Source organism: Alcanivorax sp. P2S70, assembly GCF_000475295.1.
Classification (GTDB): Bacteria; Pseudomonadota; Gammaproteobacteria; order Pseudomonadales; family Alcanivoracaceae; genus Alcanivorax; species Alcanivorax profundi.
On the sequence record NZ_AXBZ01000025.1, the window covers coordinates 1 to 115,343 of the forward strand.

The following is a 115,343-nucleotide window of genomic DNA, read 5'->3' on the forward strand; positions in this document are numbered from 1 at the left end:
TGACGAGCATAAAGGCGCGGCTTGGAGCGCCCATCTGCTGCGCCTTGCCTCTAGGAAAGGGAACCACCCTTACCGTCGAGACAAGACACAACAACTGCACGCTTCAGGACACGCTGAGCATGCAAGGTGCTATTCAGAGGTTCCTAACCCCCGTGAGCCGCTGAATCCAAGCCACAGCCACTTTTACAAGTCAATCTATCAACGACCGGAATCATTCCCTATGATTCCGGTCGTTTTGTTTTAAAAGCGTGCCTGCCCCAGCGTGACCGGCCAGGCCATCAAGGAATAGTCCATGCGTAGTATTGAACAGATCATTGCTGAAGAACTCTCCTGTCAGGAGCGGCAAGTCCACGCTGCCGTCGCCCTGCTCGACGAAGGTGCCACCGTCCCCTTTATTGCCCGTTACCGGAAAGAAGTCACCGGCGGCCTGGACGACACCCAGCTGCGGAATCTGGAAGAACGCCTGCGCTACCTGCGAGAGATGGAAGAGCGACGCGACGCCATCCTCAAGAGCATCGCCGAGCAGGACAAGCTCACCCCGGAACTGGAAAAGGCCATCAAGGCAGCCGACACCAAGACCCGTCTGGAAGACCTTTACCTGCCCTACAAGCCCAAGCGCCGCACCCGCGCCCAGATTGCCCGCGAGGCCGGCCTGGAACCCCTGGCCGACACCCTGCTGGACGATCCCACCCAAGAGCCCGAGGCGCTGGCCGCTGGCTACCTGAATGAAGAGCACAAGATCGCCACCGCCAAGGATGCCCTGGACGGCGCCAAGCAGATCCTCATGGAGCGTTTCGCCGAAAACGCCGAGCTACTGACCCGCCTGCGTACCTTCCTCTGGGACAAGGCACAGATTCAGTCCAAGCTGGCAGATGGCAAAGAGAAGGACGGCGCCAAATTCAGCGACTACTTCGATCACAGCGAAGCCCTGAAGGATATCCCCAGCCACCGGGCCCTGGCCCTGTTCCGTGGCCGCAACGAGAGCATCCTGCATGTCTCCATGGTGCTGCCAGAAGAGCTGGAAACGGCCGTCCCTCATCCCTGTGAAGCCATGGTCACCGCCGTATCCGGCTGGAGCCATCAAGGCCGCGCCGCTGATGACTGGCTCAAGGAAGTGATGCGCTGGACCTGGAAGATCAAGCTCAACACCCACCTGGAAACCGAACTGTTGGGCCGCGTACGCGAGCTGGGTGAAGAAGAAGCCATTCAGGTCTTCGCCCGTAACCTGAAGAGCCTGCTGATGGCCTCCCCCGCCGGCCCCAAATGCACCATGGGTCTCGATCCCGGCCTGCGTACCGGGGTCAAAGTCGTGGTTGTGGACGCCACCGGTAAACTGCTGGAACACACCACCATCTTCCCGCACCAGCCCAAGAACCAGTGGGACCAGTCCCTGTCGGTACTCGCGGCCCTGTGCCTGAAGCACAAGGTGGAACTGATCGCAGTGGGTAACGGCACCGCCAGCCGCGAAACCGACAAACTGGCCGGTGAAGTGGTCAAGGCCAGCAAGGGCAACATCCAGAAGATCATGGTCTCCGAAGCAGGCGCCTCGGTGTACTCTGCTTCAGAAACCGCTGCCCGCGAATTCCCCGATCTGGACGTTTCCTTCCGTGGCGCGGTCTCCATCGCCCGCCGTCTGCAAGACCCACTGGCCGAGTTGGTGAAAATCGACCCGAAAGCCATCGGGGTGGGCCAGTACCAGCACGACGTCAGCCAGGTCAAACTGTCCCGCTCGCTGGACGCCGTGGTGGAAGACTGTGTGAACTCGGTGGGGGTAGACGTGAACACTGCCAGCGCCCCGCTGCTGGCACGCATTGCCGGCCTGAATGCCACCATTGCCGGCAACATCGTCTCCTACCGGGAAAAGAACGGCGCCTTTGGCTCCCGTATCGATCTCAAACAGGTACCGCGCCTGGGCGACAAGACCTTTGAACAAGCCGCCGGCTTCCTGCGCATCATGGACGGCGCAAACCCGCTGGATGGCTCTTCCGTTCACCCGGAAGCCTACCCGGTGGTCGAAAAGATCGCCGAAAAACATGGCCGCCCGCTGAAGGAACTGATCGGCGATGCGCCCTTCCTGAAGAAGGTCAACGCAGTCGATTTTACCGACGACAATTTCGGGCTGCCCACCGTGACCGACATTCTCAGCGAGCTGGAAAAACCTGGCCGCGACCCGCGCCCGGAATTCAAGGCAGCGGTCTTCAAGGAAGGGGTCGAAACCCTCAAGGACCTGAAGCCATCCATGATTCTGGAAGGCACGGTAACCAACGTGACCAACTTCGGCGCCTTTGTCGATATCGGTGTTCATCAGGATGGTCTGGTGCACGTTTCCGCCCTGTCCGACAAGTTCGTGGGGGATCCCCACGATGTGGTGAAGCCCGGCGACATCGTCAAGGTCAAGGTGATGGACGTGGACCTGGATCGCAAACGCATCAGCCTGACCATGCGCATGGACGACCAGCCCGCCGAAAAAGGGGCCACCCCTGCACGCAATGGCGGCGCCCCCCGCAAAGGCAACAATGGCCCCCGTGGCCAGCGCCAGGGCGGTAACCGCGGCCAGGGCAACCCGCAGGGCAACAAGGGCACCGGCTCCTTTGGCCAGCTGCTCGCCAATGCCATGGCCGAAAAGAAGGGAAAATAGTCCCGCCAACCGCTGGTGATTGTCGCCCTGACCATGCATGGTAGGGCCACAATCCCGTAGGCAGGGGCCCAATGCGCCCCGTGCCACCCGGATATCGAGAACGGAACTGCCTGTTATGGCCAAACTTGAACAACGTATCCGAGCCCTGCTGGATTCCGATGCCGCCGCCACCCTGGCCGGCATTCGTCGCGGCATCGAAAAGGAAAGCCTGCGCATTACCACCGATGGCACCCTTGCCCAGACTCCTCACCCACAGGCGCTGGGCTCCGCCCTGACCCACCCCTACATCACCACCGACTACTCGGAAGCCCTGCTGGAGTTCATCACCCCAGCCACCACCGAGCTGCACAAACCGCTGGAGTTCCTGGAACAACTCCACCGCTATGTGTACAGCCACATCGGTGACGAAGTGCTGTGGGTCAATTCCATGCCTTGCATGATCAGCAAGGACAATGATGTGCCGGTGGCGCAATACGGCAGCTCCAATGTGGGTCGCATGAAGACCGTCTACCGTGAAGGGCTTGGCCACCGTTATGGCCGCAAGATGCAAACCATCGCCGGCATCCACTACAACTTTTCCTACCCGGAAGAGTTCTGGAAACTGAACCAGGTACTGGAAGGCGACAGCGCACCATTGCAGGAGTACATCTCGCGACGCTACTTCGATCTGACCCGCAATTTCCAGCGTTACTCTTGGCTACTGGTCTACCTGTTCGGCGCTTCACCGGCACTGTGCAAGTCGTTTCTGGCCGGTCGCGAGCACCAGCTCGACACCTTCGACCACACCCTGTTCAAGCCCCATGCCACCAGCCTGCGGATGAGCGATCTGGGCTACCAGAACAATGCCCAGTCCTCCCTGGCCATCAGCTACAACAACCTCGATGAGTATGTGCAATCACTGACCCATGCCATCAAGACACCGGAGCCCGCCTACGAGAAAATCGGCGTGCTGGATGCCGCAGGCCAGTACCAGCAGCTCAATGCCAACATCCTGCAGATCGAAAACGAGTACTACTCCTCGATTCGCCCCAAGCGCACCATCAACAAGGGCGAGCGCCCCACCACTGCCTTGCAGAAACGCGGCGTTGAATACATTGAAATCCGTGCGCTGGATCTGAACCCGTTCGAGCCGGTGGGCATCAATCAGCAGGAAATCCGTTTTCTTGATCTGTTCGCCACCTACTGCCTGTTGCGCGAATCGCCCCTTCTGGAGAAGTGCGACCTCAACGCCAGCAAGGACAACCTTCGCCAGGTGGTCTACAACGGCCGCGATACCTCTATTGCCCTGAACAACTGGGGCAAATCCATCTCCTTCGAGGAATGGGCCAGCGAAAAACTGGAACAGATGCAGCCTATCGCTGAGCTGTTTGATCGCGCCCACGGCGGCAACAACTACGCCAATGCCCTGGCCCGCCAGCAGGAAAAAGTCCGCACCCCGGATGCCACACCCTCTGCCCAGATCATGGAAAAACTGGAATCCCGTGAGCAAAGCTTCTTCCAGTTCGCCATGAACCAGGCCCTGGCCCACCGCGACCACTTCCTGTCCCGCCAGCGTTGTGACGACACCAACACGCGCCTGGAAACCCTGGCCGCGCAAAGTCTTACCGAACAGAAGGCATGGGAAGCGGTGAACGAGCCGCCTTTCGCCGACTATCTGGCGGATTACTTCCGCTAAATCATCCTGGCCCGTATACCACAGAGGGCACAGTGGTCACCAAGGAAAACCTGTCTCAGGTCGCCTCTGCGGGCTCTGTGCCCCCTGTGGTGAAACGCCTTTCCCCCAAGGGAGCGGCAAGCTGACAAAAGGTACAAACCGTTGCACGACTGCGCACTTTTTCAACAAAAATGCGCACTCTATCCCTATGCAATTTGCACCACAGTGCTAGGGTACTTCTGAATAACGTCTTGCACGCTTCAGGCCGCGCCCCTTGGCTGTTCCAGCCTGAGCACACAAGGCGTTATGCAGAGGCACCCCTGTCTCACAGGAATCAACCGGGAGAATGGCATGACCCCGAATCGGGAGCAGTGCGAGAAAGCCTATAACCAGGGCTGCATGTGGGGCATGGGCGGCGGCGACAGTAATCGTTGCCCCTATAGTGCAGACGAACCACTGGCCGAATGGTGGTTTCAGGGCTGGGAAGCCGGCATTGATGCCTGGCACGACCGCAACCTGAAAAACCAGCAGGCACAACAGGCCTGATCCAGCCCCCCCCTTTTCTTACCCGGCTTCAGGCGGGCAGACACCCGACGCTGACGCCCGGGAGGAACCTTACCCTCTGCCACCGGTCTGACCCCTGTGGTCGCTCCACCCTTGCCGCCACAGGTGCTTTTGCCTACCCTTCCGCCACCCCTGTTCGATAGAGCTTGCCATGTCTGCTGTGATTCCTGCTCCTCGTCTGCTGAATTTCCTTGCCCTTCTGGGCTGTATTGCCGCCATGGCAGGTGCCTTGTACCTGCAACATGTAGACGGCCTCGAACCCTGTCCGCTGTGCATTTTCCAGCGTGTTGGCGTCATGGCCGCCGCCCTGGTGTTGCTGGTTGCCTCGCTGCATGGCCCCAAACGCATCGGGGTACGCCTCTACGGGCTGCTGACTGCCCTCGCGGCCATCGGCGGTGGCGCAGTGGCCATTCGTCATATCTGGCTGCAAAGCCTGCCTGCAGATGAAGTCCCTGCCTGTGGGCCGGGCCTGGAATACATGATGGATGTATTCCCAATGCAGAACGTGATCCAGCAAGTACTGGCCGGGTCCGGGGAATGTGCCGAGATGGACTGGGCCTTCATGGGGCTAAGCCTGCCGGCCTGGTCACTAGTGGTCTTCTCCGGCTTGCTGCTGCTTGCCCTGATCCAGATTTTCCGCCCGCTGCCGCGTTGATCTGCCAATGATCGATGGCCTGCTGATCCTGCTGTTCTTCCAGTTTCTGGGAGAAATCCTGATTCGCCTGACCGGCATCCCCCTGCCCGCCTCCGTCGTGGGCATGGTGCTGTTGCTGGTCGCATTGCTGCTCAATACCCCCTTCACCCAGCGGGTCGCCCCCGCGGCCGGCGCCCTGATCAAGCACATCAGTCTGCTGATCTTCCCTCTGGGGGTTGGTATTGTGCTGCAGTGGCACCGCTACGAAGACTACGCTGTGGCTCTGGCCGTGGCCGTGGTGATTGGCACCATCCTCAGCATGCTGCTGGTGACCCTGATGCTGAAAAAGCTCATGAGCAAGGCCGGAGAGCCCCATGAGCCCTGAACTGGATAACCTGGCGGCACTGGCGCATACCCCACTGTTCGGGATCCTGCTGACGCTGGCCAGCTACCGGTTCGCCTTGTGGGTCTATGGCAAGAGCAACAGCCTGCCAGTGTTTCACCCGTTCCTGGTGGCCTCTATCCCGGTCATTATCGTGCTCCCTCTGGTTGGGGTGGATTATGAGGAATACCGCGATCAAACCCGCCTGATCGCGTTCCTGCTGGGTCCGGCCACCGTGGCCCTGGCCTGGCCTCTGTACCGTCAGCTGCACGCCGTTCGCAGCGTGCTGACCCCCATCGTGGTGGCTACCCTTATAGGTGCCGCCATTTCCGCTGCCATTGCCGTCGGTCTGGCCTGGTGGCTGGGCGCACCGGCAGAAGTGGTGGGCTCGCTGGCGCCAAAATCGATCACCACCCCCATCGCGGTAGAGGTGGTCAAATCCACCGGAGGATATGTCTCACTGGCAGCCGGCGCGGTGGCCATCACCGGGATTGTGGGCGCGCTGACCGCCGGCCCGATCTTCCGGCTGCTAAAAGTAAACGACCAACGCATCAAGGGCTTTGCTCTCGGGCTGGTGGCGCACGCCATCGGCACCGCCCGCGCCTTTGAATACGGCGAAAAAGCCGGCGCCTTTGCCGGCCTTGCCCTGGGCCTGTGCGGCCTGGTCACCGCCATGGCTTTACCCTGGATATGGCCCTGGGTTGCCCAGTGGCTGGGCCAGTAATCTGCCCCCCGTCCTTCTTCACCCCTCTGCGGGCGACACACAGTGTGATGCCGGCGGCACAAAAAGGACCGCCGTTATGACAAATCCGTCTTTATCAGCAAGCCATTGAGCCCGCAACGCTTTTACCGTTCATCCCGACATCGGCCCCGGCGCGCCCCATTCTGGCCCTTGCACCGGAGTTTGCCTCCGTCCTAGTCTCGATAGCCCCACGACAAAATTCGCGCAGCCATTCACTAGGGAGGGAACACAATGGCGAGCTCATCTTCTTCTGACGCAATGGTTCAATGGCATCGTATCGAAGCTCTGGTGAAAGCGTGGCTGGACGAACGCCAACAATTGATCGTGCTGCTTTGTGCGCTGCAGGGCATCCGTGGCCTGTCCCGTTCAGACATGCCTCGCCAACAACAATTGCAGCACTTTTGTGAGTTGCTGATGGACTACATCAGCGCAGGCTATTTCGAGGTATATCGCGAGTTGGTCAACGAGGCCCGCCATTTCCATCGCGAAAACCCGGGGTTGACCCACCAGATTCTTCGCCAGCTGGACAGCTCCACCGACGAAGCCCTGGCTTTTAACGCGGATTTTGAAAACCCGGACACCTGCGCCACGCTGAAAGCAGAACTACCGCAGCGCATCAGCCGCCTGATGGAGACCCTGGAGGAACGTTTTTCCCTGGAAGACCAGTTGATACTGAGCATCCACCAGCAGGAACCGCCTCTCAAGCAGGCGATGCACTAGGCGCGCACAAAAATAATCCCGGCATGAAAAAGGGCGCCCGAAGGCGCCCTTTTTCAGCAAGAAAACCTGCGGCACTTATTCGCCGGCAACGTCTTCACCGCCTTTCACGTCCAGCAGCTGAATCTCGAAGATCAGCACCTGGTTCGGACCGATGTCACCACCGGCTCCTTGCTCACCGTAACCCAGCGCCGGCGGCACAACGATCTTCCACTTGTCGCCTTCCTTCATCATCGGCAGCGCTTCCTGCCAGCCCTTGATGATGTGCTGCAGACCAAAGGTGGCCGGCTGGCCGCGATCAACAGAACTGTCGAACACCGTGCCATCGGGCAGGGTACCGTGGTAATGCACTTCCACGGTGTCTTCCAGGGTAGGGGACGCAGCGCCTTCTTCACCGGAAGCCAGCACTTCATACTGCAGGCCACTGTCGGTGGTCGTCACACCTTCACGGGCACCGTTCTCTTTCAGGAAGGTCTCGCTGGCCTCCAGATTTGCGCCCGCTTTCTCTTCCATCTTCTTCTGCTCGGCGGCAATCATGCGGCCCTGGAAATCACGAATCAGCTGATCCAGATCTTCCTCACCCAAACGGGACTCGCCACCTTCCTTGAAACCATCGCGCAAGCCGGCAACCATGGCATCCAGGTCCAGATTCTCCAGGCTTCGCATCTGTTCCGCACTGCGGAAACCCAGTGCATAGGATGCTTTCTGGTCGTCAGTCTTGATTTCGGCCTTGTCCTGACCACAGGCGACCAGCAGTACAGAGCCTGCCAGTACGATTCCCAATTTCTTCATTCTGCCTCCAATTGGCCTACTGTTGTTGTGTCTGTTCCAATCCCTTGCCACCGCGCATCTCTTCAGCGCTGATGGTCTTCGGATCTTTTACGGTAACCGCTTCGGCATGCACCCCCGGTGGCGGAATCTGGCCATACTGCCAGTTTCCCTCCGGGTCACGCCAGCGGTACAGCTCGGTTTCCCCGGATTGTCCAATCCAGGGCGATAGCCCATTGCCAAACATCCGATCAGGTTGCTGCCAGTTCTCCTGCACGTGCTGCCAGTTAAGCAGCGGCTTGCCACCCCCAAGCGGAATGGTGAACAAGGCTGCCAGCAGCGCAGCGATCAATGCAACAATGATGAGAAAATAACGCATCCCGATTTCCTTCCCATTTATGACAGCGAAATCGCTCAAGGTTCCCTGCAGCAATGCCCCGAGGCACAACAATTTACACCACTTTTCAGTCAGATGCGGTAGTGTGACAAATGTGAGGGGATTCACTGTTTTCCGGGATGCCAGTCGCCCGGAACGCAAGGACGGGTACAATCATACGAAAATCTTGGCACTCAACCGCATGAATAGCGCACATAACAGCCCGGTAACCACGGTCAAACGCACCGTTATACTGGTTGCCAATAGCAAGGGCGGCTGCGGAAAAACCACTATTGCCACTAATTTGGTCAGCTATTACGAAGCACTCGGCCGTCCGGTGACCCTGCTTGATCTCGATCCCCAGCAATCGGCGACTCAATGGCTGAAACTGCGCAAGAGCGCCCATATTCATGGCCTGTCGTGGCCGGTGTCGGAGCCGCTGTCTCTGGGCCGCCTGCAACAAAAGCTGGATCAGGCCGGTGAACTGGTCGTCATCGATTCTCCTGCGGGGCTGGACCCCCATGAACTCGACCACTTGCTGCGGCTGTCGCAGATCGTGTTGGTACCAGTGCTGCCCAGCCCCATCGACATTCGTGCCACTACCCGCTTTCTTCAGACCGTCATGCTGACCCCGACCTATCGCCGTCGGCCACGCCGGCTGGCCGTAGTCGCCAACCGGGCACGTACCCGTACCAAGATGTATGCTGCGCTGCGTCAGTTCCTGACCAGCCTCAAGATTCCGTATCTGGTGACCCTCCGGGACACACAGCTTTATGTGCAAGCCATGAGCCATGGCGAAGGCGTCATGGATGCTGCAGTGTCCCGTAATCTTGATGATCGCCAGCACTGGCGCCTGATTGGCGAATGGCTGGAAGTTCAGCGTCATCTTATTCAGGCCATGCCGGGGTTTCGGTAGTTGAGTTGAAAGTTCAACGTTTAAAAGCGCGAGCAGGCCATCGCGCTATCTGGCGTAGACTAGAGCCGCGCCATGCCCCCTGGCAATTGAGTGCGCGGACGTTGCTGGTTGTTTGTAGCGCTGCGGCACGGCACCCGTGTGGAATGTTTGGTTCACGCTTTTGAACCTTCAACTTTGAACTTTCAACTTCGCTCTGCCAGGTCCCGCATGGCGCCGGTCAATTTGCTCAGGTCTGCCGGTTCGATGACAAACGGGGGCATGATGTAGACCAGTTTGCCGAACGGGCGAATCCATACCCCCTGCTCCACAAACTGTTGCTGCACCTGTTCCATGGCCACTGGCTCTTGCATCTCCATCACACCGATGGCCCCCAGCACCCGTGTGTCTGCCACACTGTCCAGCGCCTTCAGAGGCAGCAGCTCCTGTTTTAGCTGCTGCTCAATGGCGGCCACTTTCTGCTGCCAGTCGGAATCCAGCAGCAACTGGATGCTGGCGTTGGCCACCGCACAGGCCAGTGGGTTGCCCATGAAAGTAGGGCCATGCATCAACACGCCCGCCTCACCATCGCAAATACCCGCGGCCACACGGTCGGTGCACAACGTTGCGGCCAGGGTCAAGTAGCCCCCGGTGATCGCCTTGCCCAGGCAGAGGATATCGGGGCACACATCCGCGTGTTCCATGGCAAACAGCTTGCCGGTACGGCCAAACCCGGTGGCGATTTCATCGAAAATCAGCAGCACGCCGAATTCATCACACAGTGCACGCACGGCCTTCAGATAACCGGGGTGGTAAATGCGCATGCCGCCGGCACCCTGTACCACCGGTTCCAAAATAATGGCTGCAATCTCACCACTGTGTTGTTCCAGCACGGAGCGCACTGCGGCCACATCCTCTTCCTGCAACGGGCCCTCGAACGCGCTCTGTGGGGCGGGGGCGAAGTGGTGTTTTGCCAGCACACCACTGAACAGGGAATGCATGCCATTGACCGGATCACAGGTAGCCATGGCCCCAAAGGTATCGCCGTGATAGCCGTTACGCAGCGCCAGCAACTTGTCCTTGCCGGTTTGCCCCTGGCTCAGCCAGAACTGCAACGCCATCTTGATGGCAACCTCAACCGACACAGAACCACTGTCTGCCAGAAAGACCTTTTGCAAAGGCGCAGGGGTGAGCGCCACCAAGGTCTTGCCGAGCTCGACGGCAGGCTCATGGGTCAGACCACCAAACATGACATGGGCCATGCGATCGATCTGGTCTTTGGCAGCCTGGTTAAGCACCGGGTGGTTGTAGCCATGCACCGCCGCCCACCAGGACGACATGCCATCCACCAGCTCACGACCATCTTCCAGCGTCAGCCGTACCCCGCGAGCACTGGCCACCGGAAAGGTGGGCAGCGGTTTGGAGGTAGAGGTGTAGGGGTGCCAGAGATGATCGCGGTCAAAGTCGAGGTCGATGGTCATGATGCGGTCCGGTGAAACTCAAGGGAAAAGAAGAATGGCAGGGGCCAGTGGAAAGTTCAAAGTTGAACTTTCAATTCAACCAGCACGTTCAACGCATCCTGCAGCCCCTCACATTGCGCCAGTTCCGGCACCAGCACCAACATCCACGCCATCGGGTCTACCTGCCCCCCCGCCGGCAGCAGGTTATCGCACAGGGACGGCAAGGTAGTGAGCAGCCAGCGCTCACCTTCCAGTTCTACCTGCTGCAGCTGGCGTTTGAATTCAGGCAGACGGACATCCTTACCGGCCTTTCGCCGCACCGCGCGCAACGGCCGTAGATAGTCGACTTCGAACTGCTCCGCCACCTCCGCCACGCGCCGCCCTACCATCGCATCCGGCTGCTTGCCGGAGGCCGCCAGCCACAGCCCGCACAATAACAACGACACCGGCACCTGGTAGGTATCCTGCAACGTCAGGCAAGCCTGCTCAAACGCCTTGTCCTGCCACCGTCCCAGCGCGTAGCGCCAAAGATCCTGTTTCACGGTATCGTCCACGGTTCCCCCATCCGATTGGCTGGCTTACACTGCGCCGGTTTCTCATTATTGACGGACCCACCATGCTTTCTCTGGAACAGATCAACCTGCGCCGCGGCCCGGACCTCCTGCTGGAGGAGGCCAGTTTTGTGCTGCACAAAGGCTGGCGCGTGGGGCTGGTGGGCCGCAACGGTACCGGCAAGAGTTCGCTGTTCAAGCTTATCATGGGCGAACTGGAGAGCGACGGCGGCAACCTGAATTGTCCCAATGACTGGCGTCTGGCCATGATGGCCCAGGAAGTGCCGGCCCTGGCACAGCCTGCCGTGGACTATGTGCTGGACGGACACAAGGCCCTGCGCCGCGCAGAGCACAAACTGGCCGACGCAGAAAGCGCCGGTGACAATCACGCCATTGCCGTCGCCCATGGCGAACTGGAAGCCCTGCACGCCTGGCAACAACCCGCCCGCGCGGCCACCTTGTTAGCCGGCCTGGGATTCAGCGAAACCCAGCAGCGCCAGCCTGTCTCCAGCTTTTCCGGTGGCTGGCGCATGCGCCTGAATCTGGCCCAGGTGCTGATGAGCGACGCCGACCTGCTGCTGCTGGATGAGCCCACCAACCACCTGGATCTGGATGCCATCCTGTGGCTGCAAAGCTACCTGATCCAGCAACCCGGGGCGTTGCTGGTGATCTCCCACGACCGTGCCTTTCTGGATGCCACGGTAAACCAGATCCTGCATATCGAACGGCAAAAACTGCATCACTACAGTGGCGGCTACTCCGACTTCGAACGCCAGCGCGCCGAGCAACTGGCGCTGCAACAAAAAATGCACGACAAGCAGCAGGCCCAGGTGGCCCACCTGCAAACCTTCATCCGCCGTTTCAAGGCCAAGGCCAGCAAGGCCAAGCAGGCCCAGAGCCGGGTGAAGGCGCTGGAAAAGCTCGAACTGATCGCCCCGGCCCATGTGGATTCCGGTTTCAGCTTTGACTTCCATATGCCGGAAAAGCTGCCTAACCCCATGGAAAACCTAGAACAGGTGCAATGCGGTTACCGCAACAATGAGGGTGACGTGGCCATCCTCAGCCAGGTCAGCCTGAGCCTGCGTCCCGAGTCCCGGCTGGGACTGCTGGGCCCCAACGGCGCGGGCAAATCCACCCTCATCCGCACGCTCGTCGGCGAGCTGCCGCCCCTGGCCGGGCGCTTTGAAAAAGACCGGGACCTTGCCGTAGGCTACTTTCACCAACAACAGGTCGACCGGCTGGATCACAGCGACACGCCTTACCAGATGCTGTCCCGTTTTTATCCCAAATGGAGCGAATCGCAACTGCGTAGCGAACTGGGCCGCTTCGGATTCCATGGCGATGATGTCTTTGCCCCGGTGGGCCGCTTCTCGGGCGGGGAAAAATCCCGCCTGGCACTGGCCATGATCGTGCAGGAAAAACCCGCCCTGCTGGTTCTGGACGAACCGGCCAACCATCTTGACCTGGACATGCGCGAGGCCCTCACCCTCGCCTTGCAGGCCTTCGAAGGTGCTGTGGTCATGGTGTCCCACGATCGCCACCTTCTGGAAACCACGGTGGACGAATTCTGGCTGGTGGCCAACGGCGAGGTTCGCCGCTTCGATGGCGACCTGGATGACTACGCTCGCTGGCTGCAACAAAACCGCAAGGACGGCAAACCGGCACGGGAAGAAAAAGCCGATGACGGCATGGATGCCAAGGCCCGTCGTCAACTGGCCGCCCAAAAGCGTGAACAACTGCGACCGCTGAAAAAGCAGGTAGAAAAGCTGGAAAAACAACTGGCCGACTGTGAAAGCCAACTGGAAAAGACCGAAGCGTCTCTGGGCGATGAATCACTCTACACCGACGATAGCCGTAAAAACGAAATGAACGGCTTGCTGGGAGATCAAGCGCGCCTCAAGAAACAGCATGACGAGCTGGAGGGAGCCCTGCTGGAAGCCATGGAAGCGCTGGAAGAGGCCGAAAGCTCGCTGGAGTAGCAATGACCGCCGGCCGCACGCCCTCTTCGCTTACTGTTGTTGCTACCGTTGCGGTCACCTCAGAAATCTACCAGCTGAGCGTGATAGAGAACCGGGCCGGTGGGTTGCCCGGTAGGCGACCCTCCCTTGGGCTCAAGACTGATGGCAAGCGATCGGCTCTCCAGCAATTCTCGCGCCTGCTCGTTGCTCAACTGAATACGTAATTCGGCTCCTTCCGTCGGTAACACCGTCAAGGAAACGGGCACGCCTGACCCTGACAGCAGCCACAGTTCAAAATCCTGCCCCGTATTGGTAGCCACCGACGGCAAGGCCTTCATGGTCAAGCTGTGATCCGCCGTGGACGCATTCATCACCCAGAGCGGTAGAGCCTGTTCCGACTGAACCACCGCCACCACCCCCTGTGTGGATTGCGATGGCAAAGGAGTCCATATCAGTACAACCAGCAAAGCCGCCATGGCGAGCCCTGCACTCCAGCGCCAGAACCACAGCCCCTGCCTGTGCCTGTGCCCTGCGCTGGCATTGGATGCTTGCGGCTCCGGGAACAACCGTTGCTCTATCTGATCCCACAGCTGCGCAGGAGGTGCCGTTTTGGGCAAAGTGTTATTGAACGGTTCAAGCCTTCGCTCCCAATACCACACCTGACGACGCAAGCGCGGTGATTCCATCATCCAGTGCTCGAATCGCTTGCGTGCAGCACCCTGCAATGTCCCCACCACATATTCAGAAGCAAGCGCCTGGTTACGCTCAAAATGATCAGGCCTCATGAACCGAGACACCGTCTCAACACTAACAGGCCACGACGGACAAGACTCTTGGTCGTTCCCAAGGGCTGGCCCATGGCCATTGCCAGCTCCTGGTGTGTGAACCCACGGTAGTAAGCCATCTCGATGGTAGAGCGATAGCGCTCATCAAGATCCTTGAGGCAATCACTCAGACGCTGACGCTCAGACTGGGCGTCTGCCATTTGCATAGGCCCCGGCGCGTCGCTCTCCTGGATGGACTCCACCGGCTGGAAATCCACGTGATGCCGCCTGCGCCTCAGGGCGTCGAGACAACGATAACGGCCAATAGACATCATCCAGGTAATCGGAGTACCACGGTCTGCGTGGTATTCACCCGCGTGATGCCATACCTGAATGTAGGTTTCCTGCAACACGTCCTGAGCCTCATCGGTATTGCGCAGCAAGTGCACGCACATGCCATAAATCGCCGCACTGGTTTGCTGATAAAGACTGGCGAACGATTGCCGGTCGCCCTGTGCGGACTTCGCCAGCAAAGTCACTAGCCGTTGATTGTCGCAATCCATAACCGGGGCCTGAGTTGGTGTGAACAGGCCCAGTCATGACAGTAAAGATGTTAGTAGTACGTGAATGTCGACGGATTGGATGCATAAAAAAACAAAATATTTTCTGCATCCGTAACGCCGTGTCGGGCGTAACTCCCTTCACAACGAATACAAAGGGAGATCCACCATGCAATGCCGCAGTCTTCTCATCCCCGCTGCCTCTACCTTGGCCATGGTGCTGGCGAGCACCAGCGCCCTGGCATCCAGTCATCGGGAAGCGCCTTTCATTACCGGCATGCCCAAAGTTGATGGCACCGATTTCTACATGTTCAACAGCTACGAAGCTGATCGCGAGAATTACGTCACCCTGATCGCCAATTATCTGCCGCTGCAAGATGCCTATGGCGGCCCCAACTACTTTTCCTTGGACGACGAGGCCATCTACGAGATTCACATCGACAACACCGGCAATGCCCAGGAAGACATTACCTTCCAATTCCAGTTCAACACCGAACGCAAAAATCTGGCAGTCGATGTTGGAGGCACCAGCGTACCCGTTCCACTGATCAATATTGGCCAGATTACCGCAGGTAACAATAGCGCCCAGAACGTGCTCGAAACCTATACAGTGAAGATGATTACCGGCGATCGTCGCACCGGCACAGTACAAAATCTCACCGATGCCGGCAGCGGTAGTGAGACATTCGACAAGCCCCTGGACAACATCGGCACCAAATCGCTGCCGGACTATGCCACCTATGCCGACAGCTTTATCCACGAGGTTGCCATCCCGGACTGCCCCATGCCGGGCAAAGTATTTGCGGGTCAACGACAGGAAGGCTTTGTGGTGAACCTCGGGGAAGTATTTGATCTGGTTGCGCTCAATCCACTCGGCGACCGCGATTCCCGAAGCAATACCATTGGCGACAAGAACGTCACCAGTCTGGCGTTGGAAGTACCGGCGTCCTGTCTGACCGGCGAAAACAGCGTTATTGGCGGCTGGACTACCGCAAGTGTACGTCAGGCCACCGTCATTAACCCTTCCCCGAAAGGCACAGACACTACCGCCAGTGCGAATGCCAAAGGGCCGGCCGTGAAGGGTGGCGCCTATACACAGGTGTCACGCCTCGGTAATCCGCTGGTCAATGAGGTCGTTATCGGTCTGCAGGACAAGGACCGTTTCAATGCCAGTGAACCGAAAGATGACGGTCAGTTTGCCACCTATGTGACCAATCCGACGCTGCCTGCACTGGTAGAGATCCTGTTTGGTGTCACGGCTCCTGAGACACCACGTAACGATCTGGTCACGGTCTTCCTGACGGGTGTACCCGGCGTTACCCAGCTGCCCATGGTAACGGCCAGTGAAATACTGCGCCTCAACACTGCCATCCCGGCAACTGCAGCAGGCTCCCAGGTGGATTTGGGCGTAGCAGGTGGAGACTTTGCCGGTTTCCCCAATGGTCGCCGGCCCATTGATGATGTAGTCGATATTGCACTCACCGCTGCCGAAGGGTTCCTGTGTGGTGGCGACGTTAATGGCGCAGATCCGGGCGGCGAGATCGGTAGCTGTGGCACACAAAATAGCCAGGTAAATGGTGGCGCTATTGTGAATGACGGAGCGCTTCCGGACCCGAATGCCTATCTCACCACTTTCCCCTACCTGAACACCCCGCTGCCGGGTGCCAACAACGTGGCCATGTAACTGGAGGACATCATGCGTTTTTTTACCATGACCACCGTACTGCTTTCTGCAATGGCGCTGAGCGCCTGCGGCGGTGACGACAATAATGACCGACCGCCACCGCAAGCGAATGCTGCCATTAACTACACGGCGTTCGTCAAGGTGCAGTTGGCCAATACACGAGATGACCGCGACCCGGTCAACATCAACAACCTGCGGCTTGTGGACCGCGACCAGAACAACCCGGAGGCCTACAACAGTGTTCTGGACTCTCCAAACTAAAAAATGGAATCGGGGGGTGTGCCATCACTACAGAGTGATGGCACCTTTTTTTGTCGTCCTGTTCAGCCTGATTGCCGGGCGGAACTGGGCGGCCCCCTACACCCCATCTTCCAACGACCAGGTTCTGGCTCGACTATCTCCGGCCGAACAAGCGCTGCAGCAATCTTCACCGATCAAAAACCAGGCCAACGCCACAGCGCAGGCACGACAACTGATTGATGAAGCTCGACTCAGGGAGGACTCCCGCTTTCTGGGTTATGCCCAAGCCACATTAAAGCCGTTCCTGACGCCCACCAACTCTGCCGCTACGCAACTGCTGATGGCAGAAATCGAACAGTACCAGCACCATTTTTCCTTGGCTCGAAGCCGACTGAATCGCTTGCTTGAACAACGCCCGGATGAGGGCCAGGCCTGGCTGATGCTTGCCAACCTGGATCGCGTGCAAGGCCACTTCACCTCTTCTCGACAAGCCTGTCAGCAGGCCGCAACTTCTCTCCCTGCCACCAGTGTCATCCTCTGCCTCAGTGGAATCCAGGCAATCACCGGCAACCTGGACAAGGCCGAGCAGACACTGACCCGGCTGGCCAACAGTGATCAGCTTTCAATGACAGATGACGAACGCCAGTGGCTATACACCCTGCTCACTGAAATCGCCGTGCAACAAGGGGATAACGCCTTGGCACTTACCCATGTTCAACAGGCCTTGCAGATAGCTCCACAATCGCCCTACCTGCGTTATTTGCAGAGTGACATTTGGCTTATGCAAGGTGCCAACGCCAAGGTGATTACCGATCTGCTGGACTGGCAGGACAGGGATAACGCCCTGCTACGCCTGGCCATTGCCGCCAAGCGAAGTCGGCATTCTGAAGCTTCAAACTGGCGCAATGCCTATCAGCAACGCGTCGACATGGCCCAACAATCACAAAGACCCATTCATCATCGTGAACACGCCCGTTTTTTACTGTCGGTAACGGAACAGGCTGACGAGGCACTTGAGGCGGCCAGAGCTAACTGGGAAACACAAAGGGAGCTGAGCGATCTGCGCATCCTGCTGGCCAGTGCGGCACTGAGCGAAAATGAAAAATCACTGGATGATGCCTACCGATTTATTCAACGTCACAACATCAACGACGCGCCTTCTCAACACTGGAACGAGAGGGCAACCCGATGAAAGCGATATTATCCCTGATTCTTGCCCTGATCACGATGCAGGCCCTGGCGCATAAACCCAGTGACAGTTACCTGCAACTCGACGCTCGCTCCGACAGCAAACAACTGTCCGGACGTTGGGACATTGCCCTGAGAGATCTGAACCTGCTGATTCCGCTTGATGAGAATCGCGATGCGGTGATCACCTGGGGGGAGTTGCAACGTATGCAGGGCAGTTTGGGCAAAGAGATATTGCCCGCACTCAGTCTGACGGCCTTGCAGGACGACATACGTTATCCGTGCCCATTAACCCTGACCCGTTTGCAGGCCATTGATCATGTGGATGGCACCTATGCGGCCCTGCACTTGCAAGGCCAATGCAGCGCCCCTCCCCAACAGCTGGAAGTCGATTACCAGCTCCTGTTTGAGCGCGACCCGGATCATCATGGCCTTTTGCGTCTGGACCAGGATGGCACCCAACTTACCGCCACCTTTAGCAACCAGCAACGCCGCCAGCAGTTCAACGCAGAACTCACCCCCCTCTGGCCAGCCTTCCAGGGTTTTGTTTATCAGGGGATCCACCACATCCTGATTGGCTATGATCACATTCTGTTTCTGCTGACCCTGTTGTTCCCCGCGGTACTGGTCTGGCAAAGAGGTGGTTGGCAACCGGCTGCCAACATGGGCAGCGCGCTGACTCAAACCCTGGCCATCGTGACGGCCTTCACGCTGACGCATTCACTCACGCTGGGGCTTGCCACTCTGGGTATCATCTCACTGCCTTCATGGCTGGTGGAGTCTGCCATTGCCGCCACCGTTGCCATTGGCGCCGTAGCAAACTTGCTGCCCCGTTACTTCCCCAAACGATGGGTAATGGCGTTTGTCTTTGGTCTGATCCACGGCATGGGTTTCGCCTCGGTTCTTGCGGACCTGGGATTGACCGACAGCGGCATCTTCCTGCCACTTCTGGGCTTTAATCTCGGTGTAGAGCTGGGTCAGGTTGCCATTGTTCTGGTATTTGTTCCCTTGGCGTATCTGATGCGGCAAACGCATTTTTATCAACGCATTTTTGTGCCAGTCGGGTCACTTTCGATCATGTTGCTTGCCGGGGTCTGGCTAGTGGAAAGGCTCAGCTGATGACTTTTCCCCAGCCAGGCACAGTGCTAACGGGTACATTGTGAGTTGCGAGTTGCGAGTTGCGAGTTGCGAGTTGCGAGTTGCGAGTTGCGAGTTGCGAGTTGCGAAGAGCAAAACCCACGAAAACCGAAAGACAAAGATTTTTCTTTTCGCTTTTGATTTTCGCAACTCGAAACTCGAGACTCGCTACCCCCTGCAGACAAAAAAGCCGCCCCGGTTTCCCGGAGCGGCTTTTTATCAGGCGGAACGTCGCGGCACGGAACCAGCGTCAGGACGGCTGACACCAACCTCACACGCGTTTAAACTTTCAACTGACGTTACAGCACTTCAATGATCGTCGCGTTAGCCGTTCCAAGGCCTTCACAGATTGCCAGCAATCCATACTTGCCACCACGACGCTTCAGTTCGTAGATCAGGGTACCCATCAGCTTGGTACCGGTGCCACCCAGCGGGTGACCCAGTGCCTGGGCACCACCGTTCACGTTCAGTTTGTCGTAATCCGCGCCCACCGCTTTCATCCAGGCCAGCGGTACAGAGCCAAACGCTTCGTTCACTTCATACAGATCGATATCGCCAATAGTCATGCCCGCTGCGGCCAGCACTTTTTCGGTAGCAGGGATCGGGCCTTCCAGCACCATGGTCGGATCAGAACCAACTACCGACATGGCGTGAATACGGGCCAGCGGCGTCAGGCCAAATTCTTTCAGGGCTTTCTCGCTGACGATCATCAGCGCAGACGCGCCATCGGTGATCTGGCTGGCATTGGCCGCGCTGATGTAGCCGCCGTCAACCAGCGGATTCAGTGCCTTGATGGCGGCCAGATCCGCTTCCCAACGAATCCCTTCATCTACCACGTGCTCCTCCTGGGAGCCGTCTTCCAGGGTCACGGTGATCGGAATGATCTCGTCCTTGAAACGGCCCGCTTCGGTGGCCGCCGCGCCACGCTTGTGGGAGTCATAGGCGAACTGATCCAGCTCTTCCTTGCTCACGCCGTATTTCTCGGCCATGCGCTCGGCACCGTTGAACTGGCTGAAATGCTCACCCGGGTAACGTTTACTGATTTCCACGCCATCGAACGGAGACCCCATTTCCTTCACGGCCACCGCCGGAGAACCGATCGGCACCTGGCTCATGGATTCCACACCACCGGCGATGATCACATCCTGAGTGCCACTCATGACCGCCTGGGCCGCAAAGTGAATGGCTTGCTGGGAAGAACCGCACTGGCGATCGATAGACACGCCCGGTACGGATTCCGGCAGGCATGAGCTGAGAATAGAGGTGCGAGCCACATTGAAGGTCTGCGGACCGATCTGGCTGACACAACCGTAGATCACGTCGTCTACCTTGTCCGCCGGCAGGCCGGTGCGCTCGATCAGGGCATCGATAACCTTGCCGCCCATGTCCGCCGGGTGAGTCTTGCTTAACCGGCCGTTCTTCTTGCCACCTGCGGTGCGAACCGCCGCTACGATATATGCTTCTGCCACCTGGGGCCTCCTCAATCTCTTGACTGATTACCACGGGAAATATGGGGTGCAGGCTACGATGGGCCTGCCCGCGGCTCAATGACACATTCGCCGGCGGCGGTGAGAATCCGGTCAGGAAATGGCCGCGTCCCGAGTGTTTTCCACCTCTTGTAAAATCTATAAAGTTCGAAAAAATCGATTAAAAGGCTCAGTCTTTCGCGCTTTGTTATCGAACAGTCTGTCACCATTCTTGTCATCTGATTGCATGTACCACGGTACGACGCTGGCAGAACAACAATGCGCACCACCCACAATCGCCCAGCAGTACGTCACGGCAACACGCCGCTTAATGACAGAGAACGGGTGATAACAAACCATGAGGAAAAAACGAAAAAAACCGGCTTTACCCCAAACCTGCGCAGCTCTGCTGACCGCCGCGGCCCTGCTGATCCCCGTCACCGCAGATGCCGGAGAGCAGCCGCCATCACTGAGATTGGCCATGGTCGGCAACCCCGCCCACGCCCCCTATCGTCAACCCGTCTCCCAGACCGCGACTGACAGCGAAGAAAACACCGGAAGCTGGTCCTTCACACTGGATAACGATGCCCTGGTCCCCGGCAGCCGCGACCAGGATTACACCTACGGTTTGAGCGTCGCCGCCACCGGCACCAAGGCCCGGGATTTTGCCTTGTCTCTGGATACACCGCTGGGCTGGATAGACCGCGGCATTGGCGTCGATGGCATTGGTAACACCAGTGAGCTTGGCCACAGCTTTGAAGCCGGCCTGTTCGGCTTTACGCCCGAAGACAAGGGCATCGCTGCTCCACAATATGACGACCGTCCGTATGCCAGCCTGTTATATGCTTCCAGCAGCCGCATTCAGGTCAATCCGCAAGACAAGGTCGCCTGGCACAGCACCCTGACCGTCGGTGCCCTGGGACTGGATCTGGCCGGCAATCTGCAAAACAGTTTCCACAAGGCCATCGGCAGTGAACATGCTGAAGGCTGGAACCACCAGATCAGTGACGGTGGCGAACCCACCGCCCGCTATTCACTGGCGCGTCAGAAAACGCTGCCTGTCTCCACTGATAACCTGGAAGTCAAAAGCACCGTTGAAGGGTCTGTCGGCTATATCACCGAAGCGCGCTGGAGCCTCAGCTTTCGCGCCGGAAAATTGCGTGCCCCATGGTGGCAAAGCAACCCGGAGCTGGCCCGCTATGGCGAGCGCAACAGTGCCAATTCCATGGAACAAGGCAGCGAGCATTATCTGTGGGGCGGCATTTCCCTGGTGGGTCGCGCCTACAATGTGTTTCTGCAGGGGCAATTCCGCGACAGCGATGTGAGCTACGATAGCGACGAGATCAACCACGCCATTGCCGAAGCCTGGCTGGGGTACACCTGGGGTTTTGGCGATGGCTATCGCCTGAGTTATGTCTTGCGTGGCCACACTTCAGAACTTAAGGAAGGGGTAGGCGACCGTAATGTTCTGTGGGGCGGGCTGGTGTTCGCCAAGTCATTCTAGTCGCCAGACTGCGCCACAATATGGCTCAACACCAGCGGCGCCAACCCCTTGGCGTTGCCGAAGTAATCCAGCAACTCGATGGACAGTTCCGGGAACCGCGCCCGGGCATCCTCGATCTGGGCGGGAATGTCCCGGCCCACATGCTTGCCCTTGTTGAAGAACAAGGGGTACAACTGCACATGTGTCACCGGCTGGTGCTCCAGTTGCTGGATTGCCTCGATCAGGGAAGGAAACGCCAGCTCTAGAAAACAGGGCAGCACGGCCACATATTCCTCGCCGGCGGCGTGGGCGGATTCTGCCACCGTCTCCACCAACGCGCGAAATTCGTCGTTGGCGGTATCACTGCGGCTACCATGGGCCATGATCAACAGTGCTTTGGACATGAGAACTCCTTGAGTGGCGACTACGGGGACAAGGCCGCTATTGTGGCCGCTTCCTCAATCACGATGGCGTGACGGCGCGCCAGCGCATCACGGTCATCATCGTAGCCGCCACCTATCACCGTCGCCACCGGAATATGCCGGCGGCGACAACGCTCGATGACACCGCGGTCCCGGTCAGCGATGCCCTGTTCGGAAACAGCCAGACGCCCCAGCGGATCCTGCGCATAAATATCCACCCCGGCATCATAGAACACCAGATCCGGCTGCAGCTGATCCAGCAACCGCTCCAGGGTATCGAACACCACATCAAGATAATCGCCATCAGTCATTCCCGGCGGCAACCCCACATCCAGATCACTGTGCATTTTTCTGACCGGAAAATTTTTCTCGCAATGAATCGAGCAGGTAAATGCCCGCGGCTCTTGCGCCAGCATGGCTGCCGTGCCGTCGCCCTGATGCACATCGCAATCAAACAACAGCACGGTTTCCACAGCCCCCCGGGCAAGCAATTGCTGCACCGCAAAGGCTTGGTCATTGAAGATGCAGAAACCGGAACCGAAATCGTAATGGGCATGGTGAGTGCCTCCGGCCAGGTGACACGCGAGACCATGCTGGAGGGCCAGCTGCGCCGTCATCAGGGTGCCCATGGGCGCAATGCAGGTGCGCTTCATCAACCCCTCGCTCCACGGCAAGCCCATGCGCCGTAATGCCTTGCTCTCCAGCGTGCCATTCACCATGGCCGACACATACTGTGGACAATGGGCCTGACTTAACAACGCAGGCTTTGCCCGGCCGGGACGAAATTCATTGTCGCCACGGGCAATCCCCTTGCTGCGCAGATACCCCTGCAGCAGGGAAAATTTTTCCATGGGAAAACGGTGTTTGCCGGGAAAAGGGAAACTGTAGTCGGGGTGATACACCAAAGGAAGCACGGGCTATCCGGGAACGCAGAAAGAGTCCCATATTCTGTCGATTCGAGCTGCCACCGGCAAACCGTATCAAAGAAAGACAGAGGGCACAGAATTTCACCTTCCCCGGTGATCTCTGTGCCCTCTTGGGTGAGGAAATCGCAGAATACCCCTCAGGATTCCTCCGCGGCCCGGCCACCTTCCAGGGAGCATCCCTTCCCTTCGAGACAAGACACAACTGCTGAACGCTTCAGGCCACGCTGAGTACGCAAGGAGTTATTCAGAGGCTCCCAGCACCCGGTACAGCGTGACGCGGGACTGGTACTGGTTATAAATCAGTTCCAGGCTGTTCTGGCGGGCATTGTTGAAACTGCTCTGCGCACTGAGCACATCGGTGAGTTCGGTTTCACCTTCCTGATAGCGCACCTGCGCCACCCGGTAGGCTTCCTCCGCCTGGGTGTAGGCTTCCTCGCGATACTGCTGCTGATCGGCCAGCGCCTGCACATTGCTCAGGGACTGCTCCACTTCCTGCAGAGCCACCAGCAAGGTACCGGTGTAGCTTGCCACCTGCTCCTCCCAGGCGGCCTTGCTCTGGTCGATCCGGGCACCGCGGGCGCCACCGTCGAACAGGGTCTGGGCCAGCGAGACACCCAGGCTGTACACCGCATCACCGTTAAACAGTGACGACAGGGCGCTGCTGGCATAGCCGCCGCTACCGGTCAGGGTAATGGAGGGCCAGTAATCAGCCCGGGCCGCAGCCACGGAATAATCCGCAGCCATCAGCTGCGCCTGGGCTTGAGCAATATCCGGCCGCTGGGCGAGCACCTGATCCGGCAAGCCAGCCTGAATCTCGGGCAGCTGCAAACCGTCCAGGGTGCCACCCCCCACCTGAAATACCTGGGGCATTTCCCCCACCAGCACGGCCAGGGCATACCGGCTCTGCCGTAACTGGTGACGCAGGGACGGCAGCTGCGCCTTGGCGTTGGCCACCACCGTTTTCTGCTGGGCCAGGTCCTGCGGCGAGACCGCACCGTTTTCGACTTTGGACTCGACCACATCAAGCACCTGCTGGGCGAGCTTCAGGTTTTCTTCAGACAGGGCCAGGTTGTCTTGCAGGTACAACACCTGCAGATAGGTATTCACCACGCTGGCGATCACCGTGAGTTGCACCGTATCGCGACTGAACTGACTGGCCAGCAAAGAGGCTCGCGCCGCATCCCGGCTGTTGCGAATCTGCCCCCAAAGGTCCAGCTCGTAACTGGCATTCAGCGACGCGTTGTAATTGTCCGTGCTGCCGCTTTCGCCGAACACGCCACTGCGTCCACCACCTGCACTCAGGCCCAACGAAGGAAACAGGGCAGCACCTGCCTGGGTCAGTTGCGCATCAGCCTGCTCGACCCGTGCGGCCGCAGCCAACAAATCGGTATTGGCAGCCAGCGCCTGGCCCACAAGCAGGTTCAGTTCCTGGCTGTTGAACTGCTGCCACCACTGCGGATGGTTGATCATCGCCTCACTGTCTTGCTGCTGGTTGAGCCATTGTTCCGGCATGGCTTGCTCCGGTGCGTCAAGGCCGGATGTCATGGCACAGCCGGACAGCACCGCCACACACATCACACATATCATTTTCTTAATCATTACTGAGCGCCTCCACAGGATTCAGGCGCGCGGCCTTCAAGGCGGGAGCAAAACCGAACAGCAGACCAATGCCCGCTGCACACACAAAAGACGCCACCATCACCGGGACGGAAAACACAATCGCCATGCCCAACCATTCCAGCAACGAACCGACGAGAATACCAACCACCACACCGACCACACCTCCCAGCGCGGACACCACCACGGACTCGGTCAGAAATTGCTGGAGAATGTTTCGCTGCCGTGCGCCCGTCGCCATGCGAATACCGATTTCATGAATTCGCTCGGTAACGCTGACCAGCATGATATTCATCACCCCGATCCCGCCCACCAGCAAGGAAATGGCGGCAATCGAGCCGAGCAACAGGGTCAGGGTGTTCTGGGTTTCCGACACCATGTCCAACAGCGAGGCCATGTTGAAAACACGCACATCCTCGCGCCCGTGGCGGGCGGTCAGCAAGGCCACCGCGGCCTTTTCGGTGGCATCAATTTGCGAGACATCCTGCACCGCCAATGTGATGGAGCGCAGATAGTTTTGTCCAAACAGCCTGAGGGTGCCGGTAGAGAGCGGCACGATAACCACATCGTCCTGATCATCCCCCCAGTCGGTTGCTCCTTGGCTGCCCATCACCCCGATGACCTGAAAGGGAATACTGTTAAGCATCAAGAACTGGCCAAGCGGATCGCTATCGGGAAACAGATTGGCCTTTACGGTTTGCCCGATCACCGCCACCGGGGCATAACTGTTCATGTCCTGCTGGCCAAAGAAAATCCCCGACACCGGGTGCCAGTCTCGCAGCGACGGAAAATCTTCGCTGACGGCCTGCACACTGGTAGAGACATCCTTGCTGTTGGCACGAGCGGTCACGTTACCGGAAATCTCAGGTACTGCAGTGCGAATGTTCGGTAACTTTTTCAGCGCCTCGGCATCCTCTGGTACCAGTGTCGCAATCACGCCGTCGGCGACCCGTTGCTGGCCCCGGTCAGGTCGGATCACCAACAGGTTGGTGCCACGGTCATTGATGCGGGCGACCACGTCCTGCTTGGCGCCTTCGCCGATCGCCAGCATCACCACCACCGCGCCAACACCAATCACGATACCGAGCAAGGTCAGCACGGTGCGCATCCAGTTGGCCCGCAACGAACGCAATGCCATGATCACCGCTTCCAGCACTTCGCCCAGGTCGGGCAATGCCGACTGGCGCGGCGGGCGGGATACCGGCTGGGCACGATCCTGCTGATGGGGTTGATGACGGGTGTCGTTGATCACATCACCATCATGAATTTCCACCACCCGGTCAGCGTGGGACGCCACTTTGGCATCGTGGGTAATCACGATCACCGTATGGCCCTGCTCGGCCAGGCTGCGCAGCTGTGCCATGACAGCGTCACCGCTGACACTGTCCAGTGCCCCGGTGGGTTCATCGGCCAGAATCACCTTGCCGCCATTCATCAAGGCACGGGCGATAGAGACCCGTTGCTGCTGACCACCGGATAACTGGTTCGGGCGATTTTCCAGACGCTCTTCCAGTCCAAGGCTGGTCAGCAATGCCTGCGCACGCTGCTTGCGCTCTTCGCGGGACACCCCGGCATAAATGGCCGGCAGCGCCACGTTTTCCCAGGCACTGGCCGTTCCGATCAGGTGATAACTCTGGAACACGAAGCCAAACATTTCCCGGCGCAACCAGGCCAGCTGTTCGTGATCCATGGCCGTGACCGCCTGGCCGGCAAAACGGTACTCGCCGTCACTAGGCTGATCAAGGCAACCCAGAATGTGCATCAGGGTAGACTTGCCTGACCCGGAGCTGCCCATGATGGCTACAAATTCCCCGGCCTCGATGGCCAGATCAATGCCGTGCAATACCTCCACATCCTGCTCCCCCGCGGGGTAGCGCTTGCGGATATTGCGCAGTTCAATCAACGCCATCAGAACAGTCCCCGACGGCGCGGGCGGTCATTGTCTTTCGACGGCTCCATGGCCGGACCTGCCGCCCCCAGCACCACGGTGTCACCCTCTTCCAGTCCCTCGTTGATGACGATGCGCACGCGGTTATTGATACCCGCCTGTACCGGTTGATCCTGTGGCTCACCCTTGCCATCGAGCACCTGGACTTTCCACTGCCCGCGCCCGGAACGCTTGACCGCTGCCACCGGCAGACTCAACACATTTTCCGCCGCATTCACCACGAAGAAGACCTGAGCGGTCATACCGGACATGAGCTGAGCCTGCTCATTACCCACATCAAACTCCGCGGTGTACAGCACCACATTGTTGACCACTTCCGGGGTCGGCAATACTTGCCGCAACTCGCTGTCATAGCGCTGGCGATTATTCCCCAGGGTATTGAAGTACACCGGCATGCCTGCCCGAAGGCGATGCACATCAGCCTCTGACACCTGGGTGGAAATAGTCATGGTAGAAAGATCGGCAATCCGCATCAGCGTGGGCGTGGTCTGGTTGGCGTTCAGGGTCTGACCTTCGCGGGCCTCCATGCTCACCACCGTGCCACTGCGCGGAGCGTAGATTCTGGCGTACCCCAGATTCGCCTGATCCCCTTCCACACTGGCCTGTTTCTGGCGCAGCTGGGCCTGGAGCACTTTGATTTGCGCCTCGGTCACCAGCAGGGCCGAGCGAGCACTCTGAAATGCATCGTCGCTGGTGGCATCAGCACCACGCAGGCGCTGCTGGCGTTGATACTGTAATCGCGCCAGTTCCAGTTCCGCCTGACGCTGCTCGAGCTGTGCCTGCAAGGATTCCATTTCCGCCAGCCCGGCATCCACTTTGGTCTGCTGCACCGAGGCATCCAGCTCCGCCAGCAACTGCCCCTCTTCGACAGTCTCCCCGACCTCCACATGCAAGCGAGTAAGCTGGCCAGACACCTGAGCCCCCACATCCACGTAATCTTTGGGCTCGAGTGTTCCCAGTGCGGTCACCAGCTCCTCCACATCCCCCCGCTCGACAGTGGCCATTTGCCACTGCCTGTCAGGCGATGACGCCGATCCCCAGCGCCATGCCATGACCAGCAACAGCACAATTAGAATCAGCGATATAACAGCCGTTTTCCGGTAACGGCGAATCCAGACAGCCATGACATTTCCACACCATTAATGATGGAGGAAACGATAGACCGCAAAGGTGCAAGAAATGTGGAGAGAGAGTGCAAGCCAGAGGCTGGAAAGAAAGAAAGGCGACCGCTCCTGAGAGCGGTCGCTGTGCGTCAGTGCGAGCTACAACAGCCAGCGTAGACCCAGATACAGCGCGTTGCGGGCATGCTCGGTAATCACCTCCCCGTGGGAGAGACACAACCGCTCCGTCGGCCAGTCCAGAATGCGAGTGACACTGGCTCGCGCCTTTTTGCGGTTCAGATACACCAGCCGCAGCAGCGGGTGCCAACCCGGCTTTTTCCACAACCCACCCAGTTTCAGGTACCAGCGGGTCACGCCATGGTCACATTGCTGGAAGTTTTCGATCAGGTCCGCCGCGATCAAAGTCCGGCTGGCCACATGGAAAAACACTGTCTCGTGAATCATCGAGCCGTCGATAAAGACCAGCTCAAAATCCTGGCCCCAGTCCGGGTGTGGCGTTTCAGACAGGGTCGCATCAAAGGTCAGGTCCTTGCGCTTACTGACCAGCTTCGCCGGGCCATGCAACAGCGCCTGCGGATAACGGGCTTTCACCTCACCCGCATAAACATGATGGAACAGGTTAGGGCAAACGATGTGGGTCACGTCGCCCAGTGCCGCCAGCTCCTCTGCGAGGGCATCATCTACCGGAATGGGGGAATGCAGCAGCAAACCGCCAGAAGACAGTTTCACCACCGTCATGCGCGCGCCGACATGAAGCCCCATGAAGGCATGAGGAACTGCAACGTGCCAGACAGACTCGGTAAGCGGTTGCAATCGGGACATGCTTTTTTCCTTTTAAAAAATAGGGACACACTGGCACTAACGCCGCAGCGACTGGAGCCTATCAGGCGCGCAGCGGATCCAGCAGTTTTTCCGTGCCATCCATTTTCAGCATCAAGGCCAACGCCATGTAACGCCCCAGTTCGCCCTTCGGAAAACCCTTGTCGGCAAACCACAGCAGGTAAGGCTCGGGCAGGTCGATCAGTACCCGCCCCTGATATTTGCCAAAGGGCATGGTGCGCTCAACCAGCGCTTTCAAGTCTTCGTGTTTCAAATCCATAACTGCGGTGCCGGTAAAACATAAGGTTAGCACCATACGCTGGCGTCCTCGTGGACACCAGCCGCCCCGCTGTCAGCAGGCGCGATGCGGCACGGCCTCGCGATTTGCCTGCCGCAAGATCGACACTGCACTGTGGGTAAACAGGGCCGCAATCACCCCTGCCACCAACAGGTCCGGCCAGCGACTGTCCGCCCAAATCACCAGGCTGCCAGACGCCAGCACCGCCAGATTGGCGATGGCATCATTGCGTGAGCACAGCCAGGCCGAGCGGATATTGGCATCCCCCTGCCGGTGACGCAGCAGCAACACCGCGCTGACCACATTGGCCACCAGCGCCAGCGCCGCAACGCCCATCATGGTTTCGCCCACTGGCTCACTGCCCTGCACCAGCGCCCAACCACTGTTGGCCAGCACCAGTACGCCCATGACCAGCAGGGACCAGCCCTTGATCCGCGCCGCCCGTAACCGCCAGGTGAGCGACTGGCCCAATGCCCACAGGGTCAGGCCATAGGTGCTGGCATCACCGAGAAAGTCCAGCGCATCGGCCTGCAAAGCCCGGGAATCCGCCAATACCCCGGTGGTGGCTTCCACCCCGAACATTACCGCATTGATCCATAGCACAACCCACAACACCCGACGGTATGCGGGGGCCTGGGGGGCGCTCAGATCGGTATCGCAACATGCCATGCCTGTCTCCTTGTTCTGATTCACTCTGCCCCCATTAAAAAAGCTATAGTGACTACAGGTTCAAGGCTTTTCTTTGGTTCATCGCGGGCGAGAAGAAAGGAAAGTGGCCAGTTTGAAAGTCTGACGTCTGACAACCAGCTTTTCCTAATCCGCGACGCACCTTTTCATTGTCCTGCTGGAGGCAGCATGAGCACCCTGTTTTCCATTGGCACCCTGAGCAAGGTCACCGGCTGCAAGGTGGAAACCATTCGCTATTACGAGAAGATCGGGCTGATGCCAGAGCCGGCACGCAGCGAAGGGGGGCAGCGACGCTATCAACCGCGTCACCGGGAACGGCTGGGCTTTATCCGCCACAGCCGGGAGCTCGGCTTTACCCTGGACGATATTCGCGAACTACTGGCACTGAGCGAACAGCATGGCCATGCCGATGCCATTGCCCGCCGCCACCGCCAGGCCGTGGAGCAACGCATTCGCGCCCTCTGCGCCCTGCGCGATGAACTGGACCGCATGATTGAAGCATGCGCCCACGGCCATCAGGGGGAATGCCGCGTGATTGAAGTCTTGAGCGATCACAACGAGTGTGCGGGCGAACACTGACTCCGCCAGCCTCACCACAAAAAGGCGGCGACGTCAGCTGAGCCACAGGTGGTTGTCCCACCAGCCGCTGGGCAAATCCAGCCATTCACTGGTCACGCTTCCCCCCCGGCAATCAAAGTGGCGGCAGCACCCCTGCCCGGAGGTCACGGCAAAGCCGCTGGGCACCACCCCGACCCCGGCACAATCCGACATGGGGGTATCCACCACCGTCTCTGCGGTATCCAGATCCCAGACAAAGAACCGGTTCCCCCGGGGGGCCGTCATGGCCACCAACCGTTGTTCGCTGTGGATGGCAATACTCGCGGTGTACTGATTCATCATGGCCAACTGTTCTGTTGCCACCGGGAAGGTCTGGTAGGGCTGTCCCGGACGTTTGATCGCCAGCAAGGGCACACTGTCCCAGGCCGGGCCCTGGTACTGCTGGCCGGAGACCACCGTGCCATCATCGGCCACAGCCAGGTGACGAATGCTGTTTTGGCGATGTTCAGGGGTTTCCTTGCTGAACCGTTCGCCGTGGCGATCCATGATCACCAGGCTGGGCGCCATGGCATCCAGGTTCATTTTCTCGCGGCTGTCGCTTTCGGTACGGATACCGCCGTTGGCAATGACCAGCGACTCCCCATCCGGCATCCATTTCAACTGGTGCGGCCCCACCCCATGGGTGGGCACCTCGCCATCACGGACCAGCCGCAGAGCGTCCAGATCCAGCCGGTAGCGGCCCAGCACTCCGCGGCCGGGGTCGCTCAGATCATTCTCGGTGGCATACAGCCACTCGCCTTGCCGGTGAAACACTGCATGGCCATAAAAGTGCCGCTGCGGTTCGCTGTGCAGGGTCTGCACCAGAGTCCCGTCACGCAGGTCGATCAGATAACTTTCCCGAGAGGGACGGCGACCCACAAACAGGGCCAGCGGCAAAAACGGATGGCGGGTAATGTCATGGCAACGCTCGTGCACCGGCGTGGCGAACGCTTGCTTGCCATCGAGAAAATAGCCCGCGCAATAATGCTGACCGGCATCATCATTGCGTGCCGACAGCAGCAACGGCGACTGCCCTCGACCCTGCCAGAACGCCCAGCCCCCCACGGCAGCCACCCCGGCCAGTGCCGCCCCGGCGCTCAATAATGTTCGTCGTGTCAGTGGCATGACTCTCTCCCGCCTGGCCCATGGAACCGCACCGAAAAACGTGGAGCGGAATCAATCTCCGTCGTTGGCGTTAAAGCCGATCTGGATACCCAGATCACTGGCCAGCTCGGCCTGTTGCAGGGTTTCCAGGGTATCCAGACTGCGATACAGGTCCTGGAGTAACGGCTGATTGGCCGGATCCTGTACCAGCTCGAACAACGGCGCCGGCAATGCCTCCAACTTGTCGCGGGTCTCGGCATAGGCTTGATCGATCTTGCCTGCCAGCTCGCCATCACTGACCAGTGAGCGCACCCGCTCCCACACGGCCTGGGCTCCTGCCAAAGAGGCCTGCAGGCTGGCCACCGATTGCCGGCTGCGCCAGGCCTCCGCCTGATACGGCTGGGCCACCCCCTGATTCAGGCGCCCCATGGGGGTGCCCAGTTTTTTCTTGAGCACATCCACACCGGTGATCTGCACGCGTAACACACCGCCCAGAGCGTCTTCAGCGCTGGCGTAACGGTCATTGGGGAAATCCGTTAGCTGGGCCAGCATGCCACCGGCCTCCTCCCACAGTGCCATCACCTCGCCGGACAAGCCCTGCTGGTGATGGGCAATGCCCATCAGCATCGGGCAATAGCGTGCCTTGTCCGCCTGCAGTTCCACGCTGTCATCAAACAGCACGTATTCAAATGCGGTAAGCCCTTGCACCACCACACTGGCGCCATCAAGCGCCTGCTGGGTGAGCGGATCATGACTGTCGAGCAAGGCCTCAGCCTGCTGCGCAACCATGTTGCGTTTGTCCGGGTAGAACTGCACCTGCCAGCTACGATTGCCTTCTGACAGCGGCCCCACCATCAGCGGCTGCAGGTAAGACCAGCCCTGCTGACTGGCCATAAACGCCTGCGCCACTGAGGTACGCTCAGCGTCGCCCTCACAGAACCCCTTCACCGCCTGAACCAGTGCAGCATTACGGTCATGCCACTGCTGATGGGCAGGGAGCAATACTTGCTGCGCCAGCTGGCTGGTCACTTCCTGTCGGGGGTTGCTGCACGCCGCCAGCAGGACGACACAGCCAAGTACAATCGCACTACGCATGATCCACTCCTTACAACGAATTCAGGAATGCCAGCAGCGCGGCACGCTGCTCGGCATCAAAGCTCAGCACCTGGTCCCGGGATGCGGCCGCTTCTCCGTCATGCCACAGAATCGCTTCCATCAGGTTGCGGGCACGGCCGTCATGCAGCAGCTGGGTATGCCCGTTGACCGCCTCGGTAAGGCCGATCCCCCACAGCGGCGGGGTGCGCCATTCCTGGCCATTGGCCAGGAACTCCGGGCGACCATCCGCCAGCCCCGGCCCCATGTCATGAAGCAGCAGGTCGGTGTAGGGGCGAATGGTCTGGTTGGCCAGCTCCGGCTCGGCGGCCTCTGCGGCGGTGGTGTAGCTGGGCACGTGACAGCCCTGGCAATTAGCCTGGAAGAACAGGGTCTTGCCCGCCAGCACCTGCGGATCCCCCACATTACGGCGGGCAGGCACGGCCAGGTTACGGGTATAGAAGGTCACGTTGTCGAGAATGCTGTCGCTCACCTCTGGCACGCCGCCATGAGGCAGGGCCAGGCATTCGGTCTGGCTGGGAGCGCAGGAATCCGTGGGCACCAGATGGCTGGTCAGCCCCATGTCGTTGGCAAAGGCTTCCGCATTCTGCTGGCGCAGGCTGGGCTGGCCGGCCTTCCAGCCAAAGCGGCCGATGCGGGTGGTTTCAGTGGCCCGATCCCAGACCAGATTAGCGCGGCCACTGATGCCATCGCCATCGTCATCCTCAGGATCGGCATGGGCCAGCAGGTCTTTGTCACTGATCGATTCCAGCAGCCCCAGTCCAATCACCGGTGGCGCGATACGGGCGGAAAACAAGGTAGCGGGATGCATCTCGCCGTAGGCCAGATTGCTGAACGTCAGCTTCGGCTTGCGCAGCGATACTTCATGGCCGTCCGCAAACGTCATCACCACCGGCTCATAGTCCACCCGCACCCGACCTTCCGGTTCGATGCCGGGAATCGCCGCATCCTGGAACTGGCCGCCATAGTGAGGCTCGGGCAGCAACCCACTCTGGGTCAGATCATCTGCCTCACCGGCCGGCACCGACAAGCGCACCAGCATCGACACCGCCTGCTTCGCGTCCGGCCCCGGCGGGTGGCCGCGGCCATCCTTGATATGGCAGTTCTGGCAGGCGTTGGTGTTAAACAGCGGCCCCAGGCCATCACGGGCATCGGTGGAGGCCGGTGCGATCACCCACGGGTTACGGAAGAAGCTGTTGCCCACACTGAAATCCAGCCGGCGGGACGGAGACAGGTTCGCCAGCGGCAACGAAAAGGCGTTGTGGTCGGTCTTGGTGACCGTGGCCTCCCCCGCTGACAGGTGTTCGCCTGGTTCAGCCTCGGTAAAGGTGGGGCCGGAATCGCAGGCGGCCAACAGGGCGATCAGGGGCAAGGTGGGCAGCAGATAACGCAAGACACTCTTCCTTCAGGAACCAGGGGATCAGGCGGCCACAGCAAAGCGCCGCCCAAGGGGCGGCGCCATCTTACCAGATCTTAAAGAGAATCGTTTTCAGAACTCGTGATCGGCCGTGTCCGGGTTCAACGCCTGAATGTTTAACACCAGCGCAGCCTTTTCAATGCCCGTGGTCTGGGTTACCAGGGAATCGATAGCCGCGTTCACAGTGGCAGCGCCTTGCGCATTACCCGGTGCAATCAGCTGATCGAAGTGAACGCCAGTGTTGGCACTGTCCACCAGAGCCTGGAGGGCCGCTTCACTGGCCTCAAAAGCCTGCTTCAGCTGACTGTCCACCGCCGGGTCATTGGCGGCGACCAGATCGCTCAGAGAGGGCCCGCTGAGGGTCTCTCCATTGACCTGCTGATACTCCCCCAGATACACGTTCTGGATGCCCTTGCCATTATAGAAGTGCGAAAAGTGGGTGTTGTCACTGAAACAATCGTGCTCGTCTTCCGGGGAGTGTGCCGCCAGCGCCACCTTCATGCGCTCACCCGCCAGCTCGCCCAGAGACAGGCTACCCATGCCGAACAGCATTTTGCGCAGGCCGTTTTCCGGGGTGTCCGCCAGCAATTCGGCGCGATAGTTTTCCTGTTCCGGCTGCCATACGGCCACCATGGTTTCCAGGTCGCTGATCAGCAGATCCGTCACCACCTGAAGGTAGGCACGGCGACGCTCGTTATTGCCACCGGTCGCTTCCTCGCCCAGCGCGAAGTCCGTGGCCGGACGCTCGCCCGCCCCTGCCTCGGTACCGTTCAGGTCCTGGCCCCAAAGCAAAAACTCGATGGCGTGGTAACCGGTGGCCACATTGGCCTCGGAACCGCCCAGCTCATTCAGGCTGGCCAGCAGGTCAGCATTCAGGTCGGTCAGATCCAGGCGCTGCTCACCAATGGTCAGCGACTCACTGGCAATGATATTGGCGCGGGCACCAGGGTTGCCCATCACCGCCTGATAGCTGTCGTCCACATAATCAATCAGCCCTTCATCCAGCGGCCAGGCATTTACCTGCCCTTCCCACTCATCCACCACGCTATTGCCGAAACGAAAGACCTCGGTCTGCATGTAGGGGACCCGGGCATCACGCCAGGCGGCCCGGGCTGCGGCCAGATTCTCTTCGTCCGGAGAGTCCAGCAGGGTGTTGATAGTCGCCTGCAATTCGCGGGCTTGCGCCAGGGCATCGCTGTAACCAGCCAGCGCCAGGTCCGCATAATGGCTGATCACGTCCCGAGCCTGGGCCGCTTCATACGGGGCAGCCTTTTCTTCCACCTTGGGCTCATCGCTACAGGCAGACAGGAACAGGGAGGACAGCATCAGCCCCCCGGCGGCAACACGGGTCAACATAGAAATTCCTCAGTATGCGTGAACAGCAAAACGGGCCTTGAGCCCCCAACAGGGGCACATAATGCGAATTATTCTCATTGATTGAAAGAGGCAACGACGAAAAAATGCGCACTGCCACGCAACCAGAGGCCACTTTCATGGCAGGATTCGGGCCTATACAGGGAGTATTTTAGTGAACTGCATTCACAAACACCCTAGAATGGCGCCGCGCTCCCCCTGCTGCCCTGCAGCCCATTACCTTGCGAGACGCCCCTCATGACCACCCTTCTGCTGATCCTGGTGGCGCTGGGCTTTGTGTCCATCGTCATCGAAGATATCGTCCATATCGACAAGGCCAAAACCACACTGTTCTTCGGTTCCTTTGCCTGGCTGCTGTTTTTTATCGCCCCGCCCGGCCACCTGAGCCATGAAGCACTGATGGAAAGCCTCAACGAAAACCTGCTGGATATCGCCACCTTGTGGCTGTTCCTGATGGCCGCCATGACGTTTGTGGCCTACCTGTCCGGCAAGGGCATCATCGACAGCATCGTCAATAAACTGCTGCCCTCGCGCATCAGTGAACGCAAACTGATGCTGCTTACCGGTCTGTTTGCATTCCTGTTCTCGTCCATGGCCGACAACATTACCGCCACGCTGGTGTGTATCGCCGTGCTCATGAACCTGAACCTGTCGGCCAAAAAGCTGCTGCGCTACATTGTGCTGGTGGTGTTCTCGGTGAATGCCGGTGGTACCGCGCTGATCACCGGCGACGTCACCACCCTGATGATCTTTCTGGCGGGCAAGGTGGAAATTCCCGACTTGCTGATGCTGAGCCTGCCCGCCGCCGGTGCCGTGGCGGTCCTGGCGGTGATGCTGTCTTTTGGTCTCAGCGGTGACGTGCAGATCGAAAAGCAGAGCACCGTCATCGATCGCGGCGACAAGGTCATCGCGCTGCTGTTTTTCGCCACCATTCTTGGCACCATTGCCGCCAATGTGGCCTTCGGTATTCCACCGGTACTGTGCTTCCTGTTTGGCCTGTCACTGATGTTCATGGTGGTGCAGTTCATGAACAAGGATGAGCCGATACTGGAATACATCCGCAAGATCGAATTCGACACCCTGCTGTTCTTCCTCGGGGTACTGCTGCTGGTGGGAATGCTCAAGGAACTCGGCATGCTGGCCTACTTCCCGGCGCTGTACGACGTAATGCCCCCCGTGGCAGCCAACTTCTTAGTCGGGCTGGCGTCGGCACTGTTCGACAACGTGCCACTGACGGCTGCATTACTGAATTCAGGGATAGAAATGACCCTGCCGGAATGGCTGTCACTGACCTATTCCGTCGGCGTGGGCGGCGCCCTGCTGGTGATCGGTTCTGCCGCCGGGGTGATTGCCATGAGCAAAGTTGAAGCGCTGACATTCGCCAGCTATCTGCGTTATTTCGGCTACCTGCTGGTGGCCTATAGTGTGGGCTTCTTTGCGGTGCTGGGGCTGGGTTCGTTGGTGTAACCGGGCCGGCGGGAACACCTCCGCGGCTGCCGCTCAGGCGTTGAAGGCCGGATGGTAATGCACGTCTGCATCCGGCCATTCACCGCTTAACAGCAACGCCTGAAAATACTCGGCAGGCACACCGGGCAAACGCACCAGGGGGGTCGCGACAAAGCCGAAGCGCTTGTACCAGTTGGGGTCTCCCAACAGCACACAGCCCTTCGCTCCCCGCGCCTTGAGTTGCTCCAGTCCCGCCAGCACCAGTTCGCTGCCGATCCCTTCGCCTTGCCGAGAAGGCAACACCGACACGGGCCCCAGACCAAACCAGCCCGACGCGCCATCCGACAGGGTAACCGGGGAAAAAGCGATATGCCCGACCCGTTCATCCCCGGCATGCGCCACCAGCGACAGGGTCAGGGCTTGCTGGTCCCGCAGGGCATCAACAATCAAGGGCTCACGCTGGTCACTGTAGGGCACGTTTTCAAACGCCTGCGCCGTCAGCGAATGGATGGCAGCCACATCATCTGCCACCTCGGCCTGCACCGTAATCCCGGTCGAGGAAGTCATGCATTTCCTGCAAATAAGGACAGCGCCCGAGCCCTGAGGATCAGGACATCAGACGCGTCAAAAAAGTATCGACGAGAGGCTAATTCGCCCCATAAAGATCATTGTTGAGATCCATCAGATCCCGATCCATCTGCTGCCAGTTGGTTTGGCCACCATCGTCGTCCATGCCGGCCAGTTCGTGATATTCATCAATGCGTTGCTGCAGATCTACCAACACATCCTGCAAGGCAAGACGGTGACGTTCGGCTTCGGTGTTGGTATCGCCATTGGCGCCCACTCCGATTTTTTCGATCTGCATCAATTCTGCTTCCAGTTCATCCAGCTTGCCTTTGATATCGGCAATCATGTTTTTCACAGTTTCCATAATCGCACTCCGTGTTTCGATCAGGATTCGATGATGAACCCGTTTTCAGAGTGACCCCATTTCATGAACGCGGTCAACCAGCAAGGATGTAACGGCTTATTACGTCAGACAATCGGTCAGAAAAGTCATTCACAAGATGGCCCCCCTGTCCGCTTTTCGCTACATTGAACCCACTATCATCACCGTGACGCATAACCATGAAAAAAACCCTGCAACGGGCAGAACTGCTCAAGGACATGATTCAGGAAGCCATCGAAGACGGCGCCACCACCGTGGAAGACGTTCATCAGCATATTGCCGGCCTGCCGTTTGATGCACTGGAGAAGCTCGGATTGTTTGAAGAGCAGGCAGGTTCTTTCAAGGAGAAACAACGCAAGACCATCGGCATGGTCTACGACACGATTCGAAAGGTAAACCAGGAAATTGGCAGCCTGATCTCTGAACAGTTTGCCGCCCTGGAAGACGCCGAAGCAGCTAACCGCAATATGGATAAAAACCGCGAAGACTAGGGAACCCCACCCTCACCAGCTTGAGCCTGCCTGAATATACCAGGCAGTCTCTTCTGGGCCTCGCGCCACATCGACCCCCATGGTCATGCCATAACGGCGGGCCATCAAATAGCGGAACCCTGCGCCATAATTATTAGCGACTTCTGCTTCGGATAATTCACTGGCACTTTCTGCCGCGCGACCACCGCCCGAAAAAGCATTGAACCGCCAGCGCATGCTCGCTTTCCAGGTGGCTTCAATTTCCGCCACCGCCACCGCCTTGCCCTGATAGCGCACCGCCGGGATACCGCGCAAATCGACAAAGGGCAACACATAGGGAGGAAGCCTCGCACTGTCACCGGCATCTACACCGTCATACTGAAAGCGCAAGGCAAAATTGAAATGCTCATTGACGTTCCAGTAGTTCAATCCTTCCAGCGTATAACTTCCGTAGTTCAGATCGCTGCCGATACTGTCGCCATACCAGACGTAATTGGCGGCGTAATACAGCCCGTCTTGCGGCGCCATCGGGTTATCCCGGGAATCATATTCCGCCAGCACGCCCAGGCCAGAGGTACGAATCTTGTCTCCCAGGTGGTTATCCAGAAACTGGTTTACCGCCGCATTCAAGCGTGGATTGGGAAGTTGGATATCTTCCGCCAAATCCAGCTCGACCTGCCGGTAAGACTGCCGCACCCCCACCATCCACGGGCTAGCTGCCACCCGGAACTTCAGTTCCTGCAATGCAGCCGGCCCCTTGAGATTCAACTCTACCGGCCGGTCAATGGTGTGCCCGGCAAAGGTATAAAAATCCAGGTTCAGGTCCGGCACCAGAGCAAACCCCCGATAACGGATAGTGTCATTGCGCCAGAAGCCCAGGTGCCCGGCGGCCACCCCCCGGGTGCCATTCTCGGTCGCGGCAACACCCAAGATACTAATGTTGTTGGGCAGAATGGCAGGGGCATCACCGTCTACCCGCATCGCTTTTTGTTCGTCACTCTCGTGGAAAAACACGCCGACAATGCCCAACCCATTACCCACCGCCGGCTCGGTGATAACCACAGGAACCGGCATAAAGCTCATGGGTAATTCCGACAGAAAGCGGCTGCTGTCCAACATACCGTCTTCCGGATCAATCATGTAATCGCGAAAAAAGTCGGCACTGACCGGGCTAGCGGTGGTTACCATGCAGGCGATTAGCGTAATTCGCTTGAGCATTCAGGGGTTCCTCGCCGCCGGAATTGAAATTTTCTCCACACTGGGCTTTGATAATCGCAGACTTGCCAGATAAAAACACATCATGCTTTTGCAAATTCGCCACACAGCCCTGCTGCTGACAATACTGCTATGCACGGGCTGCCATGCCCATAGCCAGTTCGATCTCACCCACCGCCCGCACAGCGAAAGCCTTCCTGCTCCACAAACTGGCCCTCTCGCTGAAGCCAACCGTGAACTGTTGGCCGGGCACCAGGGTGAAACGGGCCTGTACCTGCTCCGCGATGGCCTGTCCGCCTTTGTTGCCAGAGTCGCCATGATTGAAGCGGCCCGCTCTTCACTTGACCTTCAGTACTACATTTTTTCCTCCGATGTCAGCGGCAGCCTTATCATCAGCAAGCTATTGGAAGCTGCCGACCGCGGCGTCCGGGTCCGCTTGTTGGTGGATGACATTGGCACACCCATCGACAACCCCCAGGTATCAACACTGGCCCAGCACCCCAATATTGCCATTCGTATTTTCAATCCCGTGGCTGGCCGCGCGGGGTTCTCCCGCTCGCTGCAACTCGCCTTTGGTTTCTCCCGCACCAACCACCGTATGCATAACAAGCTCATGCTTGCAGACCACAGTGTATTGCTCACCGGCGGCCGGAATGTGGCCGACGAATATTTCTCCAATACCGAAGTGGATTTTCAGGATATCGATATCATTGCCATGGGGGATGTGGTTCGCGAAGGCGCGGCAAGCTTTGACCAGTACTGGAACAGCCCGGTCTCAGTGCCGGCCAGCGACCTGCTGGACGCCGACGATTCCGACCTGAATCTGGGCGAGTTACGTGCCGTACTTGCCGACTTACTGCACAGCCAGCGCGACAGCGAGTTCGCGTTGGCACTGGCAGATTCCATGCTCGGACAAGCCATTCTCTCCGGCGAAATTCCGCTAGCCTGGGGAGAGGCGCACTTCCACGCCGACCCGCCCTCAAAAGCCTATGCCCGTGATGACACACCGGAAGAGGATTATCTGGGCAATGTACTTCGTAACGAACTGGACAGCAGCAATGGCAGAGCCTGGTTAACTTCCGCCTATTTCATTCCGGGCGACAAGGGCGTCGATTACTTGGCCAGCCTGGTAGACCGGGGCATTGATGTACGCATCCTCACCAACTCTCTCAGCACCACCGATGTGGCCGTCGTACACAGTGGCTACAGCCGCTATCGCCGTCCGCTGCTGGAGCAACAAATCAAGTTGTGGGAGTTGCGCTCCGAAGCCGGCCAACAGCAGCGCATCCACTGGTTCAAGGGAAGCTCGCGGGCCAGCCTGCACGCCAAGACCTTCGTGTTCGATGACGACCGCACCTTCATCGGCTCAATCAACCTGGACGGCCGCTCACTGATCCAGAACACCGAGGTCGGCCTGCTGATTCATAGCGCAGCGATCAATCAACAGCTCAGTCAGGTATTCGAAGACTGGATACAGGCGTCATCGGCGTGGCAATTGAGCCTGGACGATAAAGGCGATCTTCAGTGGAAAGCGGCCAACGGCAATCAGCCAATCCGCATCGATCACGACCCGGAGACCTCCGCATGGCAACGCTTCAAGGTCTGGAGCCTTTCGCTACTGCCCATCGAATCACAGATTTAGCGTGAATAGCGGCTTGCTCAGCGGGCCCCGTCACTCGTCTCTGCGGTACACCAGGCCAGAAACGCCTCGGGGGTTGCCTCGAAGCCACGCTCCTCGGCCAGCTCCCAGGAACGCACGCATTCTGCTACCCGTGGACACCACTGGTATCCGCCGGAGCCCAGGCAGCCGTGCCGGTCCCGGTCACCCCCCGGCGGACTGAAACAGCCCGCCAGCACGCTTACCAGCAGCCACACCAGCCCGGCTTTCATTCGGTTTATCCCTTGCACCCGCCACCTCATTCACTTTGATCCAGTCTTTGATCTGACCTGTCACCGCGTCCTGATGGTCTGCACACTGCCCAGCCAACCGACAGACGCATTATCATCGTACCCCTTTCCCGATTAGAATGGGCGGCTCGCCGGCGCGGCGCCCCGCCCCGGCACCCGGTTTCATCAACGGATACTGCATGCAACGGACGCACACCGCCCCACAATCCGCTCCCGCCAGCCGCCTGGTCCAGCTCCTGCAGAGCCTGGACAGCAAAGCCGTGCGCGCAGGCCATGGTGACTTCGCCGAGCGACTGGGGCGACTGTTCGACCTGTCCGATGCCATCTCGCTGGACGGCGCCACCCGGCATACCCCATCCGGGCCTTTCACCGCCAACGATGACCTGCCCGAACAACTGCAGGCCGACCTGCTGCGAACCCGTCGTGCACTGCTCGACTATATCGGCCGCAGCTTCGCGGGCGAAAAGGCGGCATCCATTGTTGCCCTGCCGCCCCTGCGCGAGGATGCCGGGGCCGAAAAGCGCCCCAGCTTCGGCGCCTACGAGCGGTTTTATCAGGCACACCAGCGACAACTGATTGCCGGGCTCACCAATCTGCGGCTACGCTGCCGGCGCCTGCTCGCCGGACACAGTGAGCCCCTGGCGCATCTGGCTGAAATCGATGCGGTCATGGAAAGCAGCCTGACCGCCTGGGCGCGCCAGGGCTTCGCGGCCCTTTCCGGTGTGCTGGAGCAGCGCTACCGCCTGCTCTGGCAACAACGGGACCCCTTCCACACCCCCGCGGACTGGCTTGGCCCCCATGGCTGGCTGACCCAGTTCCGCCGGGAATTGAAAATGCTGTTACTGGCCGAGCTGGACGCTCGACAGGAACCGGTGCTCGGCCTGCTGGCCGCCGCCCGCGACGCCTGCCCGGCCAGTGTGAACGAGGAAAGCCCCACCCCATGAAACGCTTTTTGTTTGCCGTTCCCTTTGTGATCGGCGCCATCGCTGTCGTGTGGATTGCTGCCACCTTTATGCGTCACCCGGTCGCTCTGGCCGTGACCCTGATCATTGCCGCCGTCTATGCCATGGGCTTTGCCGAGTTGTTGCGATTCCGCCGCAATACCACCCGGCTGGACCAGCGCCTGGACGACCTGCCCGACAGTCGCGACAGCCTGCGCCACTGGCTGCAAAGCCTGCCGGCGTCCCTGCGTCATGCCGTGCAACGGCGCATTGATGGCCACCCCGCGCCTCTGCCCGGGCCAGTACTGACCCCCTACCTCACCGGGTTGCTGGTGATGCTGGGGCTGCTCGGCACCTTCGTGGGCATGATCGTTACCCTGCAGGGTGCCGCCACAGCGCTGGACGGCAGCAGCGAGCTGAGCGCCATCCGCAGCGCCCTGTCCGCCCCGATCGCCGGCCTGAGCCTGGCCTTTGGCACCTCCATTGCCGGGGTCGCGGCCTCCGCCATGCTTGGCCTGACCGCCACCCTGTGCCGTCGCGACCGGCTGCTGGTCTCGCGCAAGCTCGACAGCCTTACCGATACCACCCTGCACGCCTTCTCGCTGGATCATCAGCGCGAAGCCGTCTATCAGGCGCTGCATCAGCAAGCCGAATCCTTCCCGGCGCTGGTGAACGCCCTGCAAGGGCTGGCCGGGCGCATGGAACAACTGGGTACTGGCCTGAGTGACTCCCTGACCGGTAACCAGCAACAGTTCCACGCCAACCTGGAAGAGCAGTACCGACAACTGGCCCAGTCCGTGGGCGACTCCCTCAAAAACACCCTGGCCGACAGCAGCCGCCTGGCAGTGGAAAATCTCCAGCCGCTCATGGAGCAATCCCTCGCCAGCCTTAGCCAGCAAGTGGAAGGGACCCATCAGCGCCTGACAGAACTGACCCAAACCCAGCTTGGCGAACTGACCCGCCAGTTCCGCCATACCACTGAAGCCGCCGCCCAGCACTGGCAGCAAGGGCTCGATGCCCACCAGCAAACCAGCGCCCGACTGGTGACAGACATCAGCACGTCTCTGGCCGAGCACCACGACCGTTTCCGCGATAACAGCGACGCCCTGCTCGGCGCCCTGCGCGATAGTCAGCAACAGCTGGCCAACAGCAGCGCCAGCACCCTGGAAGCCGTGGCCGATCGCTTCCAGAGCGCCAGCGAGCAAAGTCTGCATCAGTGGCAACAACAGCAGGACGAGCAACAACAGGTTGCCCGCCAGCTGCTGGAACAGACCCGCGAGCAACAACAACAACTGGCCGGTGAACAGCAGCAGCAGCTGACGCGCATCACCGACCAGTTCCAGCACAGCGTGCAGCAGGCCGCGGAGCAATGGCAGCAGCACGGCGAACAGCAACAAGCCAGCGGCAGTGCCCTGATCGGCGAGCTGCGAGAGACCCTGCAGCAGCACCAGCAGCATTTCCAGCAAGGCACCACCACCCTGCTGCAAGGGCAGCGCGAAGGGCTCGATCAACTGGTGGCGGGTATTCGCGACGAATTGCAGGCCCTGCGCGATGCCGAGGCCCAACGGGCCGGCGCAGCCAGCGACCGCCTGGCCACCCTGGAAGCCACCGTCAGCGAGCACCTCGCCCGTCTTGGTACCGCCCTTGAAGCCCCCATGACGCGCCTGATCGAAACCGCATCGGAAACCCCCAAGGCCGCCGCCGAGGTCATCAGCCGCCTGCGCGAAGAAATGACCCGCAGCAGCGAGCGGGACAACGAGCTACTCGACGAGCGCCGCCGCATCATGGAAGAGCTGGACACCCTGCTCAGCAACCAACGCGACACTGCAGGCGCTCAACGCGATGCCATTGAAACCCTGATCACCCGCGCCAGCGACACCCTGGCCCAGGTGGGCGACACCTTCACCCGTCAGGTCAGCGAACAGAGCGAACGCCTCAACGAGGTAGCGGGCGATGTCACCGGCAGTGCCGCAGAAGTGGCCAGCCTCAGCGAGGCCTTTGCCACCGCGGTGCAGCTGTTCAGCGACAGCAACGACAAGTTGCTGGATAACCTGCAGCAAGTGGAAGCCGCGCTGGAGAAATCCGCCGCCCGGGCAGACGAACAGCTGGGCTACTACGTGGAGCAGGCCCGTGAAGTGATCGAACTGAGCATGGCGTCCCAGAAAGAGGTCATCGAGGCGCTCGGCGCCCTGTCCTCCGCCGAGGCCAGCTGATGGACGAGTTGCACGACAACGACGCCCAGGCCTCCCCGGTATGGGCCATCTTTTCCGACCTGATGGCGGCGCTGGTGGGCATCCTGGTGCTGGTGCTGGTGTGGGTCATCGGCATTCAGCTGGAACTCAGCCAGTCACTGGAACGGGAGAAAGCCAAGCGGCTGGCCGAAGAACAGCGCCGCCTGGCGCTGGAGCAGGCCCTGGCGGATCCGCTGGCGAGCGGCCGGGTTACCTTTGAAGATGGCCGTATCGGCATCAGTGGCAGCGTACTGTTCCAGCTCAACTCCGATCAGCTGCAAGCCGAGGGCGTCGCCCTGTTGCAGGACCTGGTCAAACCGCTGCAGGTGTACCTCAGTCAGCACAACCAGATGTTGATGGTCAGTGGCTTCACCGACGACCTGCCCATTCAGCGCGGCAACCGGCGTTACGAAGATAACTGGGGGTTATCCGCCCAGCGTGCCCTGACCGTGACCCGCACCCTGATCGACCAGGGCATGCCCGCCGACCAGGTGTTTGCCGCGGCCTTCGGCCCGCATCAACCTGTTGCCCCCAATGACAGCAACGCCCACCGGGCCAAGAATCGACGGGTGGAGCTGACCACCGTGCCGCGCCGCGACACCGACCCGGCAAACGGGGACAACGATGGCTGATACGGCAACGCTACAGGCCCTGCTCGACCACATTGCCCAGTGGCAGGAGAACGGTGCAGATCACTTCGACCCGGTGCGCTTTCGCTTTTTGCAGCGCCAGGGCGAACGCCTGCAGCAACAACGCCATTGCAGTGCTGCCAGCCTGGCTAGGCTGTCGGCAGCGGTGAGCGAGTATCAGCAACGACTGGACGCCGCTACCCGGGAAGCGGAAACCTGTGCAGACTGCCCGCCGGCATCGCCACAGGCGCTTCGCCATTGGCTGCGCCAACAACGTCGCCCGGATACCCGCACCCCGTTGGCCGCCCTGCGCGAACACTACAGCCAACCGGAAGCAGACACTGGCCAGCCCCGTGACCCTCTCACCGCGCTGTTACACGCTCAGGAAAGTGATCTGCTCGACGACAGCCCCGAGCCCACCCAGGCCCACACGCCCCCGCGGGAACTGAAAGCCCTCACCCGTGCCCGCCGGGGCCAGCAACAACAGCGCAAGCGCCAACGCATTGACCTGGCCCTGACCCAGACGCCCAGCGACGCCGGCCCACTCAATTCCCATCGCCTGGTCACCAGCGCCATTCGCACCCTGCAGACCCTCTCACCGGCCTACCTGGAGCATTTCGTCAATTACGTGGAAACCCTGATGGTGCTGGAAAAGGCCGGCAAGAAACGTAGCTAACACCCGGCAGCCCTTTCACCTGCCAGCGCAGCAAACACTATCGCCAGCAGGCTGGCTCCCACATAACCCCCTCCACTATCAATCCACTGTAGGAGCTATGCTTGCAGCGATAACGAGCCTCAGCGAGGCAGGCAATCATACCGGGTGGCTTGCTTGCTGTGGGAGCGATCGAGCGACCGCGATGGCCTTGCCCGGCTTTTTACACGCGGTGGAACCACCGCTCCCACATTGAAGGGTTGCAGTTGTTGAGGTGCAGAGTTACAGCTCTGCCAGGCCGGCTATATAGTCCTCAAAGACAAGATCCAGCCCTGCTTCAAGGCCCATGCGGGTGGCTTCGTTGAACTGTCTGGCAGACGGCGTGGACAGAAAATCCAGATAGCTTTCCAGCTTTTCCGGCGGCAGCTCACGGTAAGTATGGGCGAAGGATAGCATCACCATGTTGCGGGTCTGCTCGGTAAACATCGCACGCCGCGGCTCAAAAAGCGCCGCCAGCTCACGGCTGTCCGCAGGCTGATCGGGATTGTGCAATGTACGCACATGCAATTGAGCGGCAATAAACATGCGTTTTTGCAACGCCACGTTGTAATCCGTCAGGTGGAGCAAGGCATCAAACTGCGCCGCTTTTTCCATCATCGGCTGATTCGACAACAAGGCAGTGGCATTTTGCATCATGGCCTGACCCGATGCTGGGGAGGCCGCCTCGACTTCCATCTCCGTAATACGCTTACCCAATGGAGACTGGTACCACAGCAGCAAGGTCTCCAGCTGGTCGTCTTGCAACGCCACCGAGACTGCCTCGAACACCTGCTGGTAAATCACTTCAGGCAGAAATGATTCCTTCGCCACGTGAAGCATCACCTCACCGCGCTCGGCATCCTCACCCTGGGCCGATTGCTGCGCCTGCTCCAGACCGGCTATCACCGAGTCGGCAAGACCACTAATCTGCTCCTCAGCCCCCGCCAGATTCAACAGCCTCGCGATCTTGTCATCGCGCTCATCTGCCAGCGCATGGCCAGCCAGCAGTGCCAGCATCAGCCCCCATACCCAAAACCACGGTTGTTTCATTCGCTTCCTTTTCGTGTTTGCAGGCCGCAGATCATGCCGGTCACACGGCAACTTATTCGCTATCCGGTTTGTCTGCAGGGTGCAGCAAATCATCATGCTCGGCCATCTCCCAGGGCAACTTGCCAGGGGTACTATCCAGGAAGTGCAGGTAGTTACCAAACTGATCCAGCACATCCTGAATGATGTCGTTGCCATCATAGCCATACACATCATAGGAACGACCACCCCGGCGCAGGAACACCTCGGCCCGACAGTATTCCTTTTCCGATTCCGGCCCGGCCTTGCCGGCATAGGCAAACTCGGGAATCGGGCTGGTAATCAGGCGAATGTCATAAATAAAACCCACATGACCATCGCGATTGACGACCAGCTCGGCACGCACCAGCGATTCATCAAACCCAACGCCAGCATCCCAACCCGCCTTGCGCAATTCATCAACTACCTCTTTCAGGCTTTCCATGGCGGTGCCGCGAATAAAGGTTTCGACTTCGTCACGAGTCGGGTAGCGAATCATGGCGGTCAAACGATGGCGCCACTGAGAGCCCGTCATATTCCGCATGGTGGCCATATGAGCCTGCAGGCTCACTTCCCGGTGCTTCTCGATCACCAGCGCACGCCACATCCCCACTGCCGCCAGAATGATCACCACTGCAAACGGCAGCGCACTGACAATGGTCATGGTCTGCAGCGCACTCAACCCGCCCGCCAGCAACAGCACCGACGCAATCACCCCTTCCAGGGACGCCCAGAAAATCCGCTGCCAGGCAGGCGTTTGCAGCACACCACCCGACGCCAGTGAATCTACCACCAGCGAGCCGGAATCCGACGACGTGACAAAGAAAGTGATGATCAACAACACCGCCAGGAAAGAAATAAACGTGGACCAGGGAAGCAGATCAAACATCTGGAACAGGGCCACCGCCTTGTCTGCCTGCACCTCTTCCACCAGCACCGTCACACCCTGGTTCATGATCATGCTGAGGGCGGTATCGCCAAAGACCGAGAACCACAAGAACGTGAAAATAGTCGGGACCAGCATGACCCCCACCACAAACTGGCGAATGGTGCGACCACGGCTGATCTTGGCAATAAACAAGCCGACAAAAGGCGCCCAGGCGATGGTCCAGCTGAAAATAAACAGGGTCCAGTTACCAATCCAGTCGCTGTGGGTATAGGCCTGCAGATTGAATGTCCGCTCGACAATATTGCTCAGATAACTGCCGGTGTTCTGTACAAAACTTTCCAGGATATGAATCGTCGGCCCCACCACGAACACAAACGACATCAGGGCAATCGCCAGCACCATGTTCAGAATCGACAGGCGCTTCACGCCCTTGTCCATGCCCGCCACGACTGACGCGGTGGCAGCCAGGGTAACCAGGGCGATCGCGGTAATTTGCACCCAGGTAGCCACCGGCACATCCCATAAATAATTCAGCCCGGCATTGATCTGCGCCGCAGACAGCCCGAGGGTGGTGGCAATCCCGAACATGGTGCCAAGAATGGCGAACACATCGATGGCATGGCCTATGGGCCCATGAATCTTGTCGCCGATCAGCGGATAAAAGGCCGAGCGCATGGACAGCGGCAAACCATGGCGGAAGGCAAAATACGCCATCACCAGCCCAACCAGACCGTAGATTGCCCAGATATGAAACCCCCAGTGAAAGAAGGCGATTTGCATGGCCTGCTTGGCGGCATCTACCGTTTCCGGCGCACCCACAGGCGGTTCGGCGTAATGCAGCACCGGCTCGGCAACGCCAAAGAACAACAATGCAATGCCGTAACCGGCAGAAAACAGCATGGCGAACCATTCAGGGAAAGAGTACTCGGGCTCACAATGATCCGGCCCCAGCTTGATGTTGCCCCAGGAGGTCAGCGCGATGCCGACAATAAAGAGGAAGAACAACGCCACCACCAGCATGTAGAACCAGCCAAACGTTTCTGTGATCCAGCTTTGCGCTCGCTGGAACAACTGGCCAGCCATGTCCGGATCGCTGATGGTACCGATGATCAACAGTAGCGCCACGATCACCGCCGGGAGGAATACCGGCACCAGAATCGTGGAATTTCGCATCATTCCTTTGTCAGCCATCTCGCTTTCCTGTGTTGTTCATGAATGAAAGACCATGGGCATTTCTACCCTATAGAGTTTTTTTCGCGGCTACTACCGGTCGGCGGCAGGCTTAACAGGATTTCATGCTTCCCGGGTTTATGATTGAATCTTGCTCTGGGGAAAAAGGAGAATGGCTGTTACTACGTCAGCAAAACACACAGACTGGCCTGGCATTGTCTTCAGCGAGCAGACACAGGGCCGGATACGCTCACTGTGCGAGCGACGCTTTGGGCAGACCGCCGATGCGGAAATCGCCAGTGACTATGTGCTTGAGCATTTGTGTGAAAGTGACTGGAAGCTATGCCGTAAATTCACCGGAAAATCTCGCCCGGAAACCTACCTTTACACCCTCTGCAGCAATCTGGTGGAAGAATACGCCCGCAAACGCTTTGGCCGTATCCGCCCGCCCGCATGGCTGCAACAGCTGGGGGACGCCTGGCTCACGCTGTGGAAGTTCATCTGCCTGGAACGCCAACCGGTCCCGGTGGCCATCGAACGTCTGGCCGGTCAGGACGAAACGTTACGTGACCCTGACACCCTTGAGCAGATGGTTCGCACCATCAAGGGGAAACTGCCCTGGTGTGGACAACAAACCGGTGAGGTCTCACTGGAAGAGCACTATCAGGAACCGGACAGCAATGACACCGCATCCGCTGACACACTCGAACCCTTGTTGCTATTGCTGCATCAACTGATTCTCGATGAAGACCCTCCCCGGCCGGCCAGCCAATGGCAAAGCTCAGAGACGCTGGACACAGTACGTGCGGCGCTGCGCCTTACCGATGAACAACGCCTGATACTGCGTATGGCCCATGTGGATGGCATCAAGTTCAGCGCGATCGCCCGCACGCTTAACCTGCCAGCTCATCAACCTGCGCGACTGGCGCAACGGGCAGTGGCCCATATACGGGAAGTGCTCCAGGCGCACCACTTGCTGCCGGAGGACTGGCAATGATGTCCGGTTTCAGCGTTCATCCCGGGCAACTGTCCATCTCAGTAGTCAGGGGTAAGCGACTATGACAGAAAACCTATCCAGCAAACGGCAGGAGGAGTATCTGAGCCGTATTGCTCTGGCGTTATCAAAGCGCCCCGCTCTTCAGGGCTCGACACCGGATGATGAGGACCTGGCGGCCTTACTGGACAATTTTCTGGACCCGCAGCGCCGTGCCGAGGTCATCAGTCACCTTGCCCACGACCCGGCGCTATACCAGCGCTGGCAGCGTTTACTGAACGATCAGGACCTGTGGGTCGAGCACAATAATGTGCTCAACCTGTCGAGTGTCCCACGCAAACCCCGGCGCTGGTGGCAACCGGCCGGCGGCCTCACTGCGGCGGCAGCCGCGCTCTTTGCCGGCTGGCTGGCACTGAAACCCGGTATGGATCCGCTGACACTGGATCGGGCCTATCAGCAATTTTCTCCCGAGCTGAGCAGGTATCTGGATGAACAACCCAACATGCGCGACCTGCCCGTTGCACAAGACGATGACATCAACGAGATCCTCGCCGGCATACACCAAGGCCAACAGTCTCAGGGGCTGCTGAGCAGCTTTGCTGGCATCGGCAAGGCTCAACTTGCGCAGGCCAGCGAACGCTACCGCCAACAGTTTGGCGAACAGCTCACCGCCCGTCATGAGTGGGGCCGTTGGCTACTGCTCAGTGATGCCCTCTGCCACACCACGCCCGAAAAACTGGAACGGCTCACCCGTCCCGCGGACATTGACGGCTTCACGCCTCTGCCAGAAACGATCCGTTGCGATGACGTCAGCGCCAAACGCAATGAGCTTCAACAACGTCTGATACGCTAGCATCGCCGTTGTTGCCCAAGCACACGACAACACCAGAGGGAGTGATCGTTAGAGCGTAATTTGCGGTCAAGCCACCACTCCCTCTGCGCACCCATTACCCTCTCAGGAAAGAAGGTTCTCACGCCGTGTTCTTTGTGATGAAAACCGCGTTGCTTATGCGTGCCAAACGTTCCCTCTCTGATGCCTTCCCCATCACCTTGCCCGAATCAAACAAAAAAGGCCGCTATCGATAGCGGCCTTTTCGTGAGGGTATCAGGCTGGCTGACACCCGTATCCTGTGTGGAACTTAATAAGCGCCACAGGCTCTGCGGCAGGAATACAGGCTGCCATGCGGGATGCAATCCATCACGCACTGGTGTGCCCCATAGCCACGCAGCTTGACTTCATTGCCACGGCTTTTCACTTCACTGGCTTGCTCTGCCTCCAATTTCAAGGCTTTCTCCGTCAGCTCATCGGCCTGGGTATACAGTTTGGCAGCCTCTGCACGCAGAGAAGAGGGGGTTTCTTCCTCTGCATGGGCAACTGACATCGCAGAAAACGCAATCACCAAAGCCAGCATGATGTTTGAGAAAATTTTCATGGTCGTTCCTTCCTTTCAAGTTAAAAATCGTTCTTCGCCGGGAGTGGCACTCAGCCTAGTGGCTGACCTGCCAGGTAAAAAGATTCAATCCTGATGACTGCGGCGGCTTGCTGCTACCGAGCCCACGGGTAGAGACATTCAGCGGTGCCTGTTGCAGATAGCCCAGATTACTATTCACTCCATCACCAGGCTGACTGCTTACCAACAGGTGCTCCATACCCACGGTTTCCACATTCACATCCCACTCAAAGTTCAGCGACTCACCGCCGTCCAAACGGTTAGGCTGACCACTTTCCGGGTACAGCTGGGTGATACCGTACTGACTGTCCACGAACAGGATGCTCACATCCTGGGGCTGACGCCCTTCGTTGGTTACGCTGAACAGGATGCGGTCACCCTCGGTCAGCACCGGCTGGCCATTCACCGGAAACTCGCTCTGCTCACCGTCATGTTCAATGCGGAAACTCACCTTGAGCTGCTGCTGGGCACCGGGCAGGTGCTGCACGCTGGACATCAAGCGGGTGACGTTCGCGATCTTGCTCAGGCCGCCTTGCAGGACCGCCAGCTGGCGATCCTTGCTGTCCGGCAATGCCAGGTTGAGCAGGCGTTGCGGCAGACGGGTTTCGGCACAAACCTTGCGCGCCGCTTCTGCCAGCCGCTGCTCTTCGCAGGGCAGGCTCTGATCTGCCTGCAGGAACCACAGCTGCTCATCAAACTCGCTGACCAGAATGTCGGCGGCATCCAGTGCCGACACCTTGATCCCGATGCCAGACTTCTCGATTTCTGCCAACGCCTTCTGCAGGCGCTTCTCGTCCTTGTTGCTCATGGAGGCGGATGGCAACAGGGCCACGTTGACCTCGGTCGTCAGCACCGGCTTGTCCAGTCGTACGTACAACGTTGCCGGCCAGTCCTTGCTTTGTTCTTCCTCCGGCATGGCCCAGCTACGCACCGGGGTAGCACCATCCAGCCTCACTGTGCCGAGCGCGTTCTTTGCCTTGCCTACCGGCGAATCGTAGATCGTCACCGTGGCCCCCGTGCCCAGCAGCGACAGGGAGCCCGCCTGAATATCCAGCTTGCCGTTCTTGAAAGTCGCAAAGTAGGACGGCTCTGCCGGGGCATCGTCATTGAATACCGGACGGCTCATGTCGCTGGCACTGAATAACGGCTGGGTCGCCTGCCACGGCAAGCTCTGGTAGCGGGACAGTACCTGCTGGGCCAGCTGCTGATAGCTCAGCTGCGGGTTGGCCCCAAGCACTTCCATCAAGGTGTAGGTGAAAAGGCCATGAAAACGGCGGTCCGGCGCCCCGCGAGGCAGTTTCATTTCCGGTGTGGTCTCTGCACTCTGCGCCGCAGAGAAGGCAATCAGCTCACCCCGCTTGCGCGGCGGTTCATCTTCCGGCGTACCGCTGAACACCTCTCCCAGGAAACCCCGCGCCCGGGTCTCGGACACCATGGGGGAGGGACGGTGAATTAATGGTGCGTCGGGAATCCCCAGGACCGCACTGTCCACACGGCGGTACTTTACCTCCGGCATGGCCGTTGCCCCCCGGGTCATGGTGCCGGAATGACAACTGTCAAACACCAGCCACACATCGGCCCCGCGATCACGAATACGGTCAACATAGTGGGCGATTTCATCATCCAGAATCGCGTTCTTTACCGAACCGATATAGCTGTCCCATTCCGCAGCATCGGTGGGCAAAAAGATTTCATCCAGCCCGTCGGGCTCGGTATTGTCCGTGGCCTTCGCCGGCTGGCGGCTACCATGACCGGCGAAATGCAGGTAATAGAAATCATCTTCGCTGGCAGATGCCGCCAATCGCTCCAGCGCCGCCAGAATATTTTCCCGGGTAGGCAGGGTCTTGCCTTCTGCAGTAATCAGCTGCTCGATATTGTCCTGCTTGAATCCGCGCTGGCGCAGCATGGCTTGCACGATTTCAGCATCATGGGCAGGGCCATCCAACTGCAGCGAGGCCGGCAGATTTGGGTAATCCGCCACCCCTACCAGCAAGGCATGCCTGGCAGCCTGTACCGGTGACACCAGCATGCCACCCGCCAACATCGCGCCGCACAGCCACTTCCCGGTTCCCGATAGCGTCATTGTTCCTGCACCCATACTGTCCATTGCTGTTGAATTGGGATGGCCAGCGAGCCGCTTTTCGACAGCAATGAAGATTGTTTTTTTACGGTTTCCCGAACAACGTAAACGCAGCCCACGCTGCCGGCTCGGAATACCGTCCCCCTTCCTCAATCAGGGCCCGTTGAGCCTGGGCCATGGCAACCAGATACCCTTCCCCGGGATATTCCCTCAGGTTGCCATAAAATTGCTCCATCAACCGGGCCGTCGCCCCGTCATCCACTTTCCAGTAGGACGCGATCACGGTAGGCACGCTGGCCAGCGCAAACGCCCGCGCCAACGTCGCATACTCCAGACCCGGTTTGCCGATACCGGTTTCACAGGCCGACAACACGACCAGATCGGTCTGATCCAGGGTCAGACCGGCGATATCAATCACGTTGAGGCGGTAGTTATTGGCCAATAACAGGTAGCTGTCTGCCGGCACCGCCGGATCAAGATTACCATGGGTCGCCAGATGCACCACCCGGGCATCCTGCACCGCACCCGCCAGATTCGCATAGGTGGCAGAAGCGCCCTCAAGCACGGTGGGAGCCACCAGTGCTCCCCGGGCAATCCGGCTCACTTCCTGCCGGGCCCCAGGCAAGCTGCCATCCGGATCGGCCACCATGGTCAAACCGTCACTGAAGGATTCGTTCTGCTGCAGCACCAGGCTGAGGTGATACATGGACGGAATGACACCGATGTTAAAACGCTCGGCGGCATACTCGCGCACATCGCCCTCTTTCTTGCGTAACAGCGCCGGGAACGGCAAATACGTCAATGCCCCTACCGGTGTGACCAGTACCTGCTGTTTGCCTTCCAGCTCACGCTCCACCGGCCGCAGTAACTTGTCATACAACCAGGCCAGACTGGCATCCTGCGCATCGTCATCAGGCCCTGCCGCACGCTCCCCGGAAGCCGACAACCCGCGGTCATTGCCCGTCAGATGGGCCGCCCGGTACCGCATGCCTTTTACCACCAGCGCACTGGCGGCCTCCAGATCCGCACGGCTAACCTGCACTTCACGAATTTGCGCGCCCTCACGGGTTACCAGCTGGATCAGCAACTTTTCCGGCGTCGGCAGATACTGCACCAGCGCCTGATCCTCACTCAGACGCTGGTGCAAGGCGGCCACTTCACGGGGGTCCAGCTTGAGCATCTGGTACAACCCCGCATGCTCTGCTTCCATGCGTGCCAGCAACGTTTCCCGCAACCGGTTCTTGCTCTTCAGTTGCTGCCGCAGACGCTCAGCACGGGGCGAATCCGACACGCCCTTTACTGCACTGCCGGACGCCGCCGCCCCACTCAAGGTTGCAGCATCCGCCTCGGGCACCGGCTGCGCCACCCGGGTTTCCAGCTCGCGTATCTGCGCTTCCATCTGCCGGTAGCGAGCCAGCATTTTCCCGGCGTCACTGTCACCCGATATGGCAGGCAGGAAAATATCACTGAGCGCCTGTTGCTGTTGGGTGTCCTCTTCACGGAAAGCAAGCTGACCGAAATGGTTGTCATTGAGTAACGACGCCACTCCTTGAGAGTCATACAGCAGCAGCCCCAGGTCGGTGCCCACATAAACCCGACCATTGCCGGCCACCGCTACCGCATGCACAGTGCGCCCACCGTATTGGCCCAGTGCGGCGTCCTCCGGCAATAACTGATTCAGACGATCCGGGTACAGCCAGGTGCCGCCGTGATACAACAGCACCCCGCCCGCCGACGGGAACAACCAGCTATTGCTCCCCTGGAAACGCGCCCCCTCGCCCCCCAGCCACAGCAGTGGGGTCTTGTCCGCCAGTGCCTGGTAACTGGGATCGTTGAGCTCGGCAAACGACTGCCGTGCGCCCCCCGTCAGTTCACGGGCGAAGGTAGTGTTGGTGCCAATCACCGCCGTTCTGTCATCCACCGGTGTGTAGCCTGTGACAAACCAGTGTGGCGGCTTGCCCACATGCTCGAAACCGCTGCCAGTCCAGCGCAGCAACCCGCCAGACAACGATACCCCCTGATGGGTCAGATGCCCCTCATCGGATGCCACCACTTCGATCTCGCCCGCCAGGGTTTCATGCACCCCCGCCAGCATCGGGCTACGTGACGGGAAACGTTCGCTGTCGAGCAGATAGTTGAACTCGGTGAGAGTCTCTTGGCGGTAACGGAACAGGGACGAACCGGACACCACCCACAAGGTGCCTTCGCGGTCCACCAGCATGTCGACCACGCCACCTTGCCAGCCCTTTTCTTCGACCGCAGGCCGCGCGGAGAACAACTCCTGGGGCTGATCGCTGCCAGCAGGAAAACGCAGAACCGTGTAGCCGTCATGGGTGAGGAGATTGCCGTGTTGATCCTCTGCCAGCACACGGGCATTGGCCGAAGAAAAATACTGGGCTGACTCCAGTGGCTGATCATTGCCCAGCAACAAAATGTGGTCCCCCATGGCCACATAAAGACTGTTAAGCGTCTGACTCACCAACAGGTCGTACACCGGCGCTTGCTGCAGCTGCTGCGCGCCCTCGCCAAGCCGGGTGTACACACCCTCGTCGCTCAGCACCACCACGCCACGCGAATCACTGAAAGAGTGCCGCGGCCCGACAGCCATGCCCCCGCGTTGCTCGGCAAACGGCAGCGCCAGCGCCTCAAAATAGTGGCCCTGCAAGACATTCATGGCCCGGTCGGTACTCACCACCAACGCTTCCTCGCCACTACCCAGGTCCCACATCGACAGCCCATAAACCTGTTTTGACAGCAGCAAGTCACTGTCCGTGGCGACCAGCTCAGCATCCTGCTTCAGCCACTCCCAGCGCCCGTTTTCATCCGTCAGGGATTGGCCAAAGACCTGATTGCCCTCCAGCCGGTAAACCCGCATGCGCCCCATGTCGAAGGTCATGTCCTGCCCCCGCCCCAGACTCACGGGAGCGTCACCAGACAACAACCACACCTGATGGTTGGCGCGGTAGAGCAAGGCATCGGGTCGGCCAGGCAAGCGGTAGAGCTGATCAATGGGATGAGTACCTGCCGCCGTAACGGCCTGCGGGTTCGCTTGCGCATACTCCAGCACCACCAGCCCGGCACCGGTCCCCGCCCATACACGGCTACCGCGTGACGTGAGCGATATGACCCGTGGCGACGGCAAACCTTCGGCCACACTCCAGCGTTTCAGGTCACCGTCGTAGTCTCCGGGAATCGCCAGCAAGCCCTTGGCCGTTCCCAGCCAGAGAATGCCATCCTCGGTTTCTGTCACGGCCAGAATGTTGGCGCGCGCATCCTGCTCCGATAGCACTGCAGTCGCCGACAGCCGCTGCTGGCGAAAATCAAACCCGTACCAGTGCCAGTAGCCTTCGCGCAGCACCGACAATCCCTGGCTGGTGGCCACCACCACATCTCCGTTGGCACGCATCACGACCTGATGTTTTTCTGTCCCTGCCAACGCCTTGCCAAACAGCTCATGATCGCCGTACCGTTTCCAGTAAGCGGTATTGCTGAAATCGGAACGCTGTAACCGGTGGGCATCCCGAAGCAACGCCAGTGGAGCCTGATTGACTGCAGCCAGGGCTTTGCGCAACGTGGACGACGACGCCTCCAGTTCCGCACTGCGTAACCAGTTCCAGGCCTCCGACCACTCACTGAAGGTCTCCTGCGGCAGCCCGCGCGGACGCACCTCCTGATACAGTTGATGCAACAGCGTCACCGCCTGGGCACCCCGATGACGGAATGCCTTTTCACGGGAGTGGACCTGCGCGGTCGCCACAACGCCATACAACAAACGCTCGGACTCTCCGACATAGTCAGGGTCGTCCCCTACCTGGCCGATCAAATACTTTGCCAGCGCCAGCGCTGCCTTCTGCTCCTCCGCACTGTGGTATTCGGTGTCCTCGTACTCCACCCGCAGGGCATCCACCTGTGGGTCGTTCACGCTCAGACGCGGCAACCGTTTCACATCGTGAATCCGCTTGACCTGATTGACCATGCCCAGCAGCGACTGGAACGAACGGGTGATACGCAACGCCATCTGCTGACCCTGCTCAGAGTTCACCGACAGAATCTCGCCCTGCTCGTCGTACGCTACCTCCAACACGCCCACATCCTGCTCGACGATACGCACAGGCTTGCCCAACGCATTGTAGGTAAAGTGCAGCGTGCCCTCCGGGCTGATCAGCGTGCGGATCTGGTCATCCTTGTCGTACAGCAACGTCATGGATTGGCCGCTGGAATCTTCAATGCGGGTCAGCTGCCCGGTCTCGGTATACCCCAGGCGCATGAACGTGGCGCCCCGGGCAAAGTACAACGGCTTGCCAAACACCGGGTGGTCCTGACGCACAACCTGCTCGCCACTGGGCAGCAGAATCTCCACCCCGGGGATCTCGCTGTCGAGCTGATAAAACACTCGAGTACCATCAGCGCTCAGGGCATCGCGGCGGGCCTCATCGAACCAGCGGATATAGCGCAGTGACGCCGAGGGGCGCATGCCCGCCACGGTGTAACGCTCGAAACTGGACAGGGAATCCCCCAGATTCCCCAGCGCCCGACGCTGCCATTTCTTGTCCACGCTCACACCGCGGGTTTCGGCATCATTGATGGCCTTGAGTGCCACAATCGAACTGCCCCCCCACAACAAATGCTTGTGCAGAAACGACGCCACCTTGCTGCTGTCGTAGGGCGATCGCGCCAGCATCCGGGCACCGTAGCCAAAGGTCTTGTCGGCTCCCAGTTCATTGGCATAACGCGCCACCAGATCATGAAAATGGCTGGTGCTGTCCTGCTGAAAAGCACTGCGCTGCGCCAAGGACTGTGCCGCACAGGACTTGTCCCCCCGCGCCAGGCAAAAGGCTTCCCGGTAACGCAGGTAATCCATGTAATGGCCATGCCCGCGGGCAAATTCATCAAACGCCGTTTGCGCCTCACGCAAAGTCTCGCTATCCACCCGCTCCTGCCGGGTCTGGTTTTCATAGACCCAGGCGTCGTACAGCAACATGGACTGGCGGGCACTCAACCGCCCCGTGGACACGAAACGCTCATGGCACTGTTGCGCCCAATCGTGGGCCTGGCGCCACGCCTTGGCAGACACGTAATAATCAATCAGCGCCTCACAACCAAACGTCTCCGTCGGCGCAGCGACAATCGCCGCTTCCCATAGAGCCGGCTCCTCGCCAGCACCGTGCTGCTTTGCCAATTGCCATGACGCCTTTTCCCAAGGCATGCGCTCCTGCCGCTGAACCACAAAACGTCGTGCCGACGCCTCCCCCCGTACAGCCAACAGGACGTCATAGGTCTGGCTCAGATAGTCGAGGGAATGGCCATGACGGGCCAAGCCGTCTTCCAGCAACGCCAGCGCCGAGGCCTGGCGACCCTCGGCCACGTCCTGCCGCGCCTGACGCAATAACAGCTCACGGTCATGGGGGTAATAGGAACGGGCCTCGCGCAGTAACGCCTGGTACCTCTGGGTATCCTGCAGCGTCGCCAGATCTTCCAGCACACTATTGAGCAGGCTGGCAGACGGCATACCAACCCGTTCGCGGTAACGCTCAAACACGCTAACGCCACCGCGCGGATCACCACTGTCGCGGTACGCCTGCAACCAGTCTGCCAGTTGCCCGGACGAAGGACTCTCGATCAAGGGGAAACCGGTCGCGGCTGCCGCCAGCGCCTCATCCGGTCGCTGCTCTGCCAACGCCAGACGCGCCTGCTCCATCCACAGCCGGCCCTCGTCCGGGTAACGAGCCAACGCCTCCGACAAGGCGCCCCGTGCAGCACCCTTGTCACCGTCATCCAGCAGTCCTGCCGCGTAATAACGCGCCGCGCGGGCCGGCACGCCCTCGTTTCCATACCAGCGCGCCAGGCCTTCCGCCACGCGCCGGGCCCGGTCGTGCTGACCGGTTTTAATCAACAGCTCCATGGCATCACTGCGTCCCGCATAGAACGGAAAGCGCGCCAGCCCCGCCATGTGGCTCTCGACCGCCTCGCGGTAATAGCCATTTCCCTTGAGCGTCAATGAGCGGGCGACCAAGGCCCGACCATCGTGGGGCCAGCGCTCAAGGTAGCGGTCCACATGGGCCAGCTGATCACTGTTCTTCCAACTGTGCTGCGGCACCACCGCCTGGAGATAGCCCCCCGTAAACCCGCCACGCACCGCCTCGGCTTGCGCAAATGCCGCCGCCCGCTCTCGCATCCCTGGCAGATCCAGTGCCGTCATGTTGTCGAACATCCAGGCCAGCTGCCAGTGATTGGGCGCCAGCGTAACCGCGGCTTCCAGGTAGTCGTAAAAGACCCCGAACTCACCCAGATCCCGGGCCGAATCGGCCAACTCCACCAGGGCATACACCTCACCGAGCCGATAGGCCGCAGTCGCCGGGAACGCCTTCCAGGCTTCACGGGGGGCGGCATCCACCGCCATCAGCACCTGTGGCGTTATCCCCAGAGCCTGCTTCAGGGCCGGCGACGCCTGTGTCAACGCCGCTTCCAGGGTGTCCTGGCGGCGGTGCACCGCACTCCAGATATAGGGCGCGAGAGGATGGGGATAGGAGGACTGCAAATCCTGGCCCAGGCTGGCCAGCAAAGCCGCCTCGTCACCCGACCAATAGAGGGCACTCCAGTAGCGGACGCGATCATCATCAAAGTCCAGTGTCACAACATCCCGGGAGGGCGGTGTCGGGGTAGCAGCAAGCAAAACGCCCAGTGCGTCGAACCGGCCCCAGCCAATCGCCAAATCCATTGGTGTCAGCCCGGTGGCATCCCGCTGCAAAGGTGACAGGCCGTCCTTCAGGAATCGCTCGCACAGCGCCACCTCACCGGCCTGGGCACACCAGTGCAGTGCTGACTGCCCCCCCCCGTTAAACTGATCCGGCTCCGCCCCATGACGAAGCAACCACTGGGTCACCTCACCCCGCCCTGAAAGCATGCTGACCTGCAATGGCGTCTCGCCACTGGCAGAGCTCTGGGTCACTGGCGCCCCCGCGTCCACCAGCAGCTTCACCGCAGCCAGATCCCCCGCGCGCACTGCCAACAACAATGGGGAATCACCGATCCCGTCCGGCATCGACGCCAGACCAGGGTCCGCTTTGAGCTGCTCGGCCATGGCATCGTGATCCGCCATCGCCAGCGCATCCAGCAAGGGTGAGGCCGCCACGGAGAGCGACGCCGACAATATCCCGGCAAACACCACCCCACGGACACCCGCCCTGGTCCAACCCCTAAACAGGAATGAAGTCATTGAATATGCCCCAGCAGCCTCAAGAAACAGTAACGACTGAGATGGCCATCCCCCACAAAATCGACAGCCATCACATGCTGCCTCCCTCAAGACAGCCAGGAATGAATGTAGGGGAATGCGGGAAGGGACTCAATGACAGGGCAAAGGAACGAATGGGCCGGCGAGCGTTCCTGCAGTGTGTATGCAGACGGGATGCTAGCGATTATGCCGTTGAAGATCAGGGTGAGACACGCGTTTATCGGTTCAGGAAGGGGGGCTGGATTTACTGGACTGCCTTACAGGGCATTTGTCACCTTCGCGTGCCAGCAGAAAGTATCCACTAAAGCGGGGGACGACTAGGGCCGTTGCTTCACTGTGTTATACGTTTTCATAGTTGGAGACCTCAATCAAATTACCATCAGGATCCCTGAAATATACCGATTTAATTTTACCTAAAGCCCCGGTACGTTGAACTGGGCCGTCGATGACTTTGATGCCCTTTGATTCCAAATCATGTAGTGCGTGCTCTACCGGCAGGTCAATTATGAAACATAAATCAGCTGAACCGGATTTAACATTTTGTGCCTTAGGCTCAAACTCTTTGCCTAATTGATGGAGATTTATCTTTTGTTGGCCAAAGCTTAACGCTATTCGCCCTTCTCCAAATTCGACTTTCTCCATGCCCATGACAGATGAATAAAATTGAATCGTTTCATTTATATCTTTTACTGTAAGAACCAAATGATCAATTCTATCTACTTTCACGATGCCTGATTCCTTCCTGATGTATAACGCCGCGCTCTGCGGCAAATTTGGAGCGCAGCGTAAAATTTGTCCGACAGCAGCACTTTGTTATGCATTTTTACCACGACCTTCTAAGCTGTTCTGGACTTGGTCCGGCACAAACATCCTCTTTGGTGTTTTCTCAAAAAATCTAATATGAAATGCCGACGACATTTCGCTTGGTCGAATTCTGACCCAAGGATCTTCTAACTCTTGTGACGTAAACTCAACAGGAATAGCAGGCTGAAACGCTTCCACGTCAACTTTAAAATCCTCTGAACCTATCTCTTGAATTTTGTAGCCGTTCGAATATATATGAATAGCTTTCACCTTTTCTGCTAGCGATTTATTTGCTATAGGCAGAAACATTGCGTCATCAAGATCTTTAAGGCATATAGTTGGGAAATACCGTATAAAACTATTTTTACTGTAAGATATTGGGAGAAACTCAACTTCACTCCGCCCTATTGATGATGAACTTCCTACTTGTTTGTAACGCTCATCTTCTTCATCATCTATTTCCGTTTCTGAGTCGCTCTCGATGTCGAGGTAACTTTCCCATTGCCCTCCGGCTATGCCGTATTTAATGCCAGATAGCTGTTCTGTAAAATCACAACCCGTGTCGTTTCGCATTCGGTTTGACTTATCAGAGCTACCAAAAATTATCCCAAGTATCTTTTGCTTGGGCTCCTTCAGATGCATAGAACAAAATAGCCTGAAATGCCCTATATCATCCGCAGAATATTTTTCTTTGAGTTCAAATGAAAAAGTTAAATGGTTCAGCGGATCAGTTGATTCTTGGAGGAATAGTAACCTATTCAAAGTTCCCTCTATTCGCTGAAATCCGGTAGAGATAACTGACTGTATATCATCGCCCCATCGGGCGAAGAAGCTTGCTTGCTCTTCTTCAGATAGCGTTATATTCAAATATTGGAATCTTAGTGAAAATCCGTCCGGGCTGTCCAAAGTTATTCTTAGCCTTTCGCGATCTAAAATTTCGCAGTGTGTAATACCTTGTTTTTTCGCGCTCTCAACAAGAGTATCTTTTTCCCCTATCGTAAGGTTTATATTGGTAAAGAATACAAATACGCTTGGCTTCTTGTTTGCGCCAATAGCACTATCTAGATCGCTAGCAAATTTTTCATTAATAGTTTTTTTCTGCTCTTTCGAATCATTTGCCTGATTGACAAAGCCTACAGCCCCATAAGCTAGCGATTCATCCCGGAATAACGCCTCTATATCCCTGCCACCATCGGGGCCACCTCGTGGATGCCTTGGCCGGACATCAGAGAATCTTTTGTCTACAGCCAAAATAGCCCTGCACAACTGCTCTCTGTGCAGCTGGTTAGTATCCAAGTAACTTTTTAGTCGTTCGTCCGTTTGATATGGCAACTTCTAGCTCCGAACTATAAATGCATAACGCCTCAAACACCGGCGCAGCTATGCTGCGTCCGAGTGCTTTGACTTGTTAGAAGCCTTTGTGGCTAATATTTTCTGCAATTTCTCTTTCACTTCCGATTTGCTGCTACCAATTACCAAATGCACCTTCTGGTTATCGGATATATCGTTATGTTCATTAATCAGTTGTTTGGTCCTCTGGGTTACTCCAGAGCTGACAACCAAAATACCGCCTTTGCCAGATTTATTAACTTTGTACATGAATTCGCGAGCAGTACCTAAACCCAAAAGTTTTTGGTATCGTTTTACCTCAACAATAAAGTCTCCTTCTGCCCCTTTCGCCTCGAAGTCATAACCATGATCTTGAGCTCCAGAAGGGGCACCATTTAGTGCGCCAAGCTCCTGTAAAACCTCACCTACCATTTTTTCAAATTCCATCACGGAAGCCATCATGCTTGAATTATGGCTATTAATAACAACGTCACCTGAAACAATGTCAACTTCGGTTTCTTTGTCGATTTTTAGCTTTCTAGTGATACTGGCCGCACCAATAGCTGCAATCAAAACACCAAGGCCAGAGAATAGCCATGACGCCAATGGTTCCCAGCTGAAAGATTTTGGTTCAGCTGTCTCTGGCGGTGAGTATGTAGCACGAACAGCTTTTATAGCAGCTAAAAGGGATTCTCTTTTCTCTAGAGGTATGAACTTATTGCCCATAAACCGTTCTTGGATTTGGACTAGCAATTCGTCAGGAGTGTATGGGTAAGACACACCCTGCTTAAGCTCTTTTCCTTTTATGAATGAATTAATATCTTCAATAGACACAGACTTTTCATAAAAGAGTAGCTCTTGGACATCATCCATTAAGCTCTCGTGAATTACATTAACTTTACCAGTCGTTATTTCTTTCACGTAGTCTGGGACATGCATAAGGGAAAAATAGAATGTACCGGCCACCCCAATAACGCCAAAAATATTCCATGCATTTTTTATTATCCAGTTAAACAATGATTTCAATTAATCTCTCCTTACTTGGCTGGGCTTCTAACAGCGTATTAATTAGAACGTTCCGTATAACTCGGTTCTATATAACTCTGGAACCCTCGTACATACTCCCCGATAAAAAGCCTGCCATAACAATGGGTTGAGATGCTATAGCCAATCTCCTACACGGAGTTATAAGGAACGTTCCTTATAGCTCCTGACTCTGGGTCACTTATTGGCAGCATCCTTTTCTTATGCGTATCAACAAGATAGGTAACAGGTAAGCACCATGCTTCAGGAATGAGCACTGCTTCCGTTGAAAAAGGGCTTCGCCAACTGCAATACTGTCATTTTGAACAGTATGGAGTTGTCATGGATGACATCCCTCGCGCCCTGCCCGAAAAGCCGGTAAAGCTGATGGATCAGTTCCGGTTCTGGCTAAGGAAAAACCAGTACAGTTATCGAACAGAGCAAACCTATGTCCACTGGGTGATCAAGTACATTCGATATCACAAGATGCGTCATCCTTCGACGATGAGTGCCAGGGAGATTGAGGCATTTCTTTCACACCTGGCTGTACAGCGATATTGCAGCCCATCCACTCAGAAAATTGCCCTTAATGCGCTGAATTGTTTCTATCGTCGATTTTTACAGCAAGACTATGGCGAACTGAATTTTCGCCAATCGAAGCGTAAACCCCGGATCCCTGCCGTGTTTTCCGAGCAAGAGGCCCAAGCAGTTATCGCACTGCTCCCTGAGCCTTCCCAGTTGATATGTGAACTCCTTTATGGCGCTGGGCTACGCGTGTCCGAGGCGCTTCGCATTCGCATCAAGGATCTGGATTTTGATCGGATGATTATTACGGTGCATCAAGGCAAAGGTGACAGGGACAGGAGAACACTGCTGCCAAAGTCTTGTGAAGCACGATTGCGCCAGCAAATCTCTGTGACAACAAACCTGTATGAGATGGATCAGAAAAATGGCATTGGCCCCGCGTGGATGCCACATGCGCTGAGCAGGAAATATCCTGGAGCAGGCTCACAACGTATCTGGCAATTTATTTTCCCTTCTAAAGAACCTGCGACAGACCCGCAGACCGGAATCGTCCGGCGTCATCATTATCATCAGGATACTGTCCGCAAGCATGTCAAACAGGCGGCCTCTGAAGCTGGCATCACCAAGCTCTGTGGTCCTCATACGTTTCGCCACTCTTTTGCCACCCATTTGCTGGAGAAGGGCTACGACATCCGCACGGTACAGGAGCTGCTGGGCCACAGCGATGTTTCCACCACCGAGCGCTATCTGCATGTGATGAATCGGGGTGGACTGGGGGTGATCAGCCCGCTGGATCGGGGGTAGGCAGGGTATGGGTCGGACGTCGAGAGTCTTAAGCCGCAACCCGCCCATGAACAACACCCGCACAGTAAAACTCGCGCCCTGTTTTGTCTTTAGCGTCCGTCCTCCGACGTCAGACGTCCGACTGATCCTCTCCCATTAAAAAACCCGGCTTGCGCCGGGTTTTGATCGCCATGCGAGCATGGCTCCTACGGGGTCAGCGCTGCTTACTCGCTCCAGGCGAGATCCAGCTCGCGGGCTGCCTTCACGTCATCGAGGCGGCGTACCGGCTGGGTGAAGGGCGCTTCCTTGACCATGTCGGGCTGGGTGCGCGCTTCTTCCAGAATGGCGGCCATGGCATCGACGAACTCGTCCAGGGCTTCCTTGCTTTCGGTTTCGGTGGGCTCGATGAGGAAGCACTCCGGCACCAGCAGCGGGAAGTAGGTGGTCGGTGCGTGCTGGTTGTAGTCCAGCAGGCGCTTGGCGATATCCATGGCGGTAACCCCCAGCTCTTTCGCTTCTTTGGCGAAGGTGAGAATGAACTCGTGGCTGGCGCGGCGATCGGGGTAGGCGGCGGTGCAGCCGACGGCTTCCAGTCGCTTGAGCAGGTAGTTGGCTGCCAGGGTGGAGAACTCGCCCACGCGGATCATGCCTTCACGGCCCAGCGAGCGGGCGTAGTAATAGGCACGCAACAGTACACCGGCATTACCCATGAAGGCACTCAGGTGACCGATGCTGGTCTCCAGGGTGTCGGTGTCGATCCAGTGGAAGCTGCCGTCGTCGCGCTGGCCCGCCATGGGGGTGGGCAGGTAGGGCAACAACCGCTCGGACACACCCACCGGGCCAGCACCGGGGCCGCCGCCGCCGTGCGGGGTGGCAAAGGTCTTGTGCAGGTTCATGTGGATGACATCGAAGCCCATGTCACCGGGGCGTACCTTGCCGAGAATGGCGTTGAGGTTGGCGCCATCGTAGTAAAGCAGGCCACCCGCTTCGTGGACGGTTTTGGCGATGGCTTCGATCTGCCGTTCGAACACGCCGCAGGTGCTGGGGTTGGTCATCATCAGGCCGGCGGTCTGGGGGCCACAGGCGGCTTTCAGGGCTTCCAGATCCACGTCACCATCTTTACCCACCGGCACTTCACGGACCTTGTAGCCACACATGACGGCGGTGGCCGGGTTGGTGCCGTGGGCGGCTTCCGGGATGAGGATCTCGGTACGGCCTTCATCACCACGGGCTTCGTGGTAGGCACGGATCATGGCGACCCCGGCGAACTCGCCCTGGGCGCCCGCCATGGGGGCCAACGATACGCCTTTCATGCCAGTGACTTCCTTGAGGAAGTTCTGCAGCTCGAACATGCAACTGAGGAAACCCTGGCTGTGGGTCTCCGGGGCCAGGGGGTGGCGGTTCAAAAAGCCCGGCAGCATGGCGGCACGGTTGGCACCACGGGGGTTGTACTTCATGGTGCAGGAGCCCAGCGGGTAGAACTGCTTGTCGATGGCGAAGTTCTTGCTGGACAGGTTGGTGTAATGCCGCACCACCTGCATTTCCGACACTTCCGGCAGGGCCGGCTTCTGTTTGCGGCGCAGGTGCGCAGGAATGGCGCTGAGTTTGTCGTCTGCCAGCGCTTTCGGCGCCTGGGAGACGGCACTGCGGCCGGGCTGGGACAGTTGGAAAATCAGTTGGGTCTCGCTCATGCTGCCAGAACCTCTTTCAGGGCGACCGCAAACAAATCCAGATCGCTTTCGCTGTGGACTTCGGTGGCGTTAATCAGGATCGCATTGGGCATGTCATAGTCGGTGGCCAGGCTGACACCGCCCAACACGTCTTTCCCGGCCAGGGCCGCCAGCACCTCGGCGGCCGGTTTCGGCAGGGTCAGCACCACCTCGTGGAAGGTGGGCGCGCTAAAGGCCCGCTCGACACCGGCAATGGCGGTGAGCTTGTCAGCCAGCGACTGGGTGTTGGCATGACAGTGTGCCGCCACATTGGTGAGACCATCCGGCCCCAGCAGGGAGCAGTAGATGGTGGACGCGGTCATGGCCAGGCCCTGGTTGGTACAGATGTTACTGGTGGCTTTGGAACGGCGGATGTGCTGTTCGCGGGCCTGCAGGGTCAGGGCAAAGCCCTGCTTGCCTTCCATGTCCACGGTGCGGCCGATGATGCGCCCCGGCATCTGACGCACGTATTTCTGTTTGCAGCACATGAAACCAAAGTACGGGCCACCGGAGGACAGCGGAACGCCCAGCGGCTGACCTTCGCCCACCACAATGTCGGCACCCTCTGCGCCCCACTCGCCCGGCGGTGTCAGCAGCGCCAGCGAGGTCGGGTTGACCACACCGATCACCAGCATGTTGTTGGCGTGGGCCCAGTCGGTCAGGGCATCCACTTCTTCCAGTGAGCCAAAGAAGTTGGGCTGGCTGATCACCAGTGCTGCATAGTCCTGGCCCTCGAATGGCTTGAGGGCGTCCAGCGGGGTCTGGCCGCTGGCGGGATCAAACGCCACACTGTCCAGCGCCACATCCTGGTTTTCCACGATGGCCTGGGTCGCCGCGGTGTAACGGGGGTTCAGGGCGGTGGGCACCAGTACCTTGCGGGACTTGCTCTTGCGGTTGGCACGCAGGGCCATCAGCACCGCTTCCGACAGGCCAGAGGCACCGTCGTACACAGAGGCGTTGCTCACTTCCATGCCGGTGAGGCGCGTCATCAGGGTCTGGAATTCGTAGATCACCTGCAGGGTGCCCTGGCTGGCTTCTGCCTGATAAGGCGTGTAGGCGGTGTAGAACTCACCCCGGGTGGCAATCTCCCATACCGCGGCCGGAATGTGATGCTGGTAGGCGCCGGCGCCAATGAAGCTGACTGCGCCGGCATCCATGGCGGCGCGCTCGTTCATCAGCCGGGTCACTTCCATTTCGCTCAAGCCCTCGGGCAGCGCATCCAGCTTGCCGGCGGCTTTCAGGTGCGCGGGAATTTCATCGAACAGGGCTTCGATGCTGTCGGCGCCAATGGCGTCGAGCATGGCACGCACGTCGTCGGGGGTATGGGGGATGTAAGGCATGGGGGTACCTGGATAGGTTGGGTTTGGCTTTTGGCTCCGCAGCGCTAAAAAACGCAGGGGATCAGCTATGAGCCACCAGCTTCGAGCGACGAGAAAAATCTTTTACTCACAGCTAGAGGCTGATAGCTCACAGCTGCGAATAACGGTCATGCCGTTATTCGCTTTCGATCTGCGCCTGGTACTGGTCAGCGGTGAGCAGGTTATCCAGATCGGATTCTTCACTCATGGCAATCTTGAATAGCCAGCCACCTTCATAGGGCGCGTTGTTCACCAGCTCCGGCTCGTCTTCCAGTGCTTCGTTGATTGCCACGATTTCACCGGACACCGGAGCGTAGATATCAGAGGCAGCTTTCACGGATTCGACGACGCCAGCTTCGTCACCGGCGGCCACGACCTGGCCGACTTCCGGCAGCTCCACGTAGACCAGATCACCCATGGCATCCTGGGCGTGGGCAGTAATGCCCACAGTCACGGTGCCGTCGTCGTTTTTGGCCCATTCGTGGCTGCTGGCATACCGCAGCTCGGCGGGAATCTCGCTCATTGTTGTCTCCTGTTAAGAGTCGCTTGCACGCAGCACGCCTTACGCGTGCACGCTGAATAATCCTGTTTTTTACTGTAGGAGCCGCTCGCATGGCTCCTACAGTGGCCGGGACAAGCCCCGACTAGATTGCTTTATAAACCGCCTGGCCGTTACGCACGAACGGTGCCTTGACCACCTGGGCCGGCTGGCGCTTGTTGCGGATTTCCACATCGACCTTGCCGGTGGCACCGGCGGGCAACCGGGCCAGGGCGATAGACTTGCCCAGCGTCGGTGAAAAAGTGCCGCTGGTGATCTCGCCCTCTTCACCGTTGGGCATCAACACTTTCTGATGGGCGCGCAGCACACCCTTGCCTTCCAGCACCAGCCCCACCAGCTCGGCGTGGCCATTTTCCTGCTGGTTGAGCAGCGGCTGGCGACCGATGAAATCACGGTCATTCAGCACCAGGGTCCAGCCCATGTTGGCTTCCCAGGGGGTAATGCTGTCGTCCATGTCGTTGCCGTACAGGTTCATGCCGGCTTCCAGCCGCAGGGTGTCACGGGCACCGAGGCCGGTAGGGGCCACACCGGCGGCCAGCAGCTGATTCCACAGCGCCACCGCATCGGCACCGGGCAGCATGATCTCTACGCCGTCTTCCCCGGTGTAGCCGGTGCGGGCAATCATCCATTCGCCGTCTTCGGCAAAGCCAAACACCTTGAGCGCCTGTACCGCCTCGGCGCGGGCGCCGTCGAGCAGGCCGGCGGTGATGTCCCGGGCCTCGGGGCCCTGGATGGCCAGCATGGCCAGATCGGCACGCTCACGAATATCCACCGCAAACCCACCGGCATGCTGTTCCATCCAGGCCAGGTCGGTTTCGCGGGTCGCGCAATTTACCACCAGCCGGTAGTCATTGTCGCGTTTGTAAACGATCAGGTCGTCGATCACACCACCGCGCTCATTGAGCATGCCGCTGTAAAGGGCACGACCAGGGGCAACACGGTCGACATCGTTGGCCAGCAGGTGGCGCAGGTAGTCGCGGGCACCGGAGCCGGCCACTTCCACAACCGTCATGTGCGAGACATCGAAGACGCCAGCCTTCTGGCGCACGGCATGGTGTTCCTCGATCTGGGAGCCGTAATTGATCGGCATGTCCCAGCCGCCGAAATCCACCATCTTGCCGCCAGCGGCCAGGTGAGCGTCATATAAAGCTGTGCGATGACCCATAACTACACCACGATACAAATGTGGGGGGAATTATATCGGGCCTGAACCGGGGGGCATAGGCTGGCAGGACGGACAGGGGCCGCCACAAACAACAATGCCCCGGCGAACCGGGGCATTGCGGGGTCAAGCCTGCAGGGCGCGTTATTTGATCGACGCGCTCTGGTAGCTCAGGTTGATGCCACCCGGCGGAATGATCAGGTTCACCTGCCCGCCTTCCAGGCCAGCAAGACTGATCTCCAGATCCACGTTCTTGGATTCCAGGTTCTGCAGACCAATGAACAGGCGGCCATCAGGCAGGAAGTCCAGCGGACCTTCCAGGATCACATCGTCAATGGGCAGGCCTTTCACGTTGTGCTCCAGACCCAGCGGCAGGCTCAGGGCCGGGGCATCGAACAGCAGGTCGAACTGGATCCGGAACACCGGGCCGTCCGGCGTTTCCACGATGTAGCCCACCGGCGGGACCGTGCGTGGACTGTTCGGGTCATTGGGGTCCTCGGGCTCGTAGCGAATACGCATGATGTTCGGGCCGGTGGCAGTCTCAATCGGCACCAGGCCCACATCGCCCAGCACTCCCAGCAGGCTGCCCAATACCCCTTCACCACCGAACTGACCCGCCAATGCATTGACCAGATCATCCACCGTCCCCAGTGTCACCTCCAGCAAATCGGTCAAAATCGGCCCCAACACCGGGATGACATCCAGGGTGCTCTGAGAATCCAGCACATTCAGATCCAGCCCGACTACCGCAGTGGCGTCCAGGTTGGTGAGCGCCACGGTAGTGGGATAGATCACCACAGGCACACCCTGTTGCTCAGCATCGAAGTCGAGGATTTCGGTGTTGAGCATCCCGGTGACATACATAATCCGGTTGCTGTCACAGCGGATCTGGTCTTCAGAGGTATAAGGCGGCGTACCTTCAAAGCCACAACCGGTGTTGGCCGCGGTAATCAGCCCTGTGCCACCGCCATCACGAGGCAGGATCAAGGTGGCATTGGCTGGCGTATCCACCGGGTCAATCACGTTCCCGGTGGCAACCGGTTCACCGGTATCGATCTGGAAGTTGTTATTGACATCCGCACTTTGCAGGTTATCCAGCTCCTGGAACACGGTGTTCACCGCCACGCCCCCACGGAACAGTATTTCCATGTCCGGCCCGCCGTCCGTCAAGCCACCTCCCAACAGGGGGGCGGTCTGCAGGGGCAAATCGTCAGCCGAGCAGATACCGGCACAGCCGGTACCACCACCGTTACCCGCGAGCACATAGCGGTACAGCGCGCCCTCTTCCCAGGCAGTATCCGGTGCAAAGGTGAGACTGCGGGTTTGCACGACCAGTTGCCCATCCACCGGCTCCCAGCTGCCGCCGTTATCCTTTTCCACCAGGAAGGTATCACCCAGCACAATGGTGTCGGCATTCATGTTCTGAGAAAAACGTACCCGGATGTCACGGTTGGCCGGCAAGTCCACAATCGGCAGCGGGTCCACTGCCACCTGCTGGGCTTCCGGGCTTGAAGACACACACACCCCCTGGGTGCCGGCATCAATTTCCCCTTGGGATGCCACCGTACTGGCACAGGGGAACCCTGGGTATACCACCGAAGCATAGGGACCCCGGCGAACATCCTCAGGATCATTTACCACGTATTCCGGCAGCATGAAGTCCAGGCTGTTATCCCCTTCCAGACTATCGAGCATCTGCAAGGCATTACCGGCAAGATCGGTAATCTCCGGAGTGGTTGTGACCACATATTCCACACCGTATTCCACCGGGCTGTCGGGGGTGATGATCAAGGCACTGCCATCCAGCTTCCAGCTGAACGGTTCCGCCATGCCACCCTTGGTGAGCATCAGGCTCTCACCGGCCACAATGGAGGCGGCTTCCAGCACCTCATTGAAATGGATGATGATCGGGTCGCCCGGCTCCATCCGGTCCGCCACATTACCCGGCTGCCAGGAAAGCTCCTGTCCATTCTCGCCATCCAGCACCGGCACAAAGGGATTCTCTGCATCAATCGGAGGGAGAGGAGCGGTTTCCTGATCGCGATAGGATTCCATGCGGAAACTCAGTACGCCGTAGGCATTATCGACACCCAAGACACGCGGCTCGACAATGGTGATGGCATCGGTGTTGAGCTTGCCATCGGTAATCAGCCCGGACCCCACCAGCTCAAGGTGCAGCAGGTTTTGCGTAAAGGCCCCATTGGCGCGGGCATCCTTGGTGGAGAAGGCCACATCCATGAACAAGCGCAGCTGCTTCGGTGCTTCATCACTGTCGGCATTGGGGTTGGGGAACAGATAACCGGTGGCATCGGAAATGATCTGCACGGTCACTTCACCGGAATCGAACCCGACAGGCACTTCACCACCAATAAGCACTTCCAGGGAATCCCCTTTCAGAATGCCACCCTTCTTGACTCGCAGCGGGGTGATCTCCGGGAAGTTCGGAGTAAAGGCCAGCTCGGCATAGACATCGCCCTGTTGCTTGGACACGGTTTTGTCTTGTAGCAGAGTGCTGTTCACCGGCACGCAGTTGATCGGTTGACCCGTCAGGTCAGAAACCCGCACGCCTTCATCACGACAGCCCAGCGTATCGTCCGCAGGCGGGGCATTGGTCACCAGTACCGCCCGCTCACCAGTCGTGGGAGAGGTAGTATCCTGGGGAACCGTGGTGTGGGTGTAGGGGGCGATGTCTTCACCAAATACACTCTTGATGCCATTCACCGACAGCTCATAGGTGGCACCCGGGGTCATGTCCTCGATGGGGTCCACACTGATCGCGTTTCGGCTGACCAGCATCTGCGCGTCTACCAACTCGCCATCCTTGCTCAGGCTGACCGTATCACCGTAGACCACGGTGGAGCGCTCGATGGGATGACTGGTACGCAGACGAAAGGTGGAGAAATCCATGCTTTCGAACTGTTGATCATCCGGAAACAGCGACTCCACCTCAAAGTTGGCGGCGGTTTTTTGTGTCTCCACCGGGCCTTGCAAGGCTGCGCGCGTAGTAAAGTTGAGCGTACCGTCCTTGAAGGTGGTGGTTTCGCCCAGCACGGTCACGCCGTTCATGACCACTTTGTAATCTGAAGCAGGCTCAAGTGCATCAACCGGCGTCAATACTACCCCCTTGCCATCAGCAACGGATTCCAGGGTGAATGCTACGTCCTCATCATCCGGCCCCGTAAAGGAGAAGTTGCCGGCATCCGCCGTGACTTCATGGCTGAACTGCAACGCTACGATAGTCCGGGGCGCCACCTGCTGCTGGTTATCCAACGGATAAGTGTAGTGCAGGTTACGGGGATTGAAGGTCGCCGTATTGAAGCTCACGTCATCGCTGTCACCCCCGCAGCCCACCAGGGTGGCGGTAGCAAGTGCGGTGATGGCGAGGGCAATCTTGTTCTTTTTCATGGTGCACCTCCGTTAGAACTTCAGGGTCAGGGACCCGCTGAATACATGAACGTCGCCGTCTGTGCTGACGCTTTCATAGGGGTTGGTCACACTGGGGTTGGTCGAGGTCAGCTCGAAGTCACGCTCCTGCAGCTGCTGATACTGGTACCCAAAGTCGAGACGCATGGGATAGGCCAGGATCGGCGGATTCTTGATGATCAGGGCACTGCCGACACCGACGATCAGGCGATCGTTGTCGAAATAGTTCACGTCCGGCGTCTGGATGCTTTCCAGTGGGCTCTCCTGATAAGCCACACCGCCAAACAGAATGATGTGGTCATTCACGGTCCACTCCGCACCGATCCGCGGCACGATGATGTCCTTGAACTTGGCATTGGCCTGATCCTTGACGGTATCGCGCTCCAGCTGATCTTCCAGGTCTTTCCAGTTCTGCTGCTCCACGGACACAGAAGCCCGGAAATTGTCACTGAAGTGGTACAACAGGCCCGCGCTGAAAATGTCCGGCTGGTAGGAATCGATTGTGTCGATAAGAACCGTGATGCCCGGATCAATCACGGTACCCGGGATAGTCAGGTTGGATTCCACTGCGGTACGGGCTTCTGTATGGCCACGGAAGGCAAAGGCCGTTTCCAGCCCTGTCCAGAAACCACAATCTTCCTTGCCACAGAATATCTTGTCCCACTCCATGTTCATGGAAAGCACAGGACGAATGATCGGTTTGGCTGTCACAGTCAGCTCTTCATACTGCGTTTCCCCGGCCAGATCTGCACTGGCAATCAGGGTAGCTTCGCTGCGCAGGGATACGTGGGCAGAGGCCCCGGTGGTAATCCCGTTGGCGACCTCCAGGCCGCCCCCAAGGTTCAGAAACAGCGGCTGACGCCCGTATTGCATGAATTGGCCTTCACGGGAGTTCTGGGATTCAAACGCCAGCATTTCCTCACCGTACTTTTCCACCCCGGCGATAATCGCAAAGTACAGGGGGTGCTCACCTTTCATCATGTCGGTGAGGTCGGTTTTCAGGGCAATGACTTGCTGCTGGGTGTCGGACACATTCGCTTTGTCGCCATCGCGAATAACGGCCGCCCCCCCACCGCTCGGGTTGCCGTTGCTGCTCACCCGCAGGTCATGCTCACCGTGCAATAGCCCCACGGTCATTTCACCACGAGGGTCGCGGGTCAGATAGGCAGGGTTGTAGTACAGCGCCGAAGCCTGGGTATTGAACAGGGACATCCCTTGTGCGGTACCCACATCAATAGGCAGCAGGCCATAGGTGCTGGCAGTGTTCCCCATTGCGCCCCAGGCGACCGGTGCGGCCAGTAAAGAGGTGGCAAAAGCGGCAGCCCCGAACTGGGACAGTTTACGGATGGTCATAGCGCGTCTCCGGCGTTTGTTATTCGGTTTATCGCCACGCTCAGGGTGGCTCTTGTATGGACAAGAACGGGTGAAAGCTATGCAGCCCCTGCCTGTTCCTGCCTGTGTATATGCAATAAGTAAAACAAAACGGCCGTACTACAGCCGTTGAGAAAAGGTTGGGAATGGTTGAGAAAAGTGTGTGATTTGACGGGCTTGTAAGAGTGTGTAATCAGAGTGTTATTTGAGCGGCGCCAGCGGCCGTTTGCCACAATGCCTTGCGCTTGACACCCAAAAGCCGGCACAAGGCCGGCTTTTGGGTGTTCCTGGTTAATCAGTTTTTCAATGGTGCGCCGAGATACTGCAGAACCACCCCCCCTTCCGGGATTTTCAGGAAAATCTCGGGCGTGTTGAGCAGCACACCCAGCTCCACATTGATAGGGATCGCATTGGCGTTGACCTGATTGATCACGATGCGCCCGTCCGGCAGGAAGGTTACCGGGCCCGACAGGTTCATGGTCAGCGGATAACTGTGCAGGTTGTGGGAGCCGTTAAGCACGATGTGCATGTACGGCGCATCCATGAACAGTTCCACATCGGTACGGAATTCCGGGCCGGCATCGGTTTCCACGATCCAACCCGGGATCAAACCCTGACGCTGAATCTCGTCAAACACATAACTGCCATCCGGGTTGCGCTTTTCACAGTAATTGTCGGCATCTTCCGGCCAGGCCACACAGTCATAGCGCATACGCATGAACTGCGTTTCGGTGGGAGTTTCACTGGGAATGAAACCCAGGATTTTCACCAACAAGGTAACCGACGAAGCCTGAATCATGGTGGGATACAACCCCACTCGAACGGCCTGGCCAGTCTCACCGGTGACCGGGTCGGTGTACGGGGCCATGCCAAAGACCTCCGTATTCAGGCCGCCTACCACATGGATGTCACAACCCTCCTCAGTATCGCAAACCAACTCCGGATCGTAGAGCAGCCCTTCACCGTCATAGCCATCAATGAACAGATCTGTGGTATTGACTCCCCGCCCCTCACTGCCATAACCCGGCTCTCCGCTATCGAAGTGGCCATTGGCATTGATATCCAGGGTTGGCAAGTTACGCAGGGGCTGGAAAACACTGGCCACCGAGGGCGCGCCAATGAAGTGCAAGTGCATGTTCGGGCCACCCATGTCCGCATCCGGTGCGCTCAGCACCGCTGTCTGCAATCGCTTGCCCGCGGTGGAGCAAATCGCCTCACCGCTGGAACAGTCGTTGGGCTGCTGCGCACTGGTGCCATTCACACTCATCAGGACATAACGGTAGTACGTCCCTTCTTCCCAGGGTTCCGCAGGAGTGAAGACAAGACTGCGGGTGCCGACTTCCAGCTTTCCTTTTACCCCTTCCTCACACTGGTACTTGCGAGTGCTGTCCTCGTCATAACGCATCGGCTTGCCGGTAGCAGGATCCAGCTCCACCTTTTCAACCCGGAAGCTACCAACGTCACAGGCGATACTGTTATCGAAGATCACCGAGGCAGGATCAATATCCTGGGAAAAACGGACATGAATAGAACGGTCCGCCGGCATCAGCGGAACAGGGGTGCGGTCATCGTCGGTGGTGCCACCCAGACAAAAACCGTGGTTGCCCGCTTCGATCTCCCAGTGCTCCTTATCGCTGGCACAGGGGAAGCCCGGGTAAGTCGTCAGGGCCACCGGCGCAGGAGCGTCTCCCACCCGGGCAGGCATCTGCAGGGTCGCATTCACCGAAGCCAGCGGATTGCCTGCCAAGTCAGTCACCTGGCCGCCCAACGCAACGGCATAACTTTCTCCCATGACCAGAGGCATTTGCGGATGCAGCACCAACGTGGCGCCATCCAGCGCCCACTCAACATTTTCTTCCATGCCGTTATGCGTAAAGGTAACCGCTCCCGGCTGCTCCAGGGTTGCCGGGTCAAGCGGCTCACTGAAGTTGAGAATGATCGGGTCACCGGGGCGAGCCTTGTCTGCCACACCACTATCATTGGCCGCGGGAGTCATGCTCTGCAGCACGGGGGACGTCATGTCCGGTACCGGCTGCGGGGCTCTCTCCTGATCCTCATAGGATTTCATGTGAAAACTGAGCAGCCCGAACGCGGTTTCCTGACCCAGAATCTTTGGCTCAACAATGCCCACCGCATCAATTTCCATCCGCCCATTCTGCACCAGCGCCATGCCATTGAGCTCCACATGCATCAGCGTCTGGCTAAGCGCGCCATTGGCCTCTGGATTTTCTGCGGTCATGGAAACGTCCATGTACAGACGCACCTGCTTGGGTGCCTCGTGGGCATCACTGTAGGGGTTGGGCAGCAGATAACCGGACGCATCGGACAGAAAGGTCACGGAAATATCCCCGGTACTGATCCCTGCCGGCACATCGCCCCCAACCTTCACGTCGATATTGGACCCGGTGAGCAAGCTGTTACGTGCGATACGCAACGGCGAGACATCCGGGTAATTCGGAAGATGTGCCAGCTCCGCGTACACATTGCCGGATTGCAAGGTGGCATCCTTGCTGCCTAGCAGAGTGGACTGCAGCGGCACACAGTTCATCGCCTCGCCGGTAAGTTTGGCAGTGAGCGCGCCGACCTGGTTGCAGGGATCTTCCAGCACGTCGCTGGCTTTTACCACTTCCTGCACCAGCGTGGCACGGGGCTTGGAGTTACCCGCCTGCCAGCTCTTTTCGAACCCGCCGGTCAACTGGGCATCATCGACACCCCGCACCGAGGAGGTCAGCTTCAGTGTGTAGGTCTCACCTGCAGCAAGATCCTCAATCGGATCCACGGTCACCGCGTTACCCTTGACCAACAGGATAGCCGGCACGGTTTGACCCTGATGTTCCAACTCAATGCTGGCATCCGCATCGGTGTCACCGTACCTCACCGTATCGGTGTTGAGCATCTGGTTGAACTGCAAGCGCAAGGCACTGAAATCCATGAAAGGCAGGGTATCCCCATCAGGGATCAGCTGGCGGACAACCAGTGCGGCGCCTTGCTTGCGGTGACTTAACGGTCCATCCGCATCCATACGAGTGGTGAAGTCCATCCCGCCATCAGGGAACGCGGCAATGCCATTACCTGTATCCAGATCACTGAACTCGAGACGGTAGTGGGTGGCGAACTCCAGCGGCTGCTGGGGCTGGATCGAAACCCCCAAACCACCATCGAGAGCCTGCGGCTCGCCCAGTGCAACGGGGGTCGCCCCTTCGCAGGTATCCGCCTGGGTGTCACATCTGAGTAGCTGAACATTGCCAGACTCTACGCTGACCGCATGAGAGAAACGGGCGATTATTGGCGTCTTCGGCGAAACCCCTTGCTGACCCTCGTAAGGGTAGCTGTAGTACACCTCGCCAATCTGCCAGTTCCGTGTTGTGGGATCATCGGCCTCGCCACCACATGCAGCCAACAAGGTGCTCGCCACTGCCAGGCCCAATAGTTTTATTTTCATGGCCATCTCCTAGAACTTCAGCGTGATGGAGCCGGTAAAGACACTGACCTCGCCATCAACCTCTCCCGATCCGTACGGTGCCGGATAGCTCGGGGAACGACGGTCGTAGAGATCGAACTCGCGCGATTCCAGTTTTTGATACTGGTAGGCGAGATCCAGTCGTACCGGGTATGCCAGAATCGGTACCGATGTGTACTGGGCGGTCAGACCAACACCCACGATCCACTTGTCGGTATCCAGGTAATTCACTTCCAACGACCCGGTGGAATCCAGCGGTGATTCACTGAATGCGACCCCACCGGTGATCATGTAGGTATCGTCCAGGTGGAACTCACCGCCAATACGCGGCACCACGATATCCTTGAAGGCAAGCCGGGCATCGCCATCGGCTTCCACTGCCTGATCCTTGATGGTGTCGCCTTCCAATTCCTCTTCCAGGCTCGACCATTCCTGCATTTCCAACGTTACCCCTACCCGCCAGCGGTCCCTGCCATAGGCCAGACCGGCGGCATAGATATTCGGCTGGTAGGAATCGATAGTCGTGATTGCCAGATTGATGCCCGGGTCTACCACCGTGCCAGGAATGGTGATGGTGGAATCTACTGTGGTGTTGGTATTGGAGTAGCCGCGGTAACTGAATGCCGCCTCCAAACCGTTCATCCAGCAAGAGCGGTCATCACCACAGAAACTCTCACCGAAATCCATGTTCAAACCGAAAATCGGGCGAATGGAAGGTTTGGCGGAAACGTTGAGGGTTTCATAGCTGGTCTCGCCTGCCAGGGTCGAACTGGCCACCAGCTCGGCTTCGGAATGCAGGGTGATACGCGCGGAAAAGCCCGCATCCAGCCCACGCCACAATTGGGTGCCACCCCCCAGATTCAGGAACAAGGGCTGCCGGCCGTATTCAAAGAACTGCCCCTCAGTGGACGTCTGCGAATTGAACGACAACATTTCATCGCCGTACTTCTCCACTCCCAGCATGAAGCCAAGGTAGAGAGGATGTTCATATTGAGTCAGGCTGGTCAGATCGGTTTTCATGCCCAGCAAAACCTGCTGGGAAGGAGAGTCCTGCAGCACCTGACCGTCACCCCGGAGCTCGTGCTCCGCATGCATCAGGCCTGTGGTGAGCTCGCCCCGGCTGTCCTTGGTCAGGTACGCCGGGTTGTAGTAAGTCGCGGACACCTGACTGTTAAACAGGGACAGGGCCTGGGCGGAAGCAATATCCGAGGGCAGTACCCCATAGGTCGTGCCGATATTACCCATGCTGGCCATTACTGGTGTCACAGACACAACACCAGCTCCCAGCAAGATAGCGGGAAGCAGTTTCCTTGTTGTCATTTGGCTCTCCACAAAAGACGTGCCCGAACGGGCCATTTATTATTCAAAGGGCTACCCACCTACACCTAGCGGCTAGGCAGAAATTTGCCCAAATAAAGGTGGCATAACCGTACCAACATTTTGAAACATAACCGAGATACAAGTTCTCAAAACGGCCGATAATTTACATATATACACATAAACAAACGATTGGGTTGCACTACAGCTAACCCCTTTGCATTAGCTGTATACTTAGCGCTAAGAAGAAATCCAAGAAAGGAAACAATGCTGGCAAATATGTCTCCCATGCACACCTGTGCGCACCATCGGAGCTCCCCGGGAAAAGGACACCCGCGACACTCACCAGCAAGGAAAGACAGAAGAAGGCGGCCCGGAAAGGCCACCAAAGAAACACATCAACAGCACATGAATCGCAAGCCATTGCGGGTGACTTGTATTAAGCACCTGTGCGCCGCCAGTGTTCCTGTTACACGAACTACCAGTTGTCCACGCCGCTAGCGCCGGCGTGTGAGCAACACCACTGGCAGCAACCCCAGCAGCACCAGCGTCAGGGAAGGCGCTGCCGCTCTCTCCCACTCCCCTTCCGCAGTGAGCTCATAGATCCGAACGGCCAGGGTATCCCAGCCAAAGGGTCGCAACAGCAGGGTGGCAGGCATTTCTTTCATGACATCAATGCCTACCAACAACAAGGCGGTCAGCAGACCAGGCAGCATCATAGGCAAATAGACCCGCCGCCCAACATCCGATGACGATGCCCCCAGAGTCCGGGCCGCATCGACCAAACCAGGACGCACTTGCTGCAAGGCATTTTCCACCGGGCCAAAGGCCACCGCCATGAAGCGCACCACGTAGGCCAGCACCAACGCCGCCAGGCCTCCGACCAGGGCCACCGGCAGTCCCCAGGCATTGAGGCGCGACTCCACCGCACTGAAACTCACCATGATACCCACCGCCAACACCGAGCCCGGCAGCGCGTAGCCCAAGGTGGCCAGCTGAGCCGCCACCGAGACCCCCGCTGACGACTGATGCCGCTTCACCCACGCCAGCCAGCTGGCCAGCACAAGCACCAACCCGGCGGACATGGCTCCCAACAGGAAGGTACGCCAGACCAGATTCAGGAAGCGCGCATCCACCCCGTCCAGGCGGGTCTCCACCACCCAATACAGTAATCGGGAGACCGGCAACACAAACGCCATGAACAGGACTGCAAAGGCCAGCAACGTAATCAGCCAGGCCCCCCGGGGACGCACCCGCATCACCTTGCGTCCCCCCAGCTCACTGAAGCGCGCACGGCGGCGGCCGCGCCGTTCCAGCCACAGCGCCATCAATACAAACAGCAACAACAGCGAAGCCAGCTGTGCTGCCGCCTGCAGGTTGAACAGGCCGTACCAGCTTTTGTAGATCGCGGTGGTAAAGGTGTCGAAATTGAATACGGACACCGCCCCAAAGTCCGCCAGGGTTTCCATCAAGGCCAGCGCCAGGCCGGCCGCGATGCCGGGGCGCGCCATGGGCAGCGCCACCTTGAAGAATGCCCGCACCGGGCCATCACCCAGAATACGCGCCTGCTCCAGCACCGCCCGCCCCTGGGCCTGAAAGGCCAGCCGCGCCAACATGTACACATAGGGATAGAGCACCAGCGACAAGGTGACGACCACCCATAGCGGGTGGCGGGCGCTAAAACCGGGGAAATCGCTCCACCAGTGGCGGAGCTGGGTCTGGATCGGTCCGGCATAGTCGAGCAGATCGACCATCACAAACGCCAGCACATAGGCCGGCATGGCCATGGGCAAAAACAGGGCCCACTCCAGCCAGCGACGCCCGGGGAAATCCAGGGTGGCCACACACCAGGCCAGCGACACACCCAGCAGCAAGACCCCGACGGTGACTCCCACCATCAGAAACAGGGTGTTCCCCACCAGCCGCCACAGCACGGTATCCAGCAAATGCTGCCAGGTTTCCCATTGCTGTTGGTGCCAGGCACTCAGCAGTACCAGTATCGGCACCAGTACCAGCAGGGCCAGCGCTGCTGCGCTGGCCCCACTGGCACTGCGTAATCCCCGGCGGGGCATATCAGGCGTTTCTCAACAGCATGAATCAGCGATACCCGGCCCGGTCCATCAACTTGACGGCATCAACCTGCAGTTCACCGGCCACGCTCACGTTCAGGTCATCACTCTTGAAATCACCCCAGGAGGCCACTTCGTCGGCAGGCTTCACGGCCGAGTTCACCGGGTATTCCAGGTTGCGGTCCGCCAGCAGGCTCTGGGCGGCAGGCTGAGTCATCCACTCCAGCAAGGCCTTGGCCTGTTCCGGATGCGGTGCGTGTTGGGTGATCGCCGCCCCGGAAATATTGATGTGCACACCACTGCTGTCCTGGTTGGCCCAGAACAGGGCCAGCGGCAGCTGCGGGTTATCCCGTTTCATGCGGCCATAATAGTAGGTGTTCACGATCCCCACATCACACTGACCGGCGACAATGGCTTCCATCAGCGCGGTATCGTTGGAGAACACATCCGTGGCCAGATTGCCCACCCAACCGCGCACGATTTCCTCGGTCTTTTCTTCACCAAGACGCTTGATCATGGTGGCGACCAGAGACTGGTTGTAGACCTTCTTGGAGGTGCGCAGACACAGACGACCCTTCCACTTCGGATCAGCCAGATCTTCATAGGATGACAGTGTGGCCGGATCAACCCGGTCGCGAGAATAGACGATGGTGCGGGCACGCACGGTCAGACCGAACCAGCGCTTGTCCGGGTCGGTGAGTGCAGTGGGCACATTGGCATTAAGTACCACCGACTCTACCGGCTGAAGCAAATCCTTGTTGGCCGCATTCCAGAGATTGCCTGCGTCCACCGTAATGAACAGGTCAGCAGGGGTGCGCTCACCTTCCGCCTGCAACCGGGCGGTCAAGGCAGCAGCGTTATCCGTAATATACCGGATCTGCACACCGGTGGATTCGGTATAGGCATCAAACACCGGCTTGATCAGATGATCATTTCGGGAGGTATACACCACCAGCTCGTTTTGCTCGGCCGGTTCCGAGCAGCCCCACAGGCCGCCCGCCATGACCAGAGCTCCGGCCAGTAAACCCAGGATACGCATATCCAAAACTCCATCGCTTAAACAGGAATGATTCTTAATTGGGCGCCAGTATGGCAGGTCTGCCCCGCGACCTCTAGTCACACTGCGTTAACGCATACGCTGACGGGGTGGTTGCGCCTGCCGCGGCAAATCCGCACCGCGCCCCAATGCCTGGCCAATAAAGAAACGTTTCACCGGACCCGCCTGATTCACCCAACGCATGCCCGTGTTGCGCAGCCAGCGCAGCGGCATTGCCCGCTGCTCGAATAGCTGCTGAAACCCGCGCATGGCATTTTGCATGACCAGGTTTTCACCACGGCGACGGCGCTGGTAACGGGACAGGGCATGCGGGTCCGCACACGGGCGTCCGGCCTTCATCGCTGCCACTACTTCCTCAGCCAGCACTGCGGCGTCAAGCAAGCCCAGATTAACGCCTTGCCCGGCGAGCGGATGAATCACATGAGCCGCATCGCCCACCAACGCCAACCCCGCGGCCACATAACTGCTGGCATGGCGCTCCTGGACAGGAAACACCGCACGCTCCCCCAGCAAGCTCACCTCACCCAACGCATCACCGGCTGCCGCCTGCAGATGGGCAGCAAACAGACCCGGTTCCGCAGCATTCAGTTCCGCAATTCTCTGCGGCCAACCCGACCAGACAATGGAGCACTGCCGCTGATCGCCCGGCGAAGCCAACGAGAACAACGGCAACAGGGCCAATGGGCCTGACTCCATGAAAACCTGCCGCGCACACCCGCCATGGGGTTGTGCCGTGGTAATCGTGGCCACCAGGGCATGGTGTCCGGTGTCACGAGGCCCACCACTGATTCCTGCCCACTCACGGACCCGCGAACGGGCGCCATCGGCCCCCACCAGCAAATCAGCCTCGAGCACATCACCACCACACTGAACCCGCCACCGCTGCCCCTCGCGACGCGCCCCTTCCACCGACACGCCACAGCGCCACTCCAGCGAAGGCAACGACGCCGCCCGGTCATACAGGGCCGCCGTCAGGTGGCCGTTTTCCAGCAGCCACCCCAGGCTATCGACCCCGGCATCCACGGCGTTGAAACTGACCTCACCGGTGCCATCCTGATCCCAGACCTGCATGGCATCATAGGGCTGTACCCGCGACAGATTCAGGCAATCCCAGACCCCACTGTTGCGCAGCAGCCAGTAGCTGGCTTCGGTCAAGGTAGAGACCCGCAATTGCGCCGCCCCTTCCGGCATGACCGGCGCTGGCGCACCATCCAGCACCGTCACCCGCAGCCCCTCAGCCGCCAGCAGCACCGCCAGCAACCCCCCGGTCATACCACCACCGACGATAATGATGTGTTGTTCGCTAACGCCCATCACAGGTCCTTTCCGGAGGGCGAAAATGAGCGCAAGCCCATCTCCACCATTCAATGCCATGAGTTGAACTTTAAACTTTCAACTGATTTTGTCCTGCCCTGCACCGCCATGTCGGAGATTGCCTGGCGGCAATTCCCGAACTACGCTTCTTCAGTAGCCCGGTTTTGGCTTTTGACCTTAGCTATTCACTATTCACTATTCACTGTTAACGATTAACTGCTCTTCACAGCCCCATCGCCCGTTTCGCAAACCCGCTACGCAACCCGGGCAGGATATCCAGCGCAACCAGGCCCAGCTGGCGGCTGTGAGCAAACAGCGGGTGCTGGACGCGAAACAGTTCTGGCACCCAGCGAGAGGCCTGACCGATCAAGGCCTGATCCTTTTCGCGCCGGGAAGCGAAAGCCTGCAGGGTTCGCAGACTGCCAGGATGATCACTGCCACCCACCGTGCTGGCCAACGCCTGCAGGTCCCGCACCGTCAGATTAAAGCCCTGCCCGGCCACGGGGTGCAGGGTGTGCGCGGCATTACCCACCACAACCCCGTGGGGCACGACCTGTGCGCAAGATTCCGTCAGCACCAGCGGGTAACGCTGACGCTCACCCAACCCGGTGAGGCGCGGCGCCCCGGCCGGGCTGCGTGCCTGCAATTGTGCCAAGGCGTCCTGCTCACTCATGGCCATCCACTGTGCTACCTGCTCACGGGGCCCGGTCCAGACGAGGGCAAAACGCTGGTCTGGCAGGGGCAAGAATGCCAGCGGCCCTTCATTGAGAAAGCGCTCATAGGCAATGCCCTCATGGGAGCTCGCCAGTGACAGGTTGGCGATCAGTGCATCGTGCCCGGTGTCATGATCCCGGGCACTGATGCCCAACCACTCGCGGGTTTTGGAGCGGGCGCCATCCGCCGCGATCAGCAAGGGCGTGTGCAGGGTATCACCACTGGAGAGGGAAACCTGATAGCCATGTTCCAGGCGACGAATGCCGGACAACGCATCCGGTGCACGCACGGTAATGGCGTCATCACTGAACAGCGCCCCCAGCAACACAAAACCCAGCCAGCGGTTTTCTACCACCACCCCAAGCTGGTCGACGCCTTCTTCCTGTGCGGACAGACGGGTCAGCCCGAGCCGGGATTGCCGGGACACATGCACCGTGCCAATTGCAGCGGCGTGTTCACGAATAGCCAGGCCCAGACCAAGCTCATCCAATACCGCCAACGTGCCCGCCGACAGCGCAGTACTGCGCGCATCAAAACTCGGGGTCAACGGCGGCGTTTCAGGCAACGTCAGCGGATGACTTTCCACCAGCACCACACTGCCTGCGCCATGGCGACGCAACAACAACGCCAGCATGGCACCCGCCATCCCGCCGCCAACGATCACCAGAGGTTGTTGCGTCATTTCAATGTCCACTTTTACTGTAGGAGCGCCGCTTGAGGCGCGAACCCAAGGGCCGAGTTGAAAGTTCAAAGTTTAAACACGAGGCAAGGCTCGCGCGATTCAGATGTTCGGTTTCCCGCGCGGTTACGCGGGCACGAACGACAACGAAGAAACAACCCCATGCCCGCACGTTTGAACTTTCAACTGTTACCGTGCCACGCCGGCGCGACGATGTAGCAGGGTTCTCACTTTTGACGTTAGCTGTTAACTGTTCACTATTAACTGTTAACTGCCCTCAGCCGCCTTTCATCAAGCGCTCAATCTCCGCCACATCCTTCGGCACCTCGTGGGTCATCACTTCACACCCTTCTTTGGTCACCACCACATCGTCCTCGATGCGAATACCGATGCCACGCCACTGCTCATCGACACTGTCATCATCCGGTGCGATATACAGCCCTGGCTCCACCGTCAGGGCCATGCCCGGCTCCAGCTGACGCCACTGATCCTGAACCCGGTAATCACCCACATCGTGAACGTCCAGGCCCAACCAGTGGCCCGTGCGGTGCATGAAGAAACGGCGGTAGCCCTCGGTTTCCACCAGCTCGTTGAACTCACCATCAAGCAGCCCCAGATCCAGCAAACCCTGGGTAAGAATCTCCACCACTTTTTCGTGGGGTACATTCCAGTGATTGTCCGGATGGGTGGCCTTGATGGCGGCGTACTGACTGGCCAGCACCAACTCGTAGAGCGCCTGCTGGGGCTTGCTGAAGGTACCGTTCACCGGGAAGGTACGAGTGATATCCGAGGCGTAGTTTTCCAGCTCGCAACCGGCATCCACCAACACCAGATCCCCGTCTTTGAGCTTCTGGCTGTTCTCGATGTAATGCAGGATGCAACCGTTGGCGCCACCACCGACAATACTCGGGTACGCGGGGCTGCGCGCACCATGACGCATAAACTCGTGGATATATTCCGCCTCGAGCTGATATTCCATCATCCCCGGGCGGACTTTTTCCATGGCACGGATATGGGCATGGGCAGAGATGCTTGCCGCCTTGCGCATCAACTTCACTTCCGCTGCTGACTTGAACAGACGCATGTCGTGCAGATGGTGCGCCAGGGCGACGAACTCGCCCGGCGGCTGGGCCCCGGAGCGAACCCGCTCGCGAATACTGTTGACCCAACCCATCAGACGGCGGTCAAACTCCGCATCGTGGCCCAGGTCATAAAAAACCCGCTCCCGGCCCTCAATCAGGCCCGGCAGAATTTCATCGATATCGCCAACCGGAAAGGCATCGTCGGCATCATGATCCTTAACGGCCCCATCGGGGCCTGCCCGGTAACCGTTCCAGATCTCCATGGTGCGGTCGCGTTCACGACAGAACAGCACGTACTCGCCATGCTCACGGCCGGGCAACAGGACCAGCACCGCCTCGGGCTCCGCAAAGCCGGTGAGATACCAGAAATCACTGTTCTGTCGGTAGGGATATTCCACATCCCGGTTACGGGTGCGCTCCGGGGCGGCAGGTAAAATGGCGATGCTGTTGGGCCCCATGACGCCCATCAGCTCCTGACGGCGGCGGGCGTATTCCTGACGGTTGATGCTCAAGACCACTCCTTGCTGTATCGGCTGGGCGTTAGGTCAGTGACGAGTCGGCGGCTTGCTGGCCGGCGCCTCCGGCTTACCTTCCCGGCGCATGACCAGATCAGTGTAAATCATCAGGGCGGACATGCGGCAGTGTTCCGCCACTTGCTCGAACATATCTTCCTCTTCATCGCCATCGGCATCCGGCGTTTCCACCTGGCTGATGGCCGCCAGGTCAGACAGCGCTTCCTGGACACCCGGTGAGAGATCCTTGTCATGGGTATTGGCCGAGCCGGTGCCAAAGCCCACCAGAAAACCCTCGCACCACTGGGCGATCGCCGCCACCCGCAAGCCCAGATCATCCTCATCGGCAGGCAACAACAGGTGAAGTGCCAAACCGGTGTCGGCAAAACCGTCAGCAAGACCATCGCGCATGGCCACGAGCATACCGGCAAGAGATGCCTCGAACTGCTGCCCCGGCTCGAAGTCAACGTGGGACGCCAGCACCCCAAGCAGCTCCTCATCGCGGCCGCCATGGCCGGTAGCCAGCAGCCCTGCCGCCAGCCCCTGAAGTTCGCTGGGAGAATGGGCAATACCTGCCGCGGCCAGGGCCTGGGCCAGCACTTCAAAATCGATCTGGTTGGACATGAAACACCCCGTCTTGGATTCCTGCGGCGAAAGCACCTTCCTGAGGAAGGCTGTGAGAAGTGTGCGCTAAGTGGCTACCACCATTCAATTTCATTGACCCCTGCCAACCTCACACCTATAGTTGAAACAGCCTGTCAACCGGGAGGGGGACGCCATTGCTGGCAAATCCCGGTAAGGTGCAGGGGACGCGGGGCCGAAACCGGCCCACACCTTAGGCGAACAGCGACCATTTTGCCATGACGACGGAACAACAACTAAGGCAACTGGAAACCCGCGTGGACGAGCTGCTGCGTATCAGCTCCCGATTGCGTCAGGAAAATCTGGCCCTGCATGAACGTGAGGCCAAACTGGTGGAAGAACGCGCCCAGTTGCTGAAAAAAAATGACGTGGCCCGCAACAAGGTCGAGGCCATCATCACGCGTCTGAAATCTCTGGAGCAGGATTCCTGAGCGTGGCATCCTGCCTGACACTGATCCACAGCCAATGCGGTGCTACCGGCCATGTCTAACGAAAACTCCCTGGTGATTCACTTGCTCGACAAGGAGTACCGTGTCGCCTGCCCGGCTGGTGAACAGGACAATCTGCTGTCCGCGGCCCGCTATCTGGATGAACAACTCCGTGAAGTGCGCGACGCCAACGTGATTGGCCTGGAACGCATTGCCATCATGACCGCCCTGAACATGAGCCACGAACTGCTCAAGGCGCGTCAGGCCGCCTCCCAGGACTCCGAGAGCGAAGCCCGGGTGCAAGCCCTGCTCAGCCGCCTGGAAGACGAAATCCAGGCCTTCGAAGACGCCCGCCGCAAGCTGTAAGAGACGCTTCAGGCATCACGCTGCACGCCAACAAAGAACGAGAGTTGAACGTTCAAAGTTAAAAAGCCCGGGACGGGGCTGCTGTGCTCCGAACGCTCATCACCGCGCGCTCCTGCCACTCAGTGTGGCACCGGGCCTGCTTCGCTTTTGCACTTAACTGTTAACTATTCACTATTAACTGTTAACTGCCCTGTCAAGACTGTCACCGCCGCGCACCACTGTTATAATGACCCCGAGTGTTTCCTGGCTCGTACGCCAGAGGGCCATGTCCCTGAGCCGATAACGTAATACCCGGGGGCATATATTGCCTTGTCCGTGTGCATGTCCGCCCAATGAGCGGAAAGCCTGAGGGCAATGCTGCTGCCTCCACCTTGAACCATACGGTTCAAGGGTCAAGCCCGCAGCGGCGGACCGGGAAGCACCCTTTCTTTCTGTTCGGTTGAGACCATGACCGCAACGCAACGACGCCAGCTTCGGCGCCAGTTCCGACAGCAACGCCGAACCCTGACACCGGGCCAACGCCGCCGGGCCAGCCAACGCATCGCCCCCGCCCTGGACGCCGCCTTGGGCTATCGTCGCTGCCAGCATTTGGCACTCTACCTGCCCAATGATGGCGAACTGGACCTGCAACCCGCCCTGCGCCACCGACGCTTTCAGCATTGCAGCACCTACCTGCCTTTCGTGGACCCCCTTCGTCGTGGCCACCTGCGCTTCCGGCTCTGGCAACCTCACCACCCCATGCGCCCCAACCTGTACGGCATCAACGAACCCGCCCTGCTGCTGCGCGGACGCGCCTTGTGGGCACTGGACGTGATCCTGCTACCGGCGGTGGCGTTTGATCAGGAGGGCTTTCGGCTGGGCATGGGAGGGGGCTACTACGACCGCACGCTGGCAGACATGGCAAGGCGACCGCGACGACCGAGGCTGGTGGCGGTGGGGTACGATTTTCAGCGAGTGGAAAAAGGTGTGATACCGCTGGCCCCGTGGGACCAGCCGGTGGATCTGACCGTTACTGCTGGCTGTGGCTGACGACGATGCCCGCACTGTCAGCGTAGTGCTGATAGTCCGGCTCATTGCCACCGTGGGTGAGACTACTCACCAACACGCCAAGCCCAAACACGATTGCCAGTAGCACCAAGGCATCCGGCTTCTTCTTCATTGTTTTTCCCCAAAGTGGTACAGCAATATGAAAAAAGTGACCCAAAAGTATTAACAGGATTGTCACTTTAGTCTGATCGGCGTGCAGAAAATGCCAACCGGGTCAAAATTTGACCATTGCGAAATGTAAAGTCAAGCAGTTATGGCGCTCTGTTGACGCTTCTTAACAGAACTTACTCATAACTGATGCCAACCGTCCTCATCAATATGCATTCATGCGCACATTGATGCCGGCCTAAAACGCCAGACGCCCCGCTTTTGCGGGGCGTCCGGGAGTGTGTGACCACCGACTTGCGGTCAAGTTCATCGTTCAATTCAAAAACAACCGGTACGCCGGGTTATCGCTTTCTTCCACCATGGGATAGGGCACTTTTTTTACATCTGCCAGAAAGTGCGCCTGTTGCGCCTCGGCCACCTGAAAGCCCACCAACACCCGCCCATAGGCCGCACCGTGGTTGCGGTAATGGAACAGACTGATATTCCACTTGCCACCCAGTGACTGCAAAAACGCCATCAAGGCGCCTGGCCGTTCGGGGAATTCGACCCGGAAAAGTCGCTCCTGCAGGTCTTGCCGCGGGGTATGACCACCCACCAGATGGCGGATATGCAGCTTGGCCATTTCGTTGCCACTCAGATCCACCACCGGATAGCCCTTTTCGGTGAGTTCCTGCATCAGGGCCTGCAGCGCCTTGCCCCCGGGCTTGAGCTGGATGCCAACGAAGATATTGGCATCGCGGTCATCGCTGTAACGATAGTTGAATTCGGTAATACCCCGACGCCCCAGCGCCTGACAGAACGCCTTGAACGCACCGGGTTTCTCCGGGATCGTCACCGCCAGAATGGCTTCCCGCTGCTCACCCAGCTCGGCCCGCTCGGAGACATGGCGCAAGCGGTCAAAGTTCACGTTGGCGCCACTTTGGATCGCCACCAAGGTCTGGTTCTCGACGCCGTGTTTCGCTACCCAGTTTTTCAGACCGGCCAGCGCCAATGCGCCAGCAGGTTCACAGATCGCCCGCGTATCTTCAAAGGCATCCTTGATGGCCGCACAGATCTCATCGGTGGTGGCGGTAATCACTTCATCCACCGTGTCCTTGAGCACCCGGTAGGTTTCCTTGCCGATCTGCCGCACTGCCACCCCATCGGCAAACAAGCCGACCTCCTTGAGCGTGACCCGGCGTTTCTTGTCCATGGCGGCTTTCAGGCAGGCCGCATCTTCAGGCTCCACCGCGATGATCTTGACGTCCGGGCGTACGTATTTCACATAGGCGGCCACGCCTGCCGCCAGACCACCCCCACCCACCGGGATAAAGATGGCGTCCAGCTCACGACTTTGCTGACGGAGAATTTCCATGGCCACCGTGCCCTGCCCGGCGATCACATCCGGATCATCGTAAGGGTGCACAAAGGTCAGACCATCGCGCGCCTCCAGCTTGCGGGCATGCGCCAGTGCTTCGTCAAAGCTGTCTCCGTGCAGCACCGCCTTGCCACCATGATTACGCACGGAATTAACCTTGATGTCCGGGGTGGTACGCGGCATCACGATGGTCGCCTTGACCCCCATGGACGTTGCCGCCAGCGCCATGCCCTGAGCGTGGTTACCCGCCGAGGCACAGATGACCCCACGGTCAAGCTGCTCCTGGTTCAACTGGCACAATTTGTTGTAGGCGCCTCGAAGCTTGAAAGAAAACACCGGTTGCAGATCTTCACGCTTGAGCAGTACACGATTGCCGATACGTTTGGAAATCAACGGTGCTGCATGAATGGGTGTCTCCACTGCCACGTCATAGACGCGGGACTGCAGTATCCGTTTAACGTATTTGTCGAGCATCGAAGGGTCCGGGTTGGTGTGACAATTTTAAGCCCATGGGCAAAGACACTAGTCTAGGGGGTGGCTGGAACAAATGCGATAGCCTGGGGTCGAGTCCCTGCAATGGCTGGCTTATAATCGCTGCACATCCCCCGATAATTCACACCGATCTCAAAGGATCAGTTCATGGATCAGGATACGCTGAAAAAACAGGTGGCCGAAGCCGCGTTGCGCTTTGTGCCGGAAGGCGAATTCATCGGCGTCGGCACCGGCTCCACTGCCAACTTCTTCATTGATGGCCTGGCCACCATGAAAGATCGCATCAAAGGAGCGGTTGCCAGCTCTGATGCCACCGCCGCGCGACTGCAGGCCCACGGCATTGATGTGGTCTCCCTGAATGACGTCGACCGCCTGCCGGTGTATGTGGATGGTGCCGACGAAGTGAACCGCCATCGGGAAATGATCAAGGGGGGCGGTGGCGCACTGACACGAGAAAAGATCGTCGCGGCTGTAGCAGACCAGTTTATCTGCATTGTCGATGGCAGCAAGCAGGTCAAACGATTGGGCAAGTTTCCACTACCGGTAGAAGTGATTCCCATGGCCCGCTCTCATGTCGCCCGCAAGCTGGTCGCGCTGGGCGGTCAACCCCAATACCGGGAAGGCTTTGTCACCGATAATGGAAACCTCATTCTGGACGTACATAATCTGGACATTCTCAACCCCATCGAGCTGGAAGAGGTCCTCAACAACATCGTTGGCGTAGTCACCAACGGCCTGTTCGCCAAACGCCCCGCCAATGTGGTTCTGGTAGGCGACAAGGGCGGCGTCAGCGAATATTGAGCTCATTGCCCGGCAACCAGGACAACCGCTATGAGTCAGGCTGGCGGCCAGGGTTGAGATTTTTCATCATCTCATCACGGCGCTGCTGAATGTTGTCCTGGAGCGCCTTCTCCCGGGATTCAGCACGCTCACGATGGGCATCACGCTGATCCTGCATTTGCCGTTGCTCTCTTTGCCGTTGTGCTTCGGCTGCGTACACGGCAGTCCCACCCTGTGCAGCCGGTCGCCCACTCTGCGCTTCCAGGCCTGCTGCGCAGACCATGGGCGCAAGCACTATTGCAACGAACAGCACCACCGCTTTTCGATACCCTGTCATGTGAATACTCCTGCCTGAAACAACAAAGGCCGCAACGGGTGCGGCCTGGGTTAACGTAGCTAGCGAGGGACAGTTAATCCCAGAAGTTGTACCATGGTTTCGCCTTGCCTTTGGCGCTGGCATTTGCCTCGCCAGCGTCACCTGCCTCGACACTGGCACTGACTTCAGCGCCGGCACCCGCATCCAGCGCTTCTTTTGCAGCATCGCGTTGCGCTTTGGCATTGTCTTTTGCCGCTTCAGCGCGGGCCTGGCCGTCATCACGGTGTGCCTCGCCCTTCGCTTTCATTTCATCACGCTTGGTTTTCATCTCCGCTTGCTTGGCATCACGACGCGCTTCCATCTCTGCCTTGGTAGCATCGTGCTTGTCTTCCATGGCCTGCTTGTGCGCCTTGGCGTCCGCTTTGGCCTGATCGCGCTGATCACGCACTTGCTGCTCTACAGCCTTGGCATCCGCTTCTGCATTCATCGCCGCGTTCACTCCGGCATTGATATCAGCAATCGCCACCTGGCTCATCATTGCCGCACCGGCCGTCAGGGCCAACATCACTTTCTTGTCCATTACTCTCTCCTTGGGCCGTGCTTTCCAGCACGCATAAACACGTCAAACACACCTTAACGACAGTGTGGCAGTCCGTGCTTCAGCACAAGTAACAAAGCGTAAAATTGGGCAACCTGACATCTGCTATCCGAGATGCTCATCAAGAATGGAAAAAATTTTCTGACGAAATTCTTCTGCTTCATTCGCCAGTTGATGGCGCGCCCCTGGCAGCATATGAATCTGGGGATCCTCAAATTTTTGGCGAATAACACTCAGGTTGTAACGCCAGTCAACCGTTTCATCCAGATCCCCCTGAATCACCACCGGGGAAAATTTTATCCGAGTTGCTTTCTCGAAACCCGGCAACCATTTTTTCAGCGCACCAACCCAAATGGCCGATACCCGTCTCGCCTGAAGGGGATCTTTTCTTTCCAGAAAATCCAGAAAATCCGGATCATTGGAATTGATGGTAAACACCCGTTTTATGCTTTTCGCAAACGGGCTGATCAACGTGTGCAACCAACGGCCGGTGCTCCACTTGAAAGGCCGAACCAGTGGCGCCAGCAGAATCACTTTTTCAAAAGGATTATCATCGCCATCACCACGACTGGTCAGGTAATCCATGATGATGGCACCACCGGTACTCTGGGCAATCACATGCCAGGGGTGAGGAAGATGATTCGCCGCCAGCGACAGACACTGCTCCAGTACATCCCGGTAAGTGCGGAAATCATCAATCACGGCTTGCGCACCAGAGCTTAAACCATGACCCGGCAAATCATAGGCCAGCACCGCATAACCCAATTCGAGTACATGGCCGATGACATGCCGGTACAGCCCAACATGGTCGAAGTAACCATGGCACACCAGCACCGTACCGCGGGGATGTTTGGGACGCCAGGCATGCACTGAAAGCTGATGACCTGCCGCCTCGAAATAACCAAACCCATGCTCCAGTTCCGGTAGATGGTCGGCAAAGTTCAGACCGTAGTAGGCAACGTATTGCCTGCTGGCATCACTGAGCGGGTCAAATTGCTCCCAGTTCAGGGGCTGCCAATCTTGCAGAATATGGTCACGATCAAAAGGGTTATCCATGGCCGGCCAGGCATCTCCACGGGTTGCTCACGGTATCTACCGATAATACGGTGCGAAAACCAACAGAAAAAGTGACGTAACAGAATGGCTTCTACAATGCAGTTCGATGAGCAACATCTCAAGGGCATGGATCCACGGCAGCGAGTGAATCTGGTCAACAGCCTCTCCGGCTTCAAGAGCGCGAATCTGCTAGCCACCCGGTCGGCCACCGGGCAGGAAAACGTTTCCATTGTCAGCTCCTGCTTTCATCTTGGCGCGGATCCGGCATTGATGGGAATGATCATCCGCCCCCATTCCGTAGACCGGCACAGCCTGGAATACCTTCAGGAAACCGGCGTCTATACCCTCAATCAGGTGCACAAGGATATCGTCGCCCAAGCCCACCAGACCTCCGCCCGCTACCCGCGCGAGGTGTCGGAATTCGATGCCACCGGCCTGACACCAGAGTATCTGGCCGACTTTGCCGCCCCCTTCGTTTTGGAAGCGCACATCAAACTGGGCATGGCCGTGGCGGAAGTTCAGGAATTGGCGATTAATGGAACCGTGCTGGTGATCGGAGAAATCCGCTTCGTCACCTTGCCGGCAGGCGTCATGGCAGACGACGGTTATGTGGACATTGAGGCCGCCGGTACAGTCGCGCTGTCCGGCCTCGACAGCTATCACCGCACACAGCGCGAAGGGCGCTGGCAATACGCCAAGCCCGACAAGGCTCCCGCGACCGTTTAGGGTCGCAATACTCTTCTCATCCCTGAGCGGTCAGGGCCAGCACAGCCCACCAGGCGGTGAGAGCCAGAATCGGCAGCGACAACACCAGACCCCACCAAACCAGGCGGTTCGCCCATGGATTCAGGGTACGGTAACGCAGGGCAAACCCCTGCGAAGCCGGGACTGGCAAGAGCAGGATGGCAAAGCCCCAAAGCCAGAGCTTTTGCCCAAACGCCGTGATCATCAGAGTCAGCCAGCCCATCCAGAGTAACCCGACACCCACCGCGGAAAGGATCGCCAACGGCACTACCAGCCAGGGGTGCTGGGTGTAATACTCCAGAAAGGTATTGAGCATGGCGTTTTCCTGAGGGTTCATGGCATGACCAGAGCATTGTGCCTTCTGCCACGTTAGCGTCAACGGCTACGCACCCTTTCCTTGTCCTGAATCAAGACACTATCGAAACTAATCAGCAAAACGGCACACTAATCTTTTGACAGGATCATGGATCATCACAGGAGCCATCACATGACCCCACGACTTCCCCATATGCTGCTGGCCGTTTCCGCCACCATACTGGCCGCTTGCAGTACCCCTTCCGGCACTTCAACAGAAGAGGCGGCCATGCTTGAACATGAACAGCTCGCCGGGGCAGCCTGGCAGGTGCAACAGCTGAATGGCCAGCCCGTCACCAACGCCACCCTTACCCTGAACTTTCATGAGCCCGGTAAACTGGCTGGCAAGGCTGCCTGCAACAACTACATGGCAAGCTACGAGCAGCTCCCTTCCCGGTTCTCGATCCAGACCGGCGGCATGACCATGAAAGCGTGTCCGCCACCGCTGATGGACCTGGAAAAGCAATTTATGAAAGCACTGAAAAGTATCGATAGCGCCACCATTGATGATCAGGGAACATTGTTACTGAGTGGAGAGGGTGTAGAAATCAAGGCGACGCGGTAATAGGCCTGACGTCTGACGCCAAGAATGAAACCGCTGTGGGAACGTAGCGCAGCGGAGTAACGCACGGAGTGCGGCCCCGAAGGGGTGAGCGCAGCGAATAACTTGCCTGCAAGCAATCCTGCCAACCGCGAGGTAAAGATTTCCAAAACGGGTTTCAACGATCAGAAAACCCCCTGCCAAGCACGTGGGTTGCGGGTCCGCCTCCCGAAACGCGCGATTCGGAACTCGAAACGACGCCCTCGCTTAGACTCGGATCGCCTGCTGGCAGGCTCCTACAGCGGCTCCGAACCAGCGCTTTCGAACCACTAAAAAGGCCGCACCCGATATTCGGGCGCGGCCTTTTTGTTTTCCGCTGGCAACCACCTAAACCGCGTTCTTGCCTGTTGCGTGAAGCGTGGTACGTGCAGCGTCTCTTATTTGACCCGCGGATCCAGCTCGCCGGATTCGTAACGCTGGAACATTTCTTCCAGGTTGATCGGCTTGATCTTGCTGGCGTTCCCGGCAGTGCCAAACGCTTCGTAACGGGCGATACAGATATCGCGCATGGCAGTGACAGATTCCTTAAGGTATTTGCGCGGATCGAACTCGGCGGTGTTATTCGCCAGAAAACGACGAATCGCACCGGTAGAGGCCAGACGCAGGTCGGTGTCGATGTTGACCTTGCGCACACCGTACTTGATGCCTTCCTGAATCTCTTCTACCGGCACCCCGTAAGTTTCCGGAATTTCGCCACCGAATTCGTTGATCACCGCCAGCCAGTCCTGCGGCACAGAAGAGGAACCGTGCATTACCAGGTGAGTATCCGGAATACGCGCGTGGATCGCCTTGATCTGCTCGATGGCCAGAATGTCACCGGTGGGCGGACGGGTGAACTTGTAAGCACCATGGCTGGTGCCGATGGCGATGGCCAGGGCATCCACCTTGGTCTTCTTCACGAAGTCAGCAGCTTCTTCCGGGTCAGTGAGCATCTGCTCGTGGGTCAGTTTGCCCGCCGCGCCGATGCCATCTTCTTCACCGGCTTCGCCGGTTTCCAGGGAACCCAGACAACCCAGTTCGCCTTCCACAGACACGCCACAGGCGTGAGCCATTTCCACGGTACGACGGGTCACGTCCACGTTGTACTCGTAGTCGGTGGGGGTCTTGCCGTCTTCACCCAGGGAACCATCCATCATCACCGAGGAGAAACCCAGCTGGATAGAACGCTGGCACACCGCAGGGCTGGTGCCGTGATCCTGGTGCATCACCACCGGGATATGGGGGAATTCTTCTACCGCCGCCAGAATCAGGTGACGCAGGAAAGGGGCGCCGGCGTATTTACGCGCGCCGGCAGACGCCTGCACGATCACCGGGGAATCGGTCTTGTCCGCCGCTTCCATGATGGCGCGCATCTGTTCCAGGTTGTTTACGTTGAAAGCCGGAACGCCATAGCCAAACTCGGCGGCGTGATCCAGCAGCTGACGCATGCTTACAAGTGCCATTGTCGTTTCCCCTTCGTCTATTCCTGTGCAGGACGACTGCGCCCTGCCTTGAAAACCCGTCGGACGTCCAATCTCAGGCGCCCGATCCACCATTAATCTTTCGCTCGTGCTTCCAGCATGGCCACCGCAGGGAGCACCTTGCCTTCCACAAATTCCAGGAAGGCACCGCCACCGGTGGAGATATAGCTGATTTTTTCGCTGATACCGTACTTGTCCACGGCGGCCAGGGTGTCACCCCCGCCAGCGATGGAGAACGCATCGGAGTCGGCAATGGCTTCCGCCATTTCGCGGGTGCCTTCACCGAACTGATCAAACTCGAACACGCCCACCGGGCCATTCCAGATAATGGTTTTGGCTTCTTTCATCAGCGCCGCCACGATGTGGGCCGTCTGCGGGCCAATGTCGAGAATCATGTCATCGTCGGCCACGTCTTCCACTTTCTTGGTGACCGCTTCTGCAGACTCGGCAAATTCCTTGGCAGTGACCACGTCCACCGGGATCGGGATATGCACCTTGTCAGCAATATTTTTGGCCGCCGGAATCAGGTCCGCTTCATACAGGGACTTGCCCACCGGATGCCCGGCAGCCGCCAGAAAGGTATTGGCAATACCGCCACCCACCACCAGCTGATCGACCTTGTCGGACAGGGCCTCCAGCACTTCCAGCTTGGTGGACACCTTGGAACCACCGACGATGGCCACCAGGGGTTTTTCCGGATTCTGCAGAGCCTTGCCCAGTGCATCCAGTTCATTGGCCAGCAGCGGGCCCGCGCAGGCCACCGAAGCGAATTTACCCACCCCGTGGGTAGACGCCTGGGCACGGTGCGCCGTGCCAAACGCATCCATCACATAGATATCACACAGTGCCGCCATTTTTTGTGACAGCGCGTCATCGTCTTTCTTTTCGCCCTTGTTGAAGCGAACGTTCTCGCACAGCACGACCTGGCCGGCATCCACCTCAACACCGTCCAGCCAGTCCTTCACCAGCGGCACGTCACGGCCGAGCAGCGTACCCAGGTGATCCGCCACCGGCTGCAAGGAAAACTCCTCGGCGTACTCGCCCTCGGTGGGACGTCCCAGATGGGACATCAGCATCACCTTGGCTCCCGCTTTGAGGGCATGCTCAATGGTCGGCAGAGAGGCACGGATACGAGCATCGCTGGTGACCTTGCCGTCTTTCACCGGCACGTTCAGGTCTTCACGGATCAGAACGCGTTTGCCTGCCAGATCCAGGTCGGTCATGCGCTTGAAGTTCATGGTCTTGCTACCTCGTTTGGAACCATCCGCTGAGGATGATGCTGTCGTCTCGGTTTACAGATTCTTGCAAGCGTCAGTCATCCGACGCTTGTTCGGCCATGGCCGCCACCCAGTCCAGCAGGCGGTTGGCATAGCCCCATTCGTTGTCGTACCAGGCCACCACCTGCACCATGTCGCCCTGCACCCGGGTCTGGGTGACATCGACAATGGCGGATTCCGGGCGGTGATTGAAATCCACGCTGACCAGCGGGGCGTCATTGTAGCCAATCAGACCACCAGACGCTGTTGCCTGTTGGTGTAACCACGGGTTGAGACTGGCTTCGTCCGGTGTCTGTTCCAGTCGCAACGTCAACTCCACCATGGCCACGTTAAGGGTAGGCACACGGATGGAGCTGCCACTGATCTTGCCTTCCAGCTGCGGCAGCACCTGCTGCACCGCGCCAATGGCACTGCTGGTGGTGGGCACGATGTTCTGTGCCCCGGCCCGACCCCGGCGTGGATCCCGGTGGACATGGTCCAGCAGGGTCTGGTCCGAGGTGTAGGCATGGATTTCCTTCATCAGCACTTGCTGAATCCCGAAGCTTTCATCCAGCCGTGCCAGCAAGGGAGCAATGCAATGGGTGGTGCAGGAACCCGCAGACATCACCTTGTGGTCGGCCGCCACCGTCTCGTGGTTGACCCCATAGACCACCACCTGATCGGCTTGATCAAACGGCACGGCGCCAATAATCACTTTCTTCGCCCCCGCGTCCAGGTGCCGCGATGCGCCGGCATGGCTGCGAAAATGGCCGGAGCATTCCAGTACCAGATCCACCTCCATCTCGGCCCACGGCAACTGTTCCGGCTTGGGCTGCTCCAGCAGGCGCGGCGCTTGCTGGCCAATGCGCAGCATGCCTTCGATCAGTTCCGCCGGCTCCGCCAGACGTCCGTGGGTGGTGTCGTAGCGGGTCAGGTAGAGCAAATCTTCCGGCCGCCCCTTGTCGTTGATCGCCACCAGGCTGAACGGCGCCTGCCACCCCGCCCCCTCGCGCTCGGCGAGGGCACGAACAAAGGAACGACCGATACGGCCGTAGCCGTTGATGGCAATCCTCATAGCAGTCTGACGTCCGGCACCCGGCCCGTTTCTATCAAAGCAAGGACTCCACAGCACCCTGCACCGCTTCGGCGGTGATGCCAAAGTGCTTGAACAAATCACCGGCCGGGGCAGAAGCGCCGAAGCTGGTCATGCCGACCACCTTGCCGTCCAGGCCAACAAAGCGATACCAGTAATCGGCGATGGCCGCTTCGACCGCTACACGGGCGCGCACGGAAGACGGCAGTACGCTTTCCTGATAGGCCGCGTCCTGTGCCAGAAACTCTTCAACGCAGGGCATGGACACCACACGAATGTTCTTGCCCGCCAGCGCTTCGGCCGCTTTCACTGCCAGCTCAACCTCGGAGCCGGTGGCGATGATGATCGCATCGGGGGTGCCTTCGCCGGTCTGCAGCAGGGTATAGCCGCCCTTCTCGATCGCGGCCAGCTGCTCACTGCCACGCGCCATGCAGGGCAACCCCTGACGGGAGAAGATCAGGGAAGAGGGGCCGTCCTGACGGAGAATCGCTTTCTTCCAGGACACGGCAGATTCCACCGTGTCACAGGGACGCCAGGTGCGCATGTTCGGCGTCAGGCGCAGGTTGGCAATCTGTTCGATGGGCTGGTGAGTCGGACCATCTTCACCCAAACCAATGGAATCGTGGGTGTACACCAGAATGTTCGGCTGGTGCATCAGTGCGGCCATACGTACGGCATTCCGGGCGTATTCCATAAATACCAGGAAGGTCCCGCCGTAAGGACGCAGGCCGCCGTGCAGGCACAGGCCGTTCTGCACTGCGGTCATGCCGAATTCACGCACACCGTAGTGAATGTAATTGCCGCTGGCATCTTCGGCGCTTACCGGCTTGCAGCCTTTCCACAGGGTATTGTTGGAGCCGGCCAGGTCGGCAGAGCCACCGGCCAGTTCCGGCAACAGCGGGCCGAAAGCATCCAGGGCATTCTGGCTGGCCTTACGGGTGGCCACTTTTTCGCCCTTTTCCTGACACTCGCGGATATAGGCATCGGCCTGCTCGGCAAAATCCGCCGGCAGTTCGCCCGCCTGACGGCGCAGGAATTCAGCGGCCAGCTCTGGATATGCGGCTTTATACGCCTCGAAGCGCTGCTGCCACTCGCCTTGCGCTGCCGCACCGGTATCGCTGGCATCCCAGGCCTGCTTGATGTCTGCAGGAATCTCGAACGGCCCGTGCTGCCAGCCCAGCTCCTTGCGGGTCAGTGCGATTTCGTCGTCACCCAGCGCGGCACCGTGAGACTCTTCCTTACCTTGCTTGTTGGGGCTACCAAAACCAATGATGGTCTTGCAGCAGATCAGGGTCGGCTGGTCGGTGTTGGCGCGGGCATTCTCGATGGCGACCTTCACCTCTTCAGCATTGTGGCCATCCACATTGGGGATCACCTGCCAGCCATAGGCACGGAAACGCTCCACGGTATCGTCGGTGAACCAGCCTTCCACTTCACCGTCGATGGAGATGCCATTGTCGTCGTAGAAGGCAATCAGCTTGCCCAGCCCCAGGGTGCCCGCCAGGGAGCAGGCCTCATGGGAAATGCCTTCCATCATGCAGCCGTCACCCAGGAAGCAGTAGGTGTTGTGATCCACGATGGTGTGGCCGTCACGATTGAACTGACCGGCCAGCATCTTCTCGGCCAGCGCCATGCCCACGGCGTTGGCAATGCCCTGCCCCAGCGGACCAGTGGTGGTCTCGATACCTGGGGCATCGCCGTATTCCGGGTGACCGGCAGTGGGGCTGCCCAACTGACGAAAGTTCTTGATGTCCTCGATGCTGACCCCGTAACCGGACAGGTGCAGCAGGGAGTACAGCAGCATGGAGCCATGGCCATTGGACAGCACAAAGCGGTCACGATCGGCCCAGGTCGGGTCCTGCGGGTTGTGCTTCAGGAAACCGCGCCATAACACCTCGGCGATATCGGCCATCCCCATGGGGGCGCCGGGGTGGCCGGAGTTGGCTTTTTGAACCGCATCCATGCTCAGGGCACGGATGGCATTGGCGAGATCACGGCTGGCGGGGGCACTGGACATGCAGGGCTCCAAACTGACTGGTGGCTGAAAAGGGGCGCTATTGTCCCTCAAGGGCGGGTTACGGGCAAATGTGATGAAGGCGAGCAGCCCCGTGGACCAGAGACCAGACCGGCACCTCGATCCGGCACACAAACCTATATCAATTTATTTTGATTTAGATATGAAATGCCGTAGACTCCGCTCCATGACTGCATTGGCCGCCACCCCTCCGGCACTGCCGGACATCACCGATCATCTGGCGGGCTTTCTCAAGGCCGCTGGCGATCCGTTGCGTCTGCAGGTTTTGCAGGTGCTGGGCCAGAGCAGTTTCGGCGTTCTGGAGCTGTGCGACATCATGGCCATGAAACAATCCGGCATGAGCCATCACCTGAAAGTGTTGGCCAGAGGCGGCCTGGTCGAAAAGCGGCGGGAAGGTAACTCCATTTTCTACCGCCGCCGCCTGCCCCAGGCGGAGAACGTAGAAGGCGCCATTCACAGCGCCTTGCTGGACGAACTGGATGATGGGGCTCTGGACGACGCCGTGGCTGCGCGTCTGGAGCAGGTCCAGCAGCAACGGGCCGAGCAGAGCCGGGTGTTTTTTGCCCGCCATGCGGAGCAGCATGACGCCCAGCAAGAGCTGATTGCCGATTACGAGCAATACGCCGAGCAGGCCTGCGAGCTGCTGTTGCGCGCCTGCCCCGAGGGCAAACGCGCTCTGGAGATCGGCCCCGGTGACGGCCGCTTTCTGTGCGAACTGGCCGGGCATTTTGAACAGGTAACGGGGCTGGACAATGCCCAGGCCATGCTCGAACGTGCCCGCAAAACCGTCGCCAAACGGTCAAATGTGCAACTGATACTGGGTGACTGGCCCGATAGCGCCCGCACCCTGCCCACAGTGGATGCCGTGGTGCTGAACATGGTACTGCACCACCTGCCTGCCCCGGCCAGCGCCCTTCGCGCCGCCTCACGGCAGCTGAATGATGGCGGCACCCTGCTGATCACCGACCTGTGTCATCACGATCAGCACTGGGCCCACGAAGCCTGTGGCGATTTCTGGCTCGGCTTCGAGGAAGCCGATCTGGTGGACTGGGCCGGCCGCGCAGGCCTGGCCTTACAGGAAAGTCAGTTCCTTGCACTGCGAAATGGGTTTCAGGTGCAAGTGAGAACATTCAAGCGCCTTGATTAGGGCACGAAGATTGTTCCAGGTGTTATTACTTGGAGAGGGGTCGGACATCTGACATCGAAAGTCAGGGGACGAAATCCAACCCGCTCTGTTTTTTAGCGTAAGACTTCTGACGTCCGACGTCAGACCAGCAACCAAGGAGCACTCCAGCAATGAGTGAATATTCCATCTTTACCTCCGAGTCCGTGTCCGAAGGCCATCCCGATAAAATGGCTGACCAGATCTCGGACGCCATTCTGGATGCCATCATCAAGGATGACCCCCAGGCACGCGTTGCCGTTGAAACCCTGGTGAAAACCGGCATGGCCGTTGTCGCCGGTGAAGTACGTACCAATACCTATGTGGAACTGGAAGACATCGTTCGCCAGGTGATCCTGGACATCGGTTACGACAGTTCCGAAAAAGGCTTCGACGGTGCCAGCTGTGCGGTACTGAACGGCATTGGCAAGCAGTCTGCCGATATCGCCATCGGCGTGGACGAAGCAGAAGACAAGGATCTGGGCGCAGGCGATCAGGGCCTGATGTTCGGCTTTGCCACCAACGAAACCGACACCCTGATGCCGGCACCGGTGTATTTCTCTCACCGTCTGGTGGAGCGTCAGGCAGAACTGCGCAAGAACGGCACCCTGCCGTGGCTGCGTCCGGACGCCAAGAGCCAGGTCACCCTGCGCTATGACAACGGCAAGCCGGTGGCCGTGGAAGCCGTGGTGCTGTCCACCCAGCACGCGCCGGAGATCAAGCTGGCCGAGCTGCGCGAAGCCGTGATGGAAGAAATCATCAAACCGGTATTGCCGGAAGAGTGGCTGCACAAGGACACCCTGTACCACGTCAACCCCACCGGTATCTTCGTGATCGGTGGTCCCATGGGCGACTGTGGCCTCACTGGCCGCAAGATCATTGTGGACACCTATGGCGGCATGGCCCGTCACGGTGGTGGCGCGTTCTCCGGCAAAGACCCGTCCAAAGTGGACCGTAGCGCAGCTTACGCCGGTCGCTATGTCGCGAAGAACATTGTTGCTGCTGGCCTGGCCAGCAAGTGTGAGATCCAGGTGAGCTACGCCATCGGTGTGGCCGAGCCCACCTCTATCTCCATCAACACCTTTGGCACAGGCAAGCTCAGCGACGAGGCCATCGTGACACTGGTACGCGAACACTTCGACCTGCGTCCGCGCGGCATCATCGAGATGCTTGACCTGCGCAAGCCGATCTATCGCCCCACCGCCAGCTACGGCCACTTCGGCCGCGAAGGCTTCAGCTGGGAAAAAACCGACAAAGCCGAGGCACTGGCCAAGGCACTGTAAAACCTGCCGCAGGAGTGGCGCGTCGCTGCAAATTGCCGAGAGGCTTTCACGGCTCACGCGCCACTCCTGCAACACAATTTTGACTCACCCCGCGAGGGGCGCTGCAGCGGCTGGACCGCGAGGCTCGCCAGGTGAGTTCACACGATAGAACGGCGCCCATTCGTCATAAACGAATGGAGACTCTCATGAACGCGAAAGCGGACACTTTCACCGACTACAAGGTCGCTGACATTTCCCTGGCCGCCTATGGCCGCTCCGAAATCGATATCGCTGAAACCGAAATGCCGGCACTGATCGCCATCCGCGAAAAGTACCGTGCCGAGCAGCCGCTGAAAGGCGCTCGCATCATCGGCTGTATCCACATGACCATCCAGACCGCTGTACTGATCGAGACCCTGCAAGCACTGGGCGCGGAAGTGCGCTGGTCCTCCTGCAACATCTTCTCCACCCAGGATCACGCCGCTGCCGCCATCGCTGCTGCCGGCACGCCGGTCTTTGCGTGGAAAGGTGAAACCGAAGAAGAGTACATGTGGTGTATCGAGCAGACTTGTCGCGACGGTAACGGCGAACTGTGGGAAGCCAACATGATCCTGGATGATGGTGGCGACCTGACCGGCTACATCCACGAGACTTACCCGCAGATGCTGGACAACATTCACGGCGTCACCGAAGAAACCACCACCGGTGTGCACCGTCTGTACGAAATGCTCAAGAAAGGCACCCTGAAAGTGCCGGCGGTGAACGTGAATGATTCCGTCACCAAGAGCAAGAACGACAACAAGTACGGCTGTCGTCATTCCCTTAACGACGCCATCAAACGCGGTACCGACCACTTGCTGTCCGGCAAAAAGGCCCTGGTCATTGGTTACGGCGACGTTGGCAAAGGTTCAGCCCAGTCCCTGCGTCAGGAAGGCATGATCGTGAAGGTCACCGAAGCCGATCCGATCTGTGCCATGCAGGCCTGCATGGACGGTTTCGAAGTGGTGAGCGCCTACAACAATGGCGTGAATGACGGCACTGCAGCCTCTGTGAACGCCGAGCTGCTGGGTACCACCGACCTGATCGTGACCACCACCGGTAACTTCAATGTCTGTGACGCCAACATGCTCAAGGCGCTGAAGAAAGGGGCTGTGGTCTCCAACATCGGTCACTTCGACAACGAAGTGGACACCGCTTTCATGCGCGAAACCTGGGAATGGGAAGAAGTGAAGCCACAGGTGCACAAGGTGTGGCGTAACAAGGCCGAAGGCGACTTCCTGCTGCTGCTGTCTGAAGGCCGCCTGGTGAATCTGGGCAACGCCACCGGTCACCCCAGCCGTATCATGGATGGCTCGTTCGCCAACCAGGTGCTGGCGCAGATGTACCTGTTCGACCAGGCCTACGCCAGCCACTCCGACACCGTGAAAGCAAACATGCTCAAGGTGGAAGTGCTGCCCAAGCATCTGGACGAAGAAGTCGCCCGTTACATGGTGGAAGGTTTCGGTGGCGTGATCACCCAACTCACCAAAGAGCAGGCAGATTACATCGGCGTGGACGTGAACGGCCCGTACAAGCCCGAGCATTACAAATACTAAGTCGGACGTCTGACGTCGGAAGTCGGATGCCAAAAGCATCAGACCGCCGACGTCCGACCCGGCCATCGAAAGCACTACGCTTTCAACAACGACAAACGCAAATGGCAAGCACCATGAAACGAATCAGTTTTGAATTTTTTCCGCCGAAAACCGATGCGGGAAAAGAGAAACTACTGGCAACACAGAAGAAATTGCTGGCCAAGAATCCGGACTTTTTTTCCTGCACCTTTGGTGCCGGGGGCTCCACCCGTGACAACACTCGCGATATGGTCAACAAGCTGCGCGCGCAGCATGGCGACACCGCTCCGCACCTGAGCTGTATCGGCCAGAGCAGGGACGAAATCCTGGAACTGGTGAACGGTTACAGGGAGGCCGGCGTCACCCGCATTGTTGCCCTGCGTGGCGACCTGCCTTCCGGCATGGGCTACGCGCAGAGTGAAATAAAGTACGCCGACGAGCTGGTGGCCCTGATCCGCCAGGAAACCGGCGATCACTTTCAACTGGAAGTGGCCGCCTACCCGGAAATGCACCCGGAAGCACGCAGCTTCGCCGACGACATTGATCACTTCAAACGCAAGATAGACGCCGGCGCCAACAGCGGACTGACGCAGTATTTCTACAACGCCGACGCCTATGGTTACTACCTGGATGCGCTGCAGAAAATTGGCTGCGACGCGCCGGTTTACCCTGGCATCATGCCGATCCTGAACGTGGCCAACTTGCTGCGTTTCTCTGCTAACTGCGGTGCTGACGTGCCTCGCTGGCTGAGCTGCAAACTCAACGACCTCAAGGATGATGATGCCGCGGTAAAAGCCTATGGCGAAGAGGTGGTCACCCGCCTGTGCGAGCGACTGCTGGCCATGGGAGCTCCGGGACTGCACTTCTACACCATGAACCAGGCCGGCCCCAACCTGCGTATCCTCGACAACCTGGGACTGTGATGTAACCCCCGGAAGTGGTGACGCCTCTATATCAGGGTCACCACCGAGGGCACAGAGATCACCGAGACAACACAGGCATCTCTGTGGGTACGCCCCATACCGGATTGGTCCTCATCACCAGCAAGGGTTCATGAAATCCCGCCACTCCGCGATACGCCATTTCTTACGCGTTACGATCCAGCGTCTTACAGCGTTTGACGGTGAACGCGCACAGCGTTATTGCCCACCGACTTCTACACTGCGTCCTGTCTCAATGACCGGAAGAACGTGTGACCCACGCCTTGCTCTACAGCCGCGCCCCGGTGGGCATTGATGCCCACGAAGTGCGCGTGGAAACCCACCTTGCTCCGGGCCTGCCGGCCTTCACCATTGTCGGCATGGGCGACACGGCCGTGCGCGAGAGCCGCGACCGTGTACGGTCCGCGCTGGTCAACAGTGGCTTCGACTTTCCCCAACGGCGCATTACCGTCAGCCTGGCCCCTGCCGACCTGCCCAAGGATGGCGGCCGCTTTGACCTGGCCATTGCCCTTGGCATTCTGGTGGCCAGCGGCCAGCTGGGTACCGTCGCTACCGACCGCTATGAATTCATTGGTGAGTTATCCCTCAACGGTCAGCTCAACCCGGTATCCGGCATGCTGCCTTCCTCGCTGGCCTGCCTGGCGGAAGATCGCAGCCTGATCGTCGCTGCCGATAATGCCGAAGAAGCCAGCCTGCCCGGCACCCCCACTCTGGCTGCCAGCCAACTCGCCCGTATTGCGGCCCACCTGACCGGCCAGCAGCCCCTGGAACCCCATCCCTGTCAGCCTCCCTCCCAGCAACGGAACGAAGGAGGCTGCCTGTCCGAAATTCGCGGGCAACAAACGGCTAAACGGGTACTGGAAATTGCTGCCGCGGGTGGCCACTCGCTGTTATTGTGCGGGCCGCCTGGTGCAGGCAAAAGCATGCTGGCCTCCCGCCTGCCCGGCCTGATGCCTCCCATGCGCACCCGACAGGCCCTGGAAGTGGCCGCCATCCACTCACTGAAACAACCCCGCAGCAGCCAACAGTTTTACCAGCGGCCCTACCGGGCACCCCACCACACCTCATCGGCCACCGCCCTGGTCGGTGGCGGCAGCTACCCGCGACCGGGCGAAATCTCCCTTGCCCATCACGGTATTCTGTTTCTCGATGAGTTACCCGAGTTTGACAGAAAGGTGCTGGAGGTCATGCGAGAGCCATTGGAGACCGGCGAAGTCAGCATTGCCCGTGCCGCCCAGCAGCTCACTTTCCCCGCCCGCTTTCAGCTCATTGCCGCCATGAACCCCTGTCCCTGCGGGTACCTCGGCGACCCGGACAAAAGCTGCGGTTATCGCTGTGAAAAAGCCAAACGTTACCAGGGGAAATTGTCCGGGCCGTTGCTGGACAGAATTGATCTTCATCTGGATGTTCCGGCCGTCAATGCCAAAGAATTGCTGGGCGACCGGGAAGGCGAAACCAGTGAGCAGGTCGCAAGTCGGGTACGCCTCGCCTGGCAACGCCAATGGCAGCGCCAGCAATGCCTCAACCGGGAGCTGCGCAGCGACAAACTGGACCCGATGCTGCGGCCTCATCGCGACTGGCTGGCAGGCGTCATGAACCGCCTTGGCCTTTCCGCCCGCGCCCTGCACCGCAGCGCCAGAGTGGCGCGCACCATTGCCGATCTGGCCGGCAGCGCAGAGGTGGAACGCGATCACCTGCGCGAAGCATTAAGCTATCGGCAGAACGTGCAGCAGGGCTAACGGATTTCGGTCTTATTGAATACGCAACTCGACCCGTCGATCTTGCTGATAGCAGGCTCTCATCTCATCAGCCGGTACCGACTGGCAATGCAGCCCCGAAACGCCCGCATCCTCGCCGTGACCCTCGACCTGCAGAGCAGCAGTACTGTCACCTTGTTCTTCCCACCAGCGAGCTACCGCTCGCGCACGCTGTTCAGCGAGGTTCCGGTTATAACCGGCAGGCCCCAACGGGTCACTGTAGCCATTCACCGTCACCACCACCTCCCCTTCAAGCTTGGCCACCGCCTGGTACCAGGCTTTCAGCGCGATCCGGGCTGCCTCGCCCAGCACCGCTGAGTCAAACGCAAAGGTCACCCGCACAGGCGCCGGTGCGACATTCTCTGCGACTGCGTCGCGGCTTGACGCTTCACCCTCCACTGCCACAACCGGCTCCCCTGTGATAGCCACATCACATGCTGGCACCGCCTTGTCTTCCGTCCAGTCCGCCGTCCGCCAACAATGGCCGTCGGCGGTTTTCAACAACTGACCCTTTCCGTCGGTGCGATACCCCGGCCAGGGATCGTCAGGCGCCTTGCCCGCACAGCCCCCCAGAACCAGAGCGGCACAGCTGGCCACAGCCGCCAACACGTTGCTTTTTCTCATGGTTAATTCCTTACCAGGTCAGGTTGGCGCTGAGCAGGCCACCGTGGCTTTCGGTGTCTCCACCAAAGCGCCCTCGATACCCCAGCCAGAGGGAAAAATCCGCCGTCATAAACCATTCGGCACCGGCATTGGCGGCCAGCTGGGTATCGTCCTGGTCGGCGCCGTACACGGTGAAGCCCTGCTGCGCGCCGGCAAAGCGAGCAGTCTGTTCGGCCTGGGTATCGCCAAAGGGTTGCACCACCGCCAACCCGCCTTCTGCCACCAGCCAGTCGCCCCCCACCACAAAGGCGCGTGACAGGTCCGCCCCCAGCCAGGCTTCGCCACTGTTTAGCTCACTGTCGTCCACAGTCAGGCCGGCGATGCCGCCGCCGGTTTCGCGAAAGCCGTCCCGCTCGATACGGGTCATGGAAACCATCGCATAGGGATGCAAACCATTTTCCCCCCAGGCCAGGTCCCAACCGGATTCCAGCGCCACCCGCAGGGCCTTCACGCTGCTATCGGATTCCGCTGGTGCGCCCAATACCATGCGCTGCTGGGACACATCGCTGCTGCCATAACTCAGATCGCCGCGCAGGAACCAGGCCCCCGCACTGCTCCAGCGGCCATACAGGCCAGCAAACCACGAGGACACATCACCATCGGCCTGACGATTGTCGTAATCCAGCGTGCCATCCGCACTTCCCGCTGCAACACCTAGCAGCCAGTGATCCCACTGATGATCGACACCCAGTGCTAGCTGGTCTCCCCGGAAAGCATAGGCTGCATTGCCGATATCTTCCTGGCTATCCTCTTCAAAACGGGAGGATTGGGCCTGCACCCAGACACCGTTACGCTTGCCCACTGCACCAGCACTCGCGGTCTGGTTTACCGAACTGGCTGCGGCGGCCTGCGCATAAGGATTGGAAGGCGCCGCCAGCGCCTGCAGTTTTCGTGACAAGCGTGTGTCCATGCCGCCGCCGGAATGACCACCGGCATTTCGGCCACGCTGACGCATGCCGATGGCGAATCGTTGCTGCAGTTGCTGCCCAGCCGTTAAACCCGCCAGCAAACTGTCACCACTGAATGCCTGGAACGCATCAGCCGCCTGCGTTTTGCTCATCTGCAAGACCTTCCGATAGAGACTGTGGGTAATGGGCATGCCATCCACATTCAAGGCTACCGCACGCTGGTTTTCAGTCAGTGCGGCGCTGGCAAACGACAGATCATTGCGCAGCAATTCCAGCGACGCGGTATTGCTGCCGTAGCTCAATACCGGGTTCAGGAAGGCATAGTTAGACGTAACACCATCGAACTGGCCGTTGATGCCACCGGCAGCGTTGAGAAAGGTATAGGTGCTAAAAGGCTGGTAGGTGCCGTCGTTGCCCACATGCAGCACCGAGCCTGCCAGATTGGCCTGGCCGCTGACCTCGATCCGGTCGCTGTTGATGCTGGCCGGATCCACTTCCAGTGCCAACTGACTGCCACTGTTGAAAGTCAGGTCACCGTTGATGTTCAAGGTGCCAATGGAGTTGCCTGCGGCCAACGTACCACCGGACTCAATGGTGGTATCCCCCACCTGGCCGGTACCGCCGAGCACGGCGTTGTTTTCTACAGTAAAGGTACTATTGCTCCAGTTGCTGTTGGCGTTGACGCGCCCCTGCTGAATGACGGTATTGCCGCTGAAGGCAACCGCATCCTGCTCCAAACTCACGGCTCCACTGCCGGTTTTTTCCAGGTCGCCGCTACCGGACAGGGTGTTGTCAAAAATACCGTCCGCCGCTTGATCCAGCACCAGTCGAGACTGGTTCTCGATGGTGGCGCTGCCAAAGGCATTCGCGTCACCGATCAAGGCGCCATTAAGTAGACGGAAATCGCCGCTGAACAGCGCATTATTACCGGTCAGTCGAACCTCGCCCCCGCCGCCCATATTGATCAAGCCGGAGCCGGACAGGTCATTGCCCAGCTCGGCTTGCCCGGCATCTAGCAGCGCAAGATAAGCGTTATTCTCGATGAAACCGGAGCCCAATGCGCTGACCTCACCCTGCACAATGCCGCCGGCAATCATTAGGCCGCCGGAGAAGTCATTGCTGCCTTCCAGGTCCAGGGTGTTGGGGCCCTTCACGATTAGCGCCCCGGTACCGCTCAGGTCGCTGCGGATAGTCGCATCCTGATACATCACGAGGGTGCCGCCCTGGCTGCCCAGTGCCAGTTGATAACGATTGAAGAGGCTGGTCATTGCTGCCCCCTCTACATGGAACGCACCACCGTCCAGAACAAGGCGGTTACTGGCATCCCCCAACGCGTCATGCTGCACAGTACGCAGGGTGCCGGCAGTGATAACGGTGTCTCCGACATAGTCGTTGCTGCCCCCCAATACCAGCGTGCCTTCTCCGGTTTTCATCAAGCCGTTGCTGCCACTGATTACACTGCTGATAGAGGCTTCGTAGCCACTACTGGCCGCACTGCCATCGCCAACACGAATTTCACCGCCCGCACCAGTCAGCGTGAGGCCGTCACCCTCTACGTGGTAACCATCGCTGGCGAACTGAATCCCTTGCGCTTGCACCGCGCCATCCGCGTCGGACACCGTTACCGTGCCGGCATCCCCCGCAAAGATGGCAAAACCCGGGCTGGGGATCATGGGGCCGGTGACGGTGCCAGTGGCATCGGCCCAGACAGAGTTACTGGCCGTCCAGGTGCCGTTGCCTCCGCCCTGGGTGGTGCCGCTTGCCAAGCCGTTGGCATTCCAGAAATTCAGCGTCATGTCGCCGGTGTTGAGCAGATTGATCTGCCCGGGGCCGGACAGGTATTGCAGGGTGAGTGATGAGTCCGGGTTGGCCAGTTGCAGGCCGCCGTTGCTTTCGGAAAGCGTGCCGGTGTAATCAAACAGGCGATACAACCCCGGGCCGAAACTGCCAGCATCGTTGAGCGTCAGCGTCGTGCCATTGATGGCCAGATCACCGTTCACGGAGACACTGTCACTGGAACCCGGCGTGGAGAAATCACCGCTTGGCGCACCGAACTGGAAATCCAGCAAACTGCCCTGTTCCAGGGTCAGATTACCGTTGATAGTGAGCGCACCCAGACCATCCCCCGGTGCCAGAGTACCGCCTGACAGTACGGTGGTATTGCCCAGCGAACCATTACCGCCCAGCAGGCCGCCATTGCGGACAGACATCATCAGGCCATTCATGGCACCGTTTACGTACATCCCGCCTTCGTAGACACGGCCCTCGCCGTTAATGGCATGGTTTGCCGACAGATAAAAATTGCCGTCACCGAATTTGAAGAGATTGCCGTTGCCGGAGATCACGCCATCGTAGTGATAGTCGTTACCCCGATCGATGATGAGGTTACTGGCTGCTGAACCATTGAAGACCACGTCCCCAATGATAGATCCCGTATTCCCCCCGTTTCCCAGTGTCAGCTGAAACAACTTGTCAGTGCTTCCAGAGATATAGGTCGTCCCCGTAAAGTCATGATCCGCCGTCCAGATGATGCGGCTGTCAAACAGGTTGACGTCTCCGCCACCCGAAATCCTGCCGTCATACTGGCCCGTACTGTTGTAGAAGTAGGTTAATGCTGAGACAGCATCCAGAAGGATGTCACCGGCAAAGGTATTGGCCGAAAACACGTTCACCATGCCATTCAGGATAAGAGTAAGCCCGGTGTAAGTCTGCGGGTTGCGGACGAAGATCGGCCCTCCCTGCCAGGACACATCGCCACTGCCACTGATCTGGCCGTAATAATCTGATACTCCCAGAGAATCCATCACTCGTAAATGCGCATCGTTGCGGATATCACCACCAAGAGTGCTCAGCTCACCACTCAGTGTTCCTTCCCGCACCCACCAGTCCTGAGCGCTTGCGCCTGTCAGCGTCCAGTTGCTGACACCGGTTTTTTCGTACCCTTCAAAACCCTGAAAGGTAACTCCCACAACACTCGTATCGAAGGTGCCATCATCATCCCCGCCCAGCGCCAGCACATCAATGCTGCCATCGGCCAGCACATTGCCACCCAAGCTGTAACCGCTTTCCAGGGTCAGGCGGTTGTAGCCACCGGCAAAGTGAATGGCGGTGGACTGGTTGGCCCCGGGGTTCACGGCCCCCGCCAGGGTCATATCCAGATCGGCCCCGGTGATACCGTATCCGCCGATACCATGGGTGCCCGGAGAGCCACCGGTTCCGCCCTGGCCCCCATCCCCGCCTACAACCCGCGCACCGGCACTGATGGTGATTTCGGCACTCGCGTCGGCCTGAATGCCTGCGCCGCCGTCTCCGCCATCGCCGCCAATGCCCTCTGCACCGCCCGCGCCGCCGTCGCCACCGTTACCGCCAAGAAATTCCGCACCGTTGAACAGGGTGAAGCGATCCCCCGCAGAGGTGATATGCAATCCGGCCCCGCCATTGCCGCCGTTACCGCCATTACCGTAAAAGTAATCCGAGAAACCGCCCGCCCCGCCATCACCGCCCGAGGTATCAAAGGTGAAGTAGTAATCCCCTGGACTGAGGACAGAACCAGCGCCGCCATCACCGCCGTCACCACCATGGCTAAAGGGGCGCGAGGCATCCCCCAAGGAACCAGGCAGGTTCACAAAATTAATCCCCGTGGCCGAAATTGGCGTGCCCGTGATATTGGTAATCTGCAGATCCAGGAAGTTCTGCGCGCCCTCGATGATTAGCTGGTCACCGCCCGACCCGCTTTCAGTCACACTGGCGCTCATCTCAAAGGGGGTGATGATCTGGTCAATGGCTGCGGCCAGATCAATCAGTTTATCGCCCGTATTGATGGTGATATTGGTAACAACACCATTCACCGTGACGCGGAGTTGGTCACCATTATTGATACCCGCCAGGGAGGTCAGATCCGTTATGTCCGCGTCAATACCGGTTGTGGTCGACGCTTCATAGGCAGGAGCGTCCGAGTAAACAAGACTGGCACCATCGCCACCGTTGCCCCCATCATCAAACGGCCCGCCGTCACTGCCATCCTGCCCCTGCCCACCGGTCACACCGTCATGCCCACTGCCATCGGTACCATCCGCCGCCGCGCTTGCTGCTCCCGGCAGCAGCAACAAGAACGCCAGCGCCGTCCCGAAAGCACACAGTATTTCTGCGCGAACAGCGTGAGACTCGCCACCATGGTGACGTCGATTAAAAAAAGACATGACCTACCCCGACATGATTTTTTTGCTTCTGCGTTGTAGGGTAGAGATCGGCTTGAGTGAGAACCACTTGCTGCCTATGTCATTTTCCGGGGTTTTATCATTTTCCCGGGGCTTTCATTCTTTTTAGTGCCTTCAGGCCATTTTCATTATGGAAAATCAAAACAACAACGAAACGCCATCCAGCCTGGTGGTAGCCCATATGAATGGTGGCCAGACCTTTGATCTGCCCGGCATTCGCGGACGCATGGAGCGGCTGCAGTTTGCCAGCGGCATGGTGCTGTACCGCATGGAATACGAAGCCCTGGATGACTGCCATGTGCAGGTACAGAACAGTTTCAGTGAGCCCTGGATCGGCTCCGCCATGCACCTGCAAGGCCATTCTGAATTGAGTTACCCCAATGGCAACACCTTCAGCCTGAGCAACGATTCCGCCTTGCTGATGCGTGTGGATCCATCAGGCAGCCGCTTCCGGTTGTTCAAGGGGCAACTGATTCGCCATGTGGGCGTGGCATCCACGCTTGCGCCCTTGCTGGAGCGCTTCGGTGGCGAACTACCGGAAAAGCTATCGCTTTTTCGCGACGAAAATTTTGGCGAGATTCAGATTGGCCAGTCGTTTTCCCCCAGCAGCCGTTTACGGCAACTGGGCGGAAACCTGTTTGATCACAACGCCCGCGGCACTGCCCGCATGCTGAAACTGGAAGGTATTGCCAACCTGTTTCTGGCAGAAATCATCGAGCTATTCTGTGATGATGACTTTAATGAAGATCGCATTATTGTCTGGGAAAAGCAGGCGCTGACGGATATCATCAACCACATCGAAAACCATCTTCACGATGACCTTTCCATCGCCCCCCTGGCTAGCCAGGGGGGCATGACGGAGAGTCGTCTGGATCAACTTTTCCGGCAAAAGTTTCACCTCAGTTGTGCCGAATATGTGCGCAACGAAAGAATGACCGCCGCCAATCGCTGGCTGGAAGGTGGCGAGCTATCGGTGAAGGAAGTCAGCGAAAAAATCGGCTACAGCCACGTCAGCAATTTCTCCCGCGCCTACCGCGCGCGGTTCGGCGAAACCCCGGCTCGAACATTGCGCCGGGCGACCAACGGGTAACACCAATCAAAAAAAATCTGGCGCTCTTTAGGTGCGTCGCTTGAGACGCCAACCGGGCACAGCGAGGCGAACGAAGGGTGTTT

Annotated in this window: 94 protein-coding genes, 1 other RNA gene and 1 riboswitch; of the genes, 38 read left to right on the forward strand and 57 right to left on the reverse strand. The window is 58.9% G+C overall.

Annotated elements, in window-relative coordinates:
• Positions 1–292: 292 nt before the first annotated feature.
• The 7 genes from Q672_RS25915 to Q672_RS25945 all read left to right on the forward strand — a co-directional run bounded on the left by Q672_RS25915 (position 293) and on the right by Q672_RS25945 (position 7,334).
• Positions 293–2,638 carry a Tex family protein gene (locus Q672_RS25915; RefSeq protein WP_022985388.1) on the forward strand — a complete coding sequence of 782 codons (2,346 nt, stop codon included), beginning with the start codon at positions 293–295 and terminating at the stop codon, positions 2,636–2,638.
• Positions 2,639–2,753: 115 nt separating this feature from the next.
• Entirely contained in the window at positions 2,754–4,313 is a 1,560-nt protein-coding gene (gshA, locus tag Q672_RS25920; protein WP_022985389.1) for a glutamate--cysteine ligase, read from the forward strand.
• 330 nt (positions 4,314–4,643) lie between these two features.
• A complete protein-coding gene (rmf, locus tag Q672_RS25925; RefSeq protein WP_022985390.1) occupies positions 4,644–4,838 on the forward strand; it encodes a ribosome modulation factor in 195 nt (64 codons plus the stop codon).
• Positions 4,839–5,007: 169 nt separating this feature from the next.
• Positions 5,008–5,511 carry a disulfide bond formation protein B gene (locus Q672_RS25930; RefSeq protein ID WP_022985391.1) on the forward strand — a complete coding sequence of 168 codons (504 nt, stop codon included), beginning with the start codon at positions 5,008–5,010 and terminating at the stop codon, positions 5,509–5,511.
• Between the two features lie 7 nt (positions 5,512–5,518).
• Complete coding sequence (locus tag Q672_RS25935; RefSeq protein WP_022985392.1) at positions 5,519–5,875, forward strand: CidA/LrgA family protein; 357 nt, start codon at positions 5,519–5,521, stop codon at positions 5,873–5,875.
• Positions 5,865–6,596, forward strand: a complete 732-nt coding sequence (locus Q672_RS25940) for an LrgB family protein (RefSeq protein ID WP_022985393.1) — start codon at positions 5,865–5,867, stop codon at positions 6,594–6,596. Before Q672_RS25935 ends, Q672_RS25940 begins: the two co-directional genes overlap by 11 nt.
• A 249-nt stretch (positions 6,597–6,845) precedes the next feature.
• The gene (locus Q672_RS25945; protein ID WP_031226461.1) at positions 6,846–7,334 is read left to right on the forward strand and encodes an Rsd/AlgQ family anti-sigma factor; all 489 of its coding nucleotides are present in this window, start codon (positions 6,846–6,848) and stop codon (positions 7,332–7,334) included.
• A gap of 75 nt (positions 7,335–7,409) precedes the next feature.
• Here Q672_RS25945 and Q672_RS25950 read toward each other — a convergent pair whose 3' ends face one another.
• Positions 7,410–8,123: an FKBP-type peptidyl-prolyl cis-trans isomerase gene (locus Q672_RS25950; protein ID WP_022985395.1), complete on the reverse strand. Its 714-nt coding sequence runs from the start codon at positions 8,121–8,123 to the stop codon at positions 7,410–7,412.
• 16 nt (positions 8,124–8,139) lie between these two features.
• Positions 8,140–8,478 (reverse strand): DUF4124 domain-containing protein, encoded by a 339-nt coding sequence (locus Q672_RS25955; RefSeq protein ID WP_022985396.1) that lies wholly within the window; start codon positions 8,476–8,478, stop codon positions 8,140–8,142.
• 199 nt (positions 8,479–8,677) lie between these two features.
• On the opposite strand from Q672_RS25955, the gene Q672_RS25960 reads away from it, so the two are divergent.
• Positions 8,678–9,391 (forward strand): ParA family protein, encoded by a 714-nt coding sequence (locus Q672_RS25960; protein WP_035482158.1) that lies wholly within the window; start codon positions 8,678–8,680, stop codon positions 9,389–9,391.
• A gap of 182 nt (positions 9,392–9,573) precedes the next feature.
• Here Q672_RS25960 and bioA read toward each other — a convergent pair whose 3' ends face one another.
• Both bioA and Q672_RS25970 read right to left on the reverse strand, forming a co-directional pair.
• Positions 9,574–10,848, reverse strand: coding sequence for an adenosylmethionine--8-amino-7-oxononanoate transaminase (gene bioA / locus Q672_RS25965; protein ID WP_022985398.1), 1,275 nt, complete (start codon positions 10,846–10,848; stop codon positions 9,574–9,576).
• A 56-nt stretch (positions 10,849–10,904) separates the two neighbouring features.
• Entirely contained in the window at positions 10,905–11,369 is a 465-nt protein-coding gene (locus Q672_RS25970) for a TIGR02444 family protein (RefSeq protein ID WP_035482161.1), read from the reverse strand.
• A gap of 74 nt (positions 11,370–11,443) precedes the next feature.
• Here Q672_RS25970 and Q672_RS25975 point away from each other — a divergent pair, with 74 nt between their 5' ends.
• The gene (locus Q672_RS25975; RefSeq protein WP_022985400.1) at positions 11,444–13,357 is read left to right on the forward strand and encodes an ATP-binding cassette domain-containing protein; all 1,914 of its coding nucleotides are present in this window, start codon (positions 11,444–11,446) and stop codon (positions 13,355–13,357) included.
• 59 nt (positions 13,358–13,416) lie between these two features.
• On the opposite strand, the gene Q672_RS25980 is transcribed toward Q672_RS25975, so the two are convergent.
• On the reverse strand, positions 13,417–14,121 hold the full coding sequence (locus Q672_RS25980; RefSeq protein ID WP_022985401.1) for an anti-sigma factor: 705 nt from the start codon (positions 14,119–14,121) through the stop codon (positions 13,417–13,419).
• Complete coding sequence (locus Q672_RS25985; protein ID WP_022985402.1) at positions 14,118–14,663, reverse strand: sigma-70 family RNA polymerase sigma factor; 546 nt, start codon at positions 14,661–14,663, stop codon at positions 14,118–14,120. Before Q672_RS25985 ends, Q672_RS25980 begins: the two co-directional genes overlap by 4 nt.
• Positions 14,664–14,829: 166 nt before the next feature.
• Here Q672_RS25985 and Q672_RS25990 point away from each other — a divergent pair, with 166 nt between their 5' ends.
• Genes Q672_RS25990 through Q672_RS26005 form a run of 4 tightly spaced genes read left to right on the forward strand, consistent with a single transcriptional unit; the run spans position 14,830 to position 18,891 of the window.
• Positions 14,830–16,344: a DUF4331 domain-containing protein gene (locus Q672_RS25990; protein ID WP_022985403.1), complete on the forward strand. Its 1,515-nt coding sequence runs from the start codon at positions 14,830–14,832 to the stop codon at positions 16,342–16,344.
• Positions 16,345–16,356: 12 nt separating this feature from the next.
• Positions 16,357–16,605 carry a hypothetical protein gene (locus Q672_RS34220; protein ID WP_022985404.1) on the forward strand — a complete coding sequence of 83 codons (249 nt, stop codon included), beginning with the start codon at positions 16,357–16,359 and terminating at the stop codon, positions 16,603–16,605.
• 37 nt (positions 16,606–16,642) lie between these two features.
• Complete coding sequence (locus Q672_RS26000; RefSeq protein WP_022985405.1) at positions 16,643–17,776, forward strand: tetratricopeptide repeat protein; 1,134 nt, start codon at positions 16,643–16,645, stop codon at positions 17,774–17,776.
• Positions 17,773–18,891, forward strand: a complete 1,119-nt coding sequence (locus Q672_RS26005) for a HupE/UreJ family protein (protein WP_022985406.1) — start codon at positions 17,773–17,775, stop codon at positions 18,889–18,891. The genes Q672_RS26000 and Q672_RS26005 overlap by 4 nt, the downstream gene beginning before the upstream one ends.
• Before the next feature lie 317 nt (positions 18,892–19,208).
• On the opposite strand, the gene Q672_RS26010 is transcribed toward Q672_RS26005, so the two are convergent.
• Positions 19,209–20,378: an acetyl-CoA C-acetyltransferase gene (locus tag Q672_RS26010; protein WP_022985407.1), complete on the reverse strand. Its 1,170-nt coding sequence runs from the start codon at positions 20,376–20,378 to the stop codon at positions 19,209–19,211.
• Between the two features lie 355 nt (positions 20,379–20,733).
• Here Q672_RS26010 and Q672_RS26015 point away from each other — a divergent pair, with 355 nt between their 5' ends.
• Positions 20,734–21,879, forward strand: a complete 1,146-nt coding sequence (locus tag Q672_RS26015; RefSeq protein WP_022985408.1) for a lipid A deacylase LpxR family protein — start codon at positions 20,734–20,736, stop codon at positions 21,877–21,879.
• On the opposite strand, the gene Q672_RS26020 is transcribed toward Q672_RS26015, so the two are convergent.
• From Q672_RS26020 to Q672_RS26055, 8 genes are all read right to left on the reverse strand, one after another.
• On the reverse strand, positions 21,876–22,262 hold the full coding sequence (locus Q672_RS26020) for a sirohydrochlorin chelatase (RefSeq protein WP_022985409.1): 387 nt from the start codon (positions 22,260–22,262) through the stop codon (positions 21,876–21,878). The two genes, Q672_RS26015 and Q672_RS26020, sit on opposite strands and share 4 nt — an antisense overlap.
• A 20-nt stretch (positions 22,263–22,282) precedes the next feature.
• The gene (locus Q672_RS26025; protein ID WP_022985410.1) at positions 22,283–23,194 is read right to left on the reverse strand and encodes a histone deacetylase family protein; all 912 of its coding nucleotides are present in this window, start codon (positions 23,192–23,194) and stop codon (positions 22,283–22,285) included.
• 252 nt (positions 23,195–23,446) lie between these two features.
• Positions 23,447–24,805: an efflux transporter outer membrane subunit gene (locus tag Q672_RS26030; protein ID WP_031226468.1), complete on the reverse strand. Its 1,359-nt coding sequence runs from the start codon at positions 24,803–24,805 to the stop codon at positions 23,447–23,449.
• Positions 24,798–26,732 carry a MacB family efflux pump subunit gene (locus Q672_RS26035; RefSeq protein ID WP_022985412.1) on the reverse strand — a complete coding sequence of 645 codons (1,935 nt, stop codon included), beginning with the start codon at positions 26,730–26,732 and terminating at the stop codon, positions 24,798–24,800. Before Q672_RS26035 ends, Q672_RS26030 begins: the two co-directional genes overlap by 8 nt.
• Positions 26,732–27,895 (reverse strand): efflux RND transporter periplasmic adaptor subunit, encoded by a 1,164-nt coding sequence (locus Q672_RS26040; protein WP_035482149.1) that lies wholly within the window; start codon positions 27,893–27,895, stop codon positions 26,732–26,734. The genes Q672_RS26035 and Q672_RS26040 overlap by 1 nt, the downstream gene beginning before the upstream one ends.
• Positions 27,896–28,033: 138 nt before the next feature.
• Positions 28,034–28,714, reverse strand: coding sequence for a DUF4336 domain-containing protein (locus Q672_RS26045; RefSeq protein ID WP_022985414.1), 681 nt, complete (start codon positions 28,712–28,714; stop codon positions 28,034–28,036).
• A gap of 61 nt (positions 28,715–28,775) precedes the next feature.
• Entirely contained in the window at positions 28,776–28,991 is a 216-nt protein-coding gene (locus Q672_RS26050) for a DUF3820 family protein (RefSeq protein WP_031226472.1), read from the reverse strand.
• Positions 28,992–29,063: 72 nt separating this feature from the next.
• Positions 29,064–29,678, reverse strand: a complete 615-nt coding sequence (locus Q672_RS26055) for a cation transporter (protein ID WP_022985416.1) — start codon at positions 29,676–29,678, stop codon at positions 29,064–29,066.
• A 186-nt stretch (positions 29,679–29,864) separates the two neighbouring features.
• On the opposite strand from Q672_RS26055, the gene Q672_RS26060 reads away from it, so the two are divergent.
• Positions 29,865–30,275, forward strand: a complete 411-nt coding sequence (locus Q672_RS26060) for a MerR family transcriptional regulator (protein ID WP_022985417.1) — start codon at positions 29,865–29,867, stop codon at positions 30,273–30,275.
• A gap of 33 nt (positions 30,276–30,308) precedes the next feature.
• On the opposite strand, the gene Q672_RS26065 is transcribed toward Q672_RS26060, so the two are convergent.
• The 4 genes from Q672_RS26065 to Q672_RS26080 all read right to left on the reverse strand — a co-directional run bounded on the left by Q672_RS26065 (position 30,309) and on the right by Q672_RS26080 (position 35,283).
• The gene (locus Q672_RS26065; protein ID WP_022985418.1) at positions 30,309–31,418 is read right to left on the reverse strand and encodes a DUF1513 domain-containing protein; all 1,110 of its coding nucleotides are present in this window, start codon (positions 31,416–31,418) and stop codon (positions 30,309–30,311) included.
• A 51-nt stretch (positions 31,419–31,469) separates the two neighbouring features.
• Positions 31,470–32,492: an imelysin family protein gene (locus Q672_RS26070; RefSeq protein WP_022985419.1), complete on the reverse strand. Its 1,023-nt coding sequence runs from the start codon at positions 32,490–32,492 to the stop codon at positions 31,470–31,472.
• Positions 32,493–32,502: 10 nt separating this feature from the next.
• The gene (locus Q672_RS26075) at positions 32,503–33,903 is read right to left on the reverse strand and encodes a di-heme oxidoreductase family protein (protein ID WP_022985420.1); all 1,401 of its coding nucleotides are present in this window, start codon (positions 33,901–33,903) and stop codon (positions 32,503–32,505) included.
• A gap of 96 nt (positions 33,904–33,999) precedes the next feature.
• Complete coding sequence (locus tag Q672_RS26080) at positions 34,000–35,283, reverse strand: imelysin family protein (protein WP_022985421.1); 1,284 nt, start codon at positions 35,281–35,283, stop codon at positions 34,000–34,002.
• A 255-nt stretch (positions 35,284–35,538) separates the two neighbouring features.
• Here Q672_RS26080 and nhaD point away from each other — a divergent pair, with 255 nt between their 5' ends.
• Positions 35,539–36,768 carry a sodium:proton antiporter NhaD gene (nhaD, locus tag Q672_RS26085; RefSeq protein ID WP_022985422.1) on the forward strand — a complete coding sequence of 410 codons (1,230 nt, stop codon included), beginning with the start codon at positions 35,539–35,541 and terminating at the stop codon, positions 36,766–36,768.
• Positions 36,769–36,801: 33 nt separating this feature from the next.
• On the opposite strand, the gene Q672_RS26090 is transcribed toward nhaD, so the two are convergent.
• Positions 36,802–37,314 carry a GNAT family N-acetyltransferase gene (locus tag Q672_RS26090; RefSeq protein ID WP_022985423.1) on the reverse strand — a complete coding sequence of 171 codons (513 nt, stop codon included), beginning with the start codon at positions 37,312–37,314 and terminating at the stop codon, positions 36,802–36,804.
• A gap of 79 nt (positions 37,315–37,393) precedes the next feature.
• The gene (locus tag Q672_RS26095; protein ID WP_022985424.1) at positions 37,394–37,678 is read right to left on the reverse strand and encodes a hypothetical protein; all 285 of its coding nucleotides are present in this window, start codon (positions 37,676–37,678) and stop codon (positions 37,394–37,396) included.
• Between the two features lie 197 nt (positions 37,679–37,875).
• Here Q672_RS26095 and Q672_RS26100 point away from each other — a divergent pair, with 197 nt between their 5' ends.
• Positions 37,876–38,187 (forward strand): hypothetical protein, encoded by a 312-nt coding sequence (locus Q672_RS26100; RefSeq protein ID WP_022985425.1) that lies wholly within the window; start codon positions 37,876–37,878, stop codon positions 38,185–38,187.
• Between the two features lie 12 nt (positions 38,188–38,199).
• On the opposite strand, the gene Q672_RS26105 is transcribed toward Q672_RS26100, so the two are convergent.
• Complete coding sequence (locus Q672_RS26105; protein ID WP_022985426.1) at positions 38,200–39,384, reverse strand: BamA/TamA family outer membrane protein; 1,185 nt, start codon at positions 39,382–39,384, stop codon at positions 38,200–38,202.
• An 82-nt stretch (positions 39,385–39,466) separates the two neighbouring features.
• On the opposite strand from Q672_RS26105, the gene Q672_RS26110 reads away from it, so the two are divergent.
• A complete protein-coding gene (locus Q672_RS26110) occupies positions 39,467–41,023 on the forward strand; it encodes a phospholipase D family protein (protein ID WP_022985427.1) in 1,557 nt (518 codons plus the stop codon).
• A 17-nt stretch (positions 41,024–41,040) separates the two neighbouring features.
• On the opposite strand, the gene Q672_RS26115 is transcribed toward Q672_RS26110, so the two are convergent.
• Complete coding sequence (locus Q672_RS26115) at positions 41,041–41,271, reverse strand: hypothetical protein (protein ID WP_022985428.1); 231 nt, start codon at positions 41,269–41,271, stop codon at positions 41,041–41,043.
• 197 nt (positions 41,272–41,468) lie between these two features.
• On the opposite strand from Q672_RS26115, the gene Q672_RS26120 reads away from it, so the two are divergent.
• Genes Q672_RS26120 through Q672_RS26135 form a run of 4 tightly spaced genes read left to right on the forward strand, consistent with a single transcriptional unit; the run spans position 41,469 to position 45,766 of the window.
• Entirely contained in the window at positions 41,469–42,233 is a 765-nt protein-coding gene (locus Q672_RS26120; RefSeq protein ID WP_022985429.1) for a DUF3348 family protein, read from the forward strand.
• Positions 42,230–44,443, forward strand: coding sequence for a DUF802 domain-containing protein (locus Q672_RS26125; RefSeq protein WP_022985430.1), 2,214 nt, complete (start codon positions 42,230–42,232; stop codon positions 44,441–44,443). Before Q672_RS26120 ends, Q672_RS26125 begins: the two co-directional genes overlap by 4 nt.
• Positions 44,443–45,093: an OmpA family protein gene (locus Q672_RS26130; protein ID WP_022985431.1), complete on the forward strand. Its 651-nt coding sequence runs from the start codon at positions 44,443–44,445 to the stop codon at positions 45,091–45,093. Before Q672_RS26125 ends, Q672_RS26130 begins: the two co-directional genes overlap by 1 nt.
• Positions 45,086–45,766, forward strand: a complete 681-nt coding sequence (locus Q672_RS26135) for a DUF2894 domain-containing protein (protein WP_022985432.1) — start codon at positions 45,086–45,088, stop codon at positions 45,764–45,766. The genes Q672_RS26130 and Q672_RS26135 overlap by 8 nt, the downstream gene beginning before the upstream one ends.
• 258 nt (positions 45,767–46,024) lie before the next feature.
• Here the strand turns inward: Q672_RS26135 and Q672_RS26140 are convergent, their stop codons facing one another.
• Together Q672_RS26140 and Q672_RS26145 are read right to left on the reverse strand one after the other, a co-directional pair.
• Complete coding sequence (locus Q672_RS26140; protein WP_022985433.1) at positions 46,025–46,831, reverse strand: DUF2059 domain-containing protein; 807 nt, start codon at positions 46,829–46,831, stop codon at positions 46,025–46,027.
• A 52-nt stretch (positions 46,832–46,883) separates the two neighbouring features.
• On the reverse strand, positions 46,884–48,926 hold the full coding sequence (locus Q672_RS26145) for a BCCT family transporter (protein ID WP_022985434.1): 2,043 nt from the start codon (positions 48,924–48,926) through the stop codon (positions 46,884–46,886).
• 151 nt (positions 48,927–49,077) lie between these two features.
• Between Q672_RS26145 and Q672_RS26150 the strand changes: the two genes are divergently transcribed.
• Together Q672_RS26150 and Q672_RS26155 are read left to right on the forward strand one after the other, a co-directional pair.
• A complete protein-coding gene (locus Q672_RS26150; RefSeq protein ID WP_022985435.1) occupies positions 49,078–49,902 on the forward strand; it encodes an RNA polymerase sigma factor in 825 nt (274 codons plus the stop codon).
• A gap of 61 nt (positions 49,903–49,963) precedes the next feature.
• Positions 49,964–50,752 (forward strand): anti-sigma factor family protein, encoded by a 789-nt coding sequence (locus Q672_RS26155; RefSeq protein ID WP_022985436.1) that lies wholly within the window; start codon positions 49,964–49,966, stop codon positions 50,750–50,752.
• 286 nt (positions 50,753–51,038) lie between these two features.
• Here Q672_RS26155 and Q672_RS26160 read toward each other — a convergent pair whose 3' ends face one another.
• From Q672_RS26160 to Q672_RS26190, 6 genes are all read right to left on the reverse strand, one after another.
• A complete protein-coding gene (locus tag Q672_RS26160; protein WP_022985438.1) occupies positions 51,039–51,332 on the reverse strand; it encodes a hypothetical protein in 294 nt (97 codons plus the stop codon).
• A gap of 55 nt (positions 51,333–51,387) precedes the next feature.
• Positions 51,388–53,448: a caspase family protein gene (locus Q672_RS26165; RefSeq protein WP_160169805.1), complete on the reverse strand. Its 2,061-nt coding sequence runs from the start codon at positions 53,446–53,448 to the stop codon at positions 51,388–51,390.
• Between the two features lie 67 nt (positions 53,449–53,515).
• Complete coding sequence (locus Q672_RS26170; RefSeq protein WP_081703642.1) at positions 53,516–60,646, reverse strand: CHAT domain-containing protein; 7,131 nt, start codon at positions 60,644–60,646, stop codon at positions 53,516–53,518.
• Positions 60,647–61,003: 357 nt separating this feature from the next.
• On the reverse strand, positions 61,004–61,390 hold the full coding sequence (locus Q672_RS26180; protein ID WP_022985442.1) for a VOC family protein: 387 nt from the start codon (positions 61,388–61,390) through the stop codon (positions 61,004–61,006).
• Between the two features lie 87 nt (positions 61,391–61,477).
• Positions 61,478–62,764 carry a hypothetical protein gene (locus Q672_RS26185; protein WP_152521828.1) on the reverse strand — a complete coding sequence of 429 codons (1,287 nt, stop codon included), beginning with the start codon at positions 62,762–62,764 and terminating at the stop codon, positions 61,478–61,480.
• Between the two features lie 84 nt (positions 62,765–62,848).
• On the reverse strand, positions 62,849–63,823 hold the full coding sequence (locus Q672_RS26190; protein ID WP_022985444.1) for a restriction endonuclease: 975 nt from the start codon (positions 63,821–63,823) through the stop codon (positions 62,849–62,851).
• A gap of 339 nt (positions 63,824–64,162) precedes the next feature.
• On the opposite strand from Q672_RS26190, the gene Q672_RS26195 reads away from it, so the two are divergent.
• Positions 64,163–65,149 (forward strand): integron integrase, encoded by a 987-nt coding sequence (locus Q672_RS26195; RefSeq protein WP_022985445.1) that lies wholly within the window; start codon positions 64,163–64,165, stop codon positions 65,147–65,149.
• A 203-nt stretch (positions 65,150–65,352) separates the two neighbouring features.
• Here the strand turns inward: Q672_RS26195 and gcvPB are convergent, their stop codons facing one another.
• The 14 genes from gcvPB to Q672_RS26265 all read right to left on the reverse strand — a co-directional run bounded on the left by gcvPB (position 65,353) and on the right by Q672_RS26265 (position 87,538).
• Entirely contained in the window at positions 65,353–66,819 is a 1,467-nt protein-coding gene (gcvPB, locus tag Q672_RS26200) for an aminomethyl-transferring glycine dehydrogenase subunit GcvPB (protein WP_022985446.1), read from the reverse strand.
• A complete protein-coding gene (gene gcvPA, locus Q672_RS26205; RefSeq protein ID WP_022985447.1) occupies positions 66,816–68,177 on the reverse strand; it encodes an aminomethyl-transferring glycine dehydrogenase subunit GcvPA in 1,362 nt (453 codons plus the stop codon). The genes gcvPB and gcvPA overlap by 4 nt, the downstream gene beginning before the upstream one ends.
• Before the next feature lie 154 nt (positions 68,178–68,331).
• Positions 68,332–68,718 (reverse strand): glycine cleavage system protein GcvH, encoded by a 387-nt coding sequence (gcvH, locus tag Q672_RS26210; RefSeq protein ID WP_022985448.1) that lies wholly within the window; start codon positions 68,716–68,718, stop codon positions 68,332–68,334.
• A 121-nt stretch (positions 68,719–68,839) separates the two neighbouring features.
• Positions 68,840–69,919, reverse strand: a complete 1,080-nt coding sequence (gcvT, locus tag Q672_RS26215; RefSeq protein WP_031226482.1) for a glycine cleavage system aminomethyltransferase GcvT — start codon at positions 69,917–69,919, stop codon at positions 68,840–68,842.
• A gap of 141 nt (positions 69,920–70,060) precedes the next feature.
• Positions 70,061–73,321 (reverse strand): Ig-like domain-containing protein, encoded by a 3,261-nt coding sequence (locus tag Q672_RS26220; RefSeq protein WP_022985450.1) that lies wholly within the window; start codon positions 73,319–73,321, stop codon positions 70,061–70,063.
• A gap of 12 nt (positions 73,322–73,333) precedes the next feature.
• On the reverse strand, positions 73,334–74,692 hold the full coding sequence (locus Q672_RS26225; protein ID WP_022985451.1) for an OmpP1/FadL family transporter: 1,359 nt from the start codon (positions 74,690–74,692) through the stop codon (positions 73,334–73,336).
• Between the two features lie 313 nt (positions 74,693–75,005).
• A complete protein-coding gene (locus Q672_RS26230; protein WP_022985452.1) occupies positions 75,006–78,152 on the reverse strand; it encodes an Ig-like domain-containing protein in 3,147 nt (1,048 codons plus the stop codon).
• A 9-nt stretch (positions 78,153–78,161) separates the two neighbouring features.
• A complete protein-coding gene (locus tag Q672_RS26235) occupies positions 78,162–79,490 on the reverse strand; it encodes an outer membrane protein transport protein (protein WP_031226484.1) in 1,329 nt (442 codons plus the stop codon).
• 494 nt (positions 79,491–79,984) lie between these two features.
• Positions 79,985–81,559 (reverse strand): ABC transporter permease, encoded by a 1,575-nt coding sequence (locus tag Q672_RS26240; protein WP_022985454.1) that lies wholly within the window; start codon positions 81,557–81,559, stop codon positions 79,985–79,987.
• A 25-nt stretch (positions 81,560–81,584) separates the two neighbouring features.
• The gene (locus Q672_RS26245; protein ID WP_022985455.1) at positions 81,585–82,595 is read right to left on the reverse strand and encodes a Fe(3+) ABC transporter substrate-binding protein; all 1,011 of its coding nucleotides are present in this window, start codon (positions 82,593–82,595) and stop codon (positions 81,585–81,587) included.
• An 87-nt stretch (positions 82,596–82,682) separates the two neighbouring features.
• Entirely contained in the window at positions 82,683–83,927 is a 1,245-nt protein-coding gene (locus tag Q672_RS26250; RefSeq protein ID WP_022985456.1) for a UbiH/UbiF/VisC/COQ6 family ubiquinone biosynthesis hydroxylase, read from the reverse strand.
• Between the two features lie 223 nt (positions 83,928–84,150).
• Positions 84,151–85,323, reverse strand: coding sequence for an FAD-dependent monooxygenase (locus Q672_RS26255; RefSeq protein WP_022985457.1), 1,173 nt, complete (start codon positions 85,321–85,323; stop codon positions 84,151–84,153).
• Positions 85,324–85,597: 274 nt separating this feature from the next.
• Positions 85,598–86,914: a Xaa-Pro aminopeptidase gene (gene pepP, locus Q672_RS26260; protein ID WP_022985458.1), complete on the reverse strand. Its 1,317-nt coding sequence runs from the start codon at positions 86,912–86,914 to the stop codon at positions 85,598–85,600.
• Between the two features lie 33 nt (positions 86,915–86,947).
• Positions 86,948–87,538, reverse strand: a complete 591-nt coding sequence (locus Q672_RS26265) for a UPF0149 family protein (RefSeq protein ID WP_022985459.1) — start codon at positions 87,536–87,538, stop codon at positions 86,948–86,950.
• Between the two features lie 236 nt (positions 87,539–87,774).
• Here Q672_RS26265 and Q672_RS26270 point away from each other — a divergent pair, with 236 nt between their 5' ends.
• From Q672_RS26270 to Q672_RS26280, 4 genes are all read left to right on the forward strand, one after another.
• Positions 87,775–87,987 carry a TIGR02449 family protein gene (locus tag Q672_RS26270; protein ID WP_031226486.1) on the forward strand — a complete coding sequence of 71 codons (213 nt, stop codon included), beginning with the start codon at positions 87,775–87,777 and terminating at the stop codon, positions 87,985–87,987.
• 51 nt (positions 87,988–88,038) lie between these two features.
• Positions 88,039–88,350: a cell division protein ZapA gene (locus Q672_RS26275; RefSeq protein ID WP_022985461.1), complete on the forward strand. Its 312-nt coding sequence runs from the start codon at positions 88,039–88,041 to the stop codon at positions 88,348–88,350.
• A gap of 237 nt (positions 88,351–88,587) precedes the next feature.
• Positions 88,588–88,772: non-coding RNA, 6S RNA (gene ssrS, locus Q672_RS33965), on the forward strand.
• Positions 88,773–88,797: 25 nt separating this feature from the next.
• Positions 88,798–89,379 carry a 5-formyltetrahydrofolate cyclo-ligase gene (locus Q672_RS26280; protein ID WP_022985462.1) on the forward strand — a complete coding sequence of 194 codons (582 nt, stop codon included), beginning with the start codon at positions 88,798–88,800 and terminating at the stop codon, positions 89,377–89,379.
• On the opposite strand, the gene Q672_RS34225 is transcribed toward Q672_RS26280, so the two are convergent.
• Entirely contained in the window at positions 89,360–89,509 is a 150-nt protein-coding gene (locus Q672_RS34225; protein WP_022985463.1) for a hypothetical protein, read from the reverse strand. The two genes, Q672_RS26280 and Q672_RS34225, sit on opposite strands and share 20 nt — an antisense overlap.
• A 309-nt stretch (positions 89,510–89,818) precedes the next feature.
• The gene (gene ilvA / locus Q672_RS26285) at positions 89,819–91,336 is read right to left on the reverse strand and encodes a threonine ammonia-lyase, biosynthetic (RefSeq protein WP_022985464.1); all 1,518 of its coding nucleotides are present in this window, start codon (positions 91,334–91,336) and stop codon (positions 89,819–89,821) included.
• A 165-nt stretch (positions 91,337–91,501) separates the two neighbouring features.
• Between ilvA and rpiA the strand changes: the two genes are divergently transcribed.
• On the forward strand, positions 91,502–92,155 hold the full coding sequence (gene rpiA / locus Q672_RS26290) for a ribose-5-phosphate isomerase RpiA (RefSeq protein WP_022985465.1): 654 nt from the start codon (positions 91,502–91,504) through the stop codon (positions 92,153–92,155).
• 28 nt (positions 92,156–92,183) lie between these two features.
• On the opposite strand, the gene Q672_RS26295 is transcribed toward rpiA, so the two are convergent.
• The 3 genes from Q672_RS26295 to Q672_RS26305 all read right to left on the reverse strand — a co-directional run bounded on the left by Q672_RS26295 (position 92,184) and on the right by Q672_RS26305 (position 94,104).
• Positions 92,184–92,471, reverse strand: a complete 288-nt coding sequence (locus Q672_RS26295; protein ID WP_022985466.1) for a hypothetical protein — start codon at positions 92,469–92,471, stop codon at positions 92,184–92,186.
• A gap of 73 nt (positions 92,472–92,544) precedes the next feature.
• A complete protein-coding gene (locus tag Q672_RS26300) occupies positions 92,545–93,030 on the reverse strand; it encodes a hypothetical protein (RefSeq protein ID WP_022985467.1) in 486 nt (161 codons plus the stop codon).
• Between the two features lie 123 nt (positions 93,031–93,153).
• Positions 93,154–94,104: an alpha/beta hydrolase gene (locus Q672_RS26305; protein WP_022985468.1), complete on the reverse strand. Its 951-nt coding sequence runs from the start codon at positions 94,102–94,104 to the stop codon at positions 93,154–93,156.
• A gap of 84 nt (positions 94,105–94,188) precedes the next feature.
• On the opposite strand from Q672_RS26305, the gene Q672_RS26310 reads away from it, so the two are divergent.
• Complete coding sequence (locus Q672_RS26310; RefSeq protein WP_235047193.1) at positions 94,189–94,830, forward strand: flavin reductase family protein; 642 nt, start codon at positions 94,189–94,191, stop codon at positions 94,828–94,830.
• 16 nt (positions 94,831–94,846) lie between these two features.
• Here the strand turns inward: Q672_RS26310 and Q672_RS26315 are convergent, their stop codons facing one another.
• On the reverse strand, positions 94,847–95,185 hold the full coding sequence (locus Q672_RS26315; protein ID WP_147393903.1) for a hypothetical protein: 339 nt from the start codon (positions 95,183–95,185) through the stop codon (positions 94,847–94,849).
• Between the two features lie 150 nt (positions 95,186–95,335).
• Between Q672_RS26315 and Q672_RS26320 the strand changes: the two genes are divergently transcribed.
• Entirely contained in the window at positions 95,336–95,767 is a 432-nt protein-coding gene (locus Q672_RS26320) for an META domain-containing protein (protein ID WP_031226488.1), read from the forward strand.
• Positions 95,768–96,180: 413 nt separating this feature from the next.
• Here Q672_RS26320 and fba read toward each other — a convergent pair whose 3' ends face one another.
• The 4 genes from fba to tkt all read right to left on the reverse strand — a co-directional run bounded on the left by fba (position 96,181) and on the right by tkt (position 101,629).
• Positions 96,181–97,245: a class II fructose-bisphosphate aldolase gene (gene fba, locus Q672_RS26325; protein WP_022985472.1), complete on the reverse strand. Its 1,065-nt coding sequence runs from the start codon at positions 97,243–97,245 to the stop codon at positions 96,181–96,183.
• Between the two features lie 92 nt (positions 97,246–97,337).
• Positions 97,338–98,501 carry a phosphoglycerate kinase gene (locus Q672_RS26330; RefSeq protein WP_022985473.1) on the reverse strand — a complete coding sequence of 388 codons (1,164 nt, stop codon included), beginning with the start codon at positions 98,499–98,501 and terminating at the stop codon, positions 97,338–97,340.
• A 73-nt stretch (positions 98,502–98,574) separates the two neighbouring features.
• A complete protein-coding gene (locus Q672_RS26335) occupies positions 98,575–99,594 on the reverse strand; it encodes a type I glyceraldehyde-3-phosphate dehydrogenase (protein WP_022985474.1) in 1,020 nt (339 codons plus the stop codon).
• 34 nt (positions 99,595–99,628) lie between these two features.
• The gene (gene tkt / locus Q672_RS26340) at positions 99,629–101,629 is read right to left on the reverse strand and encodes a transketolase (RefSeq protein WP_022985475.1); all 2,001 of its coding nucleotides are present in this window, start codon (positions 101,627–101,629) and stop codon (positions 99,629–99,631) included.
• A gap of 184 nt (positions 101,630–101,813) precedes the next feature.
• On the opposite strand from tkt, the gene Q672_RS26345 reads away from it, so the two are divergent.
• The 5 genes from Q672_RS26345 to Q672_RS26365 all read left to right on the forward strand — a co-directional run bounded on the left by Q672_RS26345 (position 101,814) and on the right by Q672_RS26365 (position 108,364).
• Complete coding sequence (locus Q672_RS26345) at positions 101,814–102,794, forward strand: metalloregulator ArsR/SmtB family transcription factor (RefSeq protein ID WP_022985476.1); 981 nt, start codon at positions 101,814–101,816, stop codon at positions 102,792–102,794.
• A 149-nt stretch (positions 102,795–102,943) separates the two neighbouring features.
• Positions 102,944–104,092: a methionine adenosyltransferase gene (gene metK / locus Q672_RS26350; protein WP_022985477.1), complete on the forward strand. Its 1,149-nt coding sequence runs from the start codon at positions 102,944–102,946 to the stop codon at positions 104,090–104,092.
• A gap of 87 nt (positions 104,093–104,179) precedes the next feature.
• A riboswitch (S-adenosyl-L-homocysteine riboswitch) is annotated at positions 104,180–104,257 on the forward strand.
• A gap of 20 nt (positions 104,258–104,277) precedes the next feature.
• Positions 104,278–105,666, forward strand: a complete 1,389-nt coding sequence (gene ahcY, locus Q672_RS26355) for an adenosylhomocysteinase (RefSeq protein WP_022985478.1) — start codon at positions 104,278–104,280, stop codon at positions 105,664–105,666.
• A gap of 113 nt (positions 105,667–105,779) precedes the next feature.
• Positions 105,780–106,607, forward strand: a complete 828-nt coding sequence (gene metF, locus Q672_RS26360) for a methylenetetrahydrofolate reductase [NAD(P)H] (RefSeq protein WP_022985479.1) — start codon at positions 105,780–105,782, stop codon at positions 106,605–106,607.
• 269 nt (positions 106,608–106,876) lie between these two features.
• Positions 106,877–108,364, forward strand: a complete 1,488-nt coding sequence (locus tag Q672_RS26365) for a YifB family Mg chelatase-like AAA ATPase (protein ID WP_022985480.1) — start codon at positions 106,877–106,879, stop codon at positions 108,362–108,364.
• A 12-nt stretch (positions 108,365–108,376) separates the two neighbouring features.
• Here Q672_RS26365 and Q672_RS26370 read toward each other — a convergent pair whose 3' ends face one another.
• The gene (locus tag Q672_RS26370; RefSeq protein ID WP_022985481.1) at positions 108,377–109,006 is read right to left on the reverse strand and encodes an OmpA family protein; all 630 of its coding nucleotides are present in this window, start codon (positions 109,004–109,006) and stop codon (positions 108,377–108,379) included.
• Between the two features lie 10 nt (positions 109,007–109,016).
• Complete coding sequence (locus tag Q672_RS26375) at positions 109,017–114,152, reverse strand: autotransporter outer membrane beta-barrel domain-containing protein (protein WP_152521829.1); 5,136 nt, start codon at positions 114,150–114,152, stop codon at positions 109,017–109,019.
• A gap of 148 nt (positions 114,153–114,300) precedes the next feature.
• Here Q672_RS26375 and Q672_RS26380 point away from each other — a divergent pair, with 148 nt between their 5' ends.
• Positions 114,301–115,260, forward strand: coding sequence for a helix-turn-helix transcriptional regulator (locus Q672_RS26380; RefSeq protein ID WP_022985483.1), 960 nt, complete (start codon positions 114,301–114,303; stop codon positions 115,258–115,260).
• The last annotated feature ends 83 nt before the right edge of the window (positions 115,261–115,343 follow it).

Excerpts from the sequence above, each read along its gene's own strand:
- Q672_RS25915 (WP_022985388.1), top strand. The coding sequence starts at position 293 with ATGCGTAGTATTGAACAGATCATTGCTGAAGAACTCTCCTGTCAGGAG.
- gshA (WP_022985389.1), top strand. The coding sequence starts at position 2,754 with ATGGCCAAACTTGAACAACGTATCCGAGCCCTGCTGGATTCCGATGCC.
- rmf (WP_022985390.1), top strand. The coding sequence starts at position 4,644 with ATGACCCCGAATCGGGAGCAGTGCGAGAAAGCCTATAACCAGGGCTGC.
- Q672_RS25930 (WP_022985391.1), top strand. The coding sequence starts at position 5,008 with ATGTCTGCTGTGATTCCTGCTCCTCGTCTGCTGAATTTCCTTGCCCTT.
- Q672_RS25935 (WP_022985392.1), top strand. The coding sequence starts at position 5,519 with ATGATCGATGGCCTGCTGATCCTGCTGTTCTTCCAGTTTCTGGGAGAA.
- Q672_RS25940 (WP_022985393.1), top strand. The coding sequence starts at position 5,865 with ATGAGCCCTGAACTGGATAACCTGGCGGCACTGGCGCATACCCCACTG.
- Q672_RS25945 (WP_031226461.1), top strand. The coding sequence starts at position 6,846 with ATGGCGAGCTCATCTTCTTCTGACGCAATGGTTCAATGGCATCGTATC.
- Q672_RS25950 (WP_022985395.1), bottom strand. The coding sequence starts at position 8,123 with ATGAAGAAATTGGGAATCGTACTGGCAGGCTCTGTACTGCTGGTCGCC.
- Q672_RS25955 (WP_022985396.1), bottom strand. The coding sequence starts at position 8,478 with ATGCGTTATTTTCTCATCATTGTTGCATTGATCGCTGCGCTGCTGGCA.
- Q672_RS25960 (WP_035482158.1), top strand. The coding sequence starts at position 8,678 with ATGAATAGCGCACATAACAGCCCGGTAACCACGGTCAAACGCACCGTT.
- bioA (WP_022985398.1), bottom strand. The coding sequence starts at position 10,848 with ATGACCATCGACCTCGACTTTGACCGCGATCATCTCTGGCACCCCTAC.
- Q672_RS25975 (WP_022985400.1), top strand. The coding sequence starts at position 11,444 with ATGCTTTCTCTGGAACAGATCAACCTGCGCCGCGGCCCGGACCTCCTG.
- Q672_RS25980 (WP_022985401.1), bottom strand. The coding sequence starts at position 14,121 with ATGAGGCCTGATCATTTTGAGCGTAACCAGGCGCTTGCTTCTGAATAT.
- Q672_RS25985 (WP_022985402.1), bottom strand. The coding sequence starts at position 14,663 with ATGGATTGCGACAATCAACGGCTAGTGACTTTGCTGGCGAAGTCCGCA.
- Q672_RS25990 (WP_022985403.1), top strand. The coding sequence starts at position 14,830 with ATGCAATGCCGCAGTCTTCTCATCCCCGCTGCCTCTACCTTGGCCATG.
- Q672_RS34220 (WP_022985404.1), top strand. The coding sequence starts at position 16,357 with ATGCGTTTTTTTACCATGACCACCGTACTGCTTTCTGCAATGGCGCTG.
- Q672_RS26000 (WP_022985405.1), top strand. The coding sequence starts at position 16,643 with ATGGCACCTTTTTTTGTCGTCCTGTTCAGCCTGATTGCCGGGCGGAAC.
- Q672_RS26005 (WP_022985406.1), top strand. The coding sequence starts at position 17,773 with ATGAAAGCGATATTATCCCTGATTCTTGCCCTGATCACGATGCAGGCC.
- Q672_RS26015 (WP_022985408.1), top strand. The coding sequence starts at position 20,734 with ATGAGGAAAAAACGAAAAAAACCGGCTTTACCCCAAACCTGCGCAGCT.
- Q672_RS26020 (WP_022985409.1), bottom strand. The coding sequence starts at position 22,262 with ATGTCCAAAGCACTGTTGATCATGGCCCATGGTAGCCGCAGTGATACC.
- Q672_RS26030 (WP_031226468.1), bottom strand. The coding sequence starts at position 24,805 with ATGATTAAGAAAATGATATGTGTGATGTGTGTGGCGGTGCTGTCCGGC.
- Q672_RS26035 (WP_022985412.1), bottom strand. The coding sequence starts at position 26,732 with ATGGCGTTGATTGAACTGCGCAATATCCGCAAGCGCTACCCCGCGGGG.
- Q672_RS26040 (WP_035482149.1), bottom strand. The coding sequence starts at position 27,895 with ATGGCTGTCTGGATTCGCCGTTACCGGAAAACGGCTGTTATATCGCTG.
- Q672_RS26045 (WP_022985414.1), bottom strand. The coding sequence starts at position 28,714 with ATGTCCCGATTGCAACCGCTTACCGAGTCTGTCTGGCACGTTGCAGTT.
- Q672_RS26050 (WP_031226472.1), bottom strand. The coding sequence starts at position 28,991 with ATGGATTTGAAACACGAAGACTTGAAAGCGCTGGTTGAGCGCACCATG.
- Q672_RS26055 (WP_022985416.1), bottom strand. The coding sequence starts at position 29,678 with ATGGCATGTTGCGATACCGATCTGAGCGCCCCCCAGGCCCCCGCATAC.
- Q672_RS26060 (WP_022985417.1), top strand. The coding sequence starts at position 29,865 with ATGAGCACCCTGTTTTCCATTGGCACCCTGAGCAAGGTCACCGGCTGC.
- Q672_RS26065 (WP_022985418.1), bottom strand. The coding sequence starts at position 31,418 with ATGCCACTGACACGACGAACATTATTGAGCGCCGGGGCGGCACTGGCC.
- Q672_RS26070 (WP_022985419.1), bottom strand. The coding sequence starts at position 32,492 with ATGCGTAGTGCGATTGTACTTGGCTGTGTCGTCCTGCTGGCGGCGTGC.
- Q672_RS26080 (WP_022985421.1), bottom strand. The coding sequence starts at position 35,283 with ATGTTGACCCGTGTTGCCGCCGGGGGGCTGATGCTGTCCTCCCTGTTC.
- nhaD (WP_022985422.1), top strand. The coding sequence starts at position 35,539 with ATGACCACCCTTCTGCTGATCCTGGTGGCGCTGGGCTTTGTGTCCATC.
- Q672_RS26090 (WP_022985423.1), bottom strand. The coding sequence starts at position 37,314 with ATGACTTCCTCGACCGGGATTACGGTGCAGGCCGAGGTGGCAGATGAT.
- Q672_RS26095 (WP_022985424.1), bottom strand. The coding sequence starts at position 37,678 with ATGGAAACTGTGAAAAACATGATTGCCGATATCAAAGGCAAGCTGGAT.
- Q672_RS26100 (WP_022985425.1), top strand. The coding sequence starts at position 37,876 with ATGAAAAAAACCCTGCAACGGGCAGAACTGCTCAAGGACATGATTCAG.
- Q672_RS26105 (WP_022985426.1), bottom strand. The coding sequence starts at position 39,384 with ATGCTCAAGCGAATTACGCTAATCGCCTGCATGGTAACCACCGCTAGC.
- Q672_RS26110 (WP_022985427.1), top strand. The coding sequence starts at position 39,467 with ATGCTTTTGCAAATTCGCCACACAGCCCTGCTGCTGACAATACTGCTA.
- Q672_RS26115 (WP_022985428.1), bottom strand. The coding sequence starts at position 41,271 with ATGAAAGCCGGGCTGGTGTGGCTGCTGGTAAGCGTGCTGGCGGGCTGT.
- Q672_RS26120 (WP_022985429.1), top strand. The coding sequence starts at position 41,469 with ATGCAACGGACGCACACCGCCCCACAATCCGCTCCCGCCAGCCGCCTG.
- Q672_RS26125 (WP_022985430.1), top strand. The coding sequence starts at position 42,230 with ATGAAACGCTTTTTGTTTGCCGTTCCCTTTGTGATCGGCGCCATCGCT.
- Q672_RS26130 (WP_022985431.1), top strand. The coding sequence starts at position 44,443 with ATGGACGAGTTGCACGACAACGACGCCCAGGCCTCCCCGGTATGGGCC.
- Q672_RS26135 (WP_022985432.1), top strand. The coding sequence starts at position 45,086 with ATGGCTGATACGGCAACGCTACAGGCCCTGCTCGACCACATTGCCCAG.
- Q672_RS26140 (WP_022985433.1), bottom strand. The coding sequence starts at position 46,831 with ATGAAACAACCGTGGTTTTGGGTATGGGGGCTGATGCTGGCACTGCTG.
- Q672_RS26145 (WP_022985434.1), bottom strand. The coding sequence starts at position 48,926 with ATGGCTGACAAAGGAATGATGCGAAATTCCACGATTCTGGTGCCGGTA.
- Q672_RS26150 (WP_022985435.1), top strand. The coding sequence starts at position 49,078 with ATGGCTGTTACTACGTCAGCAAAACACACAGACTGGCCTGGCATTGTC.
- Q672_RS26155 (WP_022985436.1), top strand. The coding sequence starts at position 49,964 with ATGACAGAAAACCTATCCAGCAAACGGCAGGAGGAGTATCTGAGCCGT.
- Q672_RS26160 (WP_022985438.1), bottom strand. The coding sequence starts at position 51,332 with ATGAAAATTTTCTCAAACATCATGCTGGCTTTGGTGATTGCGTTTTCT.
- Q672_RS26165 (WP_160169805.1), bottom strand. The coding sequence starts at position 53,448 with ATGGGTGCAGGAACAATGACGCTATCGGGAACCGGGAAGTGGCTGTGC.
- Q672_RS26170 (WP_081703642.1), bottom strand. The coding sequence starts at position 60,646 with ATGACTTCATTCCTGTTTAGGGGTTGGACCAGGGCGGGTGTCCGTGGG.
- Q672_RS26195 (WP_022985445.1), top strand. The coding sequence starts at position 64,163 with ATGGATGACATCCCTCGCGCCCTGCCCGAAAAGCCGGTAAAGCTGATG.
- gcvPB (WP_022985446.1), bottom strand. The coding sequence starts at position 66,819 with ATGAGCGAGACCCAACTGATTTTCCAACTGTCCCAGCCCGGCCGCAGT.
- gcvPA (WP_022985447.1), bottom strand. The coding sequence starts at position 68,177 with ATGCCTTACATCCCCCATACCCCCGACGACGTGCGTGCCATGCTCGAC.
- gcvH (WP_022985448.1), bottom strand. The coding sequence starts at position 68,718 with ATGAGCGAGATTCCCGCCGAGCTGCGGTATGCCAGCAGCCACGAATGG.
- gcvT (WP_031226482.1), bottom strand. The coding sequence starts at position 69,919 with ATGGGTCATCGCACAGCTTTATATGACGCTCACCTGGCCGCTGGCGGC.
- Q672_RS26220 (WP_022985450.1), bottom strand. The coding sequence starts at position 73,321 with ATGAAAAAGAACAAGATTGCCCTCGCCATCACCGCACTTGCTACCGCC.
- Q672_RS26225 (WP_022985451.1), bottom strand. The coding sequence starts at position 74,692 with ATGACCATCCGTAAACTGTCCCAGTTCGGGGCTGCCGCTTTTGCCACC.
- Q672_RS26230 (WP_022985452.1), bottom strand. The coding sequence starts at position 78,152 with ATGAAAATAAAACTATTGGGCCTGGCAGTGGCGAGCACCTTGTTGGCT.
- Q672_RS26235 (WP_031226484.1), bottom strand. The coding sequence starts at position 79,490 with ATGACAACAAGGAAACTGCTTCCCGCTATCTTGCTGGGAGCTGGTGTT.
- Q672_RS26240 (WP_022985454.1), bottom strand. The coding sequence starts at position 81,559 with ATGCCCCGCCGGGGATTACGCAGTGCCAGTGGGGCCAGCGCAGCAGCG.
- Q672_RS26245 (WP_022985455.1), bottom strand. The coding sequence starts at position 82,595 with ATGCGTATCCTGGGTTTACTGGCCGGAGCTCTGGTCATGGCGGGCGGC.
- Q672_RS26250 (WP_022985456.1), bottom strand. The coding sequence starts at position 83,927 with ATGGGCGTTAGCGAACAACACATCATTATCGTCGGTGGTGGTATGACC.
- Q672_RS26255 (WP_022985457.1), bottom strand. The coding sequence starts at position 85,323 with ATGACGCAACAACCTCTGGTGATCGTTGGCGGCGGGATGGCGGGTGCC.
- Q672_RS26265 (WP_022985459.1), bottom strand. The coding sequence starts at position 87,538 with ATGTCCAACCAGATCGATTTTGAAGTGCTGGCCCAGGCCCTGGCCGCG.
- Q672_RS26270 (WP_031226486.1), top strand. The coding sequence starts at position 87,775 with ATGACGACGGAACAACAACTAAGGCAACTGGAAACCCGCGTGGACGAG.
- Q672_RS26275 (WP_022985461.1), top strand. The coding sequence starts at position 88,039 with ATGTCTAACGAAAACTCCCTGGTGATTCACTTGCTCGACAAGGAGTAC.
- Q672_RS26280 (WP_022985462.1), top strand. The coding sequence starts at position 88,798 with ATGACCGCAACGCAACGACGCCAGCTTCGGCGCCAGTTCCGACAGCAA.
- Q672_RS34225 (WP_022985463.1), bottom strand. The coding sequence starts at position 89,509 with ATGAAGAAGAAGCCGGATGCCTTGGTGCTACTGGCAATCGTGTTTGGG.
- ilvA (WP_022985464.1), bottom strand. The coding sequence starts at position 91,336 with ATGCTCGACAAATACGTTAAACGGATACTGCAGTCCCGCGTCTATGAC.
- rpiA (WP_022985465.1), top strand. The coding sequence starts at position 91,502 with ATGGATCAGGATACGCTGAAAAAACAGGTGGCCGAAGCCGCGTTGCGC.
- Q672_RS26295 (WP_022985466.1), bottom strand. The coding sequence starts at position 92,471 with ATGACAGGGTATCGAAAAGCGGTGGTGCTGTTCGTTGCAATAGTGCTT.
- Q672_RS26300 (WP_022985467.1), bottom strand. The coding sequence starts at position 93,030 with ATGGACAAGAAAGTGATGTTGGCCCTGACGGCCGGTGCGGCAATGATG.
- Q672_RS26305 (WP_022985468.1), bottom strand. The coding sequence starts at position 94,104 with ATGGATAACCCTTTTGATCGTGACCATATTCTGCAAGATTGGCAGCCC.
- Q672_RS26310 (WP_235047193.1), top strand. The coding sequence starts at position 94,189 with ATGGCTTCTACAATGCAGTTCGATGAGCAACATCTCAAGGGCATGGAT.
- Q672_RS26315 (WP_147393903.1), bottom strand. The coding sequence starts at position 95,185 with ATGAACCCTCAGGAAAACGCCATGCTCAATACCTTTCTGGAGTATTAC.
- Q672_RS26320 (WP_031226488.1), top strand. The coding sequence starts at position 95,336 with ATGACCCCACGACTTCCCCATATGCTGCTGGCCGTTTCCGCCACCATA.
- fba (WP_022985472.1), bottom strand. The coding sequence starts at position 97,245 with ATGGCACTTGTAAGCATGCGTCAGCTGCTGGATCACGCCGCCGAGTTT.
- Q672_RS26330 (WP_022985473.1), bottom strand. The coding sequence starts at position 98,501 with ATGAACTTCAAGCGCATGACCGACCTGGATCTGGCAGGCAAACGCGTT.
- Q672_RS26335 (WP_022985474.1), bottom strand. The coding sequence starts at position 99,594 with ATGAGGATTGCCATCAACGGCTACGGCCGTATCGGTCGTTCCTTTGTT.
- tkt (WP_022985475.1), bottom strand. The coding sequence starts at position 101,629 with ATGTCCAGTGCCCCCGCCAGCCGTGATCTCGCCAATGCCATCCGTGCC.
- Q672_RS26345 (WP_022985476.1), top strand. The coding sequence starts at position 101,814 with ATGACTGCATTGGCCGCCACCCCTCCGGCACTGCCGGACATCACCGAT.
- metK (WP_022985477.1), top strand. The coding sequence starts at position 102,944 with ATGAGTGAATATTCCATCTTTACCTCCGAGTCCGTGTCCGAAGGCCAT.
- ahcY (WP_022985478.1), top strand. The coding sequence starts at position 104,278 with ATGAACGCGAAAGCGGACACTTTCACCGACTACAAGGTCGCTGACATT.
- metF (WP_022985479.1), top strand. The coding sequence starts at position 105,780 with ATGAAACGAATCAGTTTTGAATTTTTTCCGCCGAAAACCGATGCGGGA.
- Q672_RS26370 (WP_022985481.1), bottom strand. The coding sequence starts at position 109,006 with ATGAGAAAAAGCAACGTGTTGGCGGCTGTGGCCAGCTGTGCCGCTCTG.
- Q672_RS26375 (WP_152521829.1), bottom strand. The coding sequence starts at position 114,152 with ATGTCTTTTTTTAATCGACGTCACCATGGTGGCGAGTCTCACGCTGTT.
- Q672_RS26380 (WP_022985483.1), top strand. The coding sequence starts at position 114,301 with ATGGAAAATCAAAACAACAACGAAACGCCATCCAGCCTGGTGGTAGCC.